General features: G+C 64.8%; 101 protein-coding genes and 1 pseudogene (1 of these 102 cut by a window edge). 46 read left to right on the plus strand and 56 right to left on the minus strand.

The features are described 5' to 3' along the window. Nucleotides 1–161: 161 nt before the first annotated feature. The 5 genes from B2U07_RS08455 (at nt 162) to B2U07_RS08475 (ending at nt 6,382) form a co-directional block, all read left to right on the plus strand. The gene (locus tag B2U07_RS08455) at nt 162–1,502 is read left to right on the plus strand and encodes a sigma-54-dependent transcriptional regulator (protein ID WP_275546337.1); all 1,341 of its coding nucleotides are present in this window, start codon (nt 162–164) and stop codon (nt 1,500–1,502) included. A 509-nt stretch (nt 1,503–2,011) separates the two neighbouring features. Next, entirely contained in the window at nt 2,012–2,965 is a 954-nt protein-coding gene (locus tag B2U07_RS08460) for a TAXI family TRAP transporter solute-binding subunit (protein ID WP_275546338.1), read from the plus strand. Between the two features lie 240 nt (nt 2,966–3,205). Further along, nucleotides 3,206–5,233 carry a TRAP transporter permease gene (locus tag B2U07_RS08465; protein WP_275546339.1) on the plus strand — a complete coding sequence of 676 codons (2,028 nt, stop codon included), beginning with the start codon at nt 3,206–3,208 and terminating at the stop codon, nt 5,231–5,233. Beyond that, on the plus strand, nt 5,230–5,637 hold the full coding sequence (locus B2U07_RS08470) for a DUF1850 domain-containing protein (protein WP_017363488.1): 408 nt from the start codon (nt 5,230–5,232) through the stop codon (nt 5,635–5,637). Before B2U07_RS08465 ends, B2U07_RS08470 begins: the two co-directional genes overlap by 4 nt. Before the next feature lie 232 nt (nt 5,638–5,869). Then, nucleotides 5,870–6,382: a DUF3617 domain-containing protein gene (locus tag B2U07_RS08475; protein ID WP_275546340.1), complete on the plus strand. Its 513-nt coding sequence runs from the start codon at nt 5,870–5,872 to the stop codon at nt 6,380–6,382. Nucleotides 6,383–6,385: 3 nt separating this feature from the next. On the opposite strand, the gene B2U07_RS08480 is transcribed toward B2U07_RS08475, so the two are convergent. Both B2U07_RS08480 and cls read right to left on the minus strand, forming a co-directional pair. Continuing rightward, nucleotides 6,386–7,117: a substrate-binding periplasmic protein gene (locus B2U07_RS08480; RefSeq protein ID WP_275546341.1), complete on the minus strand. Its 732-nt coding sequence runs from the start codon at nt 7,115–7,117 to the stop codon at nt 6,386–6,388. A 107-nt stretch (nt 7,118–7,224) separates the two neighbouring features. Continuing rightward, entirely contained in the window at nt 7,225–8,670 is a 1,446-nt protein-coding gene (cls, locus tag B2U07_RS08485; RefSeq protein WP_275546342.1) for a cardiolipin synthase, read from the minus strand. A gap of 282 nt (nt 8,671–8,952) precedes the next feature. On the opposite strand from cls, the gene B2U07_RS08490 reads away from it, so the two are divergent. Both B2U07_RS08490 and B2U07_RS08495 read left to right on the plus strand, forming a co-directional pair. Next, entirely contained in the window at nt 8,953–10,620 is a 1,668-nt protein-coding gene (locus tag B2U07_RS08490) for a BCCT family transporter (protein WP_275546343.1), read from the plus strand. A gap of 341 nt (nt 10,621–10,961) precedes the next feature. After that, nucleotides 10,962–12,614 (plus strand): BCCT family transporter, encoded by a 1,653-nt coding sequence (locus tag B2U07_RS08495; protein ID WP_275546344.1) that lies wholly within the window; start codon nt 10,962–10,964, stop codon nt 12,612–12,614. Between the two features lie 434 nt (nt 12,615–13,048). On the opposite strand, the gene B2U07_RS08500 is transcribed toward B2U07_RS08495, so the two are convergent. Then, the gene (locus B2U07_RS08500) at nt 13,049–14,437 is read right to left on the minus strand and encodes an L-serine ammonia-lyase (RefSeq protein ID WP_275546345.1); all 1,389 of its coding nucleotides are present in this window, start codon (nt 14,435–14,437) and stop codon (nt 13,049–13,051) included. Between the two features lie 144 nt (nt 14,438–14,581). On the opposite strand from B2U07_RS08500, the gene B2U07_RS08505 reads away from it, so the two are divergent. Continuing rightward, complete coding sequence (locus tag B2U07_RS08505; RefSeq protein WP_197859415.1) at nt 14,582–15,484, plus strand: LysR family transcriptional regulator; 903 nt, start codon at nt 14,582–14,584, stop codon at nt 15,482–15,484. An 87-nt stretch (nt 15,485–15,571) separates the two neighbouring features. Here the strand turns inward: B2U07_RS08505 and B2U07_RS08510 are convergent, their stop codons facing one another. The 3 genes from B2U07_RS08510 to B2U07_RS08520 all read right to left on the minus strand — a co-directional run bounded on the left by B2U07_RS08510 (nt 15,572) and on the right by B2U07_RS08520 (nt 18,524). After that, nucleotides 15,572–15,733 (minus strand): DUF2986 domain-containing protein, encoded by a 162-nt coding sequence (locus B2U07_RS08510; protein WP_275546346.1) that lies wholly within the window; start codon nt 15,731–15,733, stop codon nt 15,572–15,574. 167 nt (nt 15,734–15,900) lie between these two features. Next, complete coding sequence (locus B2U07_RS08515) at nt 15,901–16,608, minus strand: 3'-5' exonuclease (RefSeq protein ID WP_275546347.1); 708 nt, start codon at nt 16,606–16,608, stop codon at nt 15,901–15,903. Further along, nucleotides 16,605–18,524, minus strand: a complete 1,920-nt coding sequence (locus B2U07_RS08520) for a putative nucleotidyltransferase substrate binding domain-containing protein (protein ID WP_275546348.1) — start codon at nt 18,522–18,524, stop codon at nt 16,605–16,607. The genes B2U07_RS08515 and B2U07_RS08520 overlap by 4 nt, the downstream gene beginning before the upstream one ends. 105 nt (nt 18,525–18,629) lie before the next feature. Between B2U07_RS08520 and B2U07_RS08525 the strand changes: the two genes are divergently transcribed. Continuing rightward, nucleotides 18,630–19,193: a LemA family protein gene (locus B2U07_RS08525; protein ID WP_275546349.1), complete on the plus strand. Its 564-nt coding sequence runs from the start codon at nt 18,630–18,632 to the stop codon at nt 19,191–19,193. 2 nt (nt 19,194–19,195) lie between these two features. Continuing rightward, entirely contained in the window at nt 19,196–21,148 is a 1,953-nt protein-coding gene (locus B2U07_RS08530) for a DUF2207 domain-containing protein (protein ID WP_275546350.1), read from the plus strand. Between the two features lie 16 nt (nt 21,149–21,164). Here the strand turns inward: B2U07_RS08530 and folE2 are convergent, their stop codons facing one another. Beyond that, on the minus strand, nt 21,165–22,052 hold the full coding sequence (folE2, locus tag B2U07_RS08535) for a GTP cyclohydrolase FolE2 (protein WP_275546351.1): 888 nt from the start codon (nt 22,050–22,052) through the stop codon (nt 21,165–21,167). A gap of 71 nt (nt 22,053–22,123) precedes the next feature. Here folE2 and dksA point away from each other — a divergent pair, with 71 nt between their 5' ends. Genes dksA through B2U07_RS08550 form a run of 3 tightly spaced genes read left to right on the plus strand, consistent with a single transcriptional unit; the run spans nt 22,124 to nt 24,411 of the window. Beyond that, a complete protein-coding gene (gene dksA, locus B2U07_RS08540) occupies nt 22,124–22,546 on the plus strand; it encodes an RNA polymerase-binding protein DksA (protein ID WP_275546352.1) in 423 nt (140 codons plus the stop codon). 15 nt (nt 22,547–22,561) lie between these two features. Next, nucleotides 22,562–23,767, plus strand: coding sequence for a zinc metallochaperone GTPase ZigA (gene zigA / locus B2U07_RS08545; protein ID WP_296276793.1), 1,206 nt, complete (start codon nt 22,562–22,564; stop codon nt 23,765–23,767). After that, on the plus strand, nt 23,767–24,411 hold the full coding sequence (locus B2U07_RS08550) for a DUF1826 domain-containing protein (RefSeq protein ID WP_275546354.1): 645 nt from the start codon (nt 23,767–23,769) through the stop codon (nt 24,409–24,411). The genes zigA and B2U07_RS08550 overlap by 1 nt, the downstream gene beginning before the upstream one ends. A gap of 380 nt (nt 24,412–24,791) precedes the next feature. Here B2U07_RS08550 and B2U07_RS08555 read toward each other — a convergent pair whose 3' ends face one another. Then, entirely contained in the window at nt 24,792–25,142 is a 351-nt protein-coding gene (locus B2U07_RS08555) for an NADH:ubiquinone oxidoreductase (RefSeq protein ID WP_275546355.1), read from the minus strand. 95 nt (nt 25,143–25,237) lie between these two features. Between B2U07_RS08555 and B2U07_RS08560 the strand changes: the two genes are divergently transcribed. Then, entirely contained in the window at nt 25,238–26,215 is a 978-nt protein-coding gene (locus tag B2U07_RS08560; RefSeq protein WP_275546356.1) for a CobW family GTP-binding protein, read from the plus strand. Between the two features lie 36 nt (nt 26,216–26,251). Beyond that, nucleotides 26,252–27,130: an alpha/beta fold hydrolase gene (locus B2U07_RS08565; RefSeq protein ID WP_275546357.1), complete on the plus strand. Its 879-nt coding sequence runs from the start codon at nt 26,252–26,254 to the stop codon at nt 27,128–27,130. A gap of 12 nt (nt 27,131–27,142) precedes the next feature. Here the strand turns inward: B2U07_RS08565 and B2U07_RS08570 are convergent, their stop codons facing one another. Further along, the gene (locus B2U07_RS08570) at nt 27,143–27,538 is read right to left on the minus strand and encodes a DUF3301 domain-containing protein (RefSeq protein ID WP_275546358.1); all 396 of its coding nucleotides are present in this window, start codon (nt 27,536–27,538) and stop codon (nt 27,143–27,145) included. A 121-nt stretch (nt 27,539–27,659) separates the two neighbouring features. Between B2U07_RS08570 and B2U07_RS08575 the strand changes: the two genes are divergently transcribed. After that, nucleotides 27,660–28,199 (plus strand): zf-TFIIB domain-containing protein, encoded by a 540-nt coding sequence (locus B2U07_RS08575; protein ID WP_275546359.1) that lies wholly within the window; start codon nt 27,660–27,662, stop codon nt 28,197–28,199. Nucleotides 28,200–28,273: 74 nt separating this feature from the next. Here the strand turns inward: B2U07_RS08575 and B2U07_RS08580 are convergent, their stop codons facing one another. Next, entirely contained in the window at nt 28,274–28,771 is a 498-nt protein-coding gene (locus B2U07_RS08580) for an acyl-CoA thioesterase (protein ID WP_275546360.1), read from the minus strand. 84 nt (nt 28,772–28,855) lie between these two features. On the opposite strand from B2U07_RS08580, the gene B2U07_RS08585 reads away from it, so the two are divergent. Next, nucleotides 28,856–29,575, plus strand: coding sequence for a tetratricopeptide repeat protein (locus B2U07_RS08585; RefSeq protein ID WP_275546361.1), 720 nt, complete (start codon nt 28,856–28,858; stop codon nt 29,573–29,575). Continuing rightward, nucleotides 29,572–30,834: a hypothetical protein gene (locus tag B2U07_RS08590; protein ID WP_275546362.1), complete on the plus strand. Its 1,263-nt coding sequence runs from the start codon at nt 29,572–29,574 to the stop codon at nt 30,832–30,834. Before B2U07_RS08585 ends, B2U07_RS08590 begins: the two co-directional genes overlap by 4 nt. A gap of 38 nt (nt 30,835–30,872) precedes the next feature. Here B2U07_RS08590 and B2U07_RS08595 read toward each other — a convergent pair whose 3' ends face one another. Then, nucleotides 30,873–32,240: a glutamine synthetase family protein gene (locus B2U07_RS08595; RefSeq protein ID WP_275546363.1), complete on the minus strand. Its 1,368-nt coding sequence runs from the start codon at nt 32,238–32,240 to the stop codon at nt 30,873–30,875. Nucleotides 32,241–32,341: 101 nt separating this feature from the next. Beyond that, nucleotides 32,342–33,736, minus strand: coding sequence for an aspartate aminotransferase family protein (locus tag B2U07_RS08600; RefSeq protein ID WP_275546364.1), 1,395 nt, complete (start codon nt 33,734–33,736; stop codon nt 32,342–32,344). 246 nt (nt 33,737–33,982) lie between these two features. On the opposite strand from B2U07_RS08600, the gene B2U07_RS08605 reads away from it, so the two are divergent. Further along, nucleotides 33,983–34,636, plus strand: a complete 654-nt coding sequence (locus tag B2U07_RS08605; protein WP_275546365.1) for a GntR family transcriptional regulator — start codon at nt 33,983–33,985, stop codon at nt 34,634–34,636. A gap of 180 nt (nt 34,637–34,816) precedes the next feature. On the opposite strand, the gene B2U07_RS08610 is transcribed toward B2U07_RS08605, so the two are convergent. Continuing rightward, nucleotides 34,817–35,224: an SMI1/KNR4 family protein gene (locus B2U07_RS08610; RefSeq protein ID WP_003464767.1), complete on the minus strand. Its 408-nt coding sequence runs from the start codon at nt 35,222–35,224 to the stop codon at nt 34,817–34,819. A 105-nt stretch (nt 35,225–35,329) separates the two neighbouring features. Here B2U07_RS08610 and B2U07_RS08615 point away from each other — a divergent pair, with 105 nt between their 5' ends. Beyond that, nucleotides 35,330–35,794: a GNAT family N-acetyltransferase gene (locus B2U07_RS08615; protein WP_275546366.1), complete on the plus strand. Its 465-nt coding sequence runs from the start codon at nt 35,330–35,332 to the stop codon at nt 35,792–35,794. Nucleotides 35,795–35,984: 190 nt separating this feature from the next. On the opposite strand, the gene B2U07_RS08620 is transcribed toward B2U07_RS08615, so the two are convergent. From B2U07_RS08620 to uvrD, 5 genes are all read right to left on the minus strand, one after another. Continuing rightward, complete coding sequence (locus B2U07_RS08620) at nt 35,985–36,839, minus strand: Tim44 domain-containing protein (protein WP_013717887.1); 855 nt, start codon at nt 36,837–36,839, stop codon at nt 35,985–35,987. Nucleotides 36,840–37,015: 176 nt separating this feature from the next. After that, on the minus strand, nt 37,016–37,597 hold the full coding sequence (locus tag B2U07_RS08625) for a TetR/AcrR family transcriptional regulator (protein WP_275546367.1): 582 nt from the start codon (nt 37,595–37,597) through the stop codon (nt 37,016–37,018). Nucleotides 37,598–37,700: 103 nt separating this feature from the next. Then, nucleotides 37,701–38,783 (minus strand): TRAP transporter substrate-binding protein, encoded by a 1,083-nt coding sequence (locus tag B2U07_RS08630; protein ID WP_275546368.1) that lies wholly within the window; start codon nt 38,781–38,783, stop codon nt 37,701–37,703. A gap of 124 nt (nt 38,784–38,907) precedes the next feature. Then, nucleotides 38,908–40,002, minus strand: coding sequence for a TRAP transporter substrate-binding protein (locus tag B2U07_RS08635; RefSeq protein WP_275546369.1), 1,095 nt, complete (start codon nt 40,000–40,002; stop codon nt 38,908–38,910). 23 nt (nt 40,003–40,025) lie between these two features. Beyond that, nucleotides 40,026–42,209 carry a DNA helicase II gene (uvrD, locus tag B2U07_RS08640; RefSeq protein WP_275546370.1) on the minus strand — a complete coding sequence of 728 codons (2,184 nt, stop codon included), beginning with the start codon at nt 42,207–42,209 and terminating at the stop codon, nt 40,026–40,028. A gap of 289 nt (nt 42,210–42,498) precedes the next feature. Between uvrD and B2U07_RS08645 the strand changes: the two genes are divergently transcribed. Continuing rightward, a complete protein-coding gene (locus B2U07_RS08645) occupies nt 42,499–45,381 on the plus strand; it encodes a GGDEF and EAL domain-containing protein (protein WP_296276802.1) in 2,883 nt (960 codons plus the stop codon). Between the two features lie 42 nt (nt 45,382–45,423). Here B2U07_RS08645 and B2U07_RS08650 read toward each other — a convergent pair whose 3' ends face one another. Next, nucleotides 45,424–45,849 (minus strand): VOC family protein, encoded by a 426-nt coding sequence (locus tag B2U07_RS08650; RefSeq protein ID WP_197858891.1) that lies wholly within the window; start codon nt 45,847–45,849, stop codon nt 45,424–45,426. A gap of 112 nt (nt 45,850–45,961) precedes the next feature. On the opposite strand from B2U07_RS08650, the gene B2U07_RS08655 reads away from it, so the two are divergent. Continuing rightward, nucleotides 45,962–46,816 (plus strand): LysR family transcriptional regulator, encoded by an 855-nt coding sequence (locus tag B2U07_RS08655; RefSeq protein ID WP_275546372.1) that lies wholly within the window; start codon nt 45,962–45,964, stop codon nt 46,814–46,816. Nucleotides 46,817–47,161: 345 nt separating this feature from the next. Here the strand turns inward: B2U07_RS08655 and B2U07_RS08660 are convergent, their stop codons facing one another. The 7 genes from B2U07_RS08660 to zur all read right to left on the minus strand — a co-directional run bounded on the left by B2U07_RS08660 (nt 47,162) and on the right by zur (nt 52,888). Then, a complete protein-coding gene (locus B2U07_RS08660) occupies nt 47,162–47,932 on the minus strand; it encodes a MetQ/NlpA family ABC transporter substrate-binding protein (protein ID WP_275546373.1) in 771 nt (256 codons plus the stop codon). A gap of 61 nt (nt 47,933–47,993) precedes the next feature. Then, entirely contained in the window at nt 47,994–48,662 is a 669-nt protein-coding gene (locus tag B2U07_RS08665; protein ID WP_074676952.1) for a methionine ABC transporter permease, read from the minus strand. Further along, nucleotides 48,662–49,669: a methionine ABC transporter ATP-binding protein gene (locus tag B2U07_RS08670; RefSeq protein ID WP_275546374.1), complete on the minus strand. Its 1,008-nt coding sequence runs from the start codon at nt 49,667–49,669 to the stop codon at nt 48,662–48,664. The genes B2U07_RS08665 and B2U07_RS08670 overlap by 1 nt, the downstream gene beginning before the upstream one ends. A gap of 182 nt (nt 49,670–49,851) precedes the next feature. Then, complete coding sequence (locus B2U07_RS08675) at nt 49,852–50,676, minus strand: PA5502 family lipoprotein (protein ID WP_275546375.1); 825 nt, start codon at nt 50,674–50,676, stop codon at nt 49,852–49,854. A 153-nt stretch (nt 50,677–50,829) separates the two neighbouring features. Continuing rightward, nucleotides 50,830–51,618, minus strand: coding sequence for a zinc ABC transporter permease subunit ZnuB (gene znuB / locus B2U07_RS08680; protein ID WP_275546376.1), 789 nt, complete (start codon nt 51,616–51,618; stop codon nt 50,830–50,832). Then, nucleotides 51,618–52,406: a zinc ABC transporter ATP-binding protein ZnuC gene (znuC, locus tag B2U07_RS08685; protein ID WP_275546430.1), complete on the minus strand. Its 789-nt coding sequence runs from the start codon at nt 52,404–52,406 to the stop codon at nt 51,618–51,620. Before znuC ends, znuB begins: the two co-directional genes overlap by 1 nt. Then, complete coding sequence (gene zur, locus B2U07_RS08690) at nt 52,403–52,888, minus strand: zinc uptake transcriptional repressor Zur (protein WP_197858884.1); 486 nt, start codon at nt 52,886–52,888, stop codon at nt 52,403–52,405. The genes znuC and zur overlap by 4 nt, the downstream gene beginning before the upstream one ends. 66 nt (nt 52,889–52,954) lie before the next feature. Between zur and znuA the strand changes: the two genes are divergently transcribed. Then, nucleotides 52,955–53,905 carry a zinc ABC transporter substrate-binding protein ZnuA gene (gene znuA, locus B2U07_RS08695; protein ID WP_275546377.1) on the plus strand — a complete coding sequence of 317 codons (951 nt, stop codon included), beginning with the start codon at nt 52,955–52,957 and terminating at the stop codon, nt 53,903–53,905. A 208-nt stretch (nt 53,906–54,113) separates the two neighbouring features. Next, entirely contained in the window at nt 54,114–55,355 is a 1,242-nt protein-coding gene (locus tag B2U07_RS08700; protein WP_275546378.1) for an MFS transporter, read from the plus strand. Nucleotides 55,356–55,435: 80 nt separating this feature from the next. Here the strand turns inward: B2U07_RS08700 and zwf are convergent, their stop codons facing one another. Further along, nucleotides 55,436–56,857 (minus strand): glucose-6-phosphate dehydrogenase, encoded by a 1,422-nt coding sequence (gene zwf / locus B2U07_RS08705; RefSeq protein WP_275546431.1) that lies wholly within the window; start codon nt 56,855–56,857, stop codon nt 55,436–55,438. 290 nt (nt 56,858–57,147) lie between these two features. Between zwf and hexR the strand changes: the two genes are divergently transcribed. The 4 genes from hexR (at nt 57,148) to B2U07_RS08725 (ending at nt 61,248) form a co-directional block, all read left to right on the plus strand. Further along, nucleotides 57,148–58,014 carry a transcriptional regulator HexR gene (hexR, locus tag B2U07_RS08710; RefSeq protein ID WP_197858880.1) on the plus strand — a complete coding sequence of 289 codons (867 nt, stop codon included), beginning with the start codon at nt 57,148–57,150 and terminating at the stop codon, nt 58,012–58,014. A gap of 96 nt (nt 58,015–58,110) precedes the next feature. Continuing rightward, a complete protein-coding gene (locus B2U07_RS08715; RefSeq protein ID WP_197858879.1) occupies nt 58,111–58,323 on the plus strand; it encodes a PA3496 family putative envelope integrity protein in 213 nt (70 codons plus the stop codon). A gap of 215 nt (nt 58,324–58,538) precedes the next feature. Further along, a complete protein-coding gene (locus tag B2U07_RS08720) occupies nt 58,539–58,997 on the plus strand; it encodes a (2Fe-2S)-binding protein (RefSeq protein WP_275546379.1) in 459 nt (152 codons plus the stop codon). Nucleotides 58,998–59,010: 13 nt separating this feature from the next. Further along, entirely contained in the window at nt 59,011–61,248 is a 2,238-nt protein-coding gene (locus B2U07_RS08725; protein WP_275546380.1) for a xanthine dehydrogenase family protein molybdopterin-binding subunit, read from the plus strand. A 328-nt stretch (nt 61,249–61,576) separates the two neighbouring features. On the opposite strand, the gene B2U07_RS08730 is transcribed toward B2U07_RS08725, so the two are convergent. Next, entirely contained in the window at nt 61,577–62,764 is a 1,188-nt protein-coding gene (locus B2U07_RS08730; RefSeq protein WP_296276812.1) for an XdhC family protein, read from the minus strand. 70 nt (nt 62,765–62,834) lie between these two features. Next, nucleotides 62,835–63,809 (minus strand): LysR family transcriptional regulator, encoded by a 975-nt coding sequence (locus B2U07_RS08735; protein WP_275546382.1) that lies wholly within the window; start codon nt 63,807–63,809, stop codon nt 62,835–62,837. 154 nt (nt 63,810–63,963) lie between these two features. Here B2U07_RS08735 and B2U07_RS08740 point away from each other — a divergent pair, with 154 nt between their 5' ends. Both B2U07_RS08740 and oadA read left to right on the plus strand, forming a co-directional pair. Beyond that, nucleotides 63,964–65,379, plus strand: coding sequence for an acetyl-CoA carboxylase biotin carboxylase subunit (locus B2U07_RS08740; RefSeq protein ID WP_197858875.1), 1,416 nt, complete (start codon nt 63,964–63,966; stop codon nt 65,377–65,379). Nucleotides 65,380–65,387: 8 nt separating this feature from the next. Beyond that, nucleotides 65,388–67,199, plus strand: coding sequence for a sodium-extruding oxaloacetate decarboxylase subunit alpha (gene oadA / locus B2U07_RS08745; protein WP_197858874.1), 1,812 nt, complete (start codon nt 65,388–65,390; stop codon nt 67,197–67,199). Nucleotides 67,200–67,451: 252 nt separating this feature from the next. Here oadA and B2U07_RS08750 read toward each other — a convergent pair whose 3' ends face one another. The 11 genes from B2U07_RS08750 to B2U07_RS08800 all read right to left on the minus strand — a co-directional run bounded on the left by B2U07_RS08750 (nt 67,452) and on the right by B2U07_RS08800 (nt 80,448). After that, nucleotides 67,452–68,180 carry a carbonic anhydrase gene (locus tag B2U07_RS08750; protein ID WP_197858873.1) on the minus strand — a complete coding sequence of 243 codons (729 nt, stop codon included), beginning with the start codon at nt 68,178–68,180 and terminating at the stop codon, nt 67,452–67,454. A gap of 176 nt (nt 68,181–68,356) precedes the next feature. Next, on the minus strand, nt 68,357–69,304 hold the full coding sequence (locus B2U07_RS08755; protein WP_275546383.1) for a carbohydrate kinase family protein: 948 nt from the start codon (nt 69,302–69,304) through the stop codon (nt 68,357–68,359). Between the two features lie 392 nt (nt 69,305–69,696). After that, a complete protein-coding gene (gene xylB / locus B2U07_RS08760; protein WP_275546384.1) occupies nt 69,697–71,196 on the minus strand; it encodes a xylulokinase in 1,500 nt (499 codons plus the stop codon). Nucleotides 71,197–71,199: 3 nt separating this feature from the next. After that, a complete protein-coding gene (locus B2U07_RS08765) occupies nt 71,200–72,675 on the minus strand; it encodes a mannitol dehydrogenase family protein (RefSeq protein ID WP_275546385.1) in 1,476 nt (491 codons plus the stop codon). Nucleotides 72,676–72,703: 28 nt separating this feature from the next. After that, nucleotides 72,704–73,807, minus strand: a complete 1,104-nt coding sequence (locus B2U07_RS08770; RefSeq protein ID WP_275546386.1) for an ABC transporter ATP-binding protein — start codon at nt 73,805–73,807, stop codon at nt 72,704–72,706. 15 nt (nt 73,808–73,822) lie between these two features. Further along, nucleotides 73,823–74,656, minus strand: coding sequence for a carbohydrate ABC transporter permease (locus tag B2U07_RS08775; RefSeq protein ID WP_275546387.1), 834 nt, complete (start codon nt 74,654–74,656; stop codon nt 73,823–73,825). A 9-nt stretch (nt 74,657–74,665) separates the two neighbouring features. After that, complete coding sequence (locus B2U07_RS08780) at nt 74,666–75,598, minus strand: carbohydrate ABC transporter permease (RefSeq protein WP_275546388.1); 933 nt, start codon at nt 75,596–75,598, stop codon at nt 74,666–74,668. A 220-nt stretch (nt 75,599–75,818) separates the two neighbouring features. Then, the gene (locus B2U07_RS08785) at nt 75,819–77,129 is read right to left on the minus strand and encodes an ABC transporter substrate-binding protein (RefSeq protein WP_275546389.1); all 1,311 of its coding nucleotides are present in this window, start codon (nt 77,127–77,129) and stop codon (nt 75,819–75,821) included. Between the two features lie 227 nt (nt 77,130–77,356). Next, nucleotides 77,357–78,262, minus strand: coding sequence for an AraC family transcriptional regulator (locus B2U07_RS08790; protein ID WP_275546390.1), 906 nt, complete (start codon nt 78,260–78,262; stop codon nt 77,357–77,359). Nucleotides 78,263–78,324: 62 nt separating this feature from the next. Then, nucleotides 78,325–79,386, minus strand: a complete 1,062-nt coding sequence (locus B2U07_RS08795) for a PA0069 family radical SAM protein (RefSeq protein ID WP_275546391.1) — start codon at nt 79,384–79,386, stop codon at nt 78,325–78,327. A 75-nt stretch (nt 79,387–79,461) separates the two neighbouring features. Continuing rightward, the gene (locus B2U07_RS08800; protein ID WP_275546392.1) at nt 79,462–80,448 is read right to left on the minus strand and encodes a bile acid:sodium symporter family protein; all 987 of its coding nucleotides are present in this window, start codon (nt 80,446–80,448) and stop codon (nt 79,462–79,464) included. Nucleotides 80,449–80,529: 81 nt separating this feature from the next. Here B2U07_RS08800 and B2U07_RS08805 point away from each other — a divergent pair, with 81 nt between their 5' ends. After that, entirely contained in the window at nt 80,530–81,321 is a 792-nt protein-coding gene (locus tag B2U07_RS08805; RefSeq protein WP_275546393.1) for an AraC family transcriptional regulator, read from the plus strand. A 149-nt stretch (nt 81,322–81,470) separates the two neighbouring features. Here the strand turns inward: B2U07_RS08805 and B2U07_RS08810 are convergent, their stop codons facing one another. Genes B2U07_RS08810 through prlC form a run of 4 tightly spaced genes read right to left on the minus strand, consistent with a single transcriptional unit; the run spans nt 81,471 to nt 85,679 of the window. Next, entirely contained in the window at nt 81,471–82,535 is a 1,065-nt protein-coding gene (locus B2U07_RS08810) for a hypothetical protein (RefSeq protein WP_275546394.1), read from the minus strand. Between the two features lie 31 nt (nt 82,536–82,566). Then, complete coding sequence (locus B2U07_RS08815) at nt 82,567–83,343, minus strand: DUF1835 domain-containing protein (protein WP_275546395.1); 777 nt, start codon at nt 83,341–83,343, stop codon at nt 82,567–82,569. A 3-nt stretch (nt 83,344–83,346) separates the two neighbouring features. Further along, on the minus strand, nt 83,347–83,634 hold the full coding sequence (locus B2U07_RS08820; protein WP_275546396.1) for a YheV family putative zinc ribbon protein: 288 nt from the start codon (nt 83,632–83,634) through the stop codon (nt 83,347–83,349). After that, nucleotides 83,631–85,679, minus strand: coding sequence for an oligopeptidase A (gene prlC, locus B2U07_RS08825; protein ID WP_275546397.1), 2,049 nt, complete (start codon nt 85,677–85,679; stop codon nt 83,631–83,633). The genes B2U07_RS08820 and prlC overlap by 4 nt, the downstream gene beginning before the upstream one ends. A gap of 121 nt (nt 85,680–85,800) precedes the next feature. Between prlC and B2U07_RS08830 the strand changes: the two genes are divergently transcribed. The 4 genes from B2U07_RS08830 to B2U07_RS08845 all read left to right on the plus strand — a co-directional run bounded on the left by B2U07_RS08830 (nt 85,801) and on the right by B2U07_RS08845 (nt 88,665). After that, nucleotides 85,801–86,343 (plus strand): gamma carbonic anhydrase family protein, encoded by a 543-nt coding sequence (locus B2U07_RS08830; RefSeq protein WP_197858857.1) that lies wholly within the window; start codon nt 85,801–85,803, stop codon nt 86,341–86,343. Continuing rightward, complete coding sequence (locus B2U07_RS08835; protein WP_197858856.1) at nt 86,340–86,840, plus strand: GNAT family N-acetyltransferase; 501 nt, start codon at nt 86,340–86,342, stop codon at nt 86,838–86,840. The genes B2U07_RS08830 and B2U07_RS08835 overlap by 4 nt, the downstream gene beginning before the upstream one ends. Before the next feature lie 145 nt (nt 86,841–86,985). Beyond that, entirely contained in the window at nt 86,986–87,957 is a 972-nt protein-coding gene (locus tag B2U07_RS08840) for a hypothetical protein (protein ID WP_275546398.1), read from the plus strand. Nucleotides 87,958–88,017: 60 nt separating this feature from the next. After that, nucleotides 88,018–88,665, plus strand: a complete 648-nt coding sequence (locus B2U07_RS08845) for an HAD family hydrolase (protein WP_197858854.1) — start codon at nt 88,018–88,020, stop codon at nt 88,663–88,665. A 210-nt stretch (nt 88,666–88,875) separates the two neighbouring features. On the opposite strand, the gene B2U07_RS08850 is transcribed toward B2U07_RS08845, so the two are convergent. Together B2U07_RS08850 and B2U07_RS08855 are read right to left on the minus strand one after the other, a co-directional pair. Next, nucleotides 88,876–89,106 carry a DUF1161 domain-containing protein gene (locus tag B2U07_RS08850; RefSeq protein WP_197858853.1) on the minus strand — a complete coding sequence of 77 codons (231 nt, stop codon included), beginning with the start codon at nt 89,104–89,106 and terminating at the stop codon, nt 88,876–88,878. A 63-nt stretch (nt 89,107–89,169) separates the two neighbouring features. Then, a complete protein-coding gene (locus B2U07_RS08855; protein WP_197858852.1) occupies nt 89,170–90,231 on the minus strand; it encodes an aminopeptidase in 1,062 nt (353 codons plus the stop codon). 104 nt (nt 90,232–90,335) lie between these two features. On the opposite strand from B2U07_RS08855, the gene B2U07_RS08860 reads away from it, so the two are divergent. Beyond that, entirely contained in the window at nt 90,336–90,755 is a 420-nt protein-coding gene (locus B2U07_RS08860) for a hypothetical protein (protein WP_197858851.1), read from the plus strand. 55 nt (nt 90,756–90,810) lie between these two features. Here the strand turns inward: B2U07_RS08860 and B2U07_RS08865 are convergent, their stop codons facing one another. The 6 genes and pseudogenes from B2U07_RS08865 to B2U07_RS08885 form a co-directional block, all read right to left on the minus strand. Beyond that, nucleotides 90,811–91,236, minus strand: coding sequence for an OsmC family protein (locus tag B2U07_RS08865; RefSeq protein WP_197858850.1), 426 nt, complete (start codon nt 91,234–91,236; stop codon nt 90,811–90,813). A gap of 83 nt (nt 91,237–91,319) precedes the next feature. After that, the gene (locus B2U07_RS08870) at nt 91,320–92,321 is read right to left on the minus strand and encodes an LLM class flavin-dependent oxidoreductase (RefSeq protein ID WP_197858849.1); all 1,002 of its coding nucleotides are present in this window, start codon (nt 92,319–92,321) and stop codon (nt 91,320–91,322) included. Between the two features lie 114 nt (nt 92,322–92,435). Next, a complete protein-coding gene (locus B2U07_RS08875; protein ID WP_419096333.1) occupies nt 92,436–93,728 on the minus strand; it encodes a methyl-accepting chemotaxis protein in 1,293 nt (430 codons plus the stop codon). Beyond that, nucleotides 93,702–94,031: pseudogene (locus B2U07_RS23085) on the minus strand (PAS domain-containing protein); the annotation flags it as partial. The pseudogene B2U07_RS23085 and the gene B2U07_RS08875, both read right to left, overlap by 27 nt. Then, nucleotides 94,028–96,268 (minus strand): putative bifunctional diguanylate cyclase/phosphodiesterase, encoded by a 2,241-nt coding sequence (locus B2U07_RS08880; RefSeq protein ID WP_296276826.1) that lies wholly within the window; start codon nt 96,266–96,268, stop codon nt 94,028–94,030. The gene B2U07_RS08880 and the pseudogene B2U07_RS23085, both read right to left, overlap by 4 nt. A 145-nt stretch (nt 96,269–96,413) precedes the next feature. After that, nucleotides 96,414–96,731: a hypothetical protein gene (locus B2U07_RS08885; RefSeq protein ID WP_296276828.1), complete on the minus strand. Its 318-nt coding sequence runs from the start codon at nt 96,729–96,731 to the stop codon at nt 96,414–96,416. 284 nt (nt 96,732–97,015) lie between these two features. Between B2U07_RS08885 and B2U07_RS08890 the strand changes: the two genes are divergently transcribed. Further along, a complete protein-coding gene (locus tag B2U07_RS08890) occupies nt 97,016–97,987 on the plus strand; it encodes a TAXI family TRAP transporter solute-binding subunit (protein WP_296276830.1) in 972 nt (323 codons plus the stop codon). Nucleotides 97,988–98,052: 65 nt separating this feature from the next. Here the strand turns inward: B2U07_RS08890 and B2U07_RS08895 are convergent, their stop codons facing one another. Then, a complete protein-coding gene (locus B2U07_RS08895) occupies nt 98,053–98,958 on the minus strand; it encodes a LysR family transcriptional regulator (RefSeq protein ID WP_296276831.1) in 906 nt (301 codons plus the stop codon). Nucleotides 98,959–99,084: 126 nt separating this feature from the next. Here B2U07_RS08895 and B2U07_RS08900 point away from each other — a divergent pair, with 126 nt between their 5' ends. From B2U07_RS08900 to B2U07_RS08920, 5 genes are all read left to right on the plus strand, one after another. After that, the gene (locus B2U07_RS08900; RefSeq protein ID WP_296276833.1) at nt 99,085–100,326 is read left to right on the plus strand and encodes a D-amino acid dehydrogenase; all 1,242 of its coding nucleotides are present in this window, start codon (nt 99,085–99,087) and stop codon (nt 100,324–100,326) included. A 35-nt stretch (nt 100,327–100,361) separates the two neighbouring features. Further along, nucleotides 100,362–100,721 carry a RidA family protein gene (locus tag B2U07_RS08905; protein ID WP_296271880.1) on the plus strand — a complete coding sequence of 120 codons (360 nt, stop codon included), beginning with the start codon at nt 100,362–100,364 and terminating at the stop codon, nt 100,719–100,721. 51 nt (nt 100,722–100,772) lie between these two features. Then, the gene (locus B2U07_RS08910) at nt 100,773–101,744 is read left to right on the plus strand and encodes a TAXI family TRAP transporter solute-binding subunit (protein WP_419096331.1); all 972 of its coding nucleotides are present in this window, start codon (nt 100,773–100,775) and stop codon (nt 101,742–101,744) included. Between the two features lie 172 nt (nt 101,745–101,916). Then, the gene (locus tag B2U07_RS08915) at nt 101,917–104,475 is read left to right on the plus strand and encodes a TRAP transporter permease (RefSeq protein WP_296276835.1); all 2,559 of its coding nucleotides are present in this window, start codon (nt 101,917–101,919) and stop codon (nt 104,473–104,475) included. A 114-nt stretch (nt 104,476–104,589) separates the two neighbouring features. After that, nucleotides 104,590–106,098: an NCS2 family permease gene (locus tag B2U07_RS08920; RefSeq protein ID WP_296276836.1), complete on the plus strand. Its 1,509-nt coding sequence runs from the start codon at nt 104,590–104,592 to the stop codon at nt 106,096–106,098. Nucleotide 106,099: 1 nt separating this feature from the next. On the opposite strand, the gene B2U07_RS08925 is transcribed toward B2U07_RS08920, so the two are convergent. Beyond that, nucleotides 106,100–107,740 carry a Na/Pi cotransporter family protein gene (locus tag B2U07_RS08925; protein WP_296276838.1) on the minus strand — a complete coding sequence of 547 codons (1,641 nt, stop codon included), beginning with the start codon at nt 107,738–107,740 and terminating at the stop codon, nt 106,100–106,102. 235 nt (nt 107,741–107,975) lie between these two features. Next, nucleotides 107,976–109,106, minus strand: a complete 1,131-nt coding sequence (locus B2U07_RS08930) for a PilT/PilU family type 4a pilus ATPase (protein WP_296276841.1) — start codon at nt 109,104–109,106, stop codon at nt 107,976–107,978. A gap of 159 nt (nt 109,107–109,265) precedes the next feature. Here B2U07_RS08930 and B2U07_RS08935 point away from each other — a divergent pair, with 159 nt between their 5' ends. Further along, on the plus strand, nt 109,266–110,030 hold the full coding sequence (locus B2U07_RS08935) for a substrate-binding periplasmic protein (protein WP_296276843.1): 765 nt from the start codon (nt 109,266–109,268) through the stop codon (nt 110,028–110,030). A gap of 15 nt (nt 110,031–110,045) precedes the next feature. On the opposite strand, the gene B2U07_RS08940 is transcribed toward B2U07_RS08935, so the two are convergent. Beyond that, nucleotides 110,046–110,912 carry an AEC family transporter gene (locus B2U07_RS08940; protein ID WP_296276868.1) on the minus strand — a complete coding sequence of 289 codons (867 nt, stop codon included), beginning with the start codon at nt 110,910–110,912 and terminating at the stop codon, nt 110,046–110,048. A gap of 107 nt (nt 110,913–111,019) precedes the next feature. Here B2U07_RS08940 and B2U07_RS08945 point away from each other — a divergent pair, with 107 nt between their 5' ends. From B2U07_RS08945 to B2U07_RS08955, 3 genes are all read left to right on the plus strand, one after another. After that, nucleotides 111,020–111,424, plus strand: coding sequence for a GFA family protein (locus B2U07_RS08945; RefSeq protein WP_296276845.1), 405 nt, complete (start codon nt 111,020–111,022; stop codon nt 111,422–111,424). A gap of 119 nt (nt 111,425–111,543) precedes the next feature. Continuing rightward, nucleotides 111,544–112,884, plus strand: coding sequence for a CHASE2 domain-containing protein (locus B2U07_RS08950; RefSeq protein WP_296276847.1), 1,341 nt, complete (start codon nt 111,544–111,546; stop codon nt 112,882–112,884). 2 nt (nt 112,885–112,886) lie between these two features. Continuing rightward, nucleotides 112,887–113,196, plus strand: partial view of a hypothetical protein gene (locus tag B2U07_RS08955; protein ID WP_296276849.1) — the 5' portion only. It continues 56 nt past the right edge of the window; the window shows 310 of its 366 coding nt (coding positions 1–310); its start codon is at nt 112,887–112,889; its stop codon lies beyond the right edge, outside the window.

Below are 113,196 nucleotides of genomic sequence, written 5' to 3' on the forward strand. Positions count from 1 at the left end.
CTGGGCGGCATTCCGCTTCAGCGGCGAAATGCAGGCGCAGCTATCGCGGCTAAAGCGGAATGCCGCCCAGCCGCTCCTACGGGTTCTCATCCTGATGCCGCGGGTTGCCTCTGCGGATTTTATCCGGGCTACACTGCCCGCCGTTCTGAACAGGAGGTGCCATGAGCGCTCAGGTCATAGTGGTCGACGACGAAGCGGCGATTCGCGAGGCGGTGCAGCAGTGGCTGGAGCTGTCCGGGTTCGAGGTACGTACCTGCGCCAGCGCGGCCGAAGCCCTGGCGGTGGTGGACCGCGACTTCCCCGGCATTGTTGTCAGCGATGTGCGCATGCCCGGCAGCGATGGTCTGCAGCTGCTCGACAAGCTGCTGCAGATCGACAGCGATCTGCCGGTGATCCTGGTGACCGGCCACGGCGACGTGCCCATGGCGGTGCAGGCACTGCGTCAGGGCGCCTATGATTTTATCGAGAAACCCTTCACACCCGAGCGCCTGCTCGACAGCGTGCGCCGTGCCCTGGACAAGCGCCGCCTGGTCTGCGAGAACCGCCAGTTGCGCCAGCAGGTGGCGAACAAGGGCCGCATCGAAAGCCAGCTGATCGGCATTTCGCGGCCCATGGAAAACCTGCGCCGGCAGATCCTCGAACTGGCCGGCACCTCGGTCAACGTGTTGATCCGCGGCGAGACCGGTAGCGGCAAGGAGCGCGTGGCGCGCAGCCTGCACGATTTCAGCCCGCGCGCGAGCAAGGCCTTCGCCGCGCTCAACTGCGCGGCGATTCCCGAGACCATCTTCGAAAGCGAGCTGTTCGGCCACGAGAGCGGCGCCTTCACCGGGGCCCAGGCCAAGCGCATCGGCCGCATCGAGCATGCCGACGGCGGCACCCTGTTCCTCGACGAGGTGGAGAGTCTGCCGCTGGCGCAGCAGGTCAAACTGCTACGTGTGCTGCAGGAGAAGACCCTCGAACGCCTGGGCTCGAACAAGAGCATCCAGGTCGACCTGCGGGTGATCAGCGCGGCCAAGCCGGACCTGCTCGACGAGGTCAAGGCCGGGCGTTTCCGCGAGGACTTGGTGTATCGCCTGAACGTCGCCACCCTGCACATTCCACCGTTGCGCGAACGGCGCGAGGACATCCCCCTGCTGTTCGAGCATTTCGCCCACGAGGCCGCGCAACGTCATGGCCGCGAAGCGCCGCCGCTGGCGCCGAGCGAGCTGGCGCGTCTGCTCGGGCATGACTGGCCGGGCAACGTCCGCGAGCTGATCAACGCCGCCGAGCGTCATGCTCTGGGCCTGTCCAGCCCGCCGCCAGCCGAGCGCTTCGCCGGCCAGGCGCTGGCGCAGCAGATGGAGGCCTTCGAGGCGCAATGCCTGCACAACGCGCTGTTGCAATGCCAGGGCAATATCGCCGCGGTGATGGACGTGCTGCAGTTGCCGCGTCGTACGCTCAACGAGAAAATGCAGCGCCACGGCCTGGCGCGCGGTGATTACTTGCCGGGCGGCGAGGAGTAGTCGGCACAGCGTATGTAGAGTGCCCGGCCTCGAACCAGCCGGTGCGCCCCAGGGGCTGGCGGATCAGTCGTAGCCCGGATGAATCCGGGAGCAGGTTGCATATCGATTTTCCCGGATTGCGTCCGGGTTATTCGATAAGCGGATTTTTGCTTATGGATGTTCGGGTGTAAGCGGTTTCCCGCTCAGTGACCCCATGGTCTCCAGATAGGAGCCCTCTATCTCGGGCTTTTCAGGCTCTGGCACGGCATCTGCTATGTCTGTTGTAGCCGTGCAGCAACTTGCCGACGCGGCGACCATAACAACGACAAGAGGTCAGCCCCATGAACTGCCATGCCCCTCGCGCCATGCCGCACTCGCTGCTTTGCATGGGCCGCCTCCCCACCGCGCCTGCCGCGGTTCTTGTCCTACGCTGCACCCTGCGCCGCTGATCGCGCACCGCCGATGCCGCCTCGGTGGCGTCGTCTAGATTGAAACTCTGCATAAAGCCATAACAACGACGGAGATATTCCATGCGACTGACCAAGAAACTCAGCCTGTTCGCCGCTGCCGCGGCCATCACTGCCAGCACCGCAGTCCTCGCTGCCCCGACCTTCATCAACGTGCTCACCGGCGGTACCAGCGGTGTGTACTACCCGATCGGCGTAGCCCTTTCGCAGCTGTACAGCAATGGCATCGAAGGTTCCAAGACCTCGGTCCAGGCGACCAAGGCGTCGGTGGAAAACCTCAACCTGCTGCAGGCCGGTCGTGGCGAGCTGGCCTTCGCCCTCGGTGACTCGGTCGCCGATGCCTGGAATGGCGTTGAAGACGCCGGCTTCAAGGCACCGCTGAAGAAAATCCGCGCCATCGCCGGTACCTATCCGAACTACATCCAGATCGTCGCCAACGCCGAATCCGGCATCAAGACCCTGGAAGACCTCAAGGGCAAGCGCATCTCCGTCGGCGCACCGAAGTCCGGTACCGAGCTCAACGCCCGCGCCATCTTCGAAGCTGCCGGTCTGACCTACAAGGACATGGGCAAGGTCGAGTTCCTGCCGTACGCCGAGTCGGTCGAGCTGATCAAGAACCGTCAGCTGGACGCTACCCTGCAGTCCTCCGGCCTGGGCATGGCAGCCATTCGTGACCTGGCTTCGACCATGAAGATCAGCTTCGTCGCCATCCCGGCCGAAGTGACCGCGAAGATCGACAACGCTGCCTACGAGGCCGCCACCATTCCGGCCGGCACCTACGACGGTCAGGACGCCGACGTACCCACCGTCGCCATCACCAACATCCTGGTCACCCATGAAGGCGTTTCCGACGAAGTGGCTTACCAGATGACCAAACTGATGTTCGACAACCTCGAGCGCCTGGGCACCGCCCACTCCGCGGCCAAGGACATCAAGCTGGACACCGCTACCAAGAACCTGCCGATCCCGCTGCACCCGGGTGCCGAGCGCTTCTACAAGGAAGCTGGCGCGCTCTGATGCAGGGCAGGCCGTGGCGTGCGCCACGGCCTGTTTGCTCTGTATCGACGCCGATACTGCTGTTGCAGGAGCGGATTCCGCGATGTTCGCGAGGAAATCGCGGATGAATCCGCTCCTACAGAGCAAAGATCGGAACGGACAGGGTCCCCAGAATCGCGAATAAAACCGGCGTTCACAGGGCGGTGGGTTTTGTTGGCGACTCTGTCACCGCAATCGAAGTAGTCATGAGGTTTGCACTCCATGAGTGAACAAGACAACGGCCTGGCTTCCAGCCCGTCCGACTGGCCGAAGGCGCTGTTCGCCGTCGCCCTGCTGTTTTCCATTTTCCAGATATTCACCGCAGCCTTTCACCCGGTGTCGACCCAAGTGCTGCGTGCGGTGCACGTCGGCTTCCTGCTGCTGCTGGTGTTCATCAGCTTCCCCGGGCTCGGCAAGGGCCGCCCGTGGCAGCCGCTGGCCTGGCTGCTGGGCCTGGCCGGCATGGCCACGGCCATCTACCAGTGGTACTTCGAGGCGGACCTGATCCAGCGCTCCGGTGACATGACCACCAACGACATGATCGTCGGCCTGACCCTGATCGTGCTGGTGTTCGAGGCTGCGCGCCGGGTCATGGGCATCGCCCTGCCGATCATCTGCGCGCTGTTCCTCGCCTACGGCATGCTCGGCCAGTACCTGCCGGGCGACCTGATGCACCGCGGCTACGGCCTTGACCAGATCGTCAACCAGCTGTCGTTCGGCACCGAAGGTCTGTACGGCACGCCTACCTACGTGTCGGCCACCTACATCTTCCTGTTCATCCTGTTCGGCGCCTTCCTCGAGCAGGCCGGGATGATCAAGCTGTTCACCGACTTCGCCATGGGCCTGTTCGGCCACAAGGTCGGCGGTCCAGCCAAGGTATCGGTGGTGTCCTCGGCGCTGATGGGCACCATCACCGGTTCCGGCGTGGCCAACGTGGTCACCACCGGCCAGTTCACCATCCCGCTGATGAAGCGCTTCGGTTATCGGCCGGCCTTCGCTGGTGGTGTCGAGGCGACTTCGTCGATGGGCAGCCAGATCATGCCGCCGATCATGGGCGCCGTGGCCTTCATCATGGCCGAGACCATCAACGTGCCGTTCATTGAGGTGGCCAAGGCCGCGCTGATCCCGGCGCTGCTGTACTTCGGCTCGGTGTTCTGGATGGTCCACCTGGAAGCCAAGCGCGCCAACCTGCGCGGCCTGCCCAAGGACGAATGCCCGAATCCGTGGAAGGCCGTGCGTGAGCGCTGGTTCCTGCTGATCCCGCTGTTCATCCTCATCTACCTGCTGTTCTCCGGCCGTACCCCGCTGTTCTCCGGCACCGTCGGCCTGGCGCTGACCGCCATGGTCATCCTCGGCTCGGCGATCATCCTGCGGGTGTCCTCCAAGGTCATGCGCTTCGCCTTCTGGATCGCCCTGGGCGTGCTCTGCGCCGGCTTCTTCCAGCTCGGTATCGGCGTGGTTTTCGGTGTTATCGCCGCGCTGGTGGCAGTCTGCTGGTTCGTCAAAGGTGGTCGTGAAACCCTGACCCTGTGCCTGCACGCACTGGTCGAAGGTGCGCGTCATGCGGTGCCGGTGGGCATCGCCTGCGCCCTGGTCGGCGTGATCATCGGCGTGGTGTCGCTGACCGGTGTGGCCTCCACCTTCGCCGGCTACATCCTTGCCATCGGCCAGGACAACCTGTTCCTGTCGCTGGTGCTGACCATGCTCACCTGCCTGGTGCTGGGCATGGGCATTCCGACCATCCCCAACTACATCATCACCAGCTCGATTGCCGCACCGGCGCTGCTGGAACTGGGCGTACCGCTGATCGTCTCGCACATGTTCGTCTTCTACTTCGGCATCATGGCCGACCTCACGCCGCCGGTGGCGCTGGCCTGCTTCGCCGCCGCGCCGATCGCCAAGGAGCGCGGTCTGAAGATCAGCCTGTGGGCCGTGCGCATCGCCGTGGCCGGCTTCGTCGTGCCTTATATGGCGGTGTATTCGCCGGCGCTGATGCTGCAGGGCGACAGCCTGCTCGCCACCTTCTACGTGCTGTTCAAGGCCGCGTTGGCCATCGGCATCTGGGGCGTGGTGTTCACCGGCTACCTGCAGGCCAAGCTGACCTGGTGGGAGCGCATCCTGGGTCTGGCGGCCGGCGCCAGCCTGATTCTCGCCACCCCGATCAGTGACGAAATCGGCTTCGCCCTCAGCGCCATCTTCATCGCTCAGCACTTCTGGCGCGCCCGTCGCGCCGAGGCAGCGACGGCGTGATCGGCCTGTGCCTGGGGTTGGCCGGTGCAGTGTGGGCAGAGTTGCCCACGCCGGCCTTCACCCTGGCCTGGACCCACACCATCGAGAAGATCCGCTGGGAAGAGGATTACCGCGTCACCGCCGAGGGCCTGGTTCTCGGTGAGGCGCGGGTCAAGGGTTCCGGCGCCGGAATGGAAATTCCCGACGGCGCCGAACTGCGCAATGGCAGCTGGCACTACCAGCGTCAGCTACCGCCTTTGCAACCCCTGCGAGTCGGGCGTACGCCCGAAGCCGGGGATTACCAACTGTGTATCGACCAGCGTTGTCGCCCGATGAGCGACTGGCTCGGCCCGCCAAAAGCGAGCCAGCCGGCGTTGGAACTCTGGAGCTGTGAGCTGAGCTCCCCCGCGGCTGACGCGGGCTAGGTTCGCCAGAGCGAGCCCATGTTCCCGGCGCCACAAGTGCTGGACCAAAAGAAGGAAACCCCCATGCGGCGCGAGCCTGTGGGGGTTTTGTTCGTCTGCGCGGCGCGAATCTTATGCGCTTATGCACTGTCCAAATCGCCGCGGGGCGCGCCTCCTATCGGAGCGGCGGCCCGACGCCCTGGTGCCCCGAGGTACCATCGGCCTGGCCCATTATCCGCTCAGGAGACCTGTCATGCGCATCCTCTCGCGTTCCGTTCTACCGCTCGCCCTCTGTCTATCGCCCACTCTGGCCAGCGCCCTGGATATTCAGCCCGGCGTCTGGGAGGTCAGCTCGCACAACATGCAGGTGGGCGGCCGCGCTATGCCCGGCATGCAGGAAATGCTCGGGCAGATGCAGAACCTGCCAGCCGAGCAGCGCCAGATGATGGAGGACATGATGGCCGAGCAGGGCATCAAGCTCGGCGCCGGCGGCGTGCAGATGTGTCTTACCGCCGAGCAGATCGAGGCCCAGGAAATCCCCCTGCATGATCCCGACTCAGGCTGCAGCAACGAGATTCTCGAACGCAGCGCGGCGGTGTGGAAGTTCCGTTTCACCTGCCCGCAGGCTCAGGGCGAAGGAGAAACGCGCTTCGTCAGCGACAAGGAGTTCACCACCCAGGTCAAGGGCACCTACAACGGCCAGCCGAGCAGCATGGAAAGCCGTGCGCGCTGGGTCGGGGCGGATTGTGCTGCCCTGAAGCGCTAGACCTCACAGGCCGTGGCGTAAGCGTATCGCCGCGACCTGCTCGGCCCGTTCGGCGAGGAAGCGGTTGAACGCCTCGATCAGCTGCGGGTGGCGGATGCTGGACAGGTAGTAATGGTCTTCCACGTGGGGCAGCTGTGGATCGAACACCAGGCTGCCCGCCGCCATGCCCATCTGCTCCAACTGGTGAGCGACGACCTTGGGGTTGAGATAGACCGCATCGACACGATCGCTGCCGGCCATACGCAACAGCGATTCGATCTGATTGGCCTGGATCAGCTGGATACGCCCGGTGCGTATCTCCGGCAGATAGGGCCAGGGCGTGAAGCCGTTCTGCGTGCCGAGCAGTTCGATGCGCTGCATGCCCTGGCCCAGATGCTGCGGCTTGACCAGAATGCCGTCGATATACGGTGCTGCCGGATGGCTGTAGTGGACGCTGTGGCCGGCTTTCTGATCGGCATTCCACTGCGGATGATCGGGAAATTTGAGGTCGACCCGGTCAGCGAGAAAATCGCTGAGCAGCCGCCTCACCGGCAGCGGCGTATAGACGAAGCGATAGCCGTACTCGGCGGCGAAGGCATCCAGCAGGTCGCGGGCGTAACCGCGGTACTCGCCGTCCTGTACATCGGAGTAGGGCTGATAGGGCTGCAGTTCGACGCCGACGCGAATCTCCTCCTGCGCGGCGGCGGGCGCAGCGAACAGGCACAGGCTGAGTAGCAGGGCATGGCGTCTTTTCATGGCAGGCGGGGTCTCGCTGACAGCGAACAGCGGCTGGCTCCGCTAACCATAGCCGCGCCGCGCAGCCCGCACAAAATTTCCTGCTCGAGCATCGCCGCGGCGTGGCATCAGAGGATCGGCGAAATCAGCCGCGCCACGCGCATGCCCAGTTGCTGCAGGCGATGCAGTTCGCGCCGGTCGGCGTTGACCAGCTCGCGTGAGCGGCTGAAATCCTCTTCCAGCATGTGCGCCACTTGCGCGTTGAAGGCCTCGTCGAAGGTCAGAAGGTTGGCTTCGAAATTCAGGCGGAAGGAGCGGTTGTCCAGGTTGGCGCTGCCCAGCACGCAGGCGTCGTGGTCGATCAGCAGCGCCTTCTGATGCAGGAAGCCTGGCTGATAACGGAAGATGCGCACGCCGGCGCGCAACGCCTCGAAGGCATACAGGCTGGAGGCGGCGTAGACGATGTGGTGGTCAGCTCGCGCCGGCAGCAGCAGGCGCACGTCCACGCCGCGCATCACCGCCAGACGCAGGGCGGCGAACAGTGCCTCGTCGGGGACGAAGTAGGGGCTGCTCAGCCATACCCGTTCGCGCGCTGCGTGAATCGCTTCGACGAACAGCAGCGAGCAGGTTTCCTGCGGGTCCGCCGGGCCGCTGGCGATCACCTGGCAGAGTAGGCCGGGCTCGTCCTGCTTGCTCGGCATCAGCATTGGCGGCAGTTTCTGGCAGGCCCAGTACCAGTCCTCGGCGAAGGCTTCCTGCAGGCTCGCCACCACCGGCCCGCGTACCTCCACGTGGGTGTCGCGCCATGGCGCCAGCGGCGGCTTCTGCCCGAGGTATTCGATGCCGACGTTGAGCCCGCCGAGGAAGCCGATCTCGCCATCGACCACGACGATCTTGCGGTGGTTGCGGAAATTCAGCTGGAAGCGATTGAGCAGCCCGGCGCGGGTGGGGAAGGCATGCACCTGCGCGCCGCCCCGGCGCAGGCTGTCGATATAGGCGCGCGGCAGCGTATGACTGCCGACGCCGTCGTACAGCACGTGAACCTGCACGCCGGCGGCGGCGCGCTCCAGCAGCACGTCACGCATGCGTTGGCCGAGGGCGTCGTCACGGATGATGAAGAACTGCAGGAGGATCGTCTGTTGGGCACTGGCCAGCGCACTGAAGATCGCCTCGAAGGTGGCCTCGCCGTCGATCAGCAATTCGACGCGGTTGCCGGTCAGGCCGGGCAGGTGCGACAGGCGCGGCAATGCACGCAGGCGATCATACGCGGGCGATAGGTGCGCCGCCTTGGCTTCCTCGACCCAGGGGCGCCAGTCCTGTTCGGCCATGGCCTGGCGCATTTCCTTGTCGGCCTGGCGCCGCGCCTTGACGTAGGCGTCGAAGCGGCTGCGGCCGAAAACCAGGTAAGGCAGCAGCGTCAGGTAGGGCATGAAGAACAGCGACAGCCCCCAGGCCAGCGCGCCTTGTGCCGTGCGCACGGTCAGCACGGCGTGTATCGCGGCCAGGACGCCGAGGGCGTGGATGGTGGCGATCAGGTAACCGAACAGGTTGGGAATGCCGAAATCCGCAGGCATGCGGGGTCTTCCTTTGCACGGATTGTGTGCAGCTGACCATGGGGGTTGCGCAGCGTTCGTCGCCATGCTGCCACGGCGGCTGGACGAATGGCAGTGTCGGGCAAAATGCCAGCCGTTAGGGAATCATTCGCAACTCTCATGTGTCTGTGAGTCTGAGTGAGCGGAATTCATGTGTTACCCTTTCTACTTCGACCCACTTGTCGGTCGTCTTTAATTGGAGGAGGGCATCCGTCCTGTTCACGCTCGTCTAGCGAGTCAAACGCATCAAGGAGTACGCCACGTATGGGAAACGTCCCTTCGCATGACACGACCCCGCCACCCGCAGCGGAAACCCACGAAGGCATCCCGGCACCGACCGGTGAAGCCAATCTGATCGATACCGATTACGTCATCGGTCAGGACAACATCAAAGGGCAGTTCATCTTCGCCCTCGACATCCACGGCAAGGTTTTCACCATCTCCGCGCTGGTCGCGGTGATCTTCATGATTCTCGCCCTGGCTCTGCAGAACCAGATCGAACCGCTGTTCAGCGGTGTGCGCGACTGGCTCACCCATCACATGGCCTGGTTCTTCATCGGTGCCGCGAACGTCTTCGTCCTGCTCTGTCTCGGCCTGATCCTCTCGCCGCTGGGCAAGGTGCGCATCGGCGGCAAGGACGCGACGCCCGACTACACCTATATGGGCTGGTTCTCCATGCTGTTCGCCGCCGGTATGGGCATCGGCCTGATGTTCTACGGCGTGTCCGAACCCATGTCGCACTACAGCGCGGCGATGGGCGGAATTACGGTCGGTGAGGACGGTGTGCGTACCGACTGGGCGCCGCTCGGCGGCGCTGCCGGTAACGCCGAGGAAGCCGTGCGCCTGGGCATGGCTGCGACCATCTTCCACTGGGGTCTGCACCCTTGGGCGATCTACGCCATCGTCGCGCTGGCGCTGGCGCTGTTCTCGTTCAACAAGGGCCTGCCGCTGTCGATCCGCTCGATCTTCTACCCGATCCTCGGCGAGCGTGTGTGGGGCTGGCCGGGCCATGTGGTCGACATTCTCGCGGTGTTCGCCACCCTGTTCGGGCTGGTCACCTCGCTGGGGCTGGGTGCCGAGCAGGCGGCTGCGGGTGTGGAGTACCTGTTCGGCATCCCGGCGACGGACACCACCAAGGTGCTGCTGATCGTCGCCATCACCCTGATCGCGCTGGCTTCGGTGGTCGCCGGCCTCGACAAGGGGGTCAAGCGTCTGTCGGAGATCAACATGGGCCTGGCCATGGCCCTGCTGTTGTTCATCATCATCGCCGGGCCGACCCTGGTGATCTTTACCGACTTCTTCAAGAACCTCGGTGCCTATCTGCAGTATCTGCCGGCACTGGCCAACCCGGTCGGTCGGGAGGACGCCAACTTCAGCCAGGGCTGGACGGCGTTCTACTGGGCCTGGTGGATCAGCTGGTCGCCGTTCGTGGGCATGTTCATCGCCCGCGTCAGCCGTGGCCGCAGCGTGCGTGAGTTCCTTATCGCCGTGCTGCTGGTACCCTCGCTGGTGTCGGTGTTGTGGATGACCGCCTTCGGCGGTACCGCCATCAACCAGTTGCTGGTCGATGGTTTCACCGGTGCGCAGGACGCAGGCCTGGAGCTGAAGCTGTTCAGCATGCTCGGGGAGATGCCGCTGACCGCCATCACCTCGTTCATCGGCATTGTGCTGGTGGTGGTGTTCTTCATCACCTCGTCGGACTCGGGTTCGCTGGTGATCGACACCATCACGGCCGGTGGCAAGGTCAACGCGCCGGTACCGCAGCGCGTGTTCTGGGCCAGCATCGAAGGCGTGATCGCCATCGCCCTGCTGCTCGGCGGCGGCCTGGTGGCGTTGCAGGCAATGGCCGTGTCGACCGGCTTGCCGTTCACCATCGTGCTGCTGGTGGGCTGCATTTCCATCGTCAAGGGACTAATGAGCGAGCCGCGCTGACGCTCGCTGTTCATCTTGTCCAGAAGCGCGCCCATGGGCGCGCTTTTTTTATGGTCGCCATCTCTGCAGCTGACGCCTGGACAGCACCTCAGCGACATCGGCAAGCGCAGGCGACATCCTTTGCCGACCAGCATGACGCCCAGTTTTCTAGTCAAAGCGCCAGAACACCGGCAGACGCCTTTTTGTCGTCCCCTGCGCCTTTCGCTCCCTCAGTCGTTATCGGGAAAAACCGCGACGTTTCCGCAGCTCAAGGCCGAATTTCCTTCTGATAGCGTCAGCTTCCGCGTATAGCAGCGGCGGTCGCCGCATTGCTCGCGAATAAAACAAGAAGGAGCAGCCCCTTGAGCCAAGGCCCCGTATCACGCAAGAACGACTCATCCGTAGACGGTATTCCCGCCCCCAGTGGCGCAGCCAATCTCATCGATACCGATTATGTGGTTGGCCAGGACAACATTCGTGGCCGTTATCTGGTCAATCTCGATATCCATGGGGTGGTATTCCTGATATCGGCGGTCACTGCATTCATTTTCGTCGTGCTGGCGCTGGCCATGCACGACCAGGTGGAACCGCTGTTCAAAGCCGTGCGTGACTGGCTGACAGTGAACCTGTCCTGGTTCTTCATCGGCTCGGCGAACATCTTCGTGTTGTTGTGTCTGGGCCTGATCGTCTCGCCACTGGGCAAGGTGCGCCTCGGCGGCACGCTGGCGCGACCGGACTATTCCTACGCGTCCTGGTTCTCCATGTTGTTCGCGGCGGGTATGGGCATCGGCCTGATGTTCTACGGCGTGGCCGAACCCATGTCGCACTTCGACTCTTCGCTGGCGGGGGTGGCTGTCGGGGAGGGCGGCGCTCGCACCGACTGGGCCCCGCTGGACGCCGCAGCGGGGAATGCGGCGGAAGCTGCGCGCCTGAGCATGGCGGCCACCATCTTCCATTGGGGCCTGCACCCCTGGGCGATCTACGCCATCGTGGCGCTGGCCCTGGCGCTGTTCGCCTTCAACAAGGGGCTGCCGCTGTCGTTCCGCTCGATCTTCTTCCCGCTGCTCGGTGAGCGTGTGTGGGGGTGGCCGGGGCATCTGATCGACATTCTGGCGGTGTTCGCCACCCTGTTCGGTCTGGTTACCTCGCTCGGCCTGGGTGCCGAGCAGGCCACCGCCGGTCTGCACGTATTGTTCGGCCTGCCCGCCGATACCACCACCAAGGTGTTGTTGATCACCGTCATCACCCTGATCGCGCTGTGCTCGGTACTGGCCGGTGTGGACAAGGGCGTCAAGCGTCTGTCCGAGATCAACCTGGGCCTGGCCATCGTGCTGCTGCTGTTCGTGCTGGTTGCCGGCCCGACCGCATTGTTGCTGAGCGGCGTGCTGGATAACCTCGGCGCCTACCTGCAGTACCTGCCGGCGCTGTCCAATCCGATCGCTCGTGAAGACGCCAACTTCAGCCAGGGCTGGACCGCGTTCTACTGGGCCTGGTGGATCAGCTGGTCGCCGTTCGTCGGCATGTTCATCGCCCGCGTTAGCCGTGGCCGGACCGTGCGCGAGTTCCTCACCGCCGTGCTGTTGGTGCCGACGCTGGTTTCGGTGATCTGGATGACCACCTTTGGCGGTACGGCGTTGGACCAAGCCCTCGGTGGCTTGACCGAGCTGCAACAGGCAGCCCTGGAGCTGAAGATGTTCGTCATGCTCGATCAGTTGCCGATCAGTGCTATTAGCTCCTTTGCTGCGATCGTTCTGGTCGTGCTGTTCTTCATCACCTCTTCGGACTCCGGGTCGCTGGTGATCGACACCATCACCGCGGGCGGCAAGATCAATTCGCCGGCTTCGCAGAAGGTGTTCTGGGTGGTCATGGAAGGTGCGATGGCGGTCGCCCTGCTTCTGGGCGGTGGCCTGGTGGCCCTGCAGGCCATGGCGGTTTCCACTGGTCTGCCGTTCACCCTCGTGCTGCTGGTGGGCTGTGTGGCGATCGTCAAAGGGTTGATGAGCGAACCGCGCTAGGCGTGACGCCGCGCCGCCATAGGCGGCCCTGGCACGACAACGACGCCCCTATCGCACGATAGGGGCGTCGTTGTTTGTGAGCCTTGAAACCCATGGCAACGCGTCTTTACGAGGCCGGAGACAGGGTAGCCGCGATGATCCTAACGGCAGGTGATCGACCGTCAGGGGCGCTGATCGAGGGGTAGGCTTGCAGCCGGACAATGCGTGAGTCGAAGAGAAACCATCAATATCAGCGCATGTAGCGCAAGTGTAGCCATGCCTTGCTGCGGCCGTGCACTGCACGCTGTTGAGGCTCGCCCGGAGGTTTTTGCCCGTGGGACTTTCTCAAGCGGGAGCAGCTTGCAGCATGCGTTAACGCCAGAGGGCGATATCAACCTTCGCTGGAAACAAAAACGCCCCGGATAAACCGGGGCGTTTGCGTCGCTACGCGGGTATCAGCACTCGACGATGTTCACCGCCAGGCCACCGCGAGCGGTTTCCTTGTACTTGGTCAGCATGTCGGCCCCGGTTTCGCGCATGGTCTTGATCACCTTGTCCAGGCTCACGTAGTGCGCGCCGTCGCCGTACAGCGCCATGCGCGCGGCGTTGATCGCCTTCACCGAGGCGATGGCGTTGCGCTCGATGCAGGGAATCTGCACCAGGCCACCGACCGGGTCGCAGGTCAGGCCCAGGTGGTGTTCCATGCCGATCTCGGCAGCGTTCTCGACCTGCTCCGGGGTGCCGCCCAGCACCGCGCACAGCGCGCCGGCGGCCATCGAGCAGGCCACGCCCACTTCGCCCTGACAGCCCACTTCGGCGCCGCTGATCGAGGCGTTTTCCTTGTACAGAATGCCGATGGCGCCGGCAGTCAGCAGGAAGTCGATGATGCCGCGCTCGTTGGCGCCGGAGATGGCGTTGGCGTAGTAGTGCAGCACCGCCGGGACGATACCGGCGGCGCCGTTGGTCGGCGCGGTGACCACGCGGCCGCCTGCGGCGTTTTCTTCGTTCACGGCCAGCGCCCAGAGGTTGACCCAGTCGAGCATACGCAGCGGATCTTCGATGTAGCTGCGCTGGAAGCCGCCCAGCTTGCGCGCCAGGATGGCGGCGCGGCGGCGGACCTTGAAGCCGCCGGCGAGGATGCCCTCGGTGCGGCAGCCACGATCCACGCAGGCCTGCATCACCTTCCAGATATTCAGCAGACCGGCATCGGTTTCTTCGTCGCTGCGCCAGTGGCGCTCGTTGCGACGCATCACTTCAGCGATGCCGATGCCGTGCTCGCGGGTCAGCTTGAGCAGATCGGCGCCGCTGCGAAATGGCAACGGCAGGGTAGTGGCATCCGGAGCGATGATCTTCTGCTTGCTGCCATCGGCCAGCACCGCCTCGCTGACCACGAAGCCGCCGCCCACCGAGTAATAGGTGGCCTCGTGGACTTGGATGCCGGCGGCATCGAAGGCGGCGAAGCGCAAGCCGTTGGCATGCAGCGGCAGCGCCTTGCGGAACATCTTCAGGTCGGCCTTCTCGTCGAAGGCGACGGAGTGCTTGCCGGCCAGGACGATGCGCTTGTCGCGGCGGATGGTGTCGATGTACTCGGGTACCTGATCGACATTGACGGTATCCGGCTCATGGCCGCTGAGGCCGAGCAGCACCGCCTTGTCGCTGCCGTGGCCCTTGCCGGTGGCGCCCAGCGAGCCATACAGCTCGGCGACCACACGGGCCACCTTGGGCATGTGCTCGTGGTTTTCCAGGGCGTGGGTGAACAGCGCGGCGGCGCGCATCGGGCCGACGGTGTGAGAGCTGGACGGGCCGATACCCACTTTGAACAGGTCGAAAACGCTGATAGCCATGGCGGAATTCTTCTTGTCGATTGAACGGACACGCGCCCGGTTACGCGCGTGTGGATGCCTCTATCTAAGAACGGCCCTATCATTATGTATACTGATTTATTTTTAACGTATTCGTTAGCGTCACTTAACTATTGAGATCGCGCCATGGACCTCACCCGCCTGCGAACCCTGCGTGAACTGGCTCGCTGCCGCACCATGGCGGCGGCTGCCGAGTCGCTGCACCTGACGCCTTCTGCCGTATCGCAGCAGGTCGCCCAGCTCGAACGTGAAGTCGAGGTGGCGCTGATCGAGCGGCGCGGGCGCGGCGTGGTGCTGACTCCCGCGGGCGAGCGGCTGGTGGCACATGCCGAGCGCATCCTCATGGTGCTCGACGAAGCGCGTTCGGAGCTGGCGCTGCTGCGCGGCGAAATCGCCGGCGAATTACGGGTGGCGGCCTTTCCCTCGATCGCCGTGGCGGTGATTGCGGAAACCGTGCGGGCGCTGCGCAGCGCCTATCCGCGGCTGAACGTTGTGGTGCTGGATCTGGAGCCGCAGGAAAGCCTCAGTGCCCTGGGCTCCTGGCAGATCGACGTGGCGGTGATCGACGACCTGGCCGTGACCCCGGATGAGAACCGCGAACATTACGCGCTGATTCCCCTGACCCAGGATCTGCTGCACGTGCTGCTGCCCATCGACCATGCCCTGGCCAGGCGCGACAGCCTGACCGTGGCCGACCTGCGCGACGAAGCCTGGGCGCTGGATTCCTCGGGTAGCTCGTTCGGCGAATTCATCACCAACCTGTGCCGCCGCTCCGGCTATGCGCCGCGGATCAACGCCCATTGCGCCGGTTTCGAAATGGTCGCGGCCATGGTCGCCTCAGGCAATTCCATTTCCATCGTCTCCGGCCTGCGCCTGGTGCGCCCGCTGCCCGGCGTCACCGCCGTGCCGCTGCTGCCGGATATCCAGCGCGGCGTCTTCCTCGCCTACCGCAAGGGCGAGCGCGATCATCCGGCGGTGAACGTGTTTCTCGACGAGGCGATTTATACGGCCGACAGGGTGTTGGGCTAGCGCCACTGAGCCCCTGTAGGAGCGGCTTCAGCCGCGATGCTTTCGGCTTTTTCGATGTGTCCGCACTTCACAGGGGTGCCCCGAGCTTTACTCAGCCGGCGTGACGCACTCTTGATCCGCTTCAGCCGCCAACTTCGCCCTGTCAGCCTTGCTGAGGTACTTGGGTTTGTTGCTTTTAGGCGCGAGCTTGGCGTTGGCCTTCTTGGCGTGGGCTTCAAGCAGTTGTTTGATCTTCTTGCGGCGATTCATGGTTGTGAGTCTGCCCTGTCCTAAATTGTTGATGATCCTCACGCGGAGCCCGCAGGATGGGTACCGCTATGCTCAACCCCCCAGCTACCTAATGCCCGGCTTGCAACGCGACATTGGAAAGCAAGAGCTTCGCGGCCAAAGCCGCTCCCCGAAGTGGGCGGTTGGTTTCAGCTCCAGAGCGCCCCGACCGGCGTATGCGGTGGGTAATGCGTCGCCGCCTGCGCCTGCAGCAGTTCGCCACAGGCCAGGGCGTCGGTCAGCGCATGGTGCGCCGAGTACAGCGGCAAGCCGTAGCGCAGGCGGCTGTCGGCCAGGCGGATGGAGATGGGCTCACGGCCACGCAGGCGGTCCCACCAGCTGACCGTGCGCTTGGGATGCAGGCGGGCTTCCAGCTCCATGGTGTCGATGACCGGGAACACCAGCCCTTCGCCCAGATGCTGGCGCACCGCCTGGTCGAGGAAGCCTCGCTCGATGTTGCGGTAGTGCGCCACCACCACCTTGCCGGCCAGGGCTTCGAGCAGTTCGTCCAGGACGTGCGCCAGGCGAGGCGCATGGCGGATGTCGGAATGGGTGATGTGGTGGAAGGTCACCGACTCGGCGCTCAGTTCGCCAGTGGGTTTGACCACCCAGTAGCGCGACTCGGCGCAGCGGACGCGTTGCAGGCTCATCGGCACCAGGCCGAGGCTGACGATGGCGTGTTCACGCGGATCAAGGCCGGTGGTTTCCACGTCCAGCGCGACCAGTGGCACATCCGCCAATGGCGTGTCGGCGGCGATGCAGCCGGCGCCGTAATAGGCCCGCAGGCGCTCGTCCTCGCTGCTGGCGGCGCGTTCTGCGAAGAGTTGCGGCCAGTCCTGATTCTGATACGTACTCATTGCGGACGAGACAGGGGCTGGGCCGGATAGCGAAAGCGCAGGAATTTCTGCGCATTGCTCACCACCTGGAAGGCTTCCTTGAGGTGGTGGCGTTCGCTGGAGCTGAATTTCTCCGGCTCGACGTAGTTGTCGGGTGGGTTGCCGGCCTCGACTTCACGGGCCTGGTGGCGGATGCGCACCAGACTGAGGAACTCGAAGGCATAGCGCAGATGATCCAGCGCTTCCTGGGGCAGCAGCTTGGTGGCGGCGATGGCGTCGAGGCGTTCCAGCGAGTTCTGTGCCTTGGAGCCGCACGCCAGGGCGTGTACGCGGATCAGGTCGGTCAGCGGCGCCGTGCCGCGGCCCTTGAGGTTGATGATGTTCTTTTGGCGGCCGTCGGTTTCCATGACGAAGGTGCGGAAGAAGCCCAGCGGCGGTGTGCGATTGAGCGCGTTGCGCGCCAGCGCGGCGAGGAAGGCCGGGGTGGCGCTGGCTTTTTCCGCCAGCAATTCCTTGAGATTTTCCACCAGCGCGGTCTTGCCGTACACGCCATCGAGGTCGAAGAAGATGCTGCTGTTGAGTAGGGTCTGCGGGTTGGGCTGTTCGATCCACTGGTTGAAGTAGCCCCGCCAGACTTTCAGCGGCTGGCGCCATTTGGCGTTGCTGGCCATGATGCCGCCCTTGCAGTAGGCATAGCCGCAGGCGGCCAGGCCGTCGCTGACGAATTGCGCCAGTTCGGCGAAGTAGGCGTCGTGCTTTTCCGCGTCGAAGCTGTCGTCGAGCACCAGGGCGTTGTCCTGGTCGGTCAGCAGCAGCTGCTCGTCGCGGGCCATCGAGCCGGCGATCATGAAGCAGTAAGGCACCGGTGGTGGCCCGAGCTTTTCTTCGGCAAGCATCAGCAGGCGCCGGCTGTAGGCGCGGCCGATGCTGCTCATGGCGCGGCCGACCATGTGCGCGCTGGCATCGTCGGCGACCATGCGCACGAAGGTGGCGTGGAGGTCCGGCAGCAGGCTCCTGAGGCCTTCCACCGAGTTCTTGTTGAAGATGCTGTTGACCAGGTAGAGGCTGCTGCGCGACTCGTAGCGAATGACGTCGGCCAGCGAGATCATGCCGACCGGGCGGCGTCGTTGCAGCACGGGCAGGTGGTGGATGTTGTTGCGCAGCATGCACAGCATGGCCTCGAACACCGACTCGTCGGCCTGCACGGTGACCGGGCCGGGGGTCATCACCTGGCTGACCGGCGTGTCGCCTGGTAGCCCTTCGGCCAGTACGCGCATGCGCAGGTCGCGGTCGGTGAGGATGCCGGCCATGACCTGAGTCTGCTGATCGGCCACCTGCACCTGGGCGGGGTTGGGCCAGCGCCTGCCGGGGTTGACGATGATGACCGAGGACACGCTCTGCTCGCTCATGACCTTCGCCACCTGCTGTACCGGCATGTCCAGCGGGACGCTGACTGGCGAGCGACCGATCAGTTTGCGCACCTTGATCTTCATCAGCTCACTGGCTTTGCCGTGGCTGTCTTCCAGGGCGGACTTGAGCCGCGACTGGCCTTCGGCCTCGACGAAATCGGCGAAGCTGTCGAACTGGTCGCAAAGCTGCTGAAACAGCGGGCCGGGGATGAAGTAGATCAGGCTGTCTTCCAGTGCCCTGGCGCCCAGACGCACCTTGTTGCCGCGCAGCAGGCCGGCCTGGCCGAAGATATCGCCCTCGGTCAGGCGGTTGTGCAATTCGCCATTGCGCCGGTAGATTTCCACCGCGCCGCTGCGTACGTAATGCAGTTCGTGAATCTCGGCGCCATAGGCGAGAATCTCGCTGCCGGCCTTGAAGTAGCTGACCTGTACCTGGCCGGCGAGGGTGTCGAGGGTTTCCTCTGGCAGGTCATCGAAAGGCGGGAAACGGCTCAGGTGATCGCGGATTTCGATCAGCTCGATCTGCATGAATAGCTCGCGCGCGCGTGGGACATGGGCCCACCATACCTGTCATGGTGGGGAGAGAAAATGCTGATGCTGTAGCAAACAGCATAGCGGGGTAAGGAAAAAGGCATGCAAGCCTGGCAATGGATAGGCATGACGCTGGCCGTCACGACCGTGGGATACGTGATCTGGTGCTACAACCGCCTGGTGTTCAATCGTCATCGGGTGGCCGAGGCGTGGAGCGGGATCGATGTGCAGCTCAAGCGCCGTTCGAGCCTGATTCCCAACCTGGTGGCAGCGCTGCGCGAATACATGAACTACGAGCGCGACACCCTGGAAGCACTGACCGCGCAACGCGCCAATGCCCAGACTCATGAGGGCGACGCGGTGGCAGCGCGCGGGGCAGCCGAGTCGCAACTGGGCACGACGCTGATGCGGGTGATGATCCTCGCCGAGGCCTATCCCCAGTTGAAGGCCGATGGCAATTTCGTCGCCCTGCAGCGCGCGCTCAGCGAGGTCGAGGAGCAGATTCAGATGTCGCGCCGCTACTACAACGGCGCGGTTCGCGAGCTGAACATCCTCGTCGAGTCGGCGCCGAGCAATCTGGTGGCCAAGGCGCTGCGCTTCGCCACTGCCGAGTATTTCGCCCTCGCCGATGCGCGCGAGGCACAATCGCCAAAAATGGAGTTCTGATCATGCCGGGATGGCTCAAACCGCTTTTCTGTTTGCTGCTGCTGAGCCTAGCGGGCGCTGCGCTGGCCAATGAGGAGGAACGCATCAGCGACTACTCCGTGAACGTCGAGGTGCGCACCGATGGCAGCCTGCAGGTCACCGAGCTGATCACCGTGCAAGCCGCCGGCTACCGGATCAGCCGCGGCATCTTCCGCGACTTTCCGGTGCGGATGATCAGCCGTGAGCAGTTGTTGCGCAGCGTCGGCTTCAAGGTGCTGGAAGTGCAGCGCAACGGCCGGGCAGAGCCCTACCAGCTGGAGTCGCTGGGCGCCGTCGAGCGGATTCGCATCGGCTCGGCCAACCGCGAGCTGGAGCCGGGGCAGCATCGCTATCGCATCGTCTATGTCACCGATCGGCAATTGATCGAACGGCCGAGCGAAGACGAGCTGTACTGGAACGTCACCGGCAACGACTGGCTGTTTCCCATCGACAGGGCGCGTATCAGCGTGCATCTGCCGGAAGGCGCGAAGATCCTCCAGGTCGACGGCTACACCGGGCGGCGTAGCGCGCAGGACAAGCACTTCCGGGTTGTCGCGCAGGACGACGCGCTGCTGCGGATGGAAACCACCCAGCCGCTGGATGCGCGTGAAGGGTTCACCATTGCCGTGGCCTGGCCTGCCGGGCTGATCGAACGCCCATCGGCGTACCAGCGGCTGCTCTGGGTGCTGCAGGACAATCCCGGCCTGCCGCTGGGCGGTCTGATGCTGCTGGCGATGCTGGGCTATTTCATCTGGCAGTGGCGGCAAGTCGGACGTGACCCGGCGAAGGGCCTGATCATTCCGTTGTTCCAGGCGCCGGAAGGCCTGTCGCCAGCGGCTGCCGGGTTCGTCTGGAACCAGGGCTTCAGCGGGCGTTACGAACCGGCCAGGGCGCTCAGCGTGGCGCTGACCTCGATGGCGATCAAGCGCGCCGTACACCTGTCCGATAGTGGCGATGCCTACACCCTCAAGGCCGCCGGCAAGCCGGTGCCACCGCTGCACCCCGGTGAACGCAAGGTCTATGGCGCGCTGTTCAAAACCGCCTCCAGTCTGACCGTGGGCAGCACCTACCAGCCCCGTCTGAAGAATGCGCTGGAGGCCTTGCGCGCCAGCATCAGCGAGAACTATCACGCAGCCTGTTTCAGGCTCAACCGCAAGCAGTGGTGGCGTGGCGTGATCCTGGCGTTGCTGGGCGTGCCGCTGACCCTGCTGCCGGGGTTGAGCGGTGGCGATCTCTTCGTCGTTTGCATGATGTCGCTGTTCGTAATGGCCTTTGGTGCGGTCGGTGTCGGCGGTCTGTTCATTGGCGTGAATAGATGGCGCGCCGGGCAGTACGTGCAGATGATCGTCGGGCTGCTCTTTTCCACGACGTTCGGCGCGGTAGGGCTGCTGGTGCTGGCCATGATGGCCAGTACCGTCCCGGCACTGACGGTCTGGAGCCTGGGCCTGGTGCTGTTGTTCGCGTTGGCCTGCATCCTGTTCCGCTGGTTGCTCGAGGCACCGACCCTGCATGGGCGCGAATTGCTCGACAAGCTCGAAGGCTACCGCGACTACCTGCGACTGGCGGAAAGCGAGCTGGTGGAGAAGGTGGCCGAGGCGCCGGCGATGAGCATCGCACTGTACGAGCAGCACCTGCCCTACGCCATGGCGCTGGGGGTCGAGCAACAGTGGAGTGCGCGCTTCGAGCAGGCCCTGGCAAGCGGCCTGGTGAGCGCGCCGCAGGGCGGCTACAAACCGGATTGGTATTCGGGGCGTAGCCTGTCCAGCCCGCAGTCGTTGAGCGGCAGCCTGTCGTCGAACCTCGGTCGCGCGATGGCGACGGCATCTGTTGCGCCGTCCAGCTCCTCTTCCTCGTCCTTTGGCAGCTCCTCCGGCGGCTCCGGTGGCGGTGGCTCGTCCGGTGGCGGCGGCGGCGGTGGTGGTGGCGGTGGCTGGTAAGAGGAGGCTGCCGATCTCACCAGCCGTGGCTGACCGCCGCCACCGCGTCATGGGCGTGCAGGCTCTCCGCGTGCACGACTTTCAGGTGGAAGGCGCTGGCCTGCGTTAGCTGGCCCAAGGCGCGGTGCAGGCGGCGCGCGGCATCCTCGCAGAACATCAGGTTCTGCCCGTTGGCCAGGGCGAAAGCCTGTTCATCGGCGCGTTTCACCGCTGTTTGCACCGGCGTGCCGAGGGCCTGCTCGGCGCTGTCGATCAACGCCAGCACGGGCAGTTTGGTGCAGCCCGGCGCCAGACGCAGCTGCAGGGTCGCGGTGCTGCGCTGGCTGTGCGGCGTGGCGACGATGCCCTGGGTCGAGCCGAGCCAGTCGATTACCTCCAGATAATCCAGCGGCTCCTGAGCGAAGGTCTCGGCGAAACGCTGCTGGATCAGCTGCCGGGCCAGCGCCGCCGAGCAGGGGCAGGTGGACGAATAGCCGACCTCGACCTGCAATTCGATATTCACCCCGCGGCCGTCCTGCCTGGCGCGCAATTCGAAAGGGTAGGCCTTCCAGCCGGCGAGCGGGCTGACCAGCGCCGGACGTTCGAGCGCCACCTCGCCACGCAGGGTCAGCGTGGCGCTGTCGGCCAGTGTTTGATGACTGCTCAGGCAATCATCCAGCACCTGCAGCACGGCAGCCACGTCTAGTTCCCGATGCGCCAGGCGCTGCGCCGCCAGGTACAGGCGCGACATATGAATGCCGCGCGCGCCGGCATCGTCGAGGCTGACACCGATATCGACGCTGGCGGTCACCGCCGCGCCCGCCAGGCGAATGGGCAGGGCGATGCCGGTCATGCCGACCCAGTCCAGCGGCAGATCATGGTGAGTGGCTTGGGCGGCTATATCCGGCAGAGGCTTTTCGTTCATCGCAAATCCATGGGTTGCTGTCAGCGCTTAATGTTATGTTATAACAATTAAAACAAGCCAGCCGATTTGCCATGATCCTGACCCTGCCCACCGAAGCCGAACTGCTGGCCCAGCCAGCGGATGACTACATGAATGACGCCCAGCAGCGCTTCTTCCGCGAGTTGCTGCTGGCCCAGCGTGCCGAGTTGCAGGCGCGCATCGACGAAGAATTCGCCGAGCTGCGCCAGCCCGAAACCAGCAGCGACGTGGCCGACATCGGCGCCGCCGAGGAGCAACGGCAGTGGCAGCTGCGCCTGCTGGAGCGGGAAAAGAAGCTGCTGGACAAGATCGACCAGGCGCTCGAACGCCTGGCGCGGGGCGAATACGGCTGGTGTGCCGAAACCGGCGAACCCATCGGCCTCAAGCGCCTCTTGCTGCGCCCTACCGCGACGCTGTGTATCGAAGCCAAGGAGCGTCAGGAGCGGCGTGAAAAACATCAGCGTGACCGTGACTGAAACGAGGAACACTCTATGAACCCGCGTCTACCCGTAACCGTGCTGTCCGGCTTTCTCGGCGCCGGCAAAAGCACCCTGCTCAACCATGTGCTGAAAAACCGCGACGGCCTCAAGGTTGCGGTGATCGTCAACGACATGAGCGAAATCAATATCGACGGCAGCGAAGTGCAGCGCGACGTCAGCCTCAACCGCGCCGAAGAAAAGCTGGTGGAGATGAGCAACGGCTGCATCTGCTGCACCCTGCGTGAAGACCTGCTCGAAGAGGTCGCGCGTCTGGCCAGTGACGGCCGTTTCGACTACCTGCTGATCGAGTCCACCGGCATCAGCGAGCCGTTGCCGGTCGCCGAAACCTTCACCCTCCGCGACGAGCAGGGCCGCAGCCTGTCCGACCTGGCGCGGCTGGATACCATGGTCACGGTGGTCGACGGGGTGAATTTCCTGCGCGACTTCCACGAGGCCGACAGCCTGGCCAGCCGTGGCGAAACCCTGGGCGAGGAGGATGAGCGCTCGATCACCGACCTGCTGATCGAGCAGGTGGAATTCGCCGACGTCATCCTGATCAGCAAGATCGACCTGATCAGCCAGGCCGAGCGCGAGGAACTGACGGCCATCCTCCGAGGCCTCAACACCCACGCCGACATTCAGGCCATGAGCATGGGCCAGATCGCCCTGGACAAGATCCTCGATACCGGCCGTTTCGACTTCGACCGCGCCTCGCAGGCGCCGGGCTGGCTCAAGGAGCTGCGCGGCGAGCACGTGCCGGAGACCGAGGAATACGGCATCGCCTCCAGCGCTTATCGTGCGCGCCGGCCGTTCCATCCGCAGCGCTTCTTCGACTTCCTCTCGCAGGATTGGAGCAATGGCCGCCTGCTGCGCTCCAAAGGCTTCTTCTGGCTGGCCAGCAAATACCAGGAGGCCGGCAGCTGGTCGCAGGCCGGCGGCCTGATGCGTCATGGCCTGGCCGGGCGCTGGTGGCGTTTCGTGGCCAAGCAGCACTGGCCGCAGGACGAGGAAGGCCTGCAGACGATCATGCAGCACTGGAGCGCCGAGGTTGGCGATTGCCGCCAGGAGCTGGTGTTCATCGGCCAGAACATCGATTTCGCCCGCCTGGTGCGTGAGCTGGACGACTGCCTGCTGACCGATGCGGAAATGGCCGGCGGCCCCGATGCCTGGCGTCTGCTGGCCGATCCGTTCGGTGCCTGGCAGCAGGAGGCGGCCTGATGTTCGCCCTGCAGTTGCCGAACGTCGCCCGGCAGGTGCTGGGCGAGGATATCCAGGTGCTTGGCGAGGTGCTGCACGACGGCGTCAACCTGGCCGTCTGGCAGCGCCGCCTGCCGGCGCAGATCGCCGACTTCGCCGAGGCGCTGCTGGCGCAGGGCGAGCCGTTGGCGCAGTCCATCACCCTGGAGCTGCCGAGTGCGGACAGCGAGCCGAACCTCGACGGCCTGGTGGCGCAGTACGCCGACCTGCCGGGTCAGGCAGCCTTTCTCGCCGACGTGGCCTGGCTGGTGCGCGCCTATGCCTGCCTGCTCGACGCCCAACGCATCGGCCTGCGTCTGCGTGTGCTGGACAAAGCCATGTGCCCGCGCTTTCACGTCGACCACGTGCCGCTACGGCTGATCACCAGCTATGCCGGCGTCGGCAGCGACTGGCTGGAAGAGGGCGCCATGCCGCGCAGCGCACTTGGTCAGCCGACTGCCGAGCCGCAGGACGAGGCGTTGATTCAGCGCCTGGACACCGGGCATGTGGCGCTGGCGAAGGGCGAGAAATGGCAGGGCAACGAGGGCCGCGGGCTGATCCACCGCTCGCCGCAGCCGCCGGTCGGGCAGCGACGTTTGCTGCTGACTCTGGACTGGCTGGCCTGACATCGCCGCAAGCTGCGCGGCAAACAGTTATAGAAGCCGTACCCCGTGGCGCGATGCTGTTCTTAAGGCGGTAGGCGCTTGGCTCGCCTCTCCCATTTATGGGAGAGGGGCTGGGGGAGAGGGCCTGCTGCTGCCAGGAATGACGGAAAAAATAGGCCGGAGCGACTGCTCCGGCCTTAAGCACCAAGAGATCATGCCGACGCGTGACTCGGGCATGAGGGTCATGTGAGGTACCCATCTTTATTAGGCGCTCGTTTGGTGACGCTTTGATGTCAGGGGCGCTGCGTTTCCTCGTAGGGCGGGTACAACCCGCCAGTTGTAGCTTGGCGGGTTGCACCCGCCCTACGATATTCAGACCCGCGTCGCTCGATGCGCAGGGCTCAGGGCTTGATCCATGTGCCCTGATATTGCGTCTTGCAGGCCGGCTCCAGATACAGCGCGTCGCTGGCCACACCGTAGTAGTGGATATCCTGCTGGTACAGGTCGCTGCCGGCGCGCGCGTTCTGGCAAATGCCGTAGGCACCCTGCGGGCACTGCTCGACAAACTCCACCTCGACTGTCTGCCCCTGCAATTGCGGCTGGCAGAAGCCGTCACGGAACAGCGCGGCGGGAATATTGCGGTTTTCCTGGCAGACCTTCACGTCCAGGCGCTCGGCCTGGCTATGCACCACGCAGGCTTCGGCCAGGGCCAGGCCCGGTAGCAGAGAGAACAGCAACAGCCATGCACGCATCGTTTCGACTCCCGAAAATCTGCCGGCGAATCTACCATGCTGCTTCCTTGCAGTCTGTGCTGGCACTTGCCCGGCGAACCAGCGACGATAGATTCATGCTCAGTCAAATCCCTACTCATCTCATCGGCGGCCCGCTGGGTACCGGCAAGACCAGCCTGATCCGTCATCTGTTGGCGCAGAAACCGGCGGGTGAGCGCTGGGCTGTGCTGATCAACGAGTTCGGCCAAATCGGCCTGGACGCCGCCCTGCTCGAGCAGGGCGACGATGGCATCGTCCTGACCGAGGTGGCCGGCGGTTGCCTGTGCTGCGTCAACGGCGCGCCATTTCAGGTCGGCCTTGGCCGCCTGCTGCGCAAGGCCAAGCCAGATCGCCTGCTGATCGAGCCGTCCGGCCTGGGCCATCCGGCGCAGTTGCTGGCGCAACTGAGTCAGCCGCCCTGGGTTGGCGTGCTGGCCGTGCAGCCGGCGCTGCTGGTGCTGGACGCCGCCACGCTGGCGGCAGGCCAACCGCTGCCGGACGTGCAGCGTCAGGCGCTGGGCGAGGCCGGGCTATTGTTGCTGAACAAGAGCGCTGGGCTGGATGAGCCGAGTCGTGCGCGAATTGCCGCGAACCTGCCGCCGCTTCCGCTGCACTGGACTGAACAGGGTCGACTCGACCTGGCCTTGCTGCCGGGGGTGACAGCGCAGGCCTCGCCGGCTCCGGTGGAGGTCGAGTTACCCACAGCTGCACCGGCCCTGACGCAGATCTGGCGCAACGCCGCCGAGCCGATCTGCCAGGTGCAGGCTCAGGCCGACGGTTGGAGCATCGGCTGGCGCTGGCATCCCGAGCAGGTCTTTGACCTCGCGCGGGTCGCAGATTGGTTACGCAACCTGGGCTGGCGCCGGGCCAAGGCGGTGCTGCACGGAGCCGATGGCTGGTGCTCGCTGAATGCCTTGCAGACGCAGGCACTACCCGACTGGAGCGCCAGCGAATGGCGCAAGGATTCGCGGCTGGAGCTGATCTTCGATCAGGCGCAGGACGTCGAAGCGCTCAGCGCCTCGTTCGCCGCCTGCCGAATCGCTGCGAGTGACTGATACACTCGCCGGCGTTCGTCGCTGTGGATAACTTTCATGCAATTGCTGCCCTGGTCTCATGACACTTCTGCCGGTTTCACCCTGCGCGGCTGGCATACGCCGCCATCGGGCAAACCACTGCTGCACTTTCTGCACGGCAACGGCTACTGCGGGCGCGTCTACACGCCGATGCTGGCGCTGTTGGCCAAGGACTTCGACCTCTGGCTGTGCGACGTGCAGGGCCATGGCGACAGCGATCACGCTGGGCGCTTCCATGGCTGGAACCGCAGCGCCGAGCTAGCGGTGGAGGCGTTCGAGGCATTGCGCGCGCCGTTCGGCGATGTGCCGCGCTTCGCCCTCGGCCACAGCTTTGGTGGCGTGCTGAGCAGTTTGATCCTGGCGCGCCATCCCAAACTGTTTCAGCGCGCGGTACTGCTCGATCCGGTACTGTTCAGCCCGGCAATGATCGGCGTGATGGCGTTGTCCGACGTGGTCGGCCTGGCGCAGCGCACCGGCATGGCGAAGAAGGCGCACAAGCGCCGCCGGCAGTGGTCGGATCGCACCAGTGCGCATGCTGCACTGCATGGCCGTGGCATGTTCCGCGGCTGGGACGAGGCGGCGTTCGATGCCTATGTCGAGCATGCGTTGAAAGACGTGGCCGGTGGCGTCGAGCTCAAGTGCCGGCCGAGCCGCGAAGCGGAGATTTTCGGCTCCTATCCGCGTCGCCTGTGGCCATCGCTGGCCAAGGTGACGACACCGACCGAAGTGATCCATGGTGCCAGCACCTACCCGTTCGTGGCGCGATCAGTGGCGCGCTGGTGTGCGAGCAACGCCCACGTGCGCAGCCAGGTGGTACCGGGTGGGCACTGCTTCATGCAGGAGCAGCCGGCGGACAGCGCCGAGCGGGTGGCAGATTTCCTGCTGCAGCGGGGCTGAGTCGGGCGGGCGCTACTGCGCCTTGCGCCGCCAGTCTTCCAGTTGAATGACGTTGCCCGGGTGCTGCACCGCAACCGGCTCGGGTTGCGGTTCCAGCACCGGGTGAGGCTCCAGTTCGATGCGCCCGAGATGCGCGCCGAACATGCTGATATGCCCGCGCAGGCGCTGCTCACCAGTGACGGTGAATTCGAAGTCATACAGCCGCGCCAGGCGCCGATGCCCCTTGCTGTCACGCTGGATGGCCAGGCGGCGCAACGCCACGGCGCCATCGAGCAGCTCCACGTCGAGCTTGGCGCAGTGCTGCTTGGCCAGCGCCAGCGCCCGCTCGCGGATACCGTGACCGCGCCATAGCCAGGCGCAGACGGCGGCGAACAGCATCAGCAGGAAGACATCGAACAGGTTGATCATGACGACTCCGGATCAGGGAGACAGAGCTTAGCCTATCTGCTGCCCAGTTCTCAGCATCCAGCTTGCCCTTGCGTCGGCTGTGCATTAGCGTTCGCGCACTTCACAGGAAAAGGACGTCACCATGCATTGCCCCGCCTGCCGGACCAGTCGACTGCAACCGGCGAAACTCGAAGATGGCCTGCTCGCCCACGGTTGCCCGCAGTGCTCGGGCACGTTGGTCAGCCTGCTGCATTACCGCGACTGGGCCGAGCGCCAGCCGGCAGAGGAAACGCCAGCGGCGCTGGCCGCTGAAGCGGAAACCGAGGTGGGTGAAACCAGCCATGCGCTGAGCTGCCCCAAGTGCGCCAAGCTGATGAGCAAGTTTCAGATCAGCGGCACCCGCGCCAATCGTCTGGATTTGTGCGGCACCTGCGACGAAGCCTGGCTGGACAGTGGCGAGTGGCAACTGCTCAAAGCCCTGGAGCTGAGCCAGCGCATGCCGGCGATCTTCACCGACGCCTGGCAGCGCCAGGTGCGCCAGGAGGCCAGCGAGCAGGCACGCCGCGAGCGCTTCAGCCGCATTGCCGGCGAGGACGCCATCGCCCGTGCCGACGAAATCCGCGCCTGGCTCAAGGACCATCCGCAGCGGCGTGAGCTGCTGTTCTACATCGGTCACGACTGAGGAACGCACGGCACCACGGAGGGCGGGTGCTACCCGCCGGATGTACCCGCGACGGGCGCTTGCGCGCTACATCATCAGGCGTGGAGCTGGTTCTTCTCCTCGGCCAGCGCCTGGTAGCGCTGCTGCAGCTCTTCGCGAATCTGCCGGCGTTGCTTGGCCTGGCGCTGGCGGCGCAGGCCGTCGGGGGTGTCCGGGTGTAGTTCGGGCACCACTGCCGGACGGCCCTGCTCATCCATCGCCACCATGGTGAAGAAGGAACTGTTGGTGTGGCGCACCGAGCGCTCGCGGATGTTCTCGGTGATCACCTTGATACCCACCTCCATGGAGGTACGCCCGCAGTAGTTGACCGAGGCGAGGAAGGTGACCATCTCACCGACATGCACCGGCTCGCGGAACATCACCTGGTCGACCGATAGGGTCACCACGTAGCGCCCCGCGTAGCGGCTGGCGCAGGCGTAGGCCACCTCGTCCATGTACTTGAGCAGGGTGCCGCCGTGCACATTGCCGGAGAAGTTGGCCATGTCCGGGGTCATCAGTACGGTCATCGTCAGTTGTGCGGTTCCGGCTTCCATGGTCACTCCGAAATTGGGAGGCTGTGCGCTGCCGTGCTGTGCGTCGCGCGGCTACTATGAGTTTTTGCTTGGTTAGGATGCCAGATGATGCCCTTGCGCCACATTCCCCTTATGTTGCTTGGCCTGCTCGCCCTGCCGGTACTGGCCGAACAATCGTGCGATACACCGGCGCAGTGCAACCAGGAAGGCACGGCCGCCTATCAGGCCGGTCGTTTCGAGGCGGCCATCGAGTCCTTCAAGCGTCAGCTGCGCCGCGTCGAGCAGGGCGACGAGGCGCAGTTGGAGCTGGCCTTGAACAATCTGATTCTGGCCAATCTGCGCGCGGGCGATGCCGGCATGGCGCGGGCCTGGCTGGGTGTGGCGCTGGACAACCACCTCAGCGGTTCTTCGACCCGCCTGCACATGGGCAAGGTGGCCGAGGCGGTGGATTACCAGGCGCTGGCGGCCAGCCCGCAGGGCCTCTATCTGCGCTATGGCGGTCAGGCGGTATGGAGCGAATTGCAGATCAGCACTGACCCGGCGGGCGGTTATCGCGCCAGCTTTTCGCCGCTGCGCGCCGGTGCACGGGTGGAAGAATACGGCCCGGCAGCTATCGGTGATCTGGAGGGACGCCTGCAAGGCGAGGGCGCAGTGATGAAGCTGGAAGATGCGCAGCTCGGCACCGGCTGCGCCGTACAATTGCTGCGCGAAGGCATTGCCCTGCGCGTGCTGGAGGTGTTCGCCGATGGCTGCCAGGACTATGGCGGCATGGGCATCAGCGTGGCGGGCGACTACATCAAGGTCGATGCGCAGGTACGTCCGTGAGCCGGCGTGCCGGCCTGCTGGGTGTTGTGATTCTGGTGCTGGCGCTGCTGGTCGGCGGCAGCGCCTGGCTGCGAGACGAGCCGCTGAGCGCCCAGGTGCAGGACTGGCAGCAGCAGGTACAGGCGGCGACTGGCGAAAGCCATGCCTACCTGTACCTGAGCGGGCTGGATGCGCCTGTTGATCAGCAGCCCGAGGCGCTGGGCGCCATGCGTCTGCAGCATTACCAAAGCTGGCACGCCGGGCGCGGCGTGACCGAAGGCGAGTATGCGGCGCCGGCCGTCGCCACCCTGGCGGTGCCCGAGGGGCGATCGTTCTGCCAGATCGAGACGCCAGGCTGCTTCGAAACGCTGCTGGCGCAGGCCTCACAATTGCCGGCCATCACTGCGGAGCAGAACGTTCTGCTCGAACGCTACCGGCACTTTCTCGGCCTGGACGATTACCGCACGCTGACCTCGGTGAGCCTCGCCGAGCCGGTGCCGCGCCTGACCTATGTGTACAAGGGGCAGCAGGTCTACGATCTGTTCGTGCTGTACTTGGCCGCCGATGGCCAGGGCGATGTGGCCCTGGCCGGATTGCGCTGGGAGTTGAGCCGGCTGCGTCAGCAACTGGTGCAGGCGGACAACCTGGTGCTGAAAATGCTCCTGGGAGTGCTGGTCAACCGTAATCTGGAGTGGCAGGTTCGCCTGTATCGCCAGGGGCTGACGCCGCGGCCGGAGATCCCGGTGCCGTTCAGCGCCGCTGAGCGTTCGCTGCTGAGGCCCATGCAGCGCGAGTTCTTCGGCATCGCGCAGATGTATGCACAACTGCCAGACAGCGTCTCCGGCCGGGAATACCTTGGCCTGAAACTGTTTTTCCGACCGCAGATGACCATCAATGCCAGCCTAGCGCCTTATGCGCGGGCCGCCGAGTTGTCGCAGCTGGAACCGCAGGCGTTCGCCGCCGCGCTGCAAGAGCCGGCGCCCGGGCCGACCTCGGTTGGCGGTATGCGCAACCGGGCCGGGAACATTCTGCTGGCTATCGCCGGCCCGGACATGCGCCTGTATGCCGGACGTTTGCAGGACCTGGAGGCCAAGCGCCGCTTGCTCGCCGTTGCGGTGAGCCTGCCTGCCGGGGCGTTCGCTGCCGAACGCCTGACCGACATGCCGGACGCCCGCAATCCCTACTATCCGACGCGCCTGGCCGAGCTCGATGAGCGTGGCCAATTGTGCTTCGACGGCCCGCATGAGTCAGGCTTCAACGGGCGCTGCATGCCGTTGTAGCGCCCGGCCACCGTCTCCGGTGGGCAGCTGCGTGGTGCTTAGGCGTGATTCAGATACCAGCGCCAGTCCTGCTCGCCCACTTCGCCCATGAACTGGCGGAACTCGGCCCACTTGATCGCCAGGAACACCTTGAGGAAATCCTCGCCCAGCGCCTCACGTGCCCAGGTGGAGGCTTCCAGGTTACGCAGTGCGGTCAGCCAGTCGGTGGGCAGGGTTTCACGGGCCTGCTCGTAGCCATTGCCGACGATGGCCTGGCCCGGGTCGATCTGCTCGCGGATGCCCTTGTGAATGCCGGCGAGGATAGCCGCCGCAGCCAGGTAAGGGTTGGCATCGGCGCCGCAGATGCGGTGCTCGACGTGGCGGCTGCTGGCCGGCCCGCCCGGTACGCGGAAGGACACGGTGCGGTTGTTCACTCCCCAGCTTTTGGCCAGCGGCGCGTAGCTGTTGGCCTGGAAGCGGCGGAAGGAGTTGGCGTTGGGACAGAAGATCGCCAGCGCGTCATTGAGCGTGGCCATCATGCCGCCGATGGCGTGGCGCAGCAGCGGCGTGCCCTGCGGGTCTTCCGAGGCCATCAGGTTGTTGCCCTTGGCGTCGGCCAGGGATACGTGCATATGCAAGCCGCTGCCGGCCAGGTTGCCGAAGGGCTTGGCCATGAAGCAGGCCTGCAACCCGTGCTTGTTGGCCACGCCCTTGACCAGGCGCTTGTAGCGTACGCCTTCGTCCACCGCTTGCAGGGCATCGAAGCGGTGCTCCAGCGTGAGCTCAAGCTGGCCCGGAGCGTATTCGGAGATCGCCGTGCGCACCGGCAAGCCCTGGGCTTCGCAGGCGGCGTAGAGGTCGTCGAGAAACGGCTGCACCTGCTCCAGCTCGTACACGCCATAGACCTGCGGCGCCTGCGGGCGCACACCGTTCATCTGCACGGCGGGCTGCGGGCGGCCATTGGCGTCGCGTTGCTTGTCCAGCAGGTAGAACTCCAGTTCCACCGCCATCACCGGGTGATAGCCGTCGGCCTTGAGCGCCTCGATGGCGCGCACCAGCACATGGCGCGGATCACCCGGCGTGGCTGGCAGGCCCTGGGTCGGGTGCATGCTCACCTGCAACTGCCCGGTGGGCACCGCGCGCCAGGGTTGCAGGCACAGCGAGCCGGGCAGCGGATAGGTCCAGCAGTCGGCGTCGGCCACTTCCCAGACCAGGCCGCTCTCCTCGACGTCCTCGCCCTGAATGGTCAGCGACAGGATCGAGCTGGGTAGCGGCCGGCCGTTCTCGTAGATGGCCAGCAACTCGTCGCGATGCAGCAGCTTGCCGCGCGGGATGCCATTGGCGTCGATCAGCATCAGCTCGATGCTGCGTACCTCGGGGTGCTGGGCGAGGAAGTCGCGGGCTTCCTGAGGGTTGGCGAATTGCATGGTGGTTCTCGCAAAAGGTCGTGGGGCGCAGTGCATCCTGTGGGAGGCGCTTCAGCGGCGACTGTCGCGGCTAAAGCCCCTCCCACAGGCATCTCGATGAGTTACTCGCGAGCACCGGGAATGGCCAGCAGTTCGGTGAGGGCCGCATCGAGCATGGTGATCAGCTTGTCTACATCCTCGGCTGTGGTGCTCGGGCAGCACAGGGTCATGTTGTGGAACGGTGTGATCAGGATGCCGCGGTTGATCAGGTACAGGTGCAGGGCCATCTGCAGCTCGTCATGGAAGGCCGTTTCAGCTTCGGCACCGGTGCGCGGCGGAGTGGCGCAGAACTGGAACTCGCAACGTGCGCCCAACTCGGTCACCGACCATTTCAGGCCATGCTTGTCGATCAACTGGCGAAAGCCTTCGGCCAGGCGCGCGGCCAGCGGCAGCATGTGGTCGTAGGCGGCCTGGGTCATCACCTGCTCCAGGTTGGCACGCATGCAGTGCATGGCCAGGGCGTTGGCCGAGAGCGTGGTGCCCATACCGCTGTGGCCGTGACCGTGGCTTTGCTCACTGGCGCGCTGGCGAGCCTGGGTCATGGCTTTTGCCATCTCGGCGCTGCAACCGAAGATGCCACATGGCACGCCGCCGGCGATGGGTTTGCCGACCACGAAGAAGTCCGGTTCCAAGCCCCACAGGCGCGTGCAGCCGCCGATATCGGTGGAGATGGTGTGCGTCTCGTCGATGATCAGCAGACTGCCGTACTGGCGCGTCAGCTCGCGGCATTTCTGCATGAAGCCCGGGTCGGGCAGGACCATGCCGATGTTGGTCATCGCCGGCTCGCATAGCAGGGCGCAGACATCGCCCTGGGCCAGCGCCGCCTCCAGTGCTGCGACATCGTTGAAGGGAATGGCGCGGCTGTGCTCGGTCAGGTCGTAGGCCTGGCCGATCAGGCCGGAGCGATGCACGGTCTGGCCATCGCGCTCGCGCACCATTACGTCGTCGACGGTGCCGTGGTAGCAGCCGTCGAACACCAGCAAGGTCTTGCGGCCGGTAATGGCGCGCGCCCAGCGCAGCACGTAGCGGTTGGAGTCGGTAGCCGTGGCGGTCACCTGCCAGTAGGGCAGGCCGAAGCGCTGGGCCAGCAGCTCACCGCAGACCACGGCGTCCTCGCCGGGGAGCATGGTGGTCAGGCCGTTGTTTGCCTGCTCGGCGAGGGCGCGAGCCACCGGGTCGGGAGAATGGCCGAACATGGTGCCGGTGTCGCCGAGGCAGAAGTCGACGTACTCATGACCGTCCACGTCGAAGAAGCGCGCGCCCTTGGCGCGCTCGACGAACAGCGGCACCGGCGTCGACCAGTCGGCCATCCAGTGCATCGGCACGCCGCCGTACAGCGAGTGACGGGCGCGTTCGGCCAGCGCCGCGGACTTCGGATTGCGGGACAGGAACAGCTCGCGCTCGGCGGCGACGAAGCGGTCTACGGCGGCTTGGCTGATGCCACTGGCGGTGGTCATGGGGCATACCTCGTTCAGATGCTGCCGGCATGATATTTTGTGATCACAAAATAGTAAATGGTCTTTATATCCACGCGATATGGCCAAATAAATCGATATTCGTGATCACAGAACATTTCAACGACAGGTTTTCTCAGACAAAATCGGCGTTGACCCTGCCCATGCTTTCTTGACCGGAGCCTTTCATGCGTGACTGTAGCCTGACCCTTGCCCAACTGCCGGCGCCACCGATGGAGGTGGTTCAGCATGGCTGACAACCTGCAGGAACAGTTGTATCAGAACATCCGCTCGGGCCTGTTGGCCGGGCGCTTCCAGCCGGGACAACGGCTGAAAATCCGTGACCTGGCGGCCGAATGGGGGACCAGCCCGATGCCGGTTCGCGCGGCCCTGCAACGGCTGGTGGCCGAGGGCGCGCTGGAGGGCGAGCAGCAGCGCTCGGTGCGCGTGCCGTCGATGACCCGCGAACGTTACGAGAACATCTTTCAGGTACGCCTGGCGCTGGAAGGCCTCGCGGTGGAGCTGGCTACGCCGCGCCTGAGCCGCGACGACCTGGCCTGGCTGCGTGACTGCGTGCAGCGCATGGACGTGGCCATCGAGCAGCGCCAGGTTCAGGACTACCTCAGCGCCAACAGCCAGTTCCACCTGCACCTGTACGGTGCCTGCGGCAACCCGGTGTTGCTGCGTTCGATCGAGTCGCTGTGGCTGCAGATCGGCCCCTTCTTCAATCGCCTGTTCACTGGCGCCGATCTGTCACTGCGGCTCAATGACTTTCATGAAGATGCCTTTGCCGCCATCGAAGCCGGCGATGCCAAGGGAGCGCGCCAGGCCATGGAGCAGGATCTGCTGTATTTCGCGCGATTTTTGCTCAACCTGCTGGCGCTGGAGCAGGGCGACACCTGAGGCGGACGGCGAGAAGCCCGCTTTCACGCGGATGGGAGCTTGTACCTTGTGGAGGCCTGGGATCAACGGCGCAATCGCGGACAAGTCCGCTCCCACGGTGCCGGCATGATGCCGTGGGAGCGGTCTTGGCCGCGAAGGCTAACGCACCCGGCCACAGCACAGCCGCCGTGACCGCGAGGCTCAGCTCTCCAGCCAGACGTCGCGGCACCAGTGCCAGACCGAGTCCCAGCTTTCGTCGGTCAGCTCGCCCTCGTCGCCGTCCCACAGCCACACCTGGCCTTCGACGTCGACCGCGTAGTAGTCGCGGCCGTCCTGGCACAGCGGCACCAGATCGCGCGGCAGGCCGAGGTCCCAAGCCACCGAGGCGACTTCCGGCAGGTAGGTGTGCGAGTGCGGGTCGCTGGCGGTCACCGGCTCCAGGCGGCCGTAGACCACGTCGCTGACCTTGAGCAGGAACTCGCGCAGTTCGAAGGGCAGGTGGATGAGGATCTGCTCCTGAATCTCCACCAGGGTTTCTTCCTCGGGCAGCTCCAGCGGCACCGGGACGGGCTCGTTGAGTTCGCGTAGCTGTTCGATGACTTCTTCCACGGCGTCGGCTCCTAATTGGGTAGGGTCGGCTTTATACAGTAGCTGGCCCACGGAATGAAAACCTGCGGCCTGCATTGCATACTGGCAATTTTACGGAGCTCTCTCATGTCGTCTGTCACCTGGCGCTGCCTGCATCACTGTGAACTCGATACCTTCACGCTCTATGAGCTACTGGCGCTGCGCACCCAGGTGTTCGTGGTGGAGCAGAACTGCCCCTACCTGGAAACCGATGGCCAGGACCTGCTCGGCGATACCTGCCACCTGCTGGCGCGCGATGGCGACGTGCTGGTGGGCTATCTGCGCCTGCTCGACCCGCAGTGGATGAATGGCGAGGTGGTGATTGGCCGCGTGGTGATTGCAGAGCAGGCACGTGGCAGTGGCCTGGGTCATAGGCTGATGGAGCAGGGGTTGGTCGAATGCCGCCGCCGCTGGCCTGGCGTGCCGGTCTACCTGTCTGCTCAGGCGCACCTGCAGGGTTATTACGGGAGGTATGGCTTCGAGGCGGTGACCGAGGTCTATCTGGAGGACGACATCCCGCATATCGGCATGCGCCGAGCCGCGATGACGTGACTCCGGCTTGTGCAGGCGCGGCTGGCGCCGCGATTCGCGGACAAGTCCGCTCCCACGGGTGCTGCTTTCGGCGCCGACATGGCCATGAGGGCCGTAAGGCGCTGGTGTAGGAGCGGCTTCAGCCGCGATAGCCGGCAAATGCCGAAATGAAAAACCCGGGCAAGCCCGGGTTTTTTGTGCGTCGTTGCGATCAGTTCTGGCGAATGCCGGCGATCAGCCAGGGCTGGTTGTCGCCCTGGGCACGCTCCAGGCGCCAGCTTTCGCTGAACGGCTCGCCCTGGTCGAAGCGCGAAGTCTTGGACACGCCACTGAAGGTCAGGGTGGCGATGGTCTTCTCGGCGTTGTCGTCGACGCCGTCGAGCTGGACCTGAAGGTCGTCGATGTAGGTGGACTGGAAGCCATCACCCAGTTCGGCGCGCTCGCGCTTGAGGAAGTCCAGCAGTTGTGGGGTGACGAATTCGGCGATCTTGTCCATCTCGTCGGCGTCCCAGTGCTGCTGCAGGTTCATGAAGTGCTCACGGCCAGCGGCGATGAAGCTCTGCTCGTTGAACCAGGCCGGGGCGTTGATCACCGGAGCGGCCGAAGCCAGACGACCGCCGAAGATATTGCTGCCAGCGGCCGGCGCGTTGTCGGCGTTCGGCATTTCACGCTGGTACGGCGCACCGGCAGCAGCCATTTGTGGCTGTTGGCGAGCGCGACGGGCGGCGAGGAAACGGAACAGCAGGAAGGCGATCAGGCCGAAGATCAGCATGTCCATGATCTGCAGGCCTTCGAAGCCGTCGCCCATGAACATCGAGGCCAGCAGGCCACCAGCGGCCAGACCGGCCAGCGGGCCGAGCCAGCGCGAAGCGCCGCTGGCGGCAGCGGCAGGCTGCTGGCGGCCGGGAGTTGGGGCAGCCTGTTGAGCTGGCGGCGTGGCCTGACGAGTCTGGTGGCTGGGAGCGGAGCCGAAGGATTTGCCACCGCCAAAACGCTTGGCGTGGGCTTCGAAGCTGAAGGTCAGTGCCAGGCACAGCACCATGGCGATACTGAGGAAACGCTGCATCACGGTTTTCTCTCTTGTGGAAAAGCTTGGTCGGCATCTTGCCCGCCGTGGCGGGTGATGACCAGTGACAGAATGTTTCCGGCTTTTGCCTGGAGGGCGAGCACCCTGCGATATGTTCGAGCAGCCCGGATGCAATCCGGGAAGGCCCGCAGCCATGGCCGCGGACTTCATCCGAGCTACGGGCGTTGCAGCAGTAGAGGCAGCGGGCCGCAGCGGAGTTGGCTACGCAGAAAGGCGCGGAAGGTTACTGCGTCTTCTTCGGGGTGGCGCAGCCAGTGCACGAAGCTGCGCAGGTAGGCGTTGGTGAGCAGGGTTTCTTCGGCGATACGATGCAAATGCAGGCTCTGCCGCCCGGCTGCTTCGCGCCACCACTGCACGGTGCGGCTGATGCGCATCAGGCCGAGTACCTGCAGGTGGAGATGACCGGGTTCCAGTTTGTACAGCAGCATCTGTGCGGTGACAGCCCGATGAGCGGCGAGGCTGTCGAGCCAGGCCAGCAGGCAACTTTCCAGGCGCTGTTCGGCATTCAGCCCGGGGAGGTCGGGGTTTCCTGCGTGGTTGAGCATGGCCTGATCGGCGTGATCGAACCAGGCTTCCACCAGGTCATCCTTGTCACGGTAGTGGCGGGCGATATCGTCCAGGCCGATGTCCAGTACGGCGGCTACCTCGAAAAGGTGCAGGCGCTCCCAGCCGCAGACGTCGGCCAGTTGCAGGGCGGTATCAAGAATGTGGGCGGGGTCGGTCGGCTTCTTTTTCATCCCCTGAAGTATGGCCGCCAGAGTATGAGGTGCAGCCTGGAGCGACAAACGGAGCCAATGACGGCTGCTGCGACATGCGCACCGCCGTCGCCGATCACCGGGCTCAGCGCCAGTCGTACAGCTCCTTCTCCGACAGCGCATGCATCGAGGTGGCCAGTGCCTGGAAGGTCTGCATCGAGGCCCAGATACGACCATTGAGTTCGCTCTGCGCCGCCAGGTCGCCGAGCACCTGTTCGGTCTCGCGCTGCATGGCCTGCAGTACCTCGTCGGGGAAGCGCTTGAGCAGCGTGCCGCTCTTCTTCAACTCGTCCAGCGCCAGGGCGTTGTGGAACACGTAGTCGTCCATCATGTCCTGGGTCGCTGCGCGGGCCGCCTCGGTGACGATGGCCTGCAGGTCTGCCGGCAGGGCGTCGTAAGCCTTCTGGTTGATCAGCAGTTCGAGGACCGACTGCGGCTCCTGCCAGCCCGGGTAGTAGTAGTACCTGGCTGCCTTGTGCAGGCCGAAGGCCAGGTCGTTGTAGGGGCTGACCCAGTCTGTCGCATCGATGGCACCGGTCTGCAAGGCGGTGAAGATCTCGCCGCCAGGCATCACCACGGTGGTCGCACCAAGGCGGCTCCAGACTTCACCGCCGAGGCCCGGCATTCGGATCTTCAGGCCCTTGATGTCATCCAGGTTGTTGATTTCCTTGTTGAACCAGCCGCCCATCTGCATGGTGCTGTTGCCTGCGGTCAGCGGCTTGAGGCCGAACGGCGCGTAAGCTTCGTCCCATAGCGCCTGGCCACCGCCCTTGCTCAGCCAGGCGTTCATTTCCTGGGTGGACAAGCCGAAGGGCACCGCGCCGAAGAATTGCGCGGCCGGTACCTTGCCCTTCCAGTAGTAGGGCGTGCCGTGGCCCAGTTCGGCGGTACCGCGCGACACCGCATCGAACACTTCCAGCGCCGGCACCAGTTCGCCAGCGGCATAGACCTTGATGGTCAGGCGCCCGGCGCTCATGGCGTTGACGCGCTCGGCCAGGCGTTCGGCGGCAGTGCCGGTGCCGGGAGCGTTCTTCGGCCAGGTGGTGACCATCTTCCAGTGGAAGGTCTGAGCGGGGGCTGCGGCCTGGTCGGCCGGCTTGGAGTCGTCCTTGCAGCCGATCAGGCCAACGGCGAGCAGGGGCAGCAGAAGCAGGGCGGAAAGGCGCATGGAGTGGCTTCCAGATTTTTTTGTAGGAGCGAATTCATTCGCGATCCTGCTGGTACGGCGCCAACCCCATCGCGAATGAATTCGCTCCCACAAGGGCAAAAAGCCTTGTGGGAGCGGCAGCAGCTTAACGCCAGTCGTACAGTTCTTTCTCGGTCAGTGCCTGCATGGCGCTGGCCTCTTCGAGGAAGGCTTTCTGCGAAGCCCAGATGCGGCCGTTGAGGTCGTTCTCGGCTGCCAGGGTTTCGAGCACCACGTCGGATTGTTCGCGCATGGCCTGCAGCACTTCATCGGGCAGGCGCTTGAACTGCACGCCTTCGCTCTTCAGGCTTTGCAGCGCCTTGGCGTTGTTGAACACGTAGTCGTCCATCATGTCCAGGGTCGCGGCGCGCGCGGCTTCGACGACGATGGCCTGCAGGTCGGCCGGCAGCGCGTCGAAGGCCTTCTGGTTGACCATGGATTCGACCACGGCCTGCGGCTCCTGCCAGCCCGGGAAGTAATAGTACTTGGTGGCCTTGTGCAGACCGAAGGCCAGGTCGTTGTACGGACCGACCCAGTCGGTGGCATCGATGGCACCGGTCTGCAGGGAGGTGAAGATTTCGCCGCCGGGCAGGTTGACGGTGATCGCGCCAAGCTTGCTCCAGACTTCGCCGCCGAGGCCCGGCATGCGGATCTTCAGGCCCTTGATGTCATCCAGGCTGTTGATTTCCTTATTGAACCAGCCGCCCATCTGCATGGTGGTGTTGCCCGCCGACAGCGGTTTCACACCGTAGGGTGCATAGGTTTCGTCCCACAGCGCCTGACCGCCGCCCTTGCTCAGCCAGGCGTTCATTTCCAGGGTGGAGAGGCCGAACGGCACGCTGCTGAAGAACTGCGCAGCCGGTACCTTGCCCTTCCAGTAGTACGGGGTGCCGTGGCCCATCTCGGCGGTGCCGCGCGATACCGCGTCGAACACTTCCAGTGCGGGAACCAGCTCGCCGGCGGCGTAGACCTTGACGGTCAGGCGCCCGGCGCTCATGGCGTTGATACGCTCAGCCAGGCGCTCGGCAGAGGTGCCCAGACCGGGGAAGTTCTTCGGCCAGGAAGTGACCATCTTCCAGTGGAAGGTTTCTGCCGGTTTAGCGGCGGCCTGCTCGCTGGCAGCCTTTTCTTCTTTGCAGCCAACCAGGCCGATGGCGGCGATCAGCGCCAGAGCGGTGCCGAACAGATTGCGGCGATTCATCGATTATCTCCAGATACGGTGTGCTAACAGGCTTCGAGCTTGGCGTATGCCAGCATCAGCCACTTACTGCCTTCGTTTTCAAAATTCACCTGCACCCTGGCCTGCGCGCCGGCACCCTCGAAGTTGAGAATGGTGCCCTCGCCGAACAGGCTGTGGCGTACCCGCTGGCCCAGATTGAAGGGCGTCTGCGGCACGGCGCTACCGGCGAACAGGCTGCTACCGCTCATCGAGCTGGTGCTTACCGGGCGGCTGACGCTATTGCTCAGGCGTACTTCCTGAACCAGCGGTGCGGGGATTTCGCGGACGAAGCGCGAGACCTTGTTATAGGTCTCGCTACCGTAGAGACGCCGGGTTTCGGCGTAGCTGATCACCAGCTTCTGCATGGCACGGGTAATGCCAACGTAGGCCAGGCGGCGTTCTTCTTCCAGTCGGCCCGGTTCTTCCAGGCTCATCTTGTGTGGGAACAGACCCTCTTCCATGCCAACCAGGAATACCAGCGGGAACTCCAGGCCCTTGGCGCTGTGCAGGGTCATCAGTTGAATGCTGTCCTCGTTTTCGGCGGCCTGGGTGTCCCCGGCCTCCAGCGAGGCGTGGGTGAGGAAGGCCTGCAGCGGAGTCAGCTCGTCGTTTTCGTCGTTCTCGAAGGCGCGCGCGGCGCTGACCAGTTCCTCCAGGTTCTCCACCCGGGCCTGGCCCTTCTCGCCCTTTTCCGCCTCGTGGTAGGCGAGCAGCCCACTTTGCTCGATGACCACCTGGGTCATCTGGTGCAGGGGCATGGCCAGGACCTTCTCGGCCAGGCCTTCGATCAGCTCGATAAAACCGCTCAGGGCGCTCGAAGCGCGGCCTGGCAGGGCCTTGTTGGCAAGCATCAGGCGGATCGCTTCCCACATGTGCACGTCATGGGCGCGGGCGTACTCGCGGATGGTCTCGATGCTCTTCTCGCCGATGCCGCGTGCCGGCACGTTGATGATGCGCTCCAGCGCAGCATCGTTGCCGCGTCCGTCGAGCAGACGCAGGTAGGCCATGGCGTTCTTGATCTCGGCGCGCTCGAAGAAGCGCTGGCCGCCGTAGATGCGGTAGGGGATACGCTCGCGCAGCAGCGCCTCTTCCAGCACCCGCGACTGGGCGTTGGAGCGATACAGAATGGCGATCTCGCTGCGCTTGAGGCCGTCCTTGCGCAGCGCGTCCTCGATGGTCTCGACCACGTAGCGCGCTTCGTCATGCTCGTTGAAGGCGGCGTACAGGGCCAGCGGCTCGCCGTCGCTGCCATCGGTCCACAGCTCCTTGCCGAGGCGTCCGTTGTTGTTGGCGATCAGGGCGTTTGCCGCCTTGAGGATACCGGCGGTGGAGCGGTAGTTCTGCTCCAGGCGGATCACCTGGGTGTCGGGGAAGTCGCTGGAGAACTGCTGGATGTTCTCGATGCGCGCGCCGCGCCAGCCGTAGATCGACTGGTCGTCGTCGCCGACCACCATCAACGTGTCGCCGCCCTGGGCCAGCAGACGCAGCCAGGCGTACTGCACGGCGTTGGTGTCCTGGAACTCGTCGACCAGGATATGGCGGAAGCGCCGCTGGTAATGTTCGAGCAGGCCCGGCTTGTCGCGCCAAAGGTCGAGCGCGCGCAGCAGCAGCTCGGAAAAGTCGATCACCCCGGTGCGTGCGCAGGCCGCTTCGTAGGCCTCGTAGATACCGCGCATGGTGGCCAGGAACAGGTCGCCGCCAGCCTGAATATGCTGCGGGCGGAAGCCTTCGTCCTTCTGGCCGTTGATGAACCACTGCGCCTGCTTGGCCGGCCAGCGTTGTTCGTCCAGGCCCAGGTCACGGATCACTCGTTTGATCAGGCGCTGCTGATCGTCGGAGTCGAGAATCTGGAAATTCTCGGCCAGCCCGGCTTCCTGCCAGTGGGCGCGCAGCAGGCGATGGGCCAGGCCGTGGAAGGTGCCGACCCACATGCCGGCCGGGTTGTGGCCGAGCATCTGTTCGATGCGGTGGCGCATCTCGGCGGCGGCCTTGTTGGTAAAGGTCACCGACAGGATCGAATGAGGCGAAGCGCCCATCGCCTGGATCAGGAAGGCGATGCGGTGCACCAGCACGCGGGTCTTGCCCGAGCCGGCGCCGGCCAGCACCAGCTGGCGGCCGAGCGGGGCGGCCACGGCCTGGACCTGGGCGTCGTTGAGCGAAGCGAGGAGGAGTTCGGGGTCATTTTGCATCGCGGCATTCTAGGGGGCCGGGCAGGGGAGGGCAAACCGTCGGCCAGATGAGGCGAAACCGACCGGATCTAACCGACGACCGGCAGGTCAGGGCGCAGATGGGCGCAGGCAGGCGGCCAAGGGCCAGTACGATCTTGGGCGCCCGCCAAAAGTTGGCCATCACCCTGTGAAATGGTCCACATCTTTGTTGGGCACTGGGTCTGTCTCGGGTATTCTCCGGCGACGTCAGGGCTGAGAGCGCCCATATATACGCCGCAGACCCTTAGGCACCATTACAAGAACATCGCCTATGACCGCCACGACTAGCGCCGTAGTTCACGAGGTGACGCTGGACCCGCAGCAGGCTGCACGTCAGTTCGCCACGGACATTACCGTCGAGCGCACGCGCCTGTTGTTCCTGGGCTCGCGCCTGCCCACCCTGCTCATGCTGCTGGTCGGCCTGGCCTGCAGTCTGTTGCTGTGGAGTCAGCAGAGCGCGCCGTTGCTCGCGGCCTGGCTGGGCTGGGTGGTGTTGCTGGTGCTGCTGCGCCTGACTCAGGTGAATGCCTTCAACGAGGCGCTGCCCAGCCGCCAGGCCGAACCCTACTGGCAGCGCATCTTCCTCTTCGGCGCCGCCGCATCCGGCCTGACCCTGGCGTTCGCCGTGATCGTGCTGGTGCCGGCCGACGTGTTCTATCAGCAGGCGCTGGTCTATGGCCTGATCGGCGCGGCGATCCTTTCGGCCAGCGTGGCCTACGCCGTCAGCCTGCCTGCTTTTCTGAGTTTCGCCTTGCCGTGCCTGGTGCCTTCGGCCGCCTACCTGCTGCTGGCCGATAACGGCCTGCAACGCGGCTGGGGACTGCTCAGCGTGATCCTGTTTCTCGCCCTGCTGATCGTCGCCTGGCAGGTCAATCGGCTGGTGCAGCGCAGCCTGCTGCAGCGCTTTCACAACCTGGCGCTGATCAGCAATCTTGAGCATGCCAAGCGGCGCGCAGAAGGGCTCAACGAAGAACTGGCGCGCGAGGTGGAACAACGCCGCCGCGCCGAACGCGAATTGCGCGGTGCCCACGACGAGCTGGAAATGCGTGTGGCCGAGCGCACCCTGGAGCTGGACGAGGCGACCCACGCCCTGGGCAAGAGCCAGGCGCGCCTGGCCCTGGCGCTGGAGGCCAGTGAGCTGGGCTTGTGGGATTGGGACCTGGAAAGCGATCAGGTGCACCACTCGCACCTGCGCGAGCTGTTCGGTCTGGAACCGGGCCAGGTCAAGGTGATGCTGCGCGATCTGACGCCACGCCTGCATCCGGATGACTTGCCGCGGCTGCGCCGGGCGCTGGTCCAGCACCTCAAGGGGCGCAGCGAGGATTATCAGATCGAATACCGCGTGCGCCATGTCGATGGCCACTGGATTTGGGTCGAAGACCGTGGCCGCGCGGTCGAGCGCGATGCCGCCGGGCGTGTCCGGCGCATGCTCGGCACGCGGCGCGACGTCAGCGCGCGACGCCAGCAGGAGCAGCAACAGCGCCTTGCGGCGACCGTGTTCGAGGCGGCCAGCGAGGGTATCTTCATTCTCGACCCCGACTACCGCATGCTGGCGGTCAACCGCGCCTTCAGCTCGGTGACCGGTTACGGCAGCGAGGACGTGGTCGGGCGCACCGTGACCAGCCTGATCGGCAGCCGCGAGATGCACAGGCAGTACCAGTTGATCCGCCAGGAGCTGGACAGCAGCGGCACCTGGCAGGGCGAACTGATCGAGACGCGCAAGAGTGGCGAGCTCTATCCGCAATGGTTGCAGCTCAATCTGGTGCGCGATGCCAGTGGACGACCCAGCCATATCGTCGGCTTCTTCGCCGATCTCACCGCGCGGCGCGAGGCCGAGGAACGCCTGCGCTACCTGTCGCACTACGACGAGCTGACCGGCCTGGCCAACCGCGCCCTGTTCAAGGAGCGCCTGCACGAGGCCAGCCAGCGCGCGCGGCAGAGTGGTCGCAGCATCGCCCTGGTGCATATCGACCTGGACCGCTTCAAGCTGCTCAACGACAGCCTCGGCCATGAAGTGGCGGACCAGTTGCTGCGTCAGATCAGCCGCCGCCTGACCCATAACCTGCCCGAAGCTGACTGCATCGCGCGGCTGTCGGGCGATGAGTTCGCCGTCATCCTCGACGCCTACGGCAGCCTCTCAAGCCTGGCGCGGGTGGCCAGCCGGCTGTTGGCCAAGCTGCGTGTGCCGATGACCGTCGGCGGTCACGAGCTGGTGGTCAGCGCCTCCCTGGGGATCAGCCTGCTGCCGGACTACGCACGCGAAATCAGCGCGCTGATCAGCCAGGCCAACATGGCCGTGCAGCATGCCAAGCACCTGGGCGGCAATACCTTCCAGTTCTTCACCGACAACCTGCAGGCCTATACCCTCGAGCGCCTGCAACTGGAGAACCAGTTGCGCAAGGCGATCGACGAAGGTCAGCTGGAGGTGTTCTACCAGCCCAAGCTGAACCTCGCCGACGACCAGCTCAATGCCGCCGAAGCGCTGGTGCGCTGGCGCCATCCGCAGCAAGGGATGGTGGCGCCGGGCGAGTTCATCGGCCTGGCCGAAGAGACCGGGTTGATCGCGCCGATCGGCGAGTTCGTCCTGCGCCAGGCCTGCCAGCAGGCCTGCGAGTGGCAGCGCCAGGGGCTGGCGCAGATACGCGTGTCGGTCAACCTGTCGGTGCACCAGCTGCGCCAGGGCAATCTCACCAGCCTGGTCCGCCAGGTGCTCGAGGAAACCGGCTTGGCGCCGCAGTACCTGGAGCTGGAACTGACCGAAAGCCAACTGCTCGACAACGTCGAAAGCGTCATCGCCACCTTCCAGCAACTGCGTGCGCTGGGCGTGAAGCTGGCGATCGACGACTTCGGCACCGGCTACAGCTCGCTCAGCTACCTCAAGCGCTTCCCGGTGCACTACGTGAAGATCGACCAGACCTTCATCCGCGATCTCTCGCCCGGCAGCGAGGACGCGGCGATCACTCGCGCGATCATCGCCATGGCCCACAGTCTGGAGCTGAAAGTGGTCGCCGAGGGCGTGGAAACCCAAGCCCAGATGGACTTTCTCAAGAGCCAGAACTGCGACGAGATCCAGGGCTTTTTGATCAGCCGCCCGGTGGAGGCCAGCGCCTTCGCCGAACTGCTGCGCGCGCAGATCGACCACCCGCTGGACTGAGCGGCGTCTACCTCGCCCCGTCGCCGGATCTGACTCAGTTGCTCACTTGGCGAACAGCTGGCCGATGTCCTTGAACGCCTTGAATTCCAGGGCGTTGCCACAGGGGTCGAGGAGGAACATGGTCGCCTGCTCGCCGACCTGGCCCTTGAAACGCACATAGGGCTCGATGACGAATTGCGTCTCGCGGCTGCGCAGGCGCTCGGCCAGGGCTTCCCAGTCGGCCCAGCCGAGCACCACGCCGAAGTGCGGCACCGGCACGTCGTGGCCATCCACCGGGTTGCTCACGGCCGCTTCCTGGTAGGCCATCTTCGGCGCCTCGTGGATCACCAGCTGATGGCCGAAGAAATCGAAATCGACCCAGTGATCGCTGCTGCGCCCTTCGGCGCAACCGAATACCTCGCCATAGAAATGCCGCGCTGCGGCGAGATCGAAAACGGGAATCGCCAGGTGAAAGGGAGCAAGGGCCATCACGCATTACCTCTGGTTATTGTCTGTCGGGCTAGCCTAGCAACAGCCAAATCGATTGAAAGCGAATATCCTTTCTAGCAAGCTCAAATAATTTTGATCAATCGAGACGCTCATGCTGCGCGAGCTGAAAACCTTCGTCACCGTGGCCCGCCTGGGCACCTTCGCCGCTGCCGGGCAGCAGGTCGGCCTGACCCAGTCGGCGGTCAGCGCGCAGATCCGCGTACTGGAACAGCACCTCGGCGTACGCCTGTTCGACCGCAGCGGCCGCGCCGCCGTGCTCAACGCCGCCGGTCGCCACGCTCTGCCATTGGCTGAGCAGATGCTGGCGCTGTATGCGCAGATGGCCCTGCCGCAGGCCGCTGATCAGTGGCAGGGCGAATTGCGCGTCGGCGCCATCGCCACCCTGCAGACCGGGCTGCTGGCCGAGGCGCTACCGCGCTTTCGCCAGCTGGCGCCGCGGGTCGAACTGAAGCTGGTGCCGGGGGTGTCGCTGCAGCTGTTCACCCAGCTCGATGCCGGCGAGCTGGACCTGGCCCTGCTGATCAAGCCGCCGTTCCCATTGCCCAAGGAGCTGCTGGAGGTACCGCTGGCGCGCGAGCCCTTCGTGCTCATCGCACCGCTGGACGCAGCCGGCGACGATCCGCTGCAGTTGCTCGCCGAGCACCCATTCGTGCGATACGACCGGGCCTCGTTCGGTGGCCGCCAGGTCTGCCGCTTCCTGCGCGAGCAGCGGCTGGCGGTGCGCGAGGCGCTGGAGCTGGACGAGGTGGAGGCCATCGTGCGTCTGGTGGAGAACGGCATGGGTGTGTCGCTGGTGCCGCGTGCCGGCCTGTGGCTGCAGCGGCCGACCCGCCTGCGGGTGATCGAGCTCGGCGAACTGGCCTTCCACCGTGAACTGGTGGCGCTGTTGCGGCGTGCGCAGCGCCAGCCGGCGTTGGACTGTCTGCTGGATTGCCTGCGGGGCTAATCCTTGGGAGGTCGTAGCCTGCATGCAATCCGGAACAGTAGTCGCCCTGTGCCTGTTCATCTGGACTCGCCCAGAGAAGCTCAGGGCCGGTTGGGCGTGCGCCGATTTTTGTGGGAGCGGATTGTGGGAGCGGACTTGTCCGCGAATGGCGCAGCAGGAAAAGCTTCGCGGTCAAGACCGCTCCTACGGTATGAGTGGCGAGCCGCCGTGCGCTTGCACCGTTTTTGTGGGAGCGGACTTGTCCGCGCTGGCAGCCAGGTAGGGTGCGCGAAGTACCGCCCATAAAAAATGCCGCGCGGCTTGGCAGCGGCGCGGCATTGGCTACAGCTGGGACCTGTGCGGCGATCAGAACGCCGGTATGACGGCGCCCTTGTATTTCTCTTCGATGAACTGCTTGGTCTCGGCGCTGTGCAGGGCCTTGACCAGCTTCTGCACGGCGTCGCTGTCCTTGTTGTCGGCGCGGGTCACCAGGATGTTGACGTACGGCGAGTCGCTGCCTTCGATGGCCAGGGCGTCCTGGGTCGGGTTCAGCTTGGCTTCCAGGGCGTAGTTGGTGTTGATCAGGGCAACGTCGACCTGGCTCAGCACGCGCGGCAGGGTGGCCGCTTCCAGTTCACGCACCTTGATGCCTTTCGGGTTCTCGACGATGTCCTTCGGCGTGGCGAGGATGCCGGCTTCCGGCTTGAGGGTGATCACACCGGCCTTCTGCAGCAGCAGCAGGGCGCGGCCGCCGTTGGTGGCGTCGTTGGGGATGGCCACGGTGGCGCCTTGCGCCAGCTCGTTGAGGCTCTTGATCTTGCTGGAGTAGGCGCCGAAGGGCTCGACGTGCACACCGCCGACGCTGACCAACTCGGTCTTGCGGCTGGCATTGAACTCGTCTAGGTACGGCTGGTGCTGGAAGAAGTTGGCGTCGAGGTTCTTCTGCTGTACCTGCAGGTTGGGCTGCACGTAGTCGGTGAACACGCGCACCTTCAGCTCCACGCCTTCTTTGGCCAGGGCCGGTTTGACGAACTCGAGGATCTCCGCGTGCGGCACCGGGGTGGCGGCGACGCTCAGGGTTTCGGCCTGGGCCGAGAAGGCCGCGCAGGCGGCGATTGCAGTCAGCAGCTTCTTCATTTCAAGGTTCCTTTTGGGAAGGTTGGTGCGGGTCTCGCGGGTGGCGAGTCGCCGCTTTTCATCATTTGCGGGAAAAATGCACAACCAGCCGGTCACCGACCATCTGCAGCACCTGCACCAGGATCAGCAGCAGAATCACGGTCACGGCCATCACGTCCGGCTGGTAGCGTTGGTAGCCATAGCGTACGGCCAGATCGCCGAGGCCGCCGCCGCCGATCAGGCCGCTCATGGCGGTGTAGGAGACCAGGGTAATCGCAGTGACGGTGGTGGCCGCGAGCAGACCGGGCAGCGCCTCGGGCAGCAGCGCGCGGGTGATGATCTGCCAAGTGCTGGCGCCCATCGCCTGGGTCGCCTCGATGATGCCGCGCTCCACTTCGCGCAGGGCGGTTTCCACCAGGCGGGCGAAGAACGGCGTGGCGCCCACCACCAGCGGCGGAATGGCGCCAGCGACGCCCAGCGAGGTGCCGACCAGTAGCTCGGTGAAGGGGATCATCAGGATCAAGAGGATGACGAAGGGCACCGAGCGTAGGATGTTCACCACCAGCGACAGCGCACCGTACAGGGCCTTCTGCTCGAACAACTGGCGCGGGCCGGTGAGGAACAGCAGCACGCCGAGCGGCAGGCCGAGCAGCACGGTGAACAACATCGAGCCGAGCAGCATGTTCAGAGTATCGAGGCTGGCCTGCCAGATTTCCGGCCAGAAGACGTTGGGTAGCAGTTGTTCGAGCATCAGCGCAGTACCTCCAGATGCACGTCGGCGGCTTCGAAGCGCGCCAGCGCGGCGTCGATGTCGCCACCGGTGAGGGCCAGCGTGAGCTGGCCGTAGGGGGTGTCCTTGATGCGGTCGATGCGTCCGGCAAGGATGCTGTAGTCCACGCCGGTCTCGCGGGCCACGGTGCCCAGCAGCGGCGCGTAGGTGGCTTCGCCCTGGAAGGTCAGGCGCAGGATGCGTCCCGAAACGTGGGCGAAGTCGTCGTGCTGCTCGGCCTCGTCGACATGCTCGGACTCCTGCACGAAGCGCCGCGTGGTCGGGTGCTGCGGGTGCAGGAACACCTCGGCCACCGGACCTTCCTCGACGATGACGCCAGCGTCCATCACCGCCACGCGGTCGCAGACGCGGCGGATCACATCCATCTCGTGGGTGATCAGCACGATGGTCAGGCCCAGCTCGCGGTTGATCTCGGCCAGCAGCTGCAGCACGGCGGTGGTGGTCTGCGGGTCGAGAGCGCTGGTGGCTTCGTCGCACAGCAGGATCTTCGGCCGTGTGCTCAGCGCACGGGCGATGCCGACACGCTGTTTCTGCCCGCCGGAGAGCTGCGCGGGGTATTTGTTGGCGTGATCCTGCAGGCCGACGCGGGCCAGCAGCTCAGCGACGCGGGCGTCGATCTCGGCGCGGCTCAGCTCGCCAGCCAGGCGCAGCGGCATGGCGATGTTGCCGGCGACGGTTTTCGACGACAGCAGGTTGAAATGCTGGAAGATCATCCCGACCTGTTGGCGGAAGCGGCGCAGGCCATTGGCATCGAGGGCGGTGACGTCGACGCCGTCGATCTCGATGCGCCCGCCGGAGGGTTCTTCCAGGCGGTTGATCAGGCGCAGCAGGGTGCTCTTGCCGGCGCCGGAGTGGCCGATGATGCCAAACACCTGGCCGTTGCCGATCTGCAACGTGGTGGGCTGCAGCGCCGGAATCTCGCGGCCTGCGACACGGTAGGCCTTGTGGACGGATTGAAACTGGATCACGCGAACGACCTTTTGGGTGTGTTCAAGGGCGAGCCTCAAGGTGGAAGGGGCCGGCCATCGGGCGCCGGGTGGGCGCAAAAGGGCGCTAGTCTACCCGGCGGTGTTTAGGCCGAGAAAATCTTTGTTGGCCTATGGTTATTACAAATCGGAATTAACGATCAGCGGCGGTCTCAGCGCCTGTTTCACTGACGCTGCGGGCTCAACAGTAGGCGCGGTACCTGTTGCGGCGCGATCTTCTGGCTTAGCTGCGGACGGAAGCTCGGGTCGAGCTTCTTGATACGAGCCGAGAGCAGTGCCGCGACCCAGGGATAGTCCTTGGCCTCGCGTACTTCGATGCGCACGGCGCAGCGAAAGGTCACGACGTCCGCTGCCACGCTGTCGAGCAGGCGGCGCAATTGCTGGTTGTCCTGGCTGTCCAGCATAGGCAACGCCACCGAACTGGTGGCCGCGCTGGGGTCGATCACTCGGGCGGCAGGCGTGCTCTCGGCCTCTGGTGCCGGCTCGCTCGCAGGCGCCGTTGCGACGGATGCTCTGGCCAGGCGCTGCTGGCGCAGTTGCTCCTGGCGCTCGGCGTCGAGTTTGGCGGCAGCTTCGCGTGCCTGCTGTTCGGCTGCAGCCTGGCGTGCGGCGCGGGCGCTATCGATGGCCTGGTTGAGGTCGTGACTCAATGACGGTGCCTGCGGCATCAGGCTGCGAGCCTGGCCCAGCGCTTGTGCGGCGAGGTCCAGATCGCCCTGCTGCAGCGCTTCCTGGCCCCGCTCCATATAGGCTTCGGCCAGTTGGCGCTGGTACTGCTCCAGGCGTGTGTCGCGGCTGGCGCGTTGCTGCAGTGCGCCGAGCTGGCTACGCGCATCGTCGAGACGCTCCTCGGCCAGGCTCAGGTCGAGCTGGCGGAAGGCGAGGACCAGATCATCGACCGGCGGGAGACTCTGCTGCTGGCTGCTCTGGCAACCGATCAGCAGCAGAACCAGCAAAAGAGGAAGACCGCGAAAAGCGAACGACTTCATGACTACGCGTCTCGAATTGTGCAAAAAACGCGCAATCATACAGGTTCGTACTGCTGATTTCACCTTGATCGGTCGCGCCGTAGCCCGGATGCAATCCGGGGAAAACGTGCTGGAGCATTCCCGGATTGCATCCGGGCTACGCAGAGCGCGCCATCAGGCGCTGCGCCTGGGCAGTGCGAAGCTGGCCAGGAACAGCGCCGCGGCGCTGACCACGATGGAAGGCCCGGCCGGTGTGTCCTGGTACCAGGACAGCGCCAGGCCGCAGCACACCGCCAGCAGCCCGAGCAGGCTGGCGCCCACGGCCATCTGCTCCGGCGTGCGCGCGTGACGCTGGGCGGCAGCCGCGGGGATGATCAGCAGAGAGGTGATCAGCAGCACGCCGACGATCTTCATCGCCACGGCGATCACCACGGCGATCAGCAGCATCAGCGCCAGGCGAATCGCCGCCACCGGCAGGCCTTCGACCCGCGCCAGCTCCTCGTGCACGGTGATCGCCAGCAGCGGTCGCCACAGCCAGGCCAGCAGCGCCAGCACCAGCGTGCTACCGCCGATGATCCAGGCCAGATCGTTGGGGCTGACGGCGAGCAGGTCGCCGAACAGGTAGCTCATCAGGTCGATGCGCACGTCATGCATGAAGCTCAGCGCCACAAGGCCCAGCGACAGGGTGCTGTGGGCGAGGATGCCCAGCAGGGTGTCGGAGGCCAGCGGCTGGCGCTGTTGCAGGGTCACCAGCAGCACGGCGAGCAGCACGCAGCCGACGGTCACGGTGAGGGTCGGGCTGACGTCGAGCAGCAGGCCCAGCGCCACGCCGAGCAGGGCGGCGTGGGACAGCGTGTCGCCGAAATAGGCCATGCGTCGCCACACCACGAAGGAGCCGAGCGGGCCGGCCACCAGGGCCAGCGCCAGGCCGGCGAGCAGGGCGTTGAGAAGGAAATCGGGCATCAGTGTTTGCAGTCCGGGCCGTGAACGTGAGCCGGGCCGTGAATGGTCAGGCCGGGCTTGACCACGCCGCCATGCAGGTCGTGAGCATGGTCGTGGTGGTGGTGATAGACGGCCAGGCTCTTGGCGTCCTGGCCGAACAGCTCGATGAAGGCGGGATCGAAGCTGACCTGTTCCGGGTGGCCGGAGCAGCATACGTGGCGGTTAAGGCAGACCACCTGATCGGTGGCGCTCATCACCAGGTGCAGGTCGTGCGAGACCATCAGCACGCCGCAGCCGTGACGCTCGCGCAGCCGCGAGATCAGCCGGTACAACTCGGCCTGGCCGGCGACGTCGACGCCCTGCACCGGCTCGTCGAGCACCAGGAGTTGCGGCTCGCGCAGCAGGGCGCGGGCCAGCAGCACGCGCTGCATCTCGCCGCCGGAAATGCTCTGTAGCGGGCTGTCGATCACCTGCTCGGCACCGACTTCAGCCAGTGCCGACAGCGCGCGTTTGCGATCCACGCCTGGCACCAGGCGCAAGAAGCGCAGCACCGACAGCGGTAGGGTGGCGTCGACATGAAGTTTCTGCGGCATGTAGCCGATGCGCAGACGCGGTGTACGGCGCACGCTGCCACGCTCAGGCTGCAGCAGGCCGAGCACCACCCGTACCAGGGTGGTCTTGCCGGCGCCGTTGGGGCCGATCAGGGTGACGATCTCGCCGGGTTGTACGCTGAGCTGCACGTCGTCCAGCACTGGCTGGCCGTTGAAGCTGACAGCGACGCCGTCGAGGCGGATCAGCGCTTCGCTCATGCCGCGCCCTTGCAGCCTGCGCATAGGCCGACGACTTCCACGGTCTGGCTTTCCACGGCGAAACCGACGCCGGCTGCGCCGTCGACGATGGCCTGGCTGATGGCGGGCTGCTCCAGTTCGGTCGCCGCATGGCAGGCCCGGCAGATCAGGAACTGGCCCTGATGCGCGTGCTCCGGATGGCTGCAGCCGACGAAGGCGTTGAGTGACGCGATGCGGTGCACCAGGCCGTTTTCCAGGAGGAAGTCCAGCGCGCGGTAGACCGTGGGCGGCGCGGCGCGGCGGCCATCTTCATCACTCAGCACGCCGAGAATGTCGTAGGCGCCGAGCGGTTTGTGGCTGGCCCAGACCAACTCCAGCACGCGTTTGCGCAGGGCGGTCAGGCGCAGGCCCTGGCGAGCGCAGATGGCTTCGGCTTCAGCCAGCGCATGGCTGACGCAGCGGGAATGGTCGTGTGGGCGTGAAGCCAGAGGCGTGTCGGTCATGGGCAAGGACGGCGCTGGTAAGAGACGTTATTATATTACCCATTCAATTCCATCCGAGTATTCCCCGTGTTGCGTCTTTTCTGTCTCTTTACCCTTCTTTTCGTCGCCAGCGCCCAGGCCGAGGTGCGTGTTCTGACCAGTATCAAACCGCTGCAACTGATCGCCGCGGCGGTACAGGACGGTGTTGGCGAGCCCGAAGTGCTGCTGCCGCCGGGCGCCTCGCCGCACCACTATGCGCTGCGTCCTTCCGACGTACGGCGAGTGCGCGAGGCCGACTTGCTGTACTGGATCGGCCCGGACATGGAAGCCTTCCTGCCCCGCGTCCTGAGCAGCCGCAACAAACCGCAGGTGGCCGTGCAGGATCTGCCCGGCATGACCCTGCGTCACTTTGGCGACAGCCATGGCGAGCATGACCACGACCACCAACACGACGATCATGATCATGAGCACGCCCATGCCGGTGACGACCTGGGGCACGATCACGACCATCGCCCGGGCAGCCTGGATGCCCATTTGTGGCTGGCCGCGGACAACGCCAAGGTGATCGCCGCGCGCATGGCCGCGGACCTGGCCAAGCTGGATGCTGCCAACGCCGGGCGTTACGCCGCCAATCTGCAAGCCTTCGAAGCGCGCCTGGACGCGCTCGATGGCCGTATCCGCCCGCAACTGGCCGAACTTCAAGGCAAGCCCTACTTCGTTTTCCACGAGGCCTTCGACTATTTCGAGGCTGCCTATGGCCTCAAGCACGCCGGCGTGTTCAGCGTGCTGACCGAAGTCCAGCCCGGTGCGCGGCATGTCGCTGCCATGCGCGAGCGCCTGCAGCAGACCGGCCCGAGTTGCGTCTTCAGCGAACCGCCGCTGCGCCCGCGCCTGGCGGAAACCCTCACCGCGGGCCTGCCGGTCAAGCTGGCGGAGCTGGATGCGCTGGGCGGCACCCTGCCGGTCGACGCCAGCGGTTACGAGCAGCTGCTGGATAACCTGGCAAACGGCCTCAGCGAGTGCCTGAATAGCCTGTAAGGGTCGCATTGGAGAATCCAGCGGCAGACCCTGTGTAGGAGCGAATTCATTCGCGATTGAAGTGCCCCGGATTGCATCCGGGCTACGGGTCGGCTGTTGTGGGAGGGGCTTCAGCCGCGACGAACCGAGCTACGAACTGTAACCAGCGTCGCATTGCCGCTGGCTGGCGCAAACCACTAGGCTTGCGCTTTTGCCGCGAGCGCCCGCCATGTCGCCAACCGCACCTCGTCCGTCCAACGCCACGCTGGTGCTGCTGGCTTCGCTCTATTGCGCGCAAGGCCTGCCGTCCGGATTGATCGCCCACTCGTTGCCGGTGCTGCTGCGTCAGCATGGCGTCGACCTGGCACTGATCGGTCTGCTCAAACTGCTGGCGCTACCCTGGCTGCTTAAGGTGTGCTGGGCGCCCTGGATCGACCGCCTGGCCTCGCCTCGACTGGGCCACCATCGTGGCTGGATCCTGCCGCTGCAGACGGGCGTCATCGTCTGTGTCGCCGCACTGGCGCTGCTAGCTCCGCAGACGCTGTTTGGCTCCAGCCTGTGGCTTTTGCTCGGCCTGCTGTTGTTGATCAACCTGCTGGCCTCGACCCAGGACGTGGCCACCGATGGCCTAACCGTACGCCTGTTGCCCGAACGCTGGCGCGGCCTGGGCAACAGCCTGCAGGTCGGTGGCTACAAGGTCGGCATGATCGTCAGCGGCAGCGGACTGCTGCTGGTGATCGACCCGCTGGGCTGGAACCTGGCGGTGGGGCTGGTGGCCGGCCTGATCCTGCTGATGACCGTGCCGATCTGGTTGTTCCCCGAGCGCCGTGTCCTGCCCTTTCAGCCTGCTCTGGCGGAGCGTGCCCTTGGCCCGCGACTGTTGCTCGATCACTACCGCGGCCTGCTGGCGCAGCCGGGCATGCTGCTGTGGCTGGCGGTGGTGCTGACCTTCAAGCTCGGCGACTCGCTGGGCTCGCCGATGATCAAACCGATGCTGGTGGATCAGGGCTGGAGCACGGGCGCGCTTGGCCAGCTAACCCTGATCAGCAGCCTGGCCGGCATCGCTGGCGCTGTGCTCGGCGGCCTGCTCTACGCGCGCATCGGCGTGCTGCGGTCGCTGATGCTGTTCGGCGCGCTGCAGGCCATCGGCATCGCCGCCCTGGCGTTGCTGGTGGGGCAGGGCGCCAACACTGGGTTGGTCTACGTCGTGACCCTGTTCGAGCAGATAGCCGATGGCATGTCCACCGTTGCCCTGTTCGCCGCGATGATGCGCATGTGCCGCGCCGAACACGAAGGCGCCGACTTCACTCTACAGGCGTCGGCGCAACTGCTGTTGTCCGGCTTCGTCGGCGCCAGCAGTGGAGTGCTGGCCAAGGCGTTGGGGTACGAGGGTTTGTTCCTGGCTGCTGGAGGGCTGGGAATGCTGGTGTTGCTTGTGGTGTTCGCGCACGCGCGCCGATCAGTAGCCTGAGCGACGTTGGCGCGAGCCAGTAGCCCGGATGCAATCCGGGGAAGGTGCCGGTCATTCCCGGATCGCTTCCGGCTGCACGTCTATGCCCAGTGCCTCCCGTGCCGCTCCAGCAGGTGCTGCAGTTGCTCCGGCCCATCGCTGCCGGCCGGGTAGGGTCGCGGGCTTTGATAATGCTGGTGCCAGCCCTGCAGGATCGGGTCGACCCATTGCCAGGCGGCCTCGACTTCATCGCGGCGCATGAACAACGTCGAGTCGCCGTCGATCACGTCGAGCAGCAGGCGCTCGTAGGCGTCCCAGCGGCGCTGCTGGTTGAAGGCGTTGGCCAGGTTGAGATCCAACTCCACCGGCTTCAGGCGCATGCCCTTGCCGGGATTCTTGGCCATCAGTTGCAGGCTGATGCGCTCTTCCGGCTGCAGGCGGATCAGCAGCTGGTTGGCTTCGCCGCCATTGAACAGGCGGTGCGGCACCGGTTTGAACTGGATGAGAATTTCCGAGGTTTTCTTCGCCAGACGCTTGCCAGTGCGTAGGTAGAACGGCACGCCAGCCCAGCGCCAGTTGTCGATTTCCACCTGCACGGCGACGAAGGTTTCGGTGTCGCTGTCGTTGTCGACGTTCTTCTCGAAGTAGTAGGCGGGGACATCGTGGCCGCCGATCTTGCCGGCGGTGTACTGGCCGCGCACGGTCTTGTCCTGCACGTCGAGGCCGGAGATGGGTTTCAGCGCTTCGAGGATCTTCACCTTCTCGTTGCGTACTGCCTCGGCGTCGAATCGTACCGGCGCCTCCATGGCCACCAGGCAGAGCAGTTGCAGCAGGTGGTTCTGGATCATGTCGCGCATGGCGCCGGCCTTGTCGTAGTAGCCGCCGCGGTTTTCCACGCCGAGGGTTTCGCAGACGCTGATCTGCACGTGGTCGATGTGACCGGCGCGCCATACCGGTTCGAACAGGGCATTGGCGAAGCGCAGCGCCATGAGGTTCTGCACAGTTTCCTTGCCCAGGTAGTGATCGATACGAAACACCCGCGCCTCATCGAACACGGCGCCGATGGCAGCGTTGATCGCGCGGGCCGACTCCAGCGAGTGGCCGATGGGTTTTTCCAGCACGATGCGTGCCGCCGGCCCGGCCAGGCCGGTGTTGGCCAGGTGCGCGGCGATGTCTTCGAACAGGCTCGGTGCGGTGGCCAGGTAGTAGACCCGCACACGCTGTTCATCACGCCCCAGGCGCTTGGCCAGGCGGCCGAAATCGGCGCTCTGCGCGGCGTCCATGGCGAAGTAGTCGAGGCGTGCGGCGAAGCTGGCCCAGGCCTCGTTGGTGAAATCGGCACGGGCGACCTGGGCGCGGCAGTGGCGCTCGGCAAGGGCCTGGTAGGCCTCGCGGGTGTGGCTGCTGCGAGCCAGGGCGAGGATGCGCACATCGGCGTGTAGGCGCCCTTCGCGGTGCAGGTGATAGAGCGCCGGCAGCAGCTTGTGCAGGGCCAGATCGCCCGTGCCACCGAAGACCAGCATGTCGCAGGGAATACTCAAGGGAAACACTCCGACTCGTTTAGCGGACCGTTGCAAACTACCTGCGTTTGCAGGAAGGAGGCGGTGAAAAACGCCCCAAGAATGCCTGTGTTTTTGCGGCGTGCCCGATGTTTGAAACATTCGTTCAGCTGTTCGGCAGCCGCTTGGCTGTGCGCGAGCGCGAGCTATGTAGTATAACTACAAGGTCACTACAACCGCCGACCGCCGATCATAACCGAGCCGAGACTCGCCGAGCGCCGCGGTAGACCCTTTTCTGCATAGAGCCTATCTCCGTGAATCTGTTGCAACACATCGCCCAGTCGCGCCACCTGCTGCGCAAGTCCGAGCTCAAGGTGGCCGATCACGTCTTGCTCGATCCTGCATCGGTGATGCATAGCTCCATGGCCGAGCTGGCGCACAGTGTCGGCATCAGCGAGCCGACCATCGTGCGTTTCTGCCGCGCCATCGGTTGCAGTGGTTTCCAGGACCTCAAGCTGAAACTGGCGCAGAGCCTGGCCGCCGGTGCCAGCTTCGGTCAGTTCGCGATTCACGAGGATGACTCGGTCGCCGACTTCAGCCTGAAGATCTTCGACACCACCCTGCATACGCTGATGGAGGTGCGCGAGAAGCTCGACCCCGAGGCCCTGCAGCGCGCCATCGCCGCTTGCTCCAATGCGCAGCGCGTGGAGTTCTACGGCTTCGGTGCCTCCGGCGCCGTGGCGGCCGATGCCCAGCACAAATTCTTCCGCCTGTTGCTCAACGCCGCGGCCTATTCCGACCCGCACATGCAGGCGATGAGTGCGGTGACCCTGCAGCCGGGCGATGTGGCAGTGTGCATTTCCCAGTCCGGGCGTTCCAAGGACCTGCTGATCACCGCCAATCTGGTGCGTGAATCCGGCGCCAGCCTGATCACCCTGTGCCCGAGCCAGACTCCGCTGGCGGAGCTGTCGACCGTGAACCTGGCCATCGACGTGCAGGAAGACACCGAGATCTACACCCCGCTGACCTCGCGCATCGCCCACCTGGTGGTGATCGACGTACTCGCCATGGGCGTGGCCATGGCGCGGGGCCCGAGCCTGGTCAACCACCTCAAGAGCGTCAAGCGCAGTCTGCGCAGCCTGCGCCTGTCGCCAAAGTCCCTGCGCAGCAGCGAGGACTGAGCGCGCGGTTTCACCGCCTGTTCATCTGCCCGCCGCAAAAGCGTCATCTGCCCGGAGCAAGCTGAGGCCTCCAGTCCTCGTTCCGGGAGAACCGAGATGCCTCGTATCTTCGATGACGCGCAACTGCACGACCAACCCGACGCCAAGACCCGGCGCAAACTGCAAGACCAGCGCCGCATGGCCTATCGCCGGGCCATCGAAAATTATGCCGAGCAGTGCCAGCTGCAACGCGAGCTTGCCGACTTCCCCGAGCTGGTGCCCGCCAGCTACGCGCAGCGCAGCGAACGCACCTCGCGCCGCGCCGCCTGACTCCTCTCGTCGCCCTGCCTGCCTGCGGGCAGGGCAATGAGCTTGCCCGATTCTACGAACTTGTTGCCCGGTTCTGCCTATCTCATCTGCAGGCGGCGACAGCCGCTTTTGCGCCCACTAAAGTGACGCTCCGGCCCCTTGCGTGCGGGCCTGACCGGGATCGCCAGCGCGGCCTGGCGAAATGACTTAGACACCATCAGAAAGGTGGGCAGACCATGATTACCCTGAATCTCAACGGCCAGGAGCATGAACTGGACGTGGCAGGCGATATGCCGCTGCTCTGGGCCTTGCGCGACGTCGCCAATCTCACTGGCACCAAGTACGGCTGTGGCATGGCCCTGTGCGGCGCCTGCACGGTGAATGTCGATGGCCAGCCGACCCGCTCCTGCGTCACGCCGGTATCGGCGGTGGCCGGCAAACGCATCAGCACCATCGAGGCGGTCGGCGAAGACGCCGTGGGCAAGGTGGTGCAACAGGCCTGGCGCGAGCTGGACGTGGTGCAGTGCGGCTACTGCCAGTCCGGGCAGATCATGGCCGCCACGGCGCTGCTGAGCAGCAACAAGGCGCCGAGTGACGCCGACATCGATGCGGCCATGAGCGGCAACATCTGCCGCTGCGCCACCTATGTGCGGATTCGCGCCGCCATCCACCAAGCGGCTGGTCAGCTGGCCTGAGGAGCGTCGAATCATGGGCAAGATCGAAACCCCCGATAGCGCCACGCGCGGCATTCTCAATGTCAGCCGTCGCAGCCTGCTCAAGGGCGCCGGCGGCCTGGCGCTGGGCATCTTCTTCGCGCCGCTGTTGCGCGGCATGGATGCACTGGCCGCAAGTGGCCCGCTGGAGCCGAACGCCTTCGTGCGCATCGACCTCGATGGCACGGTGACCGTGCTGGCCAAACACCTGGAAATGGGCCAGGGCAGCTACACCGGCCTGGCCACGCTGTTGGCCGAAGAACTGGACGCGGACTGGGACAAGGTGCGCGTCGAAGGCGCGCCGGCCGATGTGAAGCGCTACAACAACCTTGCCTTTGGCCCGATGCAGGGTACTGGCGGCAGCACCGCCATGGCCAACTCCTGGGAGCAGATGCGCAACGCCGGTGCGACCGCCAAGGCCATGCTGGTGGCTGCGGCCGCGCAGCGCTGGGGCGTGCCTGCGAGTGAAATCAGCGTCGACAAGGGCGTGGTCAGTCACGGCGGTTCCGGGCGCAGCGCCGGCTTTGGCGAACTGGTCGAGGCCGCCGCGCAACTGCCGGTGCCCGAGCAGGTGCAGCTCAAGAACCCCAAGGACTTCAAGCTGATCGGCAAGCGCGAACTGCGCCGCAAGGACAGTCCGGGCAAGACCGATGGCAGCGCCATCTTCACCCAGGACTTCAAGCTGCCCGGCATGCTGGTGGCCATGGTCGCCTATCCGCCGCGTTTCGGCGGCGTGCCACGCTCGGTCGATAGCAGCAAGGCCAAGGCCGTGCGTGATGTGGTCGAAGTGGTGGAGTTTCGCGACCTGCCCCACGGCCGTTCGGGGGTCGCCGTGCTGGCGAAGAACACTTGGGCGGCGCGTCAGGGTCGTGATGCGCTGGTGATCGACTGGGACGAGAGCCAGGCCTTCACCCTCGGCAGCGAGGAGATTCTCGCGCAATACCGCGACAGCGCGGGCAAGCCCGGTTTACCGGCGACGAGCAAGGGCGACGCCGATGCGGCGCTGGCCAAGGCCGCCAAAGTGGTCGAGGCCGACTACGAATTCCCTTACCTGGCTCATGCGGCGATGGAGCCGATGAATTGCCTGGTGAAACTCTCCGACGAGCGCTGCGAGATCTGGAATGGCGAGCAATTCCAGACTGTCGACCAGGCCATCATCAGCAACTACCTGGGCTTCAAGCCCGAACAGGTTTCGCTGACCCAGCTGTACGCGGGCGGCAGTTTCGGTCGTCGCGCCAGTTCGCAGTCGGATTACCTGCTGGAAGCGGTGGCGTTCACCAGGGCCGCGCGCGACAAGGGCGTCGATGCGCCGGTGAAGATGGTCTGGACCCGTGAGGACGACACCCGTGGCGGGTTCTTCCGGCCGATGTACGTGCACCGTGCACGCATTGGTCTGGACGAGGCCGGCAAGTTGCAGGCCTGGCACAACCGCATCGTCGGCCAGTCAATCATGACCGGCACTTCGATGGAGCCTTTCATGATCAAGGATGGTGTCGACCATACTTCGGTCGAGGGTATTTCCAACCTGTCCTACGCGGTGCCCAACCTGCAGGTGGAGCTGAGCACGCCGAGCAATATCAAGGTGCCGGTGCTGTGGTGGCGTTCGGTCGGTCATACCCACACCGGTTATGTCGCCGAAACCATGATCGACGAGGCGGCCGTGGCGGCCGGGCAGGACCCCTACGCGTTCCGCCATGCGCTGCTGGACAGCCAGCCGCGTCATCGCGGTGTGTTGGAGCTGGCCGCCAAGCAGGCCGGCTGGGACAAGCCGCTGGCTGCCGGCGCCGAGGGTGAGAAGCGCGGGCGTGGTATTGCCGTGCATGAATCGTTCGGCTCGTTCGTCGCGCAGGTCGCCGAGGTCACGGTCAAGGCCGATGGCAGCTATCGCCTGGACCGTGTGGTGTGTGCCGTGGACTGCGGCATCGCGATCAACCCGGATGTGATCAAGGCGCAGATGGAAGGCGGTATCGGCTTCGCCCTGGCGGCTGCCCGGCACAGCGCGATCACCTTGAAGGAAGGCCGGGTCGAGCAGTCGAACTTCCACGACTTCCAGGTGCTGCGCATGAACGAGATGCCCAAGGTTGAAGTGCATATCGTGCCGTCTGCGCAGAACCCCACCGGTGTCGGTGAGCCGGGCGTGCCGCCGCTGGCGCCGGCCCTGGCCAACGCCCTGTTCGCCGCCACTGGCGTGCGCCTGCGCAAGCTGCCGTTCCCGGCGCAGATCACGGCCTGACCGAAGGCGCGGTAAACACGACGCCCGGGCAGTTGCCCGGGCGTTTTGGTTTGTGGGGGGCACTGTGGGAGGTGCTTTAGCGGCGAGATTGCTGCAAAGGTGTCGCGGCTAAAGCCCCTCCCACAGGGGGAAATCAATCGTGCCTCGGGAGGTCGTTCTTGTGTAGGAGGCGCTTTAGCGGCGAGCTTTGGCCATTGATCGCGGCTGAAGCCGCTCCTACGGGATCGTATCGGGCGTGTTCAGCATGTAGGGTGTTTAGCCCACCAGACCAGCCGTGGTGGGCTGAAGCCCACCCTACATGTAGCCCGGATGCAATTCGGGGCTTCGCTCAGGAGGCAGTCAGTCTGGCCGCGCTTTCGATCTCGCTGCAATCTTGCGGCGTTGGCGTATGGATCGCCGCCTGGCGATGCTTGAGCATGCCGCCTGTGCGCTGGTTGATGGCCGCGGTCATCTCGGCGAGGATCGCCGTGGCCACGCTTTCCGGCGTGTCGCCGCCGATATCCAGGCCGATGGGGTAGTGCAGGCGCTCCAGTGCCGGCAACTGCTCGGTATGCTGACGGATCTCGTTCAGCAGGCGTTCGGTGCGGTCACGCGGCCCCAATTGGCCGATATAGGCAGGCGAACCCTGCAGCACGCTGCCGAGCCAGTGACGATCCTGGCTGTAGCTGTGGCTCATGATCGCCACCAGGGCGCCGTCAGTTAGGGCGTGCAGATCGTAGGGTGGCTTGGCATCGACCTGCAGCACCGCATCCGCATCGGGGAAGCGTTCAGCGCGGGCGAAATGGGCGCGGCCATCAACCACCGTAACGTGCCAGTCCAGCAGTTTGGCCATATGCGTCAGCGGCTGGGCATCATGCCCGGCGCCAAAGATCACCAGGCGCCGCTGCGGCGCCAGATACTCGCAGAAAACCTCGATCTCGCCGCGCTCATCGCGGTAGCTGCGCAGCAAGGAGCGGCCATCGGTCAGGGTTCGTTGCAGGCCGGCGCGAACCTCGGCGTCGAGTTCAGGATCGAGCAGGCGATCGCTGTCGCTAAGTGCGGGATGCAGGTACAAGCGATCACCGACACGCACGCGGGCGTTGCGATAGCGGCCGATCACCGTGGCGACTGCCCCAGCCTGACCGCTTTCGCGCACCTGACGTAAGAGATCGAGCACCACCAGCGGCTTTTCCGCGCTGTGGCGTTCGAGCAGCACATGCACGGTGCCGTTGCAGCCGAGGCCGAAAGTCAGCGCGGCGTCCTGGTCGTCATCGTCTTCCTCGGTGGCCGTGCTGTAGCGGCGAATCACCGGCTCACCGCTATCTGTTAGCCACCAGGCCTTCTTCGCCACTTCGGACTCCAGGCAACCGCCGCTGATGGTGCCGACGGTGCCGCCATACAGCGGGATCAGCATGCGCGCGCCGGGGCGGCGATAGGCCGAGCCTTCGACCTTGACCACGGTGGCGAGCACGGCCTGGCCATTGTCGCGCTCCAGCGCGCGCATGGCCTCGAGCAGGGCGCTGATTCCCGACAGCATAGAGTTCTCCCGGACGGGTTTGGCGGTGTGATTCCAGGTTGGCAATGTCGCTCAGGTCAGTCGGGAAAGGTTAGGCCGATTCTGCGAGATTCTTGCCCGATCCTGCGTGGCTACCCTCGAAACGCTCGGCCAACTTGACGATGCGAGCACGTTCGGTGCGGATGTAATCGACGAAAGCCTGTGCTACAGGGGACAACCTGCGGCCGCGAATATTCACTACGCACCAGCTTCTTTGCAGCGGTAGCTCGGCCACTGGCAGTTCGCGCAGCAGGCCGTGCTGCAGCTCCAGGCGCACCGCATGGCGCGGTAGCAAGGCAATACCAAGCCCGGCCAGCACCGCTTCGCGCTGCGATTCCAGTGAACCGATCTCCAGCGTATGCGGGAAATGCGCGCGTTTCTGGTGGCAGTACTCCTCGCAGGCCCGGCGGGTACCGGAGCCGCTTTCGCGAATCAGCAGCGGATAGGCGGTTAGATCCTGCAACTGGAGACTGTCCGCCTCGCACAGCGGGTGATCTGGCGGCGCCACGGCGATGATCGGGTTGTTGAGAAAGGGCATGAAGTCCAGCGCCAGGTCCTGCGGCACCTGACTCATGATCATCAGGTCGTCGCGGCTGAGGGTCAGGCGACGCACAGCCAGAGCGTGGTTGACCACCGTAAGGTTGAGGCTGACTTCCGGATACTGGCGGCGAAAATCGGCGAAAAGGTGGGGAATGAAGTATTTGGCGCTGGATTCCACGCACAAATTGAGCTGCCCCTGCAGCGAGCCCTGCAAGTCGGACAACTGCATATCCAAGCTTTCCAGGCGGCCGAAAATGTCGCTGCTGGCGCGGCGCAGCGCTTCGGCGGCCTCGGTGAGGTAGAGCTTTTTGCCGACGTACTCGAACAGCGGCTGGCCGACCAGATCTTCCAACTGACGAATCTGCAGGCTCACGGCCGGTTGGGTCAGCGCCATTTCGTCGGCCGCACGGCTGTATGAGCCGTGCTCGCACACCGCCCGGAATAAGTGAAGCTGGCGCAAGGTCATGCGCAGCAGGGTTTTACGCACGTTTTCGTCCTCGTTCGATCAACGTATAAGTAATTACTTATGCACGATCAAATAATTATTCATTTTGGTTAATTCGTATAGCCGGATAGGGTTTCACCACGTTTGCAACCAACTGTTGCAGCGTCCCTTGCAGCTCTGCGCTGAGGATTGGATCGTGATAAGAAAAATATTGATCGCCAACCGTGGTGAGATTGCCGTCCGCATCGTGCGGGCCTGCGCCGAAATGGGCATCCGCTCGGTGGCGATCTATTCCGACGCCGACCGTCATGCGTTGCACGTCAAGCGTGCCGACGAGGCGCACAGCATTGGCGAAGATCCGCTGGCCGGCTATCTGAACCCGCGCAAGCTGGTCAATCTGGCGGTGGAAACCGGCTGCGATGCGTTGCACCCCGGCTACGGTTTCCTTTCTGAAAACGCCGAACTTGCAGAGATCTGCGCTGAACGTGGGATCAAATTCATAGGTCCGAGCGCGGAAGTCATCCGCCGCATGGGCGACAAGACCGAAGCCCGACGCAGCATGATGGCTGCTGGTGTGCCCTGCACTCCCGGCACCGAAGGCAACGTCGCCGACCTGGCCGAAGCCCTGCGAGAAGGCGAGCGTATCGGTTACCCGGTGATGCTCAAGGCGACCTCCGGTGGTGGCGGTCGCGGCATTCGTCGCTGCAACAGCCGCGAGGAGCTGGAGCAGGCCTACCCGCGAGTGATCTCCGAGGCGACCAAGGCCTTCGGTTCGGCCTCCGTCTTCCTGGAAAAATGCATCGTCAACCCGAAGCACATCGAGGCGCAGATCCTCGCCGACAGCTTCGGCAACACCGTGCACCTGTACGAGCGAGATTGCTCGATCCAGCGGCGTAACCAAAAACTGATCGAAATCGCCCCCAGCCCGCAGCTCACCCCCGAGCAGCGCGCCTATATCGGTGACCTGGCCGTGCGTGCAGCGCAGGCCGTGGGCTACGAGAACGCCGGTACCGTGGAGTTCCTGCTCGCCGAAGGCGAGGTGTACTTCATGGAGATGAACACCCGGGTGCAGGTGGAGCACACCATCACCGAGGAAATCACCGGCATCGACATCGTTCGCGAGCAGATCCGCATCGCTAGTGGCCTGCCGCTGTCGGTCAAGCAGGAAGACATCATCCACCGCGGTTATGCCCTGCAGTTCCGTATCAACGCCGAGGACCCGAAGAACAACTTCCTGCCGTCGTTCGGCAAGATCACCCGCTACTACGCCCCCGGCGGCCCCGGTGTGCGCACCGACACGGCGATCTACACCGGCTACACCATTCCGCCCTATTACGACTCGATGTGCTTGAAGCTGATCGTCTGGGCGCTGACCTGGGAAGAGGCGATGGATCGTGGCCTGCGCGCACTGGACGACATGCGCGTGCAGGGCGTGCGCACCACCGCGCCCTATTACCAGGAAATCCTGCGTAACCCGGAATTCCGTAGCGGCCAGTTCAATACCAGCTTCGTCGAAAGCCACCCGGAACTGACCCAGTACTCGATCAAGCGCAACCCGTCGCACCTGGCCATCGCCATCGCCACTGCCATCGCTGCCCACGCGGGCCTGTAGGGGACATCATGAGCAAGAAGATCACCGTTACCGATACCGTCCTGCGCGATGCCCACCAGTCGCTGCTGGCGACCCGCATGCGCACCGAGGACATGCTGCCGATCTGCGACAAGCTCGATCGCGTCGGCTACTGGTCGCTGGAAGTCTGGGGTGGGGCCACCTTCGATTCGTGCGTGCGCTTCCTCAAGGAAGACCCGTGGGAGCGCCTGCGCCAGCTCAAGGCCGCGCTGCCCAACACCCGCCTGCAGATGCTTCTGCGCGGGCAGAACCTGCTCGGCTACCGCCACTACAGCGATGACGTGGTGCGCGCCTTCGTGGCCAAGGCCGCGGTCAACGGCATCGACGTGTTCCGCATCTTCGATGCGATGAACGACGTGCGTAACCTGCGCGTGGCCATCGAGGCGGTCAAGGCTGCCGGCAAGCACGCCCAGGGCACCATCGCCTATACCACCAGCCCGGTGCACACCAACGAGGCCTTCGTCGGCCAGGCCAAGGCCATGCAGGCGATGGGCATCGACTCCATCGCGATCAAGGACATGGCCGGCCTGCTTACGCCCTATGCCACCTTCGAATTGGTCAAGGCGCTGAAGGCCGAGATCGATTTGCCGGTATTTATCCACAGCCACGACACCGCCGGTCTCGGCGCCATGTGTCAGCTCAAGGCCATCGAAGCCGGTGCCGATCATATCGACACCGCCATCTCCAGCCTGGCCTGGGGCACCAGCCATCCGGGCACCGAGTCGATGGTCGCCGCGCTCAAGGGCAGCGAGTTCGACACCGGCCTGGATCTGGAACTGATCCAGGAAATCGGCATGTACTTCCACGCTGTGCGCAAGAAGTACCACCAGTTCGAGAGCGAGTTCACCGGCGTGGATACCCGCGTGCAGGTCAACCAGGTGCCGGGCGGGATGATTTCCAACCTGGCCAACCAGCTCAAGGAGCAGGGTGCGCTGAACCGCATGAACGAAGTGCTGGAAGAAATTCCGCGTGTGCGTGCCGACCTCGGCTTCCCGCCGCTGGTGACCCCGACGTCGCAGATCGTCGGCACCCAGGCGTTCTTCAACGTGCTGGCTGGCGAGCGCTACAAGACCATCACCAACGAAGTGAAGCTGTACCTGCAGGGCCGCTACGGCAAGGCGCCGGGCAAGGTCGACGAGCAACTGCGCAAGCAGGCCATCGGCAGCGAGGAAGTGATCGACGTGCGCCCGGCCGACCTGCTCAAACCCGAGCTGGCGCGCCTGCGTGAAGAGATCGGCAGCCTGGCATCGTGCGAAGAGGACGTGCTGACCTTCGCCATGTTCCCTGACATCGGGCGCAAGTTCCTCGAAGAGCGCGCGGCCGGCACCCTCAAACCGGAAGAGCTGCTGCCCATGCCGAATGGCCAGGGCAAGGCGGCGCCGGTCGGTGGTGAAGGCGTGCCGACCGAGTTCGTGGTCGACGTGCATGGCGAAAGCTACCGCGTGGACATCACCGGCGTCGGCGTCAAGGGCGACGGCAAGCGCCACTTCTACCTGTCCATCGACGGCATGCCGGAAGAGGTGGTGTTCGAGCCGCTCAACGATTTCGTCGCTGGCAGCGGCGGCAAACGCAAGCAGGCCGGGGCACCGGGCGACGTGTCCACCACCATGCCGGGCAACATCGTCGATGTGCTGGTCAAGGAAGGTGACACGGTCAAGGCCGGTCAGGCCGTACTGATCACCGAAGCAATGAAGATGGAAACCGAGGTGCAGGCGCCGATTGCCGGTACCGTCAAGGCCGTTCACGTGGCCAAGGGCGACCGCGTCAATCCGGGCGAAGTGCTGGTGGAAATCGAAGGTTAACCTCTATGGAGCCCGGCCTGTTGGATGGGCAAGTTTGACGGGGCGTATAACCCGGGCTCCTTTTTTATTCGTTGGCGTCCCTGACCGGACGCCCAGGGTTCGAGACCCAGGAGCCGCAAGGCTCCTTTTTTTCCTGCAGTTCTCTGGTCATGCCCCAGGTGCGCAAGCACAGCGCGGGCGATCAGCACCGCTTGCGCGGGGCATGGCCTTCTCCTTTCAGCCGGCCGGAGCCTGAGCTCCGGCCGGCGCGTTTCACTCCTGAGGAAAACGTGCGCGCGGCGTGGCCATCGGTACCTTATCGCCATCGAGCGGCAGGAAGCTGCCCAGCTCGGCATCGTAAGCCTTGATCTGGCTGGTTTCGATGTCATACACCCAGCCATGGATGAACAGCTGACCGCGCGCCAGCCTGGCTGCCACCGACGGGTGCGTGCACAGGTGATTGAGCTGCGCCACCACGTTCTCTTCCGTGAGCACTTCCAGGGCTTCTTGGTTGTTGCTGCAGTTGCAATTCTCGGCGACCACGCTGCGCGCGACCTCGGCGTGGCGCAGCCAGGCCTTTACCGTGGGCATGCTTTCCAGAGACGCCGGGTTGAGTACCGCCTTCATCGCGCCGCAGTCGGAGTGCCCGCAGACGATAATGTGCTGCACACCCAGAGCCATCACCGCGTACTCGATGGCGGTGGATACGCCACCCATCATCTGCCCGTAGGCCGGTACGACGTTACCAACGTTACGGTTGACGAACAGGTCGCCCGGCGAGCTTTGGGTGATCAGCTCCGGCACCACGCGCGAGTCGGCGCAGGTGATGAACATGGCGCGTGGGTTCTGGGCGGTGGCGAGCTTCTTGAACAGCTCTTCCTGCTGCGGGAATACCTCGTTGCGAAAGCGTTTGAAGCCCTCGACGATGCTGTGCAGCGCCTGATCGGCGGTTTCGTTGCCCTCATGGGCCTGAAGCGGAATCACCTGATGTTTGTAAGGCATGCCCTGAACCTCTTTGTTATCGAAAATACGCTGCTAAAACGACAGCCGCAGCGGGGTGCGAGTCACACGCAAGTGTCGCCCGCGCTCGCAGGCGCGACAACCGGTAGGTTCATGCAGTTGGTGCCCGGTGTCGGTTTACCGATATGGCGTGCCGCACAGGGCGTCCTGTGCCCCGCTCAACGCGCGCTTTGCCGCTCCAGTTCATGCAGGTAGGGCAGGTCGGGACCGACCCGCGAGCAGGTCAGCGCGGCGGCTGCGATCGCTTGGTTCAGCATGGCGTCGATCTGCTCACGGCTCAGCGTTGCCAGCGCCTCGACGCTGTCCAGCTGGTGCCGCGCCAGGTAGGCGAGCAGCGCCGCCTGGAAGGTATCGCCGGCGCCGACGGTATCGCGGGTGTGCACGGCCACGGCCGGCGCCGAGCTGTGCCCGTGGCGGCTGTAGACGCTGGCGCCTGCGCTGCCCTGAGTGAGGAACACCAACTGGCAGCGTTCGTTGAGCCAGCTTGCCGCGACCTGTTGCGGGTCGCGCTCGGGATACAGCAATTGCAGATCCTCTTCGCTGACCTTGATCAGGTGTGCATGGCGGGCGAAGGTCTCTACGCGCTCTCGCCAAAGGGCGACATCCGGCGCCGGGCCGAGACGCACGTTGGGGTCGAGGCTGATCAGGCGATGCGGGTGCTCGCGCTGCACCAGCTGCAGCAGCGTGCTGGCCACCGGCTCCACCACCAGCGAGAAGGAGCCGACATGCACGCCGCGCACTTGATCATCGAGCGTTGGCAGGTGCTCGGTGCGCAACTGGCGGTCGGCGCAGCCTTCGCCGCGGAAGGAGTATCGCGGGGAGCCGCTGGCGTCCACGCCGACCATCGCCAGGGTGGTCGGCGCATCGCTGGCAATCAGGTAAGCATCGCTCACGCCCTCATCACTGAGCACCTGGCGCAGGTGTTGGCCGAGGCTGTCCGAGGAAATCCCGGTGAACAGCGCCGAGTCGGCGCCCATGCGGCGCAAGCCCAGCGCCACGTTGAACGGCGAGCCGCCGGCGATGGCCTTGAAGGCCAACTCGTTGCTACGCCCGCCGTCGTTCTGGATAAACACGTCGAACAGTGCTTCGCCACAGACCAGGTACATATTCATCTCCGTATCGATTCAAGGGCACATTTAAAAACCACCCGCTTCATTCAAGCCCCGATGCACCGAGCTGTAGGAGCGGCGCCCCGCTGCGAACCAGGGCGGCGCGGACTGGAAAAACTTAGCCCTAGGGCGTAATGCCGTTCATATAAGAAGCGGTCGGACGCGATTAGTCCCCTCGCCCCTTCGGGGAGAGGGTTAGGGCGGGCCGTGTTCGGCGAGGGGGGAGCTGGCAGTTTTGCGGCATTTACAGCCCTCTCCCCCAGCCCCTCTCCCATAAATGGGAGAGGGGAGCCAGGCGCGTACAGCCTTAAGTGAACAGCATTACGCTCCGGGGCGGGGCTCCTACGAAAAGCTGTTTTGCAAACCGGCTTTCACCGTCAGCGCTGCTCTCACTTCGAATTACCCTCTGCAAGCCGGCTGACCTGCTCGCGATAGCGTTGATAGACCGCCTCGTACTGCGCGGTGCTTGCAGCATCCGGTTGGGTGTGCGTGCTGGCATCGAGCTGCACGCAGCGCTCGCACAGTGCGGCCAGCTGCGCCTGGCGATCGTCGCCAGGCGTCAGGCACCAGGCAGCCTGGATCGCTGCGCCCAGGGCGGCGGCTTCGGTGTGCTGCGGGCAGACCAGCGGCGTGCCCATGATATCGGCGATCACCTGGCGCCAGACCGGGCTTTTCGCTGCGCCGCCGATCAGGTGAATGGTTTCGCTCTGCAGACCGCTGGCGCGCAGCAGGTCGAGCCCGTAGCGCAGGCCGAAGGCAGTGCCCTCGACCACCGCGCGGCACAGGTTGGCGCGGGTCAGGTTGTCGCTGTCCATGCCCAGCAGGCTGGCGCGCGCCGTCGGCAGCGCCGGCACTCGTTCACCGTTGAAGAACGGCAGCAGCAACAGGCCCTCGGCGCCGATGGGCGAGCGCTCGACCAGCTCGGCGAAGCTGTGGATATCCAGCTCCAGCAATTGCTGGATCAGCCCGCTGGCGCTGGTCAGGTTCATGGTGCAGATCAGCGGCAGCCAGCCGCCGCTCGATGAGCAGAAGGTCGCGACCTGCGCGTGTGGGCTGATCGTCGGCTGGGCGCTGTAGGCGTAGAGCGTGCCGGAGGTGCCCAGGCTCATGGTGATCGCACCGGGGCGGATATTGCCGGTGCCGATGGCGCCCATCATGTTGTCGCCGCCGCCGCTGGCCACCACGGCGTCCGGGTTCAGCCCCAATTGCCGGGCGACCTGTGGGCGGATGCGGCCCACCAGCTGATCCGGGCCGATCAGCTCCGGCAGTGCGCGCTGCAGGCGCCCGCTGGGGTCGATGAAATTCAGCAGCTCGACATCCCAGCTGCGCGTGCGCACATCGAAGTAGCCCGTGCCGGAGGCGTCGCCGTACTCGCTGCAGGCGCGGCCGGTGAGCCAGTGGTTGAGGTAGTCGTGGGGCAGCAGGATATGGGCGATGCGCTCGAACACATCGGGGTGCTGCTCGCGGGTCCAGAGCAGCTTGGACACCGTGTAGCCGGGTGCGATGGCCACGCCGAGGCGTTGCAGCGAACCGGCTTCCCCGCCGAGGTGATCGAGCAGGCGCTGGTTTTCCGGAGTCGATTCGGTGTCGCACCAGAGCTTGGCCGGGCGCAGCACCGCGCCCTGTTCGTCGAGCAGCACCAGGCCATGCTGCTGGCCGGAAACGCCGATACCCAGAATCCGCTCGCCGCCGATGCCCGCAGCCGCCAGCGCCTGACGCGTCGCCTGCTCGAAAGCGTCCAGCCACTGCTGGGGCTGCTGTTCGCGACGGCCATTGGCGCCGCTGTGCAGCGTGTGGCTGGCGCTGCCTGCACCGAGCACCTGGCCATTATCGGCATCCAGTATCAGCGCCTTGGTGCCCTGGGTGCCGCAGTCGATGCCGAGGTACATGGCTCAGTCGCCCAGCAGGGTCTGCAGGGTGCGGGTCACGCCCAGCTTGCGAAGGCTGTCGTAACACAGCTCGAAGGCCGCGATGAACGCTTCCGACTGCGGGATGGCGGTGCCGAATATCGCCTCGACGCCGAGCACCCGCTCGCGCACCTGGTCGTCGTCGGCCACCAGCGCCTGACAGAACTCGGCGCGCGGATCGGGGATGCGATAGTGCGCGCCGGTCTCGTCGACGCCCTTGAGATACAACGCCCAGGCCGCGACCACCAGGGCCGCGCGTTCCAGTGGCCGACCGTCTTCGATCAGGCGGTTGAGGGTCGGCACGATGAACTTGGGAAACTTCGACGAGCCGTCCGAGCAGACCCGTTCGAGCTGATCGGCGATGGCCTGGTTGGAGAAGCGCTCGATCAGCGTGTCCTTGTAGTGGTCCAGGTCGATGCCCGGCACCGGCGCCAGTTGTGGGGTGACGTCCAGGTCCATGAAGGTGCGCACGTATCGGCGCATCAGCGGATCGTTCATGGTCTCGTGAACGAAGCGATAGCCCTTGAGAAAACCCAGGTAGGTCAGCGCCAGATGGCTGCCGTTGAGCAGCTTGAGCTTCATTTCCTCGTAGGGCGTGACGTCATCGGTGAACTGCACGCCGACCTCTTCCCAGGCTGGGCGGCCGCTGACGAACTTGTCCTCCAACACCCACTGAACGAAGGGCTCGCAGACCACCGGCCAGGCGTCCTCGACGCCATGCTGTTCGGCCAGTTGCTGGCGGTGGGCGGCGCTGGTCATCGGCGTGATGCGGTCGACCATGGCGTTGGGGAAGCTCACGTGATGGTCGATCCAGCTGGCCAGCTCGTGATCGGCCAGGTGGGCGAATGCCAGCAGCGCCTTGCGCGTGACGTCGCCGTTGTGCGGCAGGTTATCGCAGGACATCAGGGTGAAGGCCGGAGTGCCGGCGGCGCGGCGTTTGGCCAGGGCCGCGCAGAGAAAACCGAAGACGCTTTGCGGCGATTCGGGGTGGCGCAGGTCGTGCTGGATAGCGGGTAGCTCGGCGAGAAATTCGCCGGTGCTGTCGTCGATGCAGTAACCACCCTCGGTGATGGTCAGCGAGACGATGCGAATCGCCGGGTCGGCCAGCTTGTCGATCAGCGCCTGCGGCGATTCCTCGGCCAGCAGCATATCGGTGATCGCGCCGATCACCCGCACCGGCAGGTTCGGCTCATCGCCCAGTTCGACCAAGGTGTAGAGATGGTCCTGGCTGGCCAGAGCGTCACGCATGGCGCGGTCTTCGCTGCGTACGCCGACGCCGCAGATGCCCCAGTCCAGCGCCAGGCCCCGGTTCATCAGGGCATCGGTGTAGACGGCTTGATGCGCGCGGTGAAAGCCGCCGACGCCGATGTGGGCAATGCCGGTGCGGATCATGTCCGGGGTGTAGCGGGGCAGCGCGATAGCGCCGCCCAGCTGGGAGAGTTGCTGGCGATTGAGCTTCATCCGAAGAATCCCGTATTGGAGCGCGGCGTCAGGCGGCCTGCTGCAGTGGTTTGGCGATGGCCTGGCCATCGGCATCGAAGAGGTGGCAGTGCGCCGCGTCGAAGTCCAGCGTCAGGGCGTCGCCATAACGCGGTGCGAAGTCGCCGCGTACGCGCACCGTGAGCATCTCGCCCGAGGCGCAGCGCACGTGGCAGAAGGTGTCGCTGCCCAGGCGCTCACTGACGTCGGCGGTCACCTGCAGGCGACCGGTATCGGCGGCGACGACGTTGAGGTGTTCGGGGCGCACGCCCAGGGTTACGCTGCTGCCCTGGCTGAGGCCGGCGGCGGACAGCGGCAGCGTCAGATGCGTGCCGCACTCCAACTGCACCTCGCAGCTGTCGGCACCGGCCTTGTGCAGCGTGCCGCGCAGAAAGCCCATCTTCGGCGTGCCGAGAAAGCCGGCGACGAACAGGTTGGCCGGGTGGTGATACAGCTCCAGCGGCGAGCCGACCTGCTCGACGCGGCCGCCATTGAGCACCACCACCTTGTCGGCCAGAGTCATGGCTTCGACCTGGTCGTGGGTCACGTAGATCATGGTCGCCTGCAGGTCCTTGTGCAGCCGCGCCAGCTCCAGGCGCGTTTGCACGCGCAGGGCGGCGTCGAGATTGGACAGCGGCTCGTCGAACAGGAAGATCTTCGGGTTGCGCACGATGGCACGGCCGATGGCCACGCGCTGGCGCTGGCCGCCGGAGAGCTGCTTGGGTTTACGCTCGAGCAGCGACTCCAGTTGCAGGATGCGCGCGGCATTGGCCACCTTCTCCTCGACTTCCTGCTTGCCGACCCGGGCCAGGTCGAGGGCGAAGGAGAGGTTCTTGCGCACCGTCATGTGCGGGTACAGCGCGTAGGTCTGGAACACCATGGCCAGGTCGCGCCTGGCCGGGGCGACGTCGGTGATGTCCTTGCCGTCGAGCTCGATATGGCCGCTGCTGACCTCTTCGAGCCCGGCGATCAGCCGTAGCAGGGTGGATTTGCCGCAGCCCGACGGGCCGACGAAGACCACGAACTCGCGGTCGCGGATGTCCAGGTCGATACCCTTGATGATCGCGGTGCCGTCGAAGCCTTTTTTCAGGTTGCGGATCTTCAGATCAGCCATGTCGGAGTTCTCCCGTTATTTCACTGCGCCGAAGGACAGGCCGCGGACAAGTTGCTTCTGGCTGATCCAGCCGAAGATCAGGATGGGCGCACAGGCCAGGGTCGAGACGGCGGAAAGCTTGGCCCAGAACAATCCCTCGGGGCTGGAGTAGGAGGCCACCAGCGCGGTCAGCGGGGCGGCGGCGGAGCTGGTCAGGTTGAGCGACCAGAACGCCTCGTTCCAGCACAGGATCAGCGACAGCAGCATGGTCGAGGCCAGCCCGCCGCGGGCGATCGGCAGCAGCACGCGGACGATCTCCTGCCAGGTGGTGGCGCCATCGAGGCGCGCGGCTTCGAGGATGTCCACCGGGATGTCCTTGAAGTAGGTGTAAACCATCCACACCAGGATCGGCAGGTTGATCAGGGTGTAGATGATGATCAGCGCCAGGCGCGAATCGAGCAGGCCGAACTGCTTGGCCAGCAGGTAGATCGGCACCAGCACGCCCACCGGCGGCAGCATCTTGGTCGACAGCATCCACAGCAGCGTGCCCTTGGTGCGTTTGCTCTCGAAGAAGGCCATGGAATAGGCGGCGGGCACGGCCAGGAGCATGCCCAGCAGCGTCGCCGAGACGGAGATCAGCACCGAGTTCCAGGCGAAGGCGAAGTAGTCGCTGCGCTCGTTGATGTGCAGGTAGTTCTCCAGCGTCGGCGTAAAGATGAACTGCGGCGGCGTGGCGAAGGCGTCGATCTCGGTCTTCAGGCTGGTCAGCACCATCCAGAAAATCGGGAAGAAGATCAGCGCGGCGATGGCCCAGGCGAGGATGCCGATGACCAGGCTCTGCAGGCGGCGGGACTGTTTCAGGGTCAGCATGCTGCGCTCCTACTGCCGCTCGGTGAGGTTCTTGCCGATCATGCGGATCAGCACGATGGCGGCGATATTGGCGATGACCACGGCGATCAGCCCGCCGGCCGAGGCCATGCCGACGTCGAACTGCAGCAGCGCCTGGGTGTAGATCAGGTAGGCCAGGTTGGTCGATTCGTAACCCGGGCCGCCGCTGGTGGTGGTGTAGATCTCGGCGAATACCGAGAGCAGGAAGATGGTTTCGATCATCACCACCACGGCGATCGGCCGTGCCAGGTGTGGCAGGGTCAGGTGCCAGAAGATGGCGATGGGGCCGGCGCCGTCGAGGCGCGCGGCCTCCTTCTGTTCCTGATCCAGCGACTGCATGGCGGTCATCAGGATCAAGATGGCGAACGGCAGCCACTGCCAGGACACGATCAGGATGATCGAAAACAGCGGGTGGTGCGCCAGCCAGTCCACCGGCTGGGCGCCGAAGAACTGCCAGACAGCGGCGAGAATCCCCGATACCGGGTGGAAGATCAGGTTCTTCCACAGCAGCGCGCTGACCGTGGGCATGATGAAGAACGGCGAGATCAGCAGCACCCGCACGATGCCGCGGCCGAAGAACTCGCTGGCCTCCAGCAAGGCGGAAATCAGCACGCCGAACACCACGCTGATCAGCAGCACGCTGCCGACCAGCAGCACGGTGTTGCCGGCGCCGGAGAGGAAGGCGGCATCGGTGACGAAGTATTCGAAGTTTTCCAGGCCGACGAAGTCGTTCTCGCCGGGGTAGAGCAGGTTGTAGCGGATCAGCGAGAAATAGACGGTCATGCCCAGCGGCACGATCATCCAGATCAGCAGCAGGAGCACCGACGGGCTGACCAGAAACCAGCCGGGCGCCAGACGCCGCGGCTTGCGCTCGCCTGGGGTGCTGACCTGTGCAGCAGGGGTGTCGATGGCCGAGGTGTTCATGGTGCCTCCGAAAGGCAGTGTCGTGGTGACAGACGCGGTCCGTAGGGTGGGTTAGGCGTCTTGTCGGGATACTCTGGCGCCTCTCGCTCAAGATGGCGCCGTAACCCACCATTGGTGCAACGCCGACTATCGCCTGGTGGGTTACGCGCCGCGCTGTCATCGCGGCGTCTGGGCTGTCATTGGACGCGGCGCTAACCCACCCTACGGGAAAGCGGCTTCTCTACTTGGGATAGCCGGCGCGCTTCATTTCCCGCTCGGTGCTCTGCTGCGCGGCTTGCAGCGCCTGGTCAGGTTGCATCTGGCCGGTGAGCGCGGCGGCGAACAGCTTGCCGACACTGGTGCCGATGGCCTGGAACTCGGGGATGGTCACCAGCTGGATGCCCACGTAGGGCACCGGCTTGGCGCTGGGGTTGGCTGGGTCGGCCTGCTTCAGCGAATCCAGGGTGACCTCGGCGAACGGCGCCGCCTGCATGTAGGCATCGCTGTAAGTCGAGGCGCGGGTGCCTGGCGGTACGTTGGCCACGCCATCGCGCTCGGCCACCAGCTCGGCATAGGCCTTGGAGGTCGCCCAGGCGCTGAAGGTCTTGGCCGCTTCCTTGGATTTGGAGCTGGTGGGGATCGCCAGTGCCCAGGAGTACAGCCACGACGCGCCCTTTTCGGTGGTCTGAGTCGGCGCGAAGGTGAAGCCGACCGAGTCGGCGACCTTGCTCTGAGATTCATCGGTGACGAACGAGCCGGCCACGCTGGCATCGACCCACTGCGCGCACTTGCCGCTGTTGAACAGCGCCAGGTTCTCATTGAAACCGTTGCTGGAAGCGCCCGGCGGGCCGTACTTCTTCATGTTGTCGACATAGAAGTTCAGCGCGTTCTTCCACTCGCTGCCGGTGAACTCCGGCTGCCACTGCTCGTTGAACCAGCGCGCGCCGTGCGCGTTGGCCAGGGTGGTGATCAGCGCCATGTTCTCGCCCCAGCCGGCCTTGCCGCGCAGGCACAGGCCATAGACTCCCTTGTCCGGCTGATGCAGCTTGCCGGCGAACTCGGCGAGCTGATCCCAGGTCGGCCGCTCGGGCATGGTCAGGCCGGCCTGTTCGAACAGGTCGGTGCGGTAGTAGGTGATCGAGGCTTCGGCATAGAAGGGCAGGGCATACAGCGTGCCCTTGGCCGACAGGCCTTCGCGCACCGAGGGGAAAACGTCGTCGAGGTCGTAGTCGGCCGGCAGCTCGGTCATCGGCTCCAGCCAGCCTTTCTCGCCCCACAGCGCCGCTTCGTACATGCCGATGGTGAGCACGTCGAATTGGCCGCCCTGGGTGGCGATGTCGGTGGTCAGACGCTGGCGCAGCACGTTCTCTTCGAGCACCACCCACTTGAGTTTGATGTCCGGGTTCTGCTCTTCGAAGGTTTTCGCCAGGCGCTGCATGCGGATCATGTCGCTGTTGTTGACCGTGGCGATGGTCAGGGTTTCGGCGCTCTGGGCGACCGCGGTGAGGGACAGGCAGGAGGCTGCAACGAGGGCTTTGATCGCGTTGTTCATGCTTGTGAACTCCTCTCCCGCGCCGGTTCGGCTACGGAAGAACGTTATTGTTTTTGTTTCGCTCGGGCTCGATTACACCCCCGCAGACTCGCGCGGACAAATCCTAGAGCGCACAGTGATCGATACTTTTTTGCACTTGAGAGTCCGCTGGAACATAGCGCGAACGCGGATGAAAACTGCTTGGCAGAGCGGTCGCCGCGATGCAGGCAGCAGAAGCAACCGCCGAATCAGTACAGGTTTTGCTCGGTCAGGCGCTGCACCACCAGCTTGCGATAGCCCGTGGGCGTCATACCCTTGAGCTGCTGGAAGCGGCGATTGAAGTTGGAAATGTTGCTGAAGCCAGACTCGAAGCACACCTCGGTCACCGGCTTGTCGCTCTTGCTCAGTAGTTCGCAGGACTTGCTCACGCGCAGGCGATTGACGAACTCGACGAAGCCGCGGCCGGTGGCCTGTTTGAAGAAGCGCGAGAAGTAGGTGGGCGTCATGCCCAGGTAGTCGGCGACCTCTTCCTGGCTGATGCCCTGCGCGTAGTGCTGGAAGATGTAGTCCACCGCGCGGTTGATGCGCTCGACATGCTGCTCGTCGCCGAACTCGGAGGAGGTCACGGCCGAGAGCAGCTGGTAGTCCTCACTGCCGGCTAGCAGCTCCATGAGGATGAAGAAGTGGCCCAGGCGGCTGATGCCGCGGCTGCTGGCGATCTTGCCGAGCAGAGCGGCGGCCTGGCGAATCACCTGCGGGTCGCGAAATTCGATGCCGAATTGCGCGCGGGCCAGCAATGGCTGCAGGCTTTTCAGTTCGGCGAACACCGCGGTGCCGCTTTCCAGTACTTCGTCGGTGAAATTGACCAGCATGTCGCGGGTCTCGACCACTTCGCCGTCTTCGACCTGGCTGATCCAGTTATGCGGCAGGCCGGGGCCGGTGAGAAACAGTGTGTAGGGCGAGAAGTTGCCGATGTAGTCGCCGATGAACACCTTGCCCGAGCTGGCGACGATCAGGTGTAGCTCGTATTCCTTGTGGAAGTGCCAGCGCACCAGCGGCGAGGGAAAGCCGTGCTGGCGGTAGATCAGCGAATGGCCTTCGTGGTCGTCCATCAGTTCGTAGGACGGGTCGGCTACGCGGGCTGTACGGGTCATGGGGCTTCGTCGGTCAATGCCTAGAGTCACCACGTTTTAACATATCGAGCGGCGCGGCCAAGTCAGAGCAGGCTCAATTGCGCACCTGGCGGGCAGAACTGCGAACAGTCCAGCGTAAAACTGTCGCGACGATCCAGGCCGAGCTTGCGCCGCGCCAGGCGAAAACGCTGCTGCAGCAGGTCGGCGAACTGGCCCTCGCCACGCATGCGGCTGCCGAAGCGACTGTCGTAGTTCTTGCCGCCACGGCTCTGGCGAATCAGGCTCATCACATGCTCGGCGCGGTCGGGAAAATGCGCCTGCAGCCACTGTTCGAACAGTTCGGCGATCTCCAGCGGCAGGCGCAGCAGCACGTAACCCGCCGAACGTGCACCGGCATCGCGTGCGGCTTCGAGCAGGTGCTCAAGCTCCATGTCGTTGATCATCGGAATCATCGGCGCGCACATCACGCTCACCGGCACGCCGGCCTCATGCAGCGTGCGCATGGCACGCAGGCGGGCGGCAGGCGCCGCAGTGCGCGGCTCCATGATGTGTTTCAGCTCGTCGTCCAGGGTGGTCAGGCTGAAGGCCACGCTGACCAGGTTATGGCTGGCCAGCTCGCTGAGCAGGTCGAGGTCACGCAGGATCAGCGAACCCTTGGTGATGATGTGCAGCGGATGCTTGTAACGCAGCAGAATCTCCAGCGCCTGGCGGGTCAGGCGCTGTTCGCGTTCGATCGGCTGGTAGGCGTCGGTGTTGATGCCCAGGGCGATGGGCTGCGCTACGTAGCCGGGCTTCTGCAACTGTTCTTCGAGGCGCTCGGCCAGGTTGGTCTTGGCGATCAGCCGGGTTTCGAAGTCGATGCCCGGCGACAGGTCCCAATAAGCATGACTCGGCCTGGCGAAGCAGTAGATGCAACCGTGTTCGCAGCCGCGATAGGGATTCACCGAACGGTCGAAGCCGACGTCCGGTGAGTTGTTGTGGGTGATCGCGGTCTTGGCCTTTTCCTTGCGCACTTCGGTGGCGCGGCTCAGGGGCGTCTCTTCCTGATACCAGCCATCGTCTTCATGCTCCGAGCGCGTCGGCGCAAAGCGATTGTGCGGATTGCTGGCGGTGCCACGGCCTCGTGGCGGCTGGCTGGCGGACATGCTCGGACTCCAAAATATACTGTATAAAAATACAGCTATTTGTCGTTCGAGCAAGTCCCTTCTGTCGCGAGGCGATCAAGCTGCCGCGGTCTGCGGCGTCTCCTCACGCTTGGCATAACGCTGCGCCAGCACCGCGCAGACCATCAGCTGGATCTGGTGGAACAGCATCAGCGGCAGGATCAGCACGCCAATGGCGCCGCCGGCGAATAGCACCTGCGCCATGGGCACGCCGGTGGCCAGGCTCTTCTTCGAACCGCAGAAGAGAATGGTGATGCGATCTTCCAGGCTGAAGCCCAGCCATTTGCCGAGCAAATGGGTCAGCACCAGCGCCAGGGCCAGCAATACGCAGCAGGCGAAGGTCACGGCCAGCAGGGTGAGCAGCGGCACCTCCTGCCACAGGCCGCCGATCACCGCAGCGCTGAAGGCGGTGTAGACCACCAGCAGGATCGAGCTTTGGTCGACGTATTTCAGCCAGCTCTTGTTCTTAGTCACCCAGGCGCCGATCCAACGCTGGGCGATCTGCCCGAGTACGAACGGCAGCAGCAGTTGTAGGCTGATCTTGCCGATGGCGTCGAGGGTCGAGCCACTGTCGCCCTGCACGCCCATCAGCAGCGCCACCAGCAGCGGGGTGACGAAGATGCCGAGCAGGCTGGAGGCCGCCGCACTGCAGATGGCTGCCGGGATATTGCCGCGTGCCAGCGAGGTGAAAGCGATGGCCGACTGCACGGTGGCCGGCAGGGCACACAGGTAGAGCATGCCCAGATACAGCTCATTGCCCAGCAACGGCTCCAGCGCCGGCTTGAGGGCCAGGCCGAGCAGCGGGAAGAGGATGAAGGTGCAGGAGAACACCAGTAGGTGCAGGCGCCAGTGCCCGGCCCCGGCGATGATCGCCTGGCGCGACAGCTTGGCGCCATGCAGGAAGAACAGCAGGGCGATGGCCAGGTTGGTGATCCACTCGAAGATCGTCGCGATCTGGCCGCTGGCAGGCAGCAGCGTGGCGGCGAGTACCACGGCAAGCAGGGTCATGGTGAAGGCATCGGGTAACAGGCGGCGCAGGAACATGGCGAATCTCGGGCTTGCGATACGGAAGGTCGCCACATTATCGTCATCGAGGATTTCCGACTAACGCCAAAGAGCCAGCAAGTGTCGCCAAACAGACATCCAGCCGCCTTCTATCGCAATCTCCCCGAGCTGCCGAGCCTGCCACGGCCGCTGTATGGCCGGGTCGAATCGCTGACCAACCGGGCGCTGACCTTTCGCCATACGCACCCCTGGGTGCAGCTGTCCTATGCCATCGCCGGGGTGCTCGAAGTGCAGACCGCCGGCGCCCGTTTCGTCGCCCCGCCGCAACGCGCGGTATGGGTGCCGGCCGGCGTCGAGCACCGCGTGTTCAGCTCGCCGCGCACCGAAATGCGTAGCCTGTACATCGACGGCAACGCCGTGCCCTGGGGGCCGGATGCCTGCCGGGTGCTGGCGGTCAGCCCGCTGCTGCGCGAGTTGATCCGCCGCTTCAGCGACCTGCCGGCCGAGTACGACGAGCAAGGCGCACCGGGCAGGCTGGCGTCGGTGTTGCTCGATGAACTCCAGGCAGCGCCGGAAGTGGCGTTGGTGTTGCCGCTGCCGCAGGACGCGCGGCTGCGCGAGGTATGCCAGGGGCTTGAAGATGCCAACCTGCGCCAGCTTGGCCTGGGCGAATGGGCCGAGCGCCTGGGCGTCTCGGAGAAGACCCTGAGCCGACTGTTCCTGCGCGAAACCGGTCTGAGTTTCCGCGGCTGGCGCCAGCGTCAGCGCCTGCTCGATGCCTTGACCCCGCTGGAGCAGGGCGAGCGTGTCACCGATGTGGCGCTGGCCTGCGGTTACGATTCGCTATCGGCCTTTATCGCCGCTTTTCGCCGACAGTTCGGCGCGACACCGGGGGAATTCTTTCGCGAGTAGCCTTTGCTCTCAGTGTGATCGAGCGCTGCGCGCTTCGCGGACAAGTCCGCTCCCACGGATCAGCCACCGCCCCCCTGTGGGAGCGGACTTGTCCGCGAAGCTTTCCAGTTATGGGCAGCCAGTGGTGAGGACGAAACGCGTGGCCGGTTTCAGTCAAGAACCACCGGCAGCGCCTTGCCGCCTTCCTGCTGCCAGGTGCCGATCAGCGAGCCGTCTGGTTGCAAGTGCAGTTCGAAAATGGCGGGGTTGTCGCCGCCTTCGTGCAGGCGAACCTGGTCAGCGCTAACGGTTTGCCGGCTCAGCTCGATCTGCCGGGCGTAGCGGTCGTAAAAGTAGCTGCTGGAGGCATAGACGTTGCCTTCGAGCACCAGGCTGATCGCGTAGCGGCCAGCGATCTTGCCGTGGTAGGCGCCACCAGCGCGCAGATCGGCGGGGCGCTGGCAGTCGCTGCGCTGTTCCAGCAGCAGGCAACGGCCGTAGGGGCTGAAGTCTTCGGCCAGTTGCGTATAGGGAATGCTGTTGCGGTACTCACCCAGGTCGTCCAGGGCGCGCACGACATGGGCCGCGCAGCCTTCGGCGACCAGGGTGAGGGCATCGCGGCGCAGTTCCACGCGGTCGTACTGCAGGTCGCCACTGCTGCGACGGGGCAGGCATTCCTGGTACATCTCGCGTTGGGTTTCGAGGCGCTCGTCATGCTCGTCCGGCTCTGCCGTGGCGTCATCCGGCGGTGGCAATTCGGCGAGAAACGCCTCGATGCGCTTGCCGCGCTCGCGCCCTACGTGTTCGCGCAGCCGTTGCAGGCCGGCCTCGGTGAAAAGCTGTTCGAGACCGATGGGGCGGCCGCTGGCCAGATCGAACGAGTAAGCGAAGGCCCCCATGCTGGTGTAGGCGCCGGTGTACTCGCCGGTCACACTCAGCGACAGATAGCCCGGCCCCTGGCCATCGATCATGTAATCGATGCTGTTGGTGCCCCAGATCTCACCGTCCTTGGGCCAGATGCGTTCGAACGGCGAGCGCTCGAAGCGTCCCGGCAGGCCTTTGAGCACGACCGCATGCAGGTAGGTATTGATACGGGCGATGGCAGGGCTGTCGCCCTTGAACAGCGGGAAACGGTAGGTTTCCCACTCGCTGCGCTTGGCGTGCAGATCGTCGATACGCAGTTCGGCGCTCACCGGCATCACGGTAGCGAGCATCAATAGGGGTAGGTAACGCATCCTGTCCTCCCTGGACATGCAACAAGCCGGATCAGGCGCGACGCACCTGCAATCCCTGATAACCGTATTCACCGGGCTCGCCACTGAGCGCCAGCAGGCCGGCGGCCGCCAGTTCACGGACGCGCCAGAACAGAAAGAAATCGGTGGCGAAGAAACCATCGCTGCGCGCCATGACCTCGGCCATCAGCCGCGCCAGCGGTTGTGCCTGTGCGCTGGCGCTATCGAGCAGCGCGGCGTCGATGGTCTGATAGCTTTCGCGTGTGAAGACGCCCGCTTGCCAACGACGGATTGGTGCCTCGTCAGCCAGTACCTCTTGCCACTGTGCAGCCAGTGCGGCCCGGCGCTTGGCATCGACCAAGCGCGGCTTGGCGATTTGCGCCAGCGCCTCGGGGCTGTGCATGGCCACCGCCTTGCGCGTCTGCACACGGCTATCGCCGCTGCCGCAGGGCACTTCCCAGAGTTCGACGCTGCTGCCTTGCAACGCGCTGGCGACGCGCGCCAGCAGCAACTGCTCGCTGCTGCTGTCGCCATGCCAGACGGTGACGGGCCGATCCTGCTCGGCCAGGTCGGCGAGCCAGCGAGCATCCTCGGCCAGGCCTGTGGAAAAGTCTGGCCGCGGTGTCACCGCGGCTGGCCATACTTCGCTCCAGAATATGGCGCGGGCGCTGCACGGCGGGTTGTCCACATCGCCCAGCGGGCCGACGGCGAGGTCGTCACGCAGTACGCGCAGACCGCTCTCGGCGGCAGGCTGGCCGATTACTCGGCTGACGCCGGCCACCGCGTTGTCGCCGCAGACCAGATGCCACATGGCTCAGTCCTTGTCTTTTTTCAGCTTGGGATTGGGGAAGAACTGCACGGCCTGAACATTGGGATCGGCCGCCTTGGGCTTGAGGCCGCTGACGTTGACCCGGGTCGGCAGCTCCTTGGGCACCGAGTTGCCACGGGCGTCCAGGGTGTCGGCGTAGCCGCACTTGACGCATTCGCGGTGCGGCACGCCGTCGACGTTCCACATCTTGATGCTGTCGGTCTCGCTGCATGCCGGGCACACGGCGCCGGCGATAAAGCGTTTCGGCGTGCTGTTCACAGGCGCATCGCTCATGCGGCCTCCTGGCTCAGGCCGAGGTGGCGCAGCAGGGCATCGATGCTCGGCTCACGGCCGCGGAAGTCGACGAACAGCACCATGGGTTCCTGCGAGCCGCCGCGGGCCAGGATGGCTTCGCGGAAGGCGCGACCGGTGTCGGCGTTGAACACGCCTTCTTCCTCGAACTTGGAGAAGGCATCGGCGCTGAGCACCTCGGCCCACTTGTAGCTGTAGTAACCGGCCGCGTAACCACCGGCGAAGATATGCGCGAAGCCGTTGGCGAAGCGGTTGTAGGCCGGCGGGCGCAGCACCGAGACCTCTGCGCGCACGCCTTCGAGCACGTCCAGCACGCTGCGGCCGTCGCCGTGGGTGGCATGCAGCTCGAAGTCGAACAGGGAGAACTCCAGTTGGCGCACCATCATCAGTCCGGACTGGAAGTTCTTCGCCGCCAGCATCTTGTCCAGCATGGCCTGCGGCAGCGCTTCGCCGGTTTCATAGTGGCCGGAGATCAGCGCCAGGCCGTCCGGCTCCCAGCACCAGTTCTCCATGAACTGGCTCGGCAGCTCGACCGCGTCCCAGGCTACGCCGTTGATGCCCGAGGCACCGGCATGCTCGACGCGGGTCAGCAGGTGATGCAGGCCATGGCCGAACTCGTGGAACAGGGTGGTGACCTCGTCGTGGGTCAGCAGCGCCGGCTTGCCGCCGACCGGCGGGGTGAAGTTGCACACCAGGTTGGCCACCGGGGCGATCAGCTGGTCCTGGGCATCGCGGCGCTTGTCGCGGGCGCCGTCCATCCAGGCGCCGCCACGCTTGTTGGCGCGGGCGTAGAGGTCGAAGAAGAAGCGGCCGACGTGCTGACCGTTCTCGCTGATCTCGAACAGGCGCACGTCCGGATGCCAGGTGTCGAAGCCTTTCAGCTCGCGAATCTGAATGCCGTAGAGCTTCTGCACGATGGTGAACAGGCCGCTGAGCACCTTGTCCACCGGGAACCAGGCGCGTACTTCTTCCTGGGAGATGCTGTAGCGCTGCTGGCGCAGCTTCTCGCTGTAGTAGCCGACGTCCCAGCTTTGCAGGTCATTCAGGCCCTGTTCGGCGGCGAAGGCTTTCAGTTCGGCCAGGTCCTGCTCGGCGAAGGGTTTGCTGCGCACCGCCAGGTCGCGGAGGAAGCTCAGCACCTGATCGGTGGACTCGGCCATCTTGCTGGTCAGGCTCAGCTCGCTGTAGTTGGCGAAGCCGAGCAGGCGCGCCATTTCCTGGCGCAGGTCGAGAATCTCGGCCATCAGCGGGCCGTTGTCGTTCTGGCCGGCGTTCGGCCCCTGGTCGGAGGCGCGGGTGCAGTAGGCGGCGTAGACCTCCTCGCGCAGGGCGCGGTCGTAGGCGTAGGTCATCACCGCGTAGTAGCTGGGGAACTCCAGGGTGATCAGCCAGCCGTCCAGGCCCTTGGCCTCGGCAGCCTGCTTCATCTGCGCCTTGGCCGAGTCGGTCAGGCCGCTCAGGCGCGCTTCGTCGGTGATGTGCTTGGTCCAGGCCTGGGTGGCGTCGAGCAGCTGGTTGGAGAATTTGCTGGTCAGCTCGGACAGGCGCATCTGGATCTCACCATAGCGCTTCTGCTGCTCGATCGGCAGGTCGATGCCGGACAGGCGGAAATCGCGCAGGGCGTGTTCGAGGATGGTCTTCTGTGCCACGTCGAAGTCGGCGGCGGCCGGGCTCTTGGCCAGCGCGTCATAGGCGTTGAACAGCGGTTTGTTCTGGCCCATTTCGGTCCAGTATTCCGACAGCTTGGGCAGACAGGCCTCGTAGGCGGCGCGCAGCTCGGGGCTGTTGCACACCGAGTTGAGATGGCTCACCGGGCTCCAGGCGCAGCCCAGGCGTGCGCCCAGTTCGTCCAGCGCCAGCACCAGGCCGTCCCAGCTCGGATTGGCCTGTTGCTGTTCGAGCAGCGTGGCGATGGCCGCGCGACTGTCGGCCAGAATCTGGTCGACGGCAGGCTCGACATGTTCCGGTTTGATCTGCGAGTAGGGCGGCAGGTCGAAGTCTTGCAGCAGGGGATTGTTCGCGGTCACGACGAGGCACCTGTGGCGAATGAAGAGAGGCTGCGCCGGGGAAAATCCCAGGGCGATTGCAGTCGATATGGGGTTCATCTTAATTACAATCAAGCTTTACCGCAGCCCAGGAGCCTCTATCGTGGCGATTCGCAAATACCAGCAACATCTCCCGCAACTGGGCGCGCGCGTCTTCGTCGACGCTTCTGCCGTGGTCATCGGCGATGTCGAGCTGGGCGAGGACAGCTCGGTCTGGCCGATGACCGTGATCCGTGGCGACATGCACCGCATCCGCATCGGTGCGCGCACCAGCGTGCAGGACGGCAGCGTGCTCCATATCACTCACGCCGGGCCGTTCAACCCGGACGGCTATCCGCTGATCATCGGCGACGAAGTGACCGTCGGGCACAAGGTCACTCTGCACGGCTGCACCCTGGGTAGCCGCATCCTGGTAGGCATGGGCAGCATCGTCATGGATGGCGCGGTGGTCGAGGACGAGGTGATCATCGGCGCCGGCTCCCTGGTGCCGCCGGGCAAGCGCCTGGAGAGTGGCTACCTGTACGTCGGCAGCCCGGTGAAACAGGCACGTCCGCTGACCGACAAGGAGCGCAACTTCTTCAGTTACACAGCGGGCAATTACGTGAAGCTCAAGGACCATCATCTGGCCGAGGGTTACGACCAGTGAGTGGCGAACTGATCATCCGCCCCATCGAGGCGGCCGACTTCGACCAGGTCTGGCCAATCATCGAAGGCGTGGTGCAGGCGCAGGAAACCTACGCCTTCGATCCGCAGATGGATCGCGAAACGGCCTGGAAACTCTGGGTGGAACTGCCGCGCGCAACCTTCGTGGCGGAACAGGATGGGCAGATTCTCGGTACCTACTACATCAAGGCCAATGCCGCAGGTCCCGGCGACCATGTGTGCAACTGCGGCTATATGACCGCTCCTGCCGCTCGCGGTCATGGCATCGCCGGCAAGCTCTGCGCCCATTCGCTGGACGTAGCTCGCCAACTGGGCTTCAGCGCCATGCAGTTCAACAGCGTGGTGGCCACCAACACGGTGGCCGTGGCGCTGTGGCAGAAGCACGGTTTCGACATAGTCGGCACCCTGCCCAAGGCCTACCGCCATGCCCGGCATGGGTTGGTGGATTGCTATGTGATGTATCGCAGGTTGCTGGACTGAGAAGCATGCGCCAGCCAGGTGGATAAGTAGCCTTGCCCTGTATCGACTGCAGCACGTAAACGGGCTGTCGCACTTTCTTCTGTCGTCAGGGTCGTTATTCTGCGATTACTTCCCAACGGACTGTGTCGACGACAAGGATCGCCCCATGACCGAAGCCAATCCCTTCGCCCCGGAGCCGCGCGCGCCGACATTGGCTTCACGGCAACTGCCGGTGTTGCCGCTGCATCTGGTTGGCGTGGTGCTGCTGATGAGCCTGATCAGTATCGCGGTCACGCTGGTTGGGTGGCTGATCAATGATGTCGACACCGATGCCATGTTCTGGCTGCGCTACGTCGCCAGCTACTGGATAACCCATCTGCTGATGGCCGGGCTGTGCGTCTACTGGCTGGCCAACACCTACATGGAGCGCCATCGCCTGGCGAGTTACCGGCAGCCGGCAGGGTTGCTGATCGGTTATGGCCTGGCCTACCTGCTGCTGTCCTGGGCGCTGGGTTTTGCCTCTGGGCAACTCTACGCATGGCTGTATCAGCAACTGGACGTCTACGGCGTTGCGCGTCTGCTGTTTGGTCTCGGCTGGTGGGGCGTCGGTTTGCTGATCTTCTGCCTCGAGGCGCTGCTACCGCTCTGGCTGCTGCTGCATCTGTTCCGACCGCAGGCGGAAGTAGGCGCTGACGATTTGCAGGTGCCGGGCACGACACTGGCCTGGTGCTTCGCGCTGGCTGTCGTGGTGGCTTCCCTGCAACTGGCAGGGATGACCACCCAGTTGCTGAGCGGGATGGCCTATGGGTACGAGCTGCAGGGCTGGGAAGGACTGGTCAACCTGGTGAATGCCGGGCTGTTTCTGCTGGTCGCGTTCTTCACTGCGCGTGCAGCACTGCCAGCGCAGGTACGAGGGTTCAATGGCGGACGGCTGGCGGCGGCGGTGGCGATCACCTTGTCATTGTGGATAGGCAGTGCATTGCTTTGCGGCATTGTGCTGCTGGCGCTGCTTTGGCTTGGACTGGGAAACAGCCTCGTATTGATGCTGTTCTTCAGCCTGCTGCAACTGGCGCTGCTGTGGCCATTCACCCGCCTTGGGCTGCGCTGGGGCTATCGTGCGCAAGCCGCTCAGGCGTGAATGCCTGGGCAAAGGCAGGTATCCTTCGCCACCGTTCCAGTTGCGAATAGGCGCTCGCCCATGCATCACTCCACCATCCTCTTCGACCTCGACGGCACCCTCACCGACCCGCGTGAGGGCATCACCCGTTCGGTGCAGTACGCCCTGGCCAAGTTGGGGATCGATGAGCCGGACCTGACCGCGCTGGAGCACTTCATCGGCCCGCCCTTACTGCAGTGCTTCATGGCGACCTATGCGCTGGACGAGGCCATCGGCTGGCAGGCGGTCAATCATTACCGCGAGCGCTTCCGGGTCACCGGTCTCTACGAGAATCGCGTGTTCGAGGGTGTCGAGACGCTGCTCGAAGCACTGGTGGCGCAGGGGCGTACGCTATATATCGCCACCAGCAAACCGACGGTATTCGCCGAGGAGATCGCCCGGCACTTCGGTTTCGATCGCTACTTCAAGCGCATCTATGGCAGCGAGCTGGATGGCACTCGCACTAACAAGGTGGAGCTGCTGGCGCATCTGCTGGAGTCGGAGAAACTGGCGCCCGAGTCGGCGCTGATGATCGGCGACCGCAAGCACGACCTGATCGGCGCGCGCAGCAATGGCCTGCAGGCGGTGGCGGTGGGCTATGGCTTCGGTAGTCGTGAGGAGTTGCTCGGCGAGTCGCCGGCCTTTCATTTCGAGACGCTGGCAGAGATGCACCAGGCGTTCAGTCGCTGATCCGTCCCGCTTATAACTGAACGAATGTCGTAGGTCAGGTCGAAAGATTCGCGGACAAGTCCGCTCCCACAGGTGTGTCGCTGATCTGTGGGAGCGGACTTGTCCGCGAACGGCCCTCCACCTAGCGCAAAGATCATCGCCGGAAGTAGACTCAAGGGCGGAACGGCAGACGACCTCCCGCTGTGCTGCGGGAAGCCGCCTTCGCGGGGATCAGTCGTTGCGCTGATAGATGATCTTCTGGGTGCCGCCATCGCAGCTGCCGACGACCATGTTCTGGTCCTGCACGTCGGCGTTGGGCACGATTTCCAGGGTATAGCTGGGCACGTTGTTGGCCTGGATCTTCGTTTCAATTTCCTGCTTGAGTTCTTCACAGGGCTTGGGCGCGGCCAGCGCGCCGCCAGCCAGGAGCATCAGGGCCAGGGCGGGAATCAGTCGTTGCATCGCTTGTACCTCCAGTGTTGGGCGAAACCTGAGTAGGTTGGACTGGCAATCTGCCCAGCAGTTCTAGTCGTTTTGCAGCAGGCTTTCCAATCGGGCCCGACGATCTGCTTCCGGCAGCCGGCCAAGCTCGGCTACGGCGGCGTAGAAGGCCGTCCAGCTTCGCGCCTCGTGCTCGAACAGGGCCGCGAAGGCCGGCACCCATTGGTCGTAGAGGCCGAAGGGCAGCAGCTTGGCATTGTTCAGCGGGCTTTCGATCCAGGCGTCATAGCGGCCCTGCCCGCCCCATTGGCGTTGGCGCAGGGCGCGGTAGTCGCGACGCAGACGCTCGAATTCGGCCTGCTTGGCGGCGCGCATGGCGTGCTCCGGCAGGTCGCTGGCATAGAGCTGCTGCAGGCGCTCGCGGCTGGCCAGCACCAGCTCGATGAACTGCTGGCGCTGGCGGTCGTCGCTGGCCGGCGGTGTCTCGCCGCGGGCGGCATGCCACTGGCGCAGCCCTTCGCGCTCGACGAAGGTGGCGAAGGACTCGTTGAAGGCGGTGTCCCCCGGCAGGTAGTACTGCTGGTGCGCCAGTTCGTGAAAGATCACCGCGACGAAGCGCTCGTCGCTCCAGCGCAGCATGGTGTTGAGCAGCGGATCGTCGAACCAGCCCAGCGTCGAGTAGGCCTCCACGCCGCCGATGTAGGTATCCAGCCCCTCCTGGCGCAGCAGCGCGGCGGCGCCACGTGCCCGACCCTGTTGGTAGTAGCCGCGGTAGGCGACACAGCCGGCGATGGGAAAGCAGTGCAGCTCGGGTTCGAGAGAAAATTCCGGCGTGGCGAACAGGTTCCACACCACGAAGGGGCGATTAAGGTCGGCGTACAGGCGATAACTGCGATTGTCGGGCAGGTGCAGACTGGCGCTGGCGAAGTCCCGTGCCTGCTGGCTCAGCCTCAGGCGCCTGGCCAGGTCGGGGTCGGTAGCAGGGTCTTCGAGCAGGCGTTCGACCGGTTGGCGCGCGCTCAGCAATTGCAACTGACCCTGGCCGAGATGGGTGTAATAGTCGAGCGTCGAGCAGCCGCCCAGCAGCAGAGCGAGCAGGGGAACCGCGATGCGGCGCAGCAGGTCGATAGGGCAGGCGTTGGGCATGCCGTCACGCTAGCTGATCGCGCAAGTTGTCTCCAGCCCCTTTCGCCTCGGTTTTGCCTGCCTCCCGGTGTAGGCTGGTATCCGGACCCTTATCGGAGGTCGCCATGCGCGCCCTGCTTCTCGCTCCCGCCCTGATGCTGCTCGGGGCCTGCGCTTCACCCCTGCCCACGCCTGACCCGCAGCAGGCCTGGGTCGAGCTGTATTCCACTGCCGATACCCTGCTGATGGCCGACCGCCTGGACGGCAAGCGCTGGCCGGATGGTCGCTATTTTCAGGTGACGCCCGGCCAGCACGAACTGGAGACGCGCTTTCAATTCGAGGTGCGCACCGGTGGGCTTGGCATGCAGAGCGAACCGCTGCGCATGACCTGCGAGATTCGCCTGCGTTATGAGGGGTTCGCGGCGGGCCAGCGTTATCGCATCGAGGCGCGCCAGCAGCTGATGAAGGCGCAGGCCTGGCTCTATGACGAGCAGCGCAACGTGCTCGCACGCGGCGAGGTGTTGCGCTGCGGGACGGCGATCTAACTACACGAAACGCACGCCGCAGCCGACGGATCATCGGCTGCGGCGCGGCATCGCTTCAGTTTTCCAGCACGGCTTCCAGGGTGATCGCCGCATTCAGCACCTTGGACACCGGGCAGCCGGTCTTGGCGGTTTCCACGGCCTTCTCGAAGGCGGTGCGGTCGGCGCCGGGAATCTTCGCGCGCAGCGACAGATGCACCGTGCTGATCTCGAAGCCGCCATCGACCTTGTCCAGGGTCACTTGTGCTTCGGTGTCGATGCTCTCGGCGGTCATCCCGGCTTCGCCCAGCTCCTTGGACAGGGCCATGGAAAAACAGCCGGCGTGGGCGGCGCCGATCAGCTCCTCGGGGTTGGTGCCGGGCTTGTCCTCGAAACGGGTGTTGAAGCCGTAAGGGGAGTCCTTGAGCACGCCGCTCTGAGTGGAGATGGTGCCCTTGCCGTCCTTGATGCCGCCCTGCCAGTGGGCCGAAGCTGTCTTCTTCATGTGCGTCTCCCGTTGAATGAAAGGGGCTGCCGGTCTGGCAGCCCGTTCTGATTCAGAGGGCAGTCACGCGCACAAGTTCGCACTTAGCGACGTTGCAGCTCGGCCAGAATGTCGAAGGCGTGCAGGCGGTCGGCGAAGTCGTACATATCGCAGGTGAAGATCAGTTCGTCGGCCTCGGTTTGCTCGAGCAATTGTTCCAGGCGTTGGCGCACGGTCTGTGGCCCGCCGATGGCGGCCAGGCCGAAAAATTCGCTGACGGCCTGGCGCTCATGCGGCAGCCACAGGCTCTCCATACTCGCCACTGGTGCGCGCTGCACCAGGCTCTGGCCGCGGATCAGCGCGAGAATGCGCTGGAACGCCGAGGTGGCCAGATGCTGCGCCTGCTCGTCGCTGTCGGCGGCCAGCAGCGGCACGCCGAGCATCACGTAGGGCTTGTTGAGCACTTCAGACGGGCGGAAATGGTTGCGGTAGATGCGGATCGCCTCGTGCATGTAGCGCGGCGCGAAGTGCGAGGCGAAGGCGTAGGGCAGCCCCTTCATGCCGGCGAGCTGGGCGCTGAACAGGCTGGAGCCGAGCAGCCAGATCGGCACGTTGGTGCCGGTGCCGGGCATGGCGATCACCCGTTGCCCTTCCTGGCGCGGGCCGAGGTAGGCCTGCAGCTCCTCGACGTCCTTGGGAAAGTCGTCGGCGCTGCCGTCGCGACTGCGGCGCAGGGCATGGGCGGTGTACTGGTCGGCACCGGGCGCGCGGCCCAGGCCCAGTTCGATCCGCCCGGGGTAGAGCGTGGCGAGGGTGCCGAACTGTTCGGCGATCACCAGCGGCGCATGGTTGGGCAGCATCACGCCACCGGCGCCGAGGCGGATCTTCGAGGTGCCGGCGGCCAGGTAGCCGAGCAAGACGGATGTGGCGGAGCTGGCGATACCATCCATGTTGTGGTGTTCGGCAACCCAGAAGCGCTCGAAGCCGAGGCTTTCGACGTGTCGGGCCAGTGCCAGTGAATTGTGCAGGGCCTGGGCGGCATCGCCGTCATCGCGGATCGGTGCCAGGTCGAGGGTGGAGAGCTTGATGGAGGCCAGTCGGCTCATGGGGAGTCTCCTCGTTGCATGGCCGGCTACTCTAACCCCATGGGTCGTGGCTCGCACGCCCGGCGCAGGCATAGTCATCATCGACGCGGATAATGGGCTGGTGCGTGCAGCGCTTCAACTCGGGCGACTCTGACGCTGACTCCAGAACTGCTCGGCCAGCAACTGCAGGCGCGCAGCGAGCCTGGCGAGCTGTTCGGCACTGCCGTGGCTGCGGGCGCTGGCTTCGGCGGTGCTCTGACACGCCTGGCGGATGCCATGCAGGTTGCGCTGGATGTCATCGCCAACCGCGCTCTGCTGCTCCACGGCACTGGCGATCTGCAGGTTCATGTCGCTGATCTGGCTGACCCGCTCGCTGATCCCGCTCAGCGCCTCGGCAGCTTGTTGCGCCTGGCCGGCAATGCCCTGAGCGTGCTGCTGGCTATCGGTCATCGCGGCGACGCTGCCGTCGATGGTGCCTTGCAGACCGCCGATGATGGCATCGATTTCGCTGGTGGCCGCCTGGGTGCGCCGGGCCAGCGCGCGCACTTCGTCGGCGACCACGGCGAAACCACGACCGGCGTCGCCGGCGCGGGCCGCCTCGATGGCAGCATTGAGGGCAAGCAGGTTGGTGCGCTCGGCGATGTCGCCGATCACCGTGAGCACCGTGCCGATCTCTCGGCTGCTGTCGGCCAGTTGGCGCACCTGGGCATGGCTGGCCTGCAGCGCCTCGGCGAGAGTGGCGATCTGTCTGCGGGTGTCCTCCACCAGTTGGCGACCATAGCCGGTCTCCTGATCCGCAGCACTGGCCGCGCTGGCGCTGAGCTGGGCGTTGCGCGCCACCTCCTGGACGCTCGCCGCCATTTGTTCCATGGCACTGGCGACCTGCTCGGTTTCCTGGCGCTGTTGCAGGGTGGCGCTGTTGTGATGCTCCACCGCACCGGCCAGTTGCCCGGCCTCACCGCTGAGCTGCCGGGCCGAGTCGGCGATGCGCCCGACCACTGCACCGGCTTCGGCCTGCAGGCTTTGCAGGGCGAAGCCGATGGCGCCGAAGTCATCACGGCGTCCGCTGTAGAGGACCTGGCTCAGCGGGTTGTCGGCATGCCGTCGGGCCATCTCGGCCAGGCCCCGCAGCGGCCGCAGGGTGTGCTGGATGACGCCTCCCAGCGCCAGCCCCAGCAACGCACCGGCGGCCAGTTGCGGCAACAGCGGCAGGCCCAGCGCCAGGCTGGTGAGCAGCGCGCCCACAGGCGGCATTAGCAGGCCGAGCAGCGCCAGGCGCCGGTCCGGCCCCAGCAACGGCCGGCGCAAGGCACTTGGCGTACGGCCTGCGTGTAGTTCGGCATACAGCGCCTCGGCGGCGGCGACTTGCTCTGCGCTGGCCGCGGTGCGCACGGACTGGTACTCGACCACCTGCCCGTCGCGGCGCATCGGTGTGACGTAGGCGCTGACCCAGTAGTGATCGCCATTCTTGCAGCGGTTCTTCACCAGGCCCATCCACGAGCGACCGGCCTTGAGCGTTTGCCACAGGTGGGCGAAGGCGGCGGGCGGCATGTCCGGGTGACGCACGATATTGTGGTTGTAGCCGAGCAGCTCGTCTTCGCTGAAGCCGCTGATGGCGACGAAGTCAGCGTTGACGTAGGTCAGCGCGCCCTTGAGATCGGTCGTGGAGAGGATGTTGGTCTGCGGCGGTACCGGAATCTGGCGGCCGCTCACCGGCAGGTTGCGCTTCATGTCTGCATGCCTTCTGTGTGCAACTGACACCAGAGACCATCGAAACAGTCCTCGCCGCTGAGCAGGCGCTGTAACTCGTGCGGTGCACGCGGCGGGCTGAACCAGTACCCCTGTGCGTAGTGACAACCTTCGCTGCAGAGAAAGTCGAGCTGCGCCTGCTTTTCCACGCCCTCGGCCACCACCGCCAGGCCCAGGCTGTGGCCCAGGCCGATGATCGCCCGGCTGATGGCCAGCGACTCGCTGTCCTGCGGTGCGCCAGCGATGAAGCTCTTGTCCACCTTGATGATGTGCAACGGGAAGCGCTTGAGGTAGCCGAGCGAGGAGTAGCCGGTGCCGAAGTCGTCGAGCGCCAGCTGGATGCCGAGGCTGGCCAGCTCGCGCAGGCAGGCCAGGTTCTGCGCGCTGTCCTCCATCAACTGGCTTTCGGTAATTTCCAGCACCAGGCTCGACGGCGGCAGCCCGCTGTGCCGGAGGATATCGGCGACACGTGCAGCGAAGTCGCTCTGTTGCAACTGGCGGCTGGACAGGTTGACCGAGCAGCGCAAGTGCGGCTGCCCGCCCAACTGCCAGGCGTGTACCTGGCTGCATGCCTGCTGCAGCACCCAGTCACCGACCGCAAGAATCTCGCCGGACTCTTCCAAGCACGGGATGAACTCCAGCGGCGAGATATCACATCCTTGATGTTGCCAGCGCAGCAGGGCTTCCACCCCGATCAACCGTGGCTGGTTGCCGTCCAGCTGGCAGATCGGTTGGTACACCAGGCGCAGCTCACCGCGCGCATTGGCTTGGGCGAGCGCGCTTTGCAGTTCCAGCTGGCGCTGCGCCTGCTGCTGCAGTTCATTGCTGTAGCGGGCGAACTGGGCCTTGCCCGCGCTCTTGGCGCGGTACAGCGCCAGATCGGCCGCCTGCAGCGGGTCGAGTGGCTGGCCGCTCTCCTGCAGCGCAGCGATGCCAATGCTGGCGCTGACCGACAAGGTCTGCTCCGGCAGCCGTAGCGGCACGTGCAGGCTGTCGAGCATGCGCTGGGCGACCCGCTCGGCATCGCCCATGCATGCCAGGTCGTCGAGTAGGGCGACGAACTCATCGCCGCCGAAGCGCGCCAGGTGATCGCCCGGGCGCAGGCAGTGGCTGAGGCGTTCGGCGACTTCCACCAGCACGCGGTCGCCGGTCTGGTGGCCGAGGCTGTCGTTGATCAGCTTGAAGCGATCCAGGTCGATGAACAGCAGCGCGGCCTCGCGGGCGCCGGGGCGCTGCCTGCGTTGCACGGCCTGTTGCAGCAGCTCGCTGAGGCGGGCGCGGTTGGCCAGGCCAGTGAGCGGATCGTGGCGCGCGGCATGGTACAGTCGGTCCTCGGCGGCGCGGCGTTGGCTGATGTCGCTCTGCGAACCGGCGATACGCCGCAGGCCGCTGCTGCAGATATCGGCGACGCCGCGCACCAGCACCCAGAGGTAGCTGCCGTCGCGGCGGCGGATGCGGTACTCGTGATGGAGGAAGGGCGACAGGCCGCGCAGGTGATTGTCGATGGCCTGGCGCAGGCCGGGCAAATCGTCACTGTGTACGCGGCTAAACCAGCTCTGGCTGGTGGGCGAGAGGCTGTCGCGATCGAGATCGAGCATGCGAATCCAGCGTTCGGAGAGGTACAGCTGGTCCTGCTCCAGCTGCCATTCCCACAGTCCGTCATTGGCGCCGCGCATGGCGCGGGCATAGCGCGCTTCGCTGTCCTGCAGCGCCTTGCGCTGGGCGGCGCCGTAGCTGTCCAGGGCCAGGCCGATATCGAAGAACACCTTCTTGATCAGGCTGGAGAAACAGTCGCTGGCCACCGAGGAGCCGAGCAGTTCGCCGAGCAGGCGATCCAGGTACAGGCGATAGGCGCCGAGGTACCACTTCAGGTCGACCCCTACGCGCTGGTGGACCCAGCCGATGCGCAGCCGCTCCAGGACGTAGGCCTCATCCAGCGGGCTTTGCCAGAGGCCGCGGTAGTAGTCGGCTTGGCGCTGCTTGAGACGTTCGATGACGGCCCTGTCGCCAAGAATCGCTGTTGGGGCCGGATAATCGGCGAGTTCCTGATAGAGGGTATCGACGAAGTTCTGGTTGGCGCGCTCGACCCGCTGCGCACAACGTGCCAGACGCTCGTTGTCGACCTGGCTCCAGTCGAGAAAACGCAGGCGCTGACGCAGCTCATCCAGATCTGGAGCGATGTGTTGCAGCAGGTCTAGAAACTCTTGTTCGTTGCCCATCTCAGCCTCGTGCTTTTCCTCAGCGCAAAAAAAAGCGCCGCTGGCCGCGCTTCCTCGAAGGAAGGCGGCCAGCGGCGCTCTGTCTTGCAGGCCCTGTGTCCTGCCCGGCAAAGCCGGTCTCCGCGCGGGGCGGAACCTACTGCGGCTAGCTTTTACCGCATTGCCCCAGCGCGGACAACTCTTCACGCAGCCGGCTCAGGCGCTTGCGCAGCTCGGCCAGCTGGCCCGACTTGAACGCGTGCCGGGTGCGTTCGAGCACCTCGATGGCGTCGTCGAGATTGCTTTGGACATCGCCCAGGCTGCCCACCGGCAAGCGTTGCAGCCAGCGACACAGCGGCTGCTGCTGGCAGCTGTCGAGGCTATCGATGACCTGGCAGTGAGGCGCCTGACGACGCAGCAGATGAGCGATCTGCTGGCTGGACGCGGTGTCCGGCAGGCTGAGCAGCAGGTGGGTCTGAGGCATGACGGTCGCGCTATGTGGCAATTGGCTAGCAATACTAGGATGTGGCCGCTGGCGATTTATTGATCAGGATCAGTCCGGGCCGCGGTGAATCGACGCATGGCCCGCTCGCTCTGGCCGCAGTGGCAGGGATCGTGCGGGAAGCTTTCCGGAGCGCGTCTCACAAGCGGTTACGACCGATTGAGCAACAAAGCGTGCATATTCGCCGTGAGCGGTTAGACTTCCCACCCGGACGTCGCTCACAAGGCGCGCTCGCTCAAAAACAACAGAAAAAAAGGAGATTTCCCATGAAAGGCAAATCCTTGGCATGGGTCCTGTCCGCCGCGCTCGCGGGCACTGCCCTGAGTGGCATGGCACAGGCCGAAGAGAAGTTCGTCACCATCGGCACCGGCGGCCAGACAGGCGTCTATTACGTGGCCGGTCAGTCCATCTGCCGCTTCCTCAACCGTGGCTCGGCCGAGCACGGTATCAAGTGCAACGCCCCGGCCAGCGGTGGCGGTGTGGCCAACGTGAACGGCATTCGCAGCGGCGAATTCAATTTCGGCATCATGCAGTCCGACCACCAGTTCAAGGCCCTCAACGGCGCTGCGCCGTTCGAAGCCGAAGGTGCGATGAACGACATCCGTGCGGTGTTCTCGCTGCAGAGCGAAGTGTTCACCATCCTCGCCCGTCGTGATGCCAACATCAAAGGCTTCGATGACCTCAAGGGCAAGCGCGTCAACGTCGGCAACCCGGGTTCCGGTCAGCGCGACACCCTGGAAGAAATCCTCGCCGTCAAAGGCTGGGACCGTTCCGCCTTCGCTCTGGCTGCCGAGCTGAAGCCGGCCGAGCAGGCCAGCGCCCTGGGCGACAACAACATCGACGCCATGACCTACTTCGTTGGTCATCCCAACGGCGCGATCCAGGAAGCCACCACCACCACCGACGCCGTTCTGGTACCGGTGACCGGCGCCGAGATCGACAAGCTGCTGGCCGAGAAGACCTACTACACCAAGGCTGACATCCCGGGTGGTCTGTACAAGGGCAACGACCAGCCGACCCCGTCCATCGGCGGCAAGGCCGTGCTGTCCACCAGCGCCAAGGCTGATCCGGAAGTGGTCTACCAGCTGGTCAAGTCGGTGTTCGACAACATCGATCGCTTCAAGCGTCTGCACCCGGCCTTCGCTGACCTGAAGGAAGAGGACATGATCAAGGTCGGTCTGACTGCCCCGCTGCACGAGGGCGCCGAGCGTTACTACAAAGAGCGCGGCTGGCTGTAAGTCAGCGTTCCGGCGATAACGAAACCGCGGTCCAGGCCGCGGTTTTCTTTTGCCTCGGTTTTGCCTTAGCCCTGCTCATCGAGCAGGTCGATGGCCAGCGTCTGCAGGCGTTTCAGCAGGGCTTGCTGAGCGGCCGAGGGTGTCTCGTCGAAGCGCCGCAACAGGTACAGGGGCACGGGGATCACGGGCTCCAGTGGGCGGGCCTGAACCTCTCCGAGATTGCCTGACAGGGCGGTGAACGGGTCGACCAGCGCCAGCCCCTGCCCAGCGGCCACCAGCATGCGGGCCAGTTGGTAGGTCTGTACCGAAATGTCGATACGAGCAGGCGGGTCCAGCTCCTGGATGTGCCCGCGCAGCAGGCCGCCCAAGGCGTCGCGTGTGTCCAGGCCGATCAGGCTGAGCCCCGCCAGGTTCTGCAGGCGCATGGGCGTCGCGCATTCCTGGTCACTCCACCAACCCGGCGGGGCGATGGCCATCATCCGTCCCTGAGTCAGCACTTCCGTGTGCAGGCCTGGGTGCTCCACGCGTTGCAGCGTCAGGCCCAGATCGGCCTCGCGCAGCAACAGGGCCTGGATGATTTCGCTGGTGTGCTGGGTCGCGAGGTCGCATCGGGTGTGCGGAAAATCGGCGCGCCAGCCGCATATCACGTCAGGCAGCAGGGTCTGCGCCAGGGTAGGGGTACAGATCAGGCGCAGCGCCCGTTCCTCGCCGCGGCGCAGGCTATCGGACAGGCGCCGCAGATCCAGCAGTTCGGCCGCGAGACGTTCGGTCTGTTGCTGCAGTATTCGCGCTTCTGCCGTCGGCAGCAGCTTGCCGCGCACGCGGCTGAACAGGGCAAAACCCAGCTGTTGTTCGGCATGCTGAAGAATCTTGCTGGCAGCCGGCTGGGAGATGTGCAGCAGCTCTGCCGCTGCCGTGAGACTCCCGGTCTGCAGGACTGCCTGAAACAGTTCGACGTGGCGTAGGCGCATGAGCAATCCGTGGTCCCGCGTGGTCGAGGGAACATAACCTAGGGTTATGGGCTGCCGCCATCTTTTCATTGGCCGCCCGTTTCGCCCCTTCATACCCTGAGCTCATTCAGATGCGGGGGATGGATCATGCGGGTCGCGGTTATCGGCGGTGGGGTGATAGGGCTGAGCACGGCCTACGCGCTGCTGCGTCAAGGGTATCAGGTGGATCTGATCGAGCAGCGTGAGGAAGTAGCGCTGGAGACCAGCTTCGCCAACGGCGGTCAGCTCAGTTATCGCTATGTTTCACCCTTGGCCGATGCCGGTGTGCCGCTGCAGGCGCTGTCGTGGATGCTGCAGGGTAATGCCCCGCTGCGTTTTCGCCCCAGCCTGAGCCCGCATCAGTGGCAATGGTGCCTGCGTTTCCTGCTGGCTTGCCGTCGCTCGGTGAACCAGCGCAATGGCGCGCACCTGCTGCGCCTGGCGTTATATAGCCAGTCGGTACTGCAGGGCTGGCGTGAGCATGAGGCGCTGGATGATTTCTCCTGGCGCGCCAATGGCAAGCTGGTGATTTACCGCAATGCTGCGAACTGGAACAAGGCGCGCAGCGCAGCCGGTGAGTCGGCGCATCAACGCCTGCTCGATGCCGATCAATGCCTTGAGCTGGAGCCGGCTCTGGAGGGGTTGGCCGGACGATTCCAAGGCGGCGTCTTCGCCGCCGGCGACGAGGTCGGTGATTGTCATCAGTTTTGCCGGCAGCTGCTGCGCAAGCTGCGCAGCAATCCTTCGTTCCGCCTGCATGCCGGGCAGCGGGTCACCGCAATACCTTTGGAGAACGGCAGGGTGAGGGCCGTGGCGCTGCATGACGGGGAGCTGGAGGTCGATCATGTGGTGGTCGCAGCCGGTGTCGGCAGCGTGGCCTTGCTCCGCCCGCTGGGCTTGCGATTGCCGATTTACCCGCTCAAGGGCTACAGCCTCACCCTGCCGCTGGCCGACCGTGCAGCGGGCCCGGAGACCAACGTCACCGATTACGACCACAAGGTGGTCTACGCCCGCCTGGGCGAGCGCTTGCGGGTTGCCGCAATGGTCGATATCGGCGGCTGGGATGCCACGCCAGACCCTGATCGGCTGGCCGAGTTGAGACAGCTGGCCCAGGCCAGCTTTCCTCGCGCGGGCGATTACGCGGCTGCCGAGACCTGGGCGGGAATGCGCCCGGCGACACCGGAGGGCACGCCACTGCTGGGTGCCAGCGGTATCGGTAATCTCTGGCTGAACGTCGGCCATGGCAGCCTGGGCTTCACCCTGGCGTGCGGCAGCGCCGAGGTGCTGGCGCAACTGATAGGCCAGCAACAACCGGCGATCGCTCTCGATGGTTTGCAGTTGGCGTCCTGAGAACACCCGAACATTCACAACAGCAGGAGTTTGCCATGTCCGTGCAACGTATTCAGACCAACGACCGCCTTTCCGGTGCGACGCTCTTCTCCGATCTGGTTTTTCTCTCTGGCCAGGTGCCGAGTGACCGCAGCCAGGATGTAGCAGGGCAGACCGCCCAGGTGCTGGAAAAGATCGACGCACTGCTGACCGAGGCGGGATCTGATCGAAGTCACATGCTCAGCGCGCAGATCTGGCTGAAAGACATCGAGAAGGATTTTGCCGCCATGAATGCGGTCTGGAGTGATTGGCTGCCAGCCGGCTGCGCGCCTGCCCGGGCTACGGTCGAGGCACGTCTTGCTTCTGCCGATGTTCTGGTCGAGATCATGGTCATTGCAGTGCGTAAGGCGGCTTGACGGCCGCATTGGTTACATCGTTCGAAAAAACAACAACACGAGGACGTTGATATGCAGCAGCATCGAATCATGGGCTTTCTGGCCTGCGTCATGGGCAGTACCTTGCTGAGCAGCCCCCTGGTCGCTCAGGAGCGTTACGTGACCATCGGCACCGGTGGACAGACGGGCGTTTATTACACAGCCGGACAGTCGATCTGTCGGTTCCTCAATCGCAGTGCTACCGAGCACGGCATCAAATGCAACGCGCCGTCTTCCGCGGGCAGCGTCAGCAACATTGCCTCGATCAAGAGCGGCGACTACGACTTCGGGTTCATCCAGTCCGATCATCAGAACAAGGCGCTCTCGGGCCAGGCGCCTTTCGACCAGGACGGCGCTGTCGAAGATCTGCGCGTGGTCTTCTCCCTGCAGAGCGAGATCCTCACGGTAGTCGCCCGTGCAGACAGCGGTATCGAGACCTTCGCCGACCTTAAGGGCAAGCGCGTGAATATCGGCGTGCCGGGCTCTGGCAGTCGCGATACCTTCGATGAGGTGATCCAGGCCAACGGCTGGAGCAAGTCCGACTTCGCCCTCGCCGCTGAACTGAAACCGGCGGAGATGGCGGCCGCGCTGGGGGACAACAATCTGGATGCCATCACCTATGTGGTCGGTCATCCGAGTGGTGCCATCCAGGAGGCCATGGCTACCGTGCAAACCCGCCTGATCCCGGTCACTGGCCCTGATATCGACAAGCTCCTGGCGCAGGCCAGCTACTTCACCAGGGCGGACATCCCGGCGGGTGTCTATCCTGGCGTGGATCAGTCCGTTCCGTCCATCGGCGGTAAAGCGGTGCTGGCCACCTCGGCCAAGACCGATCCCGAGGTCGTCTACCAGTTGGTCAAGTCGGTGTTTGATAACCTGGAGCGCTTCAAGCGCCTGCACCCGGCCTTTGCCGATCTGCAGGCCGAGGACATGATAAAAGCGGGGCTGACGGCCCCTATGCATGACGGGGCAATACGTTTCTACAAGGAAAAGGGCTGGCTGTAGCCGGGGTGGAGAGTCTCCGGCTGGGCTCTAAACTCTTCGATAACGGGCGCAGTTGAGCTGGGATAGGTAAACTGCGCGCTCAGAGCCCCTGTTACAGGCTCAAAAACCGAGCCCCTCCGTCAGCGAGGGGCTCGCCGTTTTTATCCGAATGACAACGTAGGTGTACGACCCTATGGCCGAAAAACAATTATCCACCGAGGAACTGATCGCCCAGGATGTTGGCGCGCGTTCGCCCGCAGGCCTGATGGCCCAGGTGATCACGGGCCTTGCCCTGCTCTGGTCGCTGTTCCAGTTATGGATCGCTTCGCCGCTGCCGTTCATTTTCGGCTTCGGCGTGCTCAACGATACCCAGACCCGCGCCATTCACTTGGCATTCGCCTTGCTGCTGGCGTTTCTCGCCTACCCGGCGTTCAAGAAGTCGCCGCGTAATCGTGTGCCGCTGCTGGATATCGCCCTTGGCCTGGTCGCCGCAGCCAGTGCCGCCTATCTGTTCATCTTTTACCAGCAACTGGCCCTGCGCCCCGGCAGCCTGACCACGGCAGACCTGGTCACTGCCTGCATCGGCATCCCGCTGCTGCTGGAGGCCACGCGCCGTGCGCTGGGTCCACCCCTGGCGATCATCGCCCTGGTGTTTCTTGTCTACAGCCTGGCCGGCCCCTACATGCCCGGCCTTCTGGCGCACCGCGGGGTCAGCTTCAACGCGCTGGCCAACCACCAGTGGATCACCACCGAGGGCGTGTTCGGTATCGCCCTGGGCGTGTCCACCAGCTTCGTGTTCCTCTTCGTTTTGTTCGGCGCATTGCTCGAACGTGCCGGCGCCGGGCATTACTTCATCCAGCTGGCGTTCAGCCTGCTCGGTCACTTCCGTGGTGGCCCGGCCAAGGCGGCGGTGCTGGCCTCCGGCCTGACCGGGATGATTTCCGGCTCGTCGATCGCCAACGTGGTCACCACCGGTACCTTCACCATTCCGATGATGAAGCGCACCGGCTTCTCCTCGGAGAAGGCCGGCGCGGTCGAGGTGGCGTCTTCGGTCAACGGCCAGATCATGCCGCCGGTGATGGGCGCTGCGGCCTTCCTGATGGTCGAATACATCGGCATGCCCTATGTCGAGATCATCAAGCATGCCTTTCTGCCTGCCGCGATTTCCTACATCGCGCTGCTCTACATCGTTCATCTAGAGGCGCTGAAGCTCGGCCTGCAACCCATCGGCGGCCATCAGCCCAAGCCCTGGCTGCGTCGCCTGACCGGCTTCGCCTTCGGTGCAGCGCTGATCAGTGGCCTGTCGTTGGCGGTCTACTACGGCCTCGGCTGGCTCAAGCCGGCGCTCGGCGAATATGCCCTGCCGGTGATCGGCGTGCTGCTCGCGGTGGTATACCTGGCGCTGCTGAAAGTCGCCGCCAGCGTGCCGGTGCTGCCGCCGGAAGATCCCAATGCTCCGCTGGAGGAGCTGCCGCAGACCCGCGCGGTACTGCTCTCGGGCCTGCATTTCCTGCTGCCGGTGGTCGTACTGGTCTGGTGCCTGATGATCGAGCGCCTGTCCCCCGGCCTGTCGGCCTTCTGGGGCAGCGTGATGCTGATCATCATCCTGCTCACCCAGCGCCCGCTGCTGAGCTGGATGCGCCGTGATGGCAGCCATGAACATGGCACCTTCATCGATGGTGTGGTCGATCTGCGCGAAGGCCTGATCGCCGGTGCGCGCAACATGATCGGCATCGGCATCGCCACTGCGGCGGCCGGCATCATTGTCGGTGCGGTTTCGCAGACCGGCGTGGGCCTGGTGCTGGCCGATCTGGTCGAGCTGCTGTCGATGGGCAACCTGCTGCTGATGCTGATCCTGGTGGCGGTGTTCAGCCTGATCCTCGGCATGGGCCTGCCGACCACGGCCAACTACATCGTGGTGTCCAGCCTGCTGGCGCCGGTGGTGGTGGCGTTGGGGCAGCAGAACGGCCTGATCGTGCCGCTGATCGCGGTGCATCTGTTCGTCTTCTACTTCGGCATCATGGCCGACGTGACGCCGCCGGTGGGGCTGGCCTCGTTCGCCGCGGCGGCTGTGTCCAAGGGCGATCCTATCAAGACCGGCCTAGTGGCGTTCTTCTACAGCCTGCGCACCGCCGCGCTGCCGTTCCTGTTCATCTTCAATACCGACCTGCTGCTGATCGACGTCGACTTCTGGCACGGGGTGATCATCTTCATCGTGGCGACCATCGCCATGCTGATCTTCGCCGCCGGCACCCAGGGTTTCTTCCTGGTGCGCAGCCGCCTGTACGAGAGCGTGCTGCTGTTGCTGGTGGCCTTCACCCTGTTCCGTCCCGGCTTCTGGATGGACATGCTGCACGACCCTTATCAGGACGTGCCGCCGGCCGAACTGGCGCAGGCACTTGATGGCGTCGAGGACGGCAGCTCGCTGCGCTTGCGCATTCTCGGCGAGAACGCCGTGGGTGATCCGCGCGAGTTCACCGTGCTGCTGCCGGTGCCCGATGGTGCTTCGGGCCAGGAGCGTCTGGAGAAGCTTGGCCTGAACCTCTACGAGGAAGGCGACAAGGTGCTGGTGGACAGCGTTACCTTCGGCAGCATGGCCGCCGATGCCGGTCTGGAGTTTGACCAGCAGATCGTCAACGTGCGGGCACCGACCGACCGCTGGATCAAGGAGCTGATGTGGATTCCGGGCTTCCTGCTGTTCGGCCTGGTGGTGCTGCTGCAGCGCCGCCGTATGGTCGCCAAGCCCGCGTAGAGCGCGGCTGAGACCGAAACAAGGCAGCTTCGGCTGCCTTGTTCGTTTATGCCGTGTCGGCGGGTTGCTAGACTCGCCGACCTGACCATTCAGACAACAAGGACTCAGCCAGTCATGTCGACGCCGCGCGTGCACTACCCCTGGTACAAGAAGGAGGATACCGACGCCTTCTTTGCCCTGTTCCAGAACAATATCGCCAACTTCGTGATCATCGCCATCAGCATGCTGGGGATGGGTTTCCCTGCCGAGATCGTATTCGGCCAGGTGTTGCCCGGGGCTGCCGTGGCGGTGATGGCTGGCAACTTCTACTACGCCTGGAGCGCTGCGCGCCTGGCCCGCAAGGAGAACCGCGTCGACGTCACCGCGCTGTCCTACGGCATCAGTACGCCGGTGATGTTCGTCTTCCTGTTCGGCGTGCTGCTGCCGGCGAAGAACCTGACCGGCGATGCCGAGCTGGCCTGGAAGGTGGCGGTGGCGGCCTGCTTCATCAGCGGTCTGATCGAGGCGGCAATCAGCCTGATCGGCAACTGGGTGCAGCGCCATCTGCCGCGTGCCGCCATGCTCGGCGCGGTGGCCGGGGTGGCACTGACCTTCATCGCCGGGGAAATGCTATTCAAGACCCTTGAGATTCCGGTGATCGGCCTGCTGGTACTGGCCATCACCATCGTCGGCCTGGTGGCGCGGGTGAGCATGCCGTTCCGCCTGCCTGCCTCGCTGTTCGCCATCATCGTCGGTACGGCACTGGCTTACCTGATCGGCGCGGCGGACGGCGGCAAGTTCAGCGATGCCTTCACCCACCTGGGTTTCTACCCGCTGCTGCCCAACCTGGCCTGGTACGAAGGCCTGGGCCTGCTGTTCACCAGCCTGCTGGCGCTGATGACGGTGATCCTGCCGATCACCCTGTACAACGCCATCGAGACCATGAACAACGTCGAGGCCATGAGCGCGGCCGGTGACAGCTACAGCGTGCGCGAATGCCAGGCCGTGGACGGTCTAGGCACCTCGCTCGGTGCGCTGTTCGGCGGGGTGTTCCCGACCACGGTGTACATCGCCACCGTGGGCTCGAAGTGGATGGGCGCGGGGCGCGGTTACAGCCTGCTCAACGGCGCGGTTTACGGCGTGGCGACCATGTTCGGCCTGATCGCCTTCATCGCCGCGCTGATTCCGGTGTCGGTGGTGGCGCCGATCCTGGTGTTCGTCGGCATGTCGATGATCGCCACGGCGTTCAACAGCAACCACGCCCGCTACTACCCGGCGGTGGCGCTGGCAATGCTGCCGTATTTCGCCAACTACCTGGCGACCCGCTTCAACCGTGGCGCCCCCGAAGTGGTCGAGGGCATTTCCAGTGCCATCGGCGCGCTGGGGCAGGGCGCCATGTTTAGCGCCATCCTGCTCGGCGCCATGTGCGTGACGGTGATTGATCGCCAGTTCCGCCGCGCCACCGTCTTTGCCCTGGTGGCGGCGGCCATGGCCTTCGTCGGCTTGATGCACGCGCCGAAGCTGGCCAGGTACGCGGCACCGGACTTCGTCCACGGCTATCTGCTGATGGCGCTGTTCTTCGCCTGGTATGCCTGGCGCGGCGTCGAGCCGGCCGTGCCGGAGCGCGTCAGCGGCGCTGACTGAGTCACTCGCCGCCTTCGAGCTTGAGGGCGCCGGTCTCGCCGCCCTCGAGCACCACATAGGCGCTGGCGCAGAACAGCGAGTTGAGCCGCTTCATGTCGGCGATCAGCTCCAGGTGCAGGGAGCTGGTCTCGAGGCTCTGCACGACTTGTCGCTGCAGCCGGCCGATATGCGCATGGGCCAGGCGCCGCTCCTGCGCGCGGAAACGGCGTTTCTCGCGCAGCAGCTGGCTGGCGCTGGTGTGGTCGGCGCTGAGGAACACGTTCAGCCCCAGGCGCAGGTTGGCCATCAGTTGCCCGTGCAGGCTGGTGAGTTCCTCCAGACCCTTCTCGGAGAAGGCCCGGCGCTGCGCCGTTTTCTCGTTCTGGATCTTGCCGAGCATGCGCTCGATCAGGTCGCCGGCCTGCTCCAGATTCACCGCCAGTTCGAGAATTTCCGCCCAGCGCCGGCTTTCCTGCTCGCTCAGCGCCTCACGGGGGATTTGCGCCAGGTACAGTTTGACCGCCCGGCACAGGCTGGCAACATCGTCATTGAGGCTGCGCAGCTCCTTGTTCAGCGCCGGCTGGTTCTGTTCCAGCACCGGTAGCAGGCGGCCGAGCATGGCTTCGATCTTGTCACCGACGCGCAGGGTTTCACGCACCGCGTTGGCTAGCGCAAGGCTCGGTGTGGTCAACGCCGTCGGATCGAGGTGGCGTGGGCGAGCGACGCCGCTGTCGTCGGCACGGTCCGGCAGCAGCCAGTTGCAGAAGCGCGCCATCAGCCCAACGCTGGGCAACATCAGTACCGCGCGCAGGCTGTTGTAGAGCAGGTGGAAAAAGATCACCAGCTCCGCCGCGCGCCAGTTCAGGCTGTCCAACCATTCGGCCAACTGCTGCAGCACGGGCAGCACCAGCAGCAGCCCGATCAGCTTGTAGATCAGGCTGCCCAGCGCCACGCGGCGCCCGGCGGGGTTCTGCAGGCTGCTGGTGAGAAAGGCCAGCAGGCCGCTGCCGATGTTGGCGCCGATCACCAGGCCGATGGCCACCGGCAGGCTGATCAGCCCGGCGCCGGCCAGGGTCGCGGTGAGCAGCACCGCTGCCAGGCTGGAATAGGTGAGCAGGGCGAACAGCGCGCCGACCAGGGCGTCGAGCAGCAGGTCGCCGGTCAACGATGCGAACAGCACGCGAATGCCACGCGCCTCGGTGATCGGCGTGGCGGCGGCGACGATCAACTCCAACGCCAGGAGCATCAGCCCGAGGCCGATGGCCACGCGGCCGAGTTGCCCGGCGCGGGTCTGCCGCCGCGAGAGAAAGAAGATCACCCCGAGAAAGATCAGCAACGGGCTCAGCCAGCTCAGGTCCAGGGTCAGTACGCGCGCCATCAGCGCGGTGCCGACGTCGGCGCCGAGCATGATCGCCAGGCCGGGTGCCAGCGCCATCAGGCCCTGGGCGACGAAGGAAGTGACCAGCAGCGCGGTGGCGTTGCTGCTCTGCACCAGCGCCGTGACGCCGATGCCGGCGACGAACGCCAGCGGCCGCCGGTCGATATTGTGGCTGAGCACCTTACGCAGCTGCGAGCCGAACACGCGCAGGATGCCGGTACGTACGATGTGGGTGCCCCAGACCAGCAAGGCAATGGCTGACAGCAAATGCAGCAGGGTCAGCATAAATCGGCCCCCCTGAACGACGGCCGATTAGACGTTATGGTTTCGGCCTGTAGAGATGAGCATCGGCCGGAAATCGCCGATGCGCCAGTTATTGGGGAAACGATCTCTGCGAGGTGTTCGCTGTCCGTGCGCTGGTAGCGTCGTGGCTCGGATCATTCGCGGACGAGTCCGCTCCCACGGTTGCGTGCTGCCAGATCTTTTCTGTGGGAGCGGACTGGTCCGCGAATCAGGGCCTTCAGCCGTCGCGCAGCACTTTCATCTCGGCGTCGTCGGCGGAGAAACCGCGCTCGAGCTTGAACTTGAGACTGAGGTCAGTACGCGAGTCAGCGAACTTCAGCGCTTCGGCCAGGCTGATGCGGCCGGCTTCGAGCAGGGCGAACAGGTGCTGATCGAAGGTCTGCAGACCTTGTTCAGCGGCCCGTGCGATGGCCTCGCGCAGTTCGTCCAGTTCGTCGCGCTGGATCAGGTCACGGATATAGGGCGTGCCCAGCATCAGCTCCGCCGCCACCACACGCTTTTGTTCGATGCCCGGCACCAGGCGTTGGCCGATCACCGCGAGCAGGTTGTGCGCCACGTCGGCCAGCACCTGCTTGCGGGCATCATCAGGAAAGAAGCGGGCGATACGCTCGATGGCGTGGCTGCTACTGGTGGCATGCAGGGTGGCTACGCACAAATGGCCGGTTTCGGCGTAGTGCAGGGCGTGTTGCATGGTGGCGGCGTCGCGGATCTCGCCGAGCATGATCACGTCCGGTGCCTCGCGCAGCACGTTGCGCAGAGCGTCGTCGAAACTGTGGGTATCGAGGCCGACTTCACGCTGGTCGATGATCGAGCGCTGATGGCTGTGCAGAAATTCGATGGGGTCTTCGATGCAGACGATATGCCCGCTCTTGTGACGATTGCGAAAATCCAGCATCGCCGCCAGGGTGGTGGACTTGCCCGAGCCGGCCGCGCCGGTGACCAGGATCAGCCCGCGGTCCTGCATGGCCAGCTTCTCCAGCAGCTTGGGCAGGCCGAGCGCTTCGAAGCTGGGAATCTGGCTCTTGATCAGGCGCACCACCATGGCCACTTCACCGCGCTGGTAATAGACATTTACGCGATAGCGCCCGGCGCCTTGCAGGCTGACGGCTAGGTTCATCTCCAGGTCGCGTTCGAACTCGGCGATCTGCTTTTGCGTCATCAACTGATAGGCCAGTTGCTGCACGTCGCCGGCCTTCATGCTGCGCTGGCCGACCGGCTGGCTGTGCCCCTCGACCTTCATGTGCGGCGGTGCGCCGACGCTGAAGAACAGGTCCGAGCCGGCATGTTGGTGCATCAGCTGCAGATAGGGGAAAACGTCGGGCTGGTCGTTGGGGCTGGTGTCGTTCATCGGCGTGTCGCGGTTGCTTCATGGTCCAGCAAGGATAGCCGGCGTCCTGCCAATTCAGTTGTTGCGCATCAAGATAAGAGCGTGAATGGTCGCCCTATGTCCTTTTGCTGGACAGCCGCGCTCGCGCAAGCAAGAGTCCGTGCTCAAGGCGGGAGGCGATTGCACGCCAATGACTGGAGATTGATAGTGGGATTTTGGCGGGCGACTCTGTTGAGTCTGCTGGTGTGCGCATCGGCGCGAGCCGAGGTGCTGCATCTGGCCACGGGTGATGACTACGCGCCGTTCACCGGCAAGGCGCTGGTGGGGCAGGGCATGCTTACTCAGGTGGTACGCGCGGCACTGGCCGAGCAGGGTATGGCGATCACGCTCGACTGGCTGCCGTGGAACCGCGGCTACCTGAAAGCCAGGCGCGGCGAATACGACGCCACCTTTCCCTATGTGCCCTCGGCCGAGCGCGAGGCGGATTTCCTCTATTCGGCGCCGATTTATGAGGCCGACCAGTTCCTTTACAGCCGCGCGGGCGACGCCATCGAACTCGCTGATCTGCCGGCCATGGCGGGCCGCCGCCTCTGTTATCCGTTGGGCTGGCAGGCGCCAGAGGCGATCCAGCAACTGATCGAGCAGGGCGTGCTGCGCCGCCATTCACCGCTCGGGCTAAAGGAGTGCGCGCGGCTGCTGCTGTTGCAGCGTGACGACCTGTTCATCGCTGATCGTCATCTGGGCGAAAGTGCGTTGCGCTCCACCGGCGCCGACGCAGGCGCGTTCCGTCGTTCGCAAGCCGCGTTTCAGCACAATACGCTGCACTTCATCGTCTCGCGTCAGCATCCGCGCGCGGCCGAACTGATCGAGCGCTTCGACCGTGGATTCGCGGCGCTCAAGGCGCGCGGAGACTATCAGCGACTGATCGAGCGCTACGTGGAGTAGCGCCTAGCTGGCCAATCAGGCCAGCACCATCATGATCGCCACCAGACTGCCGGCCGCCAGTAGCGTCTGCAGGGTGATGATGCCGGCCATCAGCTGGCTGTCGCCACCGAGCTGGCGGGTCAGCACGTAGGCGGTGGGGGCGGTGGGCAGGGCGAAGAACAGCACCAGCACCGCGCTCTCCATGGCCGGCAGTGCCAGCGCCCAGGCCACGCCCCAGGCCAGCAGCGGCATCGCCAGCAGGCGCAGCAGGCTGTTCCAGGTCAGCGCCGGGATCTCTCCGCCGAGCTGTTCCGGCTTCAGCGCCGCGCCAACGCAGAGCAGGCCCAGCGGCAGGCTGGCGGCGGCGAGCAGGCTGAGCAGGCGATCGCTGCCGCCCGGCAGGCCGATGCCGGTCAGATTGAACAGCGCGCCGCCCACACAGGCGAGGATCAGCGGATTCTTGATGATCGGCAGCAGCAGGCTGCGGGCACTGACGCCACGCTCGGCCGTCAGCGACCAGACCGACAGCACGTTCACCGTCGGCACCATCAGCGCCAGCATCAAGGCCGCGAGGGTCAGACCTTCCTGGCCGAACAGGCTGCCGACCACAGCCAGGCCCAGGTAGGTGTTGAAACGCAGGATGCCCTGGGTGAAAGCGCCAAAACGCCCGGCTGGCCAGCCGCGCAGGCGACGTACCGCCAGCAGCGCCAGCCAGGCGATGCCCAGGCCGAGCAGCACCGCCAGCGCCAGGCGCGGCAAGGCCGGGTTGTTCAGCGGCGCGCGCGCCAGGCTGGAAAACAACAGGGCGGGGAACAGAATGAAGTAGTTGAGCCGTTCGGCACCCGGCCAGAAGGCCTCGCTGGGGAACTCGCGCAGGCGCAGCCAGTAGCCGGCGACTATCATGGCGAACAGCGGCCACAAGGCCAGCAACAGGTCTATCACGGCAATCCCCGACGGTGGTGAGCGCCTATCTTGGTCAGCGGCGCCGGGCAATGCAAGGCGGAGGCGGTATGACGATCGAACATCAAGGCGGCTGCCAATGTGGCGCGCTGCGTTACCTTATCGCTGCGCCGCTGACGGACATTGCTCATTGCCATTGCTCGATCTGTCGGCGCAGCAGCGGCGGCATTCTCACCACCTGGGCCACGGTGCCGCGCCAGGCGTTTCACTGGCTGCGCGGTACGCCCAAGGCTTTCGCTTCGTCGGCCAGCTGCACGCGCTATTTCTGTGGCAATTGTGGCGCGCATCTGGCGCTGTTCACCTCGCTTAGCCCTGAAACAATGGATGTGACCGTCGCCACTCTGGACGAGCCACAGAAGGGCCCGGCTGATCGGCATATCTGGGTGAGTAGCCGTTTGCCATGGCTGGAGTTGGACGGACAGTTGCCGTGCGAAGACGGGGAGAACATGGCGTGATCAGGTCGCCGTCGATCTCGGTGCCATTATTTTGATGTCAAAATGTTGTTTGCTTTGCCTGTGAGCTGTGTCACATTCCTGCCCCTGGCTATATCAGGGATGTTCTTGTGTTTTCAGGGATGCGCCTCAGGCAAATTCTTATTGCTCCATTGCTGAGCAAACCCGGCGCTGCAGTGGGTTTGCTGCTGATGCTCTTCGTGGCGTTCTTCAACCCGTTCGGTCTGCGGGACGCCTCTGATCGTCATAGCGAAACCTGGCTGCTGCGCATGCTCGCGCCTTTCTACCCCGAGGCTGGGCAGGAAGAGGTGGTGGTGGTGCTGATCGACGATCAGGCGTTGGCCAGCATGGGCGCCAGTTGGCCGCTGCGTTACGGCGAGCAGGCGCGCCTGTTGCGCCAGTTGCTCAGCTATCAACCCAAGTCGCTCTTCGTCGACTTGCTCTATACCCAGAGGCGCTATGACGGTGGCCCCACCGAGGGCCTACAGCGGGCGCTGGGCACCTTTCGTGAACAGGGCGTGCCGCTGATCCTCGCCGATTACCACGATGCGCACGGGCGCTCGCTGGTATTGCCCGAATTTTCCAGCGTGGCACGCACGGCTCCGGTTAACTGGAGTGGCTACGGTGAGCGCTATCCGCTGTTGTTGCAGAGCCCGCAGGGCGAGCTGCGTACGCCAGCGTTGCAGTTGTACCAGGTCGCTTGTCAGGCACAGGATTGTTCGCCGCAAGGCTTCGAGGTGCCATTGCTGGTGCGTTGGGGCTATTGGAGCGACGCACGCATGCAAGGTTTCGTCGACCTGAGCGGCTGTGACGTGCGTGGGCAGCGTGGCGATTGGGGACAGCTCCTGAGCATGCTGGCCGCCGATGCATTCCGTTCGCTGCGTGTCGCCGGTGAAGTCGAGCGGCCCCAGCCTTGCCCCTATACCCGCACCCTGTATGCCAATCAGTTGCGTGATCCGAGTGTCGCCGAGGTCTTGCGTGGCAAGCATGTGCTGTTGGGCGCGCATATCCGTGGTATCCCGGATCTGGTCAGCAGCCCGGTACAGGGTCTGTTGCCAGGCGTGTACGTGCATGCGATGGCTCTGGATAACCTGCTGACGCAGGAGAAAAGCTACTGGCGCGCGGCACCGGACGGCTGGTTCGGCATCAGCCTCAGCGACTGGCTGGAGATCGGCTTTCTGCTGATCGCTGGCGTGGTCGCGCTATGGATTCCGCAGCAGCCGCGCAGCGAGGGGGGGCGCCTCTACCGCTGCGCCAGTCATTACCTGTTCTGGTTCGTTCTGCTCAGCAGCCTGGCGCTGCTGAGCAGTTTCTATCTCGCGCGCTGGTTGCATATCGCGCCATTCGACTGGCTTGGGCTGGTGCTGATGATCGGCCTGTTCTACGCCTACCTGGGTGAAGCCAGGGTTGCCGAATGGTGGCACCAGCGTGCGCGTCGCACATCAACTGAAAGGGAGATCTAGCAATGTTCAGAGCCACAGCATTCGGGCTGTTGCTGTGCAGTATGCCGGCATGGGCGCAGGAGCCACTGAAGATCATCGGCTATCCGCTGGAAAAGGTCGCTGTGTATGACGAGCAGGGCGAGTTTCTCGGCGACATGAGTCGTGACCAGCTTCCTGCGCCGGAGGTGCAGGTGATCAGCTTCAGCGAGACCAGGAACCTGTTGCTGATTGCCGTGGGTGAACGCCAGGTCTGGCTCGACCCGTTGGACGTGAAGCTCAATCAAGGCAAGACCGTTGATTTCGATTGCCGCAAGGTTGCCGAGACCAGCTTGC

Origin of the sequence: Pseudomonas sp. UBA7530 (genome assembly GCF_002479365.1) — a bacterium.
Taxonomy (GTDB): Bacteria; Pseudomonadota; Gammaproteobacteria; order Pseudomonadales; family Pseudomonadaceae; genus Aquipseudomonas.

Bases quoted from the DNA above. Each gene is read 5' to 3' on its own strand.
- B2U07_RS08455 (WP_275546337.1), top strand. From the start codon at position 162: ATGAGCGCTCAGGTCATAGTGGTCGACGACGAAGCGGCGATTCGCGAG.
- B2U07_RS08460 (WP_275546338.1), top strand. From the start codon at position 2,012: ATGCGACTGACCAAGAAACTCAGCCTGTTCGCCGCTGCCGCGGCCATC.
- B2U07_RS08465 (WP_275546339.1), top strand. From the start codon at position 3,206: ATGAGTGAACAAGACAACGGCCTGGCTTCCAGCCCGTCCGACTGGCCG.
- B2U07_RS08475 (WP_275546340.1), top strand. From the start codon at position 5,870: ATGCGCATCCTCTCGCGTTCCGTTCTACCGCTCGCCCTCTGTCTATCG.
- B2U07_RS08480 (WP_275546341.1), bottom strand. From the start codon at position 7,117: ATGAAAAGACGCCATGCCCTGCTACTCAGCCTGTGCCTGTTCGCTGCG.
- cls (WP_275546342.1), bottom strand. From the start codon at position 8,670: ATGCCTGCGGATTTCGGCATTCCCAACCTGTTCGGTTACCTGATCGCC.
- B2U07_RS08490 (WP_275546343.1), top strand. From the start codon at position 8,953: ATGGGAAACGTCCCTTCGCATGACACGACCCCGCCACCCGCAGCGGAA.
- B2U07_RS08500 (WP_275546345.1), bottom strand. From the start codon at position 14,437: ATGGCTATCAGCGTTTTCGACCTGTTCAAAGTGGGTATCGGCCCGTCC.
- B2U07_RS08505 (WP_197859415.1), top strand. From the start codon at position 14,582: ATGGACCTCACCCGCCTGCGAACCCTGCGTGAACTGGCTCGCTGCCGC.
- B2U07_RS08510 (WP_275546346.1), bottom strand. From the start codon at position 15,733: ATGAATCGCCGCAAGAAGATCAAACAACTGCTTGAAGCCCACGCCAAG.
- B2U07_RS08515 (WP_275546347.1), bottom strand. From the start codon at position 16,608: ATGAGTACGTATCAGAATCAGGACTGGCCGCAACTCTTCGCAGAACGC.
- B2U07_RS08520 (WP_275546348.1), bottom strand. From the start codon at position 18,524: ATGCAGATCGAGCTGATCGAAATCCGCGATCACCTGAGCCGTTTCCCG.
- B2U07_RS08525 (WP_275546349.1), top strand. From the start codon at position 18,630: ATGCAAGCCTGGCAATGGATAGGCATGACGCTGGCCGTCACGACCGTG.
- B2U07_RS08530 (WP_275546350.1), top strand. From the start codon at position 19,196: ATGCCGGGATGGCTCAAACCGCTTTTCTGTTTGCTGCTGCTGAGCCTA.
- folE2 (WP_275546351.1), bottom strand. From the start codon at position 22,052: ATGAACGAAAAGCCTCTGCCGGATATAGCCGCCCAAGCCACTCACCAT.
- dksA (WP_275546352.1), top strand. From the start codon at position 22,124: ATGATCCTGACCCTGCCCACCGAAGCCGAACTGCTGGCCCAGCCAGCG.
- zigA (WP_296276793.1), top strand. From the start codon at position 22,562: ATGAACCCGCGTCTACCCGTAACCGTGCTGTCCGGCTTTCTCGGCGCC.
- B2U07_RS08550 (WP_275546354.1), top strand. From the start codon at position 23,767: ATGTTCGCCCTGCAGTTGCCGAACGTCGCCCGGCAGGTGCTGGGCGAG.
- B2U07_RS08555 (WP_275546355.1), bottom strand. From the start codon at position 25,142: ATGCGTGCATGGCTGTTGCTGTTCTCTCTGCTACCGGGCCTGGCCCTG.
- B2U07_RS08560 (WP_275546356.1), top strand. From the start codon at position 25,238: ATGCTCAGTCAAATCCCTACTCATCTCATCGGCGGCCCGCTGGGTACC.
- B2U07_RS08565 (WP_275546357.1), top strand. From the start codon at position 26,252: ATGCAATTGCTGCCCTGGTCTCATGACACTTCTGCCGGTTTCACCCTG.
- B2U07_RS08570 (WP_275546358.1), bottom strand. From the start codon at position 27,538: ATGATCAACCTGTTCGATGTCTTCCTGCTGATGCTGTTCGCCGCCGTC.
- B2U07_RS08575 (WP_275546359.1), top strand. From the start codon at position 27,660: ATGCATTGCCCCGCCTGCCGGACCAGTCGACTGCAACCGGCGAAACTC.
- B2U07_RS08580 (WP_275546360.1), bottom strand. From the start codon at position 28,771: ATGGAAGCCGGAACCGCACAACTGACGATGACCGTACTGATGACCCCG.
- B2U07_RS08585 (WP_275546361.1), top strand. From the start codon at position 28,856: ATGATGCCCTTGCGCCACATTCCCCTTATGTTGCTTGGCCTGCTCGCC.
- B2U07_RS08595 (WP_275546363.1), bottom strand. From the start codon at position 32,240: ATGCAATTCGCCAACCCTCAGGAAGCCCGCGACTTCCTCGCCCAGCAC.
- B2U07_RS08600 (WP_275546364.1), bottom strand. From the start codon at position 33,736: ATGACCACCGCCAGTGGCATCAGCCAAGCCGCCGTAGACCGCTTCGTC.
- B2U07_RS08605 (WP_275546365.1), top strand. From the start codon at position 33,983: ATGGCTGACAACCTGCAGGAACAGTTGTATCAGAACATCCGCTCGGGC.
- B2U07_RS08615 (WP_275546366.1), top strand. From the start codon at position 35,330: ATGTCGTCTGTCACCTGGCGCTGCCTGCATCACTGTGAACTCGATACC.
- B2U07_RS08620 (WP_013717887.1), bottom strand. From the start codon at position 36,839: ATGCAGCGTTTCCTCAGTATCGCCATGGTGCTGTGCCTGGCACTGACC.
- B2U07_RS08625 (WP_275546367.1), bottom strand. From the start codon at position 37,597: ATGAAAAAGAAGCCGACCGACCCCGCCCACATTCTTGATACCGCCCTG.
- B2U07_RS08630 (WP_275546368.1), bottom strand. From the start codon at position 38,783: ATGCGCCTTTCCGCCCTGCTTCTGCTGCCCCTGCTCGCCGTTGGCCTG.
- B2U07_RS08635 (WP_275546369.1), bottom strand. From the start codon at position 40,002: ATGAATCGCCGCAATCTGTTCGGCACCGCTCTGGCGCTGATCGCCGCC.
- uvrD (WP_275546370.1), bottom strand. From the start codon at position 42,209: ATGCAAAATGACCCCGAACTCCTCCTCGCTTCGCTCAACGACGCCCAG.
- B2U07_RS08645 (WP_296276802.1), top strand. From the start codon at position 42,499: ATGACCGCCACGACTAGCGCCGTAGTTCACGAGGTGACGCTGGACCCG.
- B2U07_RS08650 (WP_197858891.1), bottom strand. From the start codon at position 45,849: ATGGCCCTTGCTCCCTTTCACCTGGCGATTCCCGTTTTCGATCTCGCC.
- B2U07_RS08655 (WP_275546372.1), top strand. From the start codon at position 45,962: ATGCTGCGCGAGCTGAAAACCTTCGTCACCGTGGCCCGCCTGGGCACC.
- B2U07_RS08660 (WP_275546373.1), bottom strand. From the start codon at position 47,932: ATGAAGAAGCTGCTGACTGCAATCGCCGCCTGCGCGGCCTTCTCGGCC.
- B2U07_RS08665 (WP_074676952.1), bottom strand. From the start codon at position 48,662: ATGCTCGAACAACTGCTACCCAACGTCTTCTGGCCGGAAATCTGGCAG.
- B2U07_RS08675 (WP_275546375.1), bottom strand. From the start codon at position 50,676: ATGAAGTCGTTCGCTTTTCGCGGTCTTCCTCTTTTGCTGGTTCTGCTG.
- znuB (WP_275546376.1), bottom strand. From the start codon at position 51,618: ATGCCCGATTTCCTTCTCAACGCCCTGCTCGCCGGCCTGGCGCTGGCC.
- znuC (WP_275546430.1), bottom strand. From the start codon at position 52,406: ATGAGCGAAGCGCTGATCCGCCTCGACGGCGTCGCTGTCAGCTTCAAC.
- zur (WP_197858884.1), bottom strand. From the start codon at position 52,888: ATGACCGACACGCCTCTGGCTTCACGCCCACACGACCATTCCCGCTGC.
- B2U07_RS08700 (WP_275546378.1), top strand. From the start codon at position 54,114: ATGTCGCCAACCGCACCTCGTCCGTCCAACGCCACGCTGGTGCTGCTG.
- zwf (WP_275546431.1), bottom strand. From the start codon at position 56,857: ATGCTGGTCTTCGGTGGCACGGGCGATCTGGCCCTGCACAAGCTGCTG.
- B2U07_RS08715 (WP_197858879.1), top strand. From the start codon at position 58,111: ATGCCTCGTATCTTCGATGACGCGCAACTGCACGACCAACCCGACGCC.
- B2U07_RS08720 (WP_275546379.1), top strand. From the start codon at position 58,539: ATGATTACCCTGAATCTCAACGGCCAGGAGCATGAACTGGACGTGGCA.
- B2U07_RS08725 (WP_275546380.1), top strand. From the start codon at position 59,011: ATGGGCAAGATCGAAACCCCCGATAGCGCCACGCGCGGCATTCTCAAT.
- B2U07_RS08730 (WP_296276812.1), bottom strand. From the start codon at position 62,764: ATGCTGTCGGGAATCAGCGCCCTGCTCGAGGCCATGCGCGCGCTGGAG.
- oadA (WP_197858874.1), top strand. From the start codon at position 65,388: ATGAGCAAGAAGATCACCGTTACCGATACCGTCCTGCGCGATGCCCAC.
- B2U07_RS08750 (WP_197858873.1), bottom strand. From the start codon at position 68,180: ATGCCTTACAAACATCAGGTGATTCCGCTTCAGGCCCATGAGGGCAAC.
- B2U07_RS08755 (WP_275546383.1), bottom strand. From the start codon at position 69,304: ATGTACCTGGTCTGTGGCGAAGCACTGTTCGACGTGTTTATCCAGAAC.
- xylB (WP_275546384.1), bottom strand. From the start codon at position 71,196: ATGTACCTCGGCATCGACTGCGGCACCCAGGGCACCAAGGCGCTGATA.
- B2U07_RS08765 (WP_275546385.1), bottom strand. From the start codon at position 72,675: ATGAAGCTCAATCGCCAGCAACTCTCCCAGCTGGGCGGCGCTATCGCG.
- B2U07_RS08770 (WP_275546386.1), bottom strand. From the start codon at position 73,807: ATGGCTGATCTGAAGATCCGCAACCTGAAAAAAGGCTTCGACGGCACC.
- B2U07_RS08775 (WP_275546387.1), bottom strand. From the start codon at position 74,656: ATGCTGACCCTGAAACAGTCCCGCCGCCTGCAGAGCCTGGTCATCGGC.
- B2U07_RS08780 (WP_275546388.1), bottom strand. From the start codon at position 75,598: ATGAACACCTCGGCCATCGACACCCCTGCTGCACAGGTCAGCACCCCA.
- B2U07_RS08785 (WP_275546389.1), bottom strand. From the start codon at position 77,129: ATGAACAACGCGATCAAAGCCCTCGTTGCAGCCTCCTGCCTGTCCCTC.
- B2U07_RS08790 (WP_275546390.1), bottom strand. From the start codon at position 78,262: ATGACCCGTACAGCCCGCGTAGCCGACCCGTCCTACGAACTGATGGAC.
- B2U07_RS08795 (WP_275546391.1), bottom strand. From the start codon at position 79,386: ATGTCCGCCAGCCAGCCGCCACGAGGCCGTGGCACCGCCAGCAATCCG.
- B2U07_RS08800 (WP_275546392.1), bottom strand. From the start codon at position 80,448: ATGTTCCTGCGCCGCCTGTTACCCGATGCCTTCACCATGACCCTGCTT.
- B2U07_RS08810 (WP_275546394.1), bottom strand. From the start codon at position 82,535: ATGCGTTACCTACCCCTATTGATGCTCGCTACCGTGATGCCGGTGAGC.
- B2U07_RS08815 (WP_275546395.1), bottom strand. From the start codon at position 83,343: ATGTGGCATCTGGTCTGCGGCGACAACGCGGTGGCCGGCGTCAGCCGA.
- B2U07_RS08820 (WP_275546396.1), bottom strand. From the start codon at position 83,634: ATGAGCGATGCGCCTGTGAACAGCACGCCGAAACGCTTTATCGCCGGC.
- B2U07_RS08840 (WP_275546398.1), top strand. From the start codon at position 86,986: ATGACCGAAGCCAATCCCTTCGCCCCGGAGCCGCGCGCGCCGACATTG.
- B2U07_RS08845 (WP_197858854.1), top strand. From the start codon at position 88,018: ATGCATCACTCCACCATCCTCTTCGACCTCGACGGCACCCTCACCGAC.
- B2U07_RS08850 (WP_197858853.1), bottom strand. From the start codon at position 89,106: ATGCAACGACTGATTCCCGCCCTGGCCCTGATGCTCCTGGCTGGCGGC.
- B2U07_RS08855 (WP_197858852.1), bottom strand. From the start codon at position 90,231: ATGCCCAACGCCTGCCCTATCGACCTGCTGCGCCGCATCGCGGTTCCC.
- B2U07_RS08860 (WP_197858851.1), top strand. From the start codon at position 90,336: ATGCGCGCCCTGCTTCTCGCTCCCGCCCTGATGCTGCTCGGGGCCTGC.
- B2U07_RS08865 (WP_197858850.1), bottom strand. From the start codon at position 91,236: ATGAAGAAGACAGCTTCGGCCCACTGGCAGGGCGGCATCAAGGACGGC.
- B2U07_RS08870 (WP_197858849.1), bottom strand. From the start codon at position 92,321: ATGAGCCGACTGGCCTCCATCAAGCTCTCCACCCTCGACCTGGCACCG.
- B2U07_RS08875 (WP_419096333.1), bottom strand. From the start codon at position 93,728: ATGCGCCGCGACGGGCAGGTGGTCGAGTACCAGTCCGTGCGCACCGCG.
- B2U07_RS08880 (WP_296276826.1), bottom strand. From the start codon at position 96,268: ATGGGCAACGAACAAGAGTTTCTAGACCTGCTGCAACACATCGCTCCA.
- B2U07_RS08885 (WP_296276828.1), bottom strand. From the start codon at position 96,731: ATGCCTCAGACCCACCTGCTGCTCAGCCTGCCGGACACCGCGTCCAGC.
- B2U07_RS08890 (WP_296276830.1), top strand. From the start codon at position 97,016: ATGAAAGGCAAATCCTTGGCATGGGTCCTGTCCGCCGCGCTCGCGGGC.
- B2U07_RS08895 (WP_296276831.1), bottom strand. From the start codon at position 98,958: ATGCGCCTACGCCACGTCGAACTGTTTCAGGCAGTCCTGCAGACCGGG.
- B2U07_RS08900 (WP_296276833.1), top strand. From the start codon at position 99,085: ATGCGGGTCGCGGTTATCGGCGGTGGGGTGATAGGGCTGAGCACGGCC.
- B2U07_RS08905 (WP_296271880.1), top strand. From the start codon at position 100,362: ATGTCCGTGCAACGTATTCAGACCAACGACCGCCTTTCCGGTGCGACG.
- B2U07_RS08910 (WP_419096331.1), top strand. From the start codon at position 100,773: ATGCAGCAGCATCGAATCATGGGCTTTCTGGCCTGCGTCATGGGCAGT.
- B2U07_RS08915 (WP_296276835.1), top strand. From the start codon at position 101,917: ATGGCCGAAAAACAATTATCCACCGAGGAACTGATCGCCCAGGATGTT.
- B2U07_RS08920 (WP_296276836.1), top strand. From the start codon at position 104,590: ATGTCGACGCCGCGCGTGCACTACCCCTGGTACAAGAAGGAGGATACC.
- B2U07_RS08925 (WP_296276838.1), bottom strand. From the start codon at position 107,740: ATGCTGACCCTGCTGCATTTGCTGTCAGCCATTGCCTTGCTGGTCTGG.
- B2U07_RS08930 (WP_296276841.1), bottom strand. From the start codon at position 109,106: ATGAACGACACCAGCCCCAACGACCAGCCCGACGTTTTCCCCTATCTG.
- B2U07_RS08940 (WP_296276868.1), bottom strand. From the start codon at position 110,912: ATGATAGTCGCCGGCTACTGGCTGCGCCTGCGCGAGTTCCCCAGCGAG.
- B2U07_RS08945 (WP_296276845.1), top strand. From the start codon at position 111,020: ATGACGATCGAACATCAAGGCGGCTGCCAATGTGGCGCGCTGCGTTAC.
- B2U07_RS08950 (WP_296276847.1), top strand. From the start codon at position 111,544: ATGCGCCTCAGGCAAATTCTTATTGCTCCATTGCTGAGCAAACCCGGC.